The 113,618-nt window shown below is 45.9% G+C and carries 127 protein-coding genes and 1 tRNA gene (1 of these 128 running past the window's edge); 69 read left to right on the top strand and 59 right to left on the bottom strand.

Going from position 1 to position 113,618, the window contains the following annotated elements; translation table 11 throughout:
• The 13 genes from H7708_RS09540 to H7708_RS09600 all read left to right on the top strand — a co-directional run.
• Positions 1–109: IS3 family transposase (locus tag H7708_RS09540; RefSeq protein WP_223669690.1), on the top strand; the 109-nt coding region annotated here is incomplete at its 5' end.
• 64 nt (positions 110–173) lie between these two features.
• A complete protein-coding gene (locus H7708_RS09545) occupies positions 174–464 on the top strand; it encodes a helix-turn-helix domain-containing protein (protein ID WP_223670527.1) in 291 nt (96 codons plus the stop codon).
• Between the two features lie 94 nt (positions 465–558).
• Positions 559–846, top strand: coding sequence for a putative quinol monooxygenase (locus H7708_RS09550; RefSeq protein WP_223670536.1), 288 nt, complete (start codon positions 559–561; stop codon positions 844–846).
• Between the two features lie 173 nt (positions 847–1,019).
• Entirely contained in the window at positions 1,020–1,283 is a 264-nt protein-coding gene (locus H7708_RS09555; RefSeq protein WP_223670537.1) for a hypothetical protein, read from the top strand.
• A gap of 31 nt (positions 1,284–1,314) precedes the next feature.
• Positions 1,315–1,701, top strand: a complete 387-nt coding sequence (locus H7708_RS09560; protein ID WP_223670540.1) for a hypothetical protein — start codon at positions 1,315–1,317, stop codon at positions 1,699–1,701.
• Between the two features lie 45 nt (positions 1,702–1,746).
• A complete protein-coding gene (locus H7708_RS09565) occupies positions 1,747–2,028 on the top strand; it encodes an ECs_2282 family putative zinc-binding protein (RefSeq protein WP_223670542.1) in 282 nt (93 codons plus the stop codon).
• On the top strand, positions 2,028–2,501 hold the full coding sequence (locus tag H7708_RS09570; protein WP_223670543.1) for a hypothetical protein: 474 nt from the start codon (positions 2,028–2,030) through the stop codon (positions 2,499–2,501). The genes H7708_RS09565 and H7708_RS09570 overlap by 1 nt, the downstream gene beginning before the upstream one ends.
• 144 nt (positions 2,502–2,645) lie before the next feature.
• Positions 2,646–2,780, top strand: coding sequence for a zinc ribbon-containing protein (locus tag H7708_RS09575; RefSeq protein ID WP_223670545.1), 135 nt, complete (start codon positions 2,646–2,648; stop codon positions 2,778–2,780).
• Between the two features lie 179 nt (positions 2,781–2,959).
• The gene (locus H7708_RS09580; RefSeq protein ID WP_223670547.1) at positions 2,960–3,373 is read left to right on the top strand and encodes a gamma-glutamylcyclotransferase family protein; all 414 of its coding nucleotides are present in this window, start codon (positions 2,960–2,962) and stop codon (positions 3,371–3,373) included.
• 56 nt (positions 3,374–3,429) lie between these two features.
• Positions 3,430–3,912, top strand: coding sequence for a DoxX family protein (locus H7708_RS09585; protein WP_223670548.1), 483 nt, complete (start codon positions 3,430–3,432; stop codon positions 3,910–3,912).
• 36 nt (positions 3,913–3,948) lie between these two features.
• On the top strand, positions 3,949–4,344 hold the full coding sequence (locus tag H7708_RS09590) for a hypothetical protein (protein WP_223670549.1): 396 nt from the start codon (positions 3,949–3,951) through the stop codon (positions 4,342–4,344).
• Positions 4,345–4,431: 87 nt separating this feature from the next.
• Positions 4,432–4,794, top strand: a complete 363-nt coding sequence (locus tag H7708_RS09595) for a hypothetical protein (protein ID WP_223670551.1) — start codon at positions 4,432–4,434, stop codon at positions 4,792–4,794.
• 78 nt (positions 4,795–4,872) lie between these two features.
• Entirely contained in the window at positions 4,873–5,292 is a 420-nt protein-coding gene (locus tag H7708_RS09600) for an SRPBCC family protein (protein WP_223670552.1), read from the top strand.
• 53 nt (positions 5,293–5,345) lie between these two features.
• Here the strand turns inward: H7708_RS09600 and H7708_RS09605 are convergent, their stop codons facing one another.
• From H7708_RS09605 to H7708_RS09625, 5 genes are all read right to left on the bottom strand, one after another.
• Positions 5,346–5,915, bottom strand: coding sequence for a class GN sortase (locus H7708_RS09605; RefSeq protein ID WP_223670554.1), 570 nt, complete (start codon positions 5,913–5,915; stop codon positions 5,346–5,348).
• 43 nt (positions 5,916–5,958) lie between these two features.
• Positions 5,959–7,983 carry a marine proteobacterial sortase target protein gene (locus tag H7708_RS09610; RefSeq protein ID WP_223670556.1) on the bottom strand — a complete coding sequence of 675 codons (2,025 nt, stop codon included), beginning with the start codon at positions 7,981–7,983 and terminating at the stop codon, positions 5,959–5,961.
• A 225-nt stretch (positions 7,984–8,208) separates the two neighbouring features.
• Entirely contained in the window at positions 8,209–8,607 is a 399-nt protein-coding gene (locus H7708_RS09615) for a YccF domain-containing protein (RefSeq protein ID WP_223670558.1), read from the bottom strand.
• Positions 8,608–8,732: 125 nt separating this feature from the next.
• Positions 8,733–9,242: a GNAT family N-acetyltransferase gene (locus H7708_RS09620; protein ID WP_223670559.1), complete on the bottom strand. Its 510-nt coding sequence runs from the start codon at positions 9,240–9,242 to the stop codon at positions 8,733–8,735.
• A gap of 93 nt (positions 9,243–9,335) precedes the next feature.
• Positions 9,336–10,259 carry a LysR family transcriptional regulator gene (locus H7708_RS09625; RefSeq protein WP_223670561.1) on the bottom strand — a complete coding sequence of 308 codons (924 nt, stop codon included), beginning with the start codon at positions 10,257–10,259 and terminating at the stop codon, positions 9,336–9,338.
• Positions 10,260–10,320: 61 nt separating this feature from the next.
• On the opposite strand from H7708_RS09625, the gene H7708_RS09630 reads away from it, so the two are divergent.
• Positions 10,321–10,986 carry an FMN-dependent NADH-azoreductase gene (locus H7708_RS09630; RefSeq protein WP_223670563.1) on the top strand — a complete coding sequence of 222 codons (666 nt, stop codon included), beginning with the start codon at positions 10,321–10,323 and terminating at the stop codon, positions 10,984–10,986.
• A gap of 57 nt (positions 10,987–11,043) precedes the next feature.
• Here the strand turns inward: H7708_RS09630 and H7708_RS09635 are convergent, their stop codons facing one another.
• The 5 genes from H7708_RS09635 to H7708_RS09655 all read right to left on the bottom strand — a co-directional run bounded on the left by H7708_RS09635 (position 11,044) and on the right by H7708_RS09655 (position 17,574).
• The gene (locus H7708_RS09635) at positions 11,044–12,021 is read right to left on the bottom strand and encodes a malate dehydrogenase (protein ID WP_223670565.1); all 978 of its coding nucleotides are present in this window, start codon (positions 12,019–12,021) and stop codon (positions 11,044–11,046) included.
• Between the two features lie 387 nt (positions 12,022–12,408).
• The gene (gene recG, locus H7708_RS09640) at positions 12,409–14,511 is read right to left on the bottom strand and encodes an ATP-dependent DNA helicase RecG (protein WP_223670566.1); all 2,103 of its coding nucleotides are present in this window, start codon (positions 14,509–14,511) and stop codon (positions 12,409–12,411) included.
• Positions 14,511–15,428: a hydrogen peroxide-inducible genes activator gene (locus H7708_RS09645; protein WP_223670567.1), complete on the bottom strand. Its 918-nt coding sequence runs from the start codon at positions 15,426–15,428 to the stop codon at positions 14,511–14,513. The genes recG and H7708_RS09645 overlap by 1 nt, the downstream gene beginning before the upstream one ends.
• 89 nt (positions 15,429–15,517) lie before the next feature.
• Positions 15,518–16,339: a rhodanese-like domain-containing protein gene (locus tag H7708_RS09650; RefSeq protein WP_223670569.1), complete on the bottom strand. Its 822-nt coding sequence runs from the start codon at positions 16,337–16,339 to the stop codon at positions 15,518–15,520.
• Positions 16,336–17,574, bottom strand: coding sequence for a DUF418 domain-containing protein (locus H7708_RS09655; RefSeq protein WP_223670571.1), 1,239 nt, complete (start codon positions 17,572–17,574; stop codon positions 16,336–16,338). Before H7708_RS09655 ends, H7708_RS09650 begins: the two co-directional genes overlap by 4 nt.
• A gap of 95 nt (positions 17,575–17,669) precedes the next feature.
• On the opposite strand from H7708_RS09655, the gene H7708_RS09660 reads away from it, so the two are divergent.
• Positions 17,670–18,269 carry a hypothetical protein gene (locus H7708_RS09660; protein ID WP_223670573.1) on the top strand — a complete coding sequence of 200 codons (600 nt, stop codon included), beginning with the start codon at positions 17,670–17,672 and terminating at the stop codon, positions 18,267–18,269.
• Positions 18,270–18,272: 3 nt separating this feature from the next.
• On the opposite strand, the gene H7708_RS09665 is transcribed toward H7708_RS09660, so the two are convergent.
• The 11 genes from H7708_RS09665 to apaG form a co-directional block, all read right to left on the bottom strand.
• A complete protein-coding gene (locus H7708_RS09665) occupies positions 18,273–18,656 on the bottom strand; it encodes a DUF2195 family protein (RefSeq protein ID WP_223670574.1) in 384 nt (127 codons plus the stop codon).
• Between the two features lie 24 nt (positions 18,657–18,680).
• Positions 18,681–19,367 carry a tRNA (guanosine(18)-2'-O)-methyltransferase TrmH gene (trmH, locus tag H7708_RS09670; RefSeq protein WP_223670575.1) on the bottom strand — a complete coding sequence of 229 codons (687 nt, stop codon included), beginning with the start codon at positions 19,365–19,367 and terminating at the stop codon, positions 18,681–18,683.
• Between the two features lie 3 nt (positions 19,368–19,370).
• Positions 19,371–19,757 (bottom strand): RidA family protein, encoded by a 387-nt coding sequence (locus H7708_RS09675; protein WP_223670576.1) that lies wholly within the window; start codon positions 19,755–19,757, stop codon positions 19,371–19,373.
• A complete protein-coding gene (gene spoT / locus H7708_RS09680) occupies positions 19,738–21,894 on the bottom strand; it encodes a bifunctional GTP diphosphokinase/guanosine-3',5'-bis pyrophosphate 3'-pyrophosphohydrolase (protein WP_223670577.1) in 2,157 nt (718 codons plus the stop codon). The genes H7708_RS09675 and spoT overlap by 20 nt, the downstream gene beginning before the upstream one ends.
• A gap of 23 nt (positions 21,895–21,917) precedes the next feature.
• Entirely contained in the window at positions 21,918–22,166 is a 249-nt protein-coding gene (rpoZ, locus tag H7708_RS09685; protein ID WP_223670578.1) for a DNA-directed RNA polymerase subunit omega, read from the bottom strand.
• Positions 22,167–22,246: 80 nt separating this feature from the next.
• Entirely contained in the window at positions 22,247–22,879 is a 633-nt protein-coding gene (gmk, locus tag H7708_RS09690) for a guanylate kinase (RefSeq protein WP_223670579.1), read from the bottom strand.
• Positions 22,880–22,904: 25 nt separating this feature from the next.
• Positions 22,905–23,771, bottom strand: coding sequence for a YicC/YloC family endoribonuclease (locus H7708_RS09695; RefSeq protein WP_223670580.1), 867 nt, complete (start codon positions 23,769–23,771; stop codon positions 22,905–22,907).
• Between the two features lie 238 nt (positions 23,772–24,009).
• The gene (locus tag H7708_RS09700) at positions 24,010–24,360 is read right to left on the bottom strand and encodes a hypothetical protein (protein ID WP_223670581.1); all 351 of its coding nucleotides are present in this window, start codon (positions 24,358–24,360) and stop codon (positions 24,010–24,012) included.
• Positions 24,357–24,995 (bottom strand): hypothetical protein, encoded by a 639-nt coding sequence (locus H7708_RS09705; RefSeq protein ID WP_223670582.1) that lies wholly within the window; start codon positions 24,993–24,995, stop codon positions 24,357–24,359. The genes H7708_RS09700 and H7708_RS09705 overlap by 4 nt, the downstream gene beginning before the upstream one ends.
• A gap of 87 nt (positions 24,996–25,082) precedes the next feature.
• The gene (locus H7708_RS09710; protein ID WP_223670583.1) at positions 25,083–25,904 is read right to left on the bottom strand and encodes a symmetrical bis(5'-nucleosyl)-tetraphosphatase; all 822 of its coding nucleotides are present in this window, start codon (positions 25,902–25,904) and stop codon (positions 25,083–25,085) included.
• A gap of 3 nt (positions 25,905–25,907) precedes the next feature.
• Positions 25,908–26,285 carry a Co2+/Mg2+ efflux protein ApaG gene (gene apaG, locus H7708_RS09715; RefSeq protein WP_223670706.1) on the bottom strand — a complete coding sequence of 126 codons (378 nt, stop codon included), beginning with the start codon at positions 26,283–26,285 and terminating at the stop codon, positions 25,908–25,910.
• Between the two features lie 127 nt (positions 26,286–26,412).
• Between apaG and H7708_RS09720 the strand changes: the two genes are divergently transcribed.
• The 4 genes from H7708_RS09720 (at position 26,413) to H7708_RS09735 (ending at position 28,721) form a co-directional block, all read left to right on the top strand.
• Entirely contained in the window at positions 26,413–27,207 is a 795-nt protein-coding gene (locus H7708_RS09720) for an SDR family oxidoreductase (RefSeq protein WP_223670584.1), read from the top strand.
• 20 nt (positions 27,208–27,227) lie between these two features.
• Positions 27,228–27,650 (top strand): MAPEG family protein, encoded by a 423-nt coding sequence (locus H7708_RS09725; RefSeq protein WP_223670585.1) that lies wholly within the window; start codon positions 27,228–27,230, stop codon positions 27,648–27,650.
• 15 nt (positions 27,651–27,665) lie between these two features.
• Positions 27,666–28,148, top strand: coding sequence for an FKBP-type peptidyl-prolyl cis-trans isomerase (locus H7708_RS09730; protein WP_223670586.1), 483 nt, complete (start codon positions 27,666–27,668; stop codon positions 28,146–28,148).
• Positions 28,149–28,304: 156 nt separating this feature from the next.
• A complete protein-coding gene (locus H7708_RS09735) occupies positions 28,305–28,721 on the top strand; it encodes an ArsI/CadI family heavy metal resistance metalloenzyme (protein ID WP_223670587.1) in 417 nt (138 codons plus the stop codon).
• Positions 28,722–28,735: 14 nt separating this feature from the next.
• On the opposite strand, the gene H7708_RS09740 is transcribed toward H7708_RS09735, so the two are convergent.
• Both H7708_RS09740 and rph read right to left on the bottom strand, forming a co-directional pair.
• Positions 28,736–29,428, bottom strand: a complete 693-nt coding sequence (locus H7708_RS09740) for an alpha/beta hydrolase family protein (protein WP_223670588.1) — start codon at positions 29,426–29,428, stop codon at positions 28,736–28,738.
• A 78-nt stretch (positions 29,429–29,506) separates the two neighbouring features.
• Entirely contained in the window at positions 29,507–30,223 is a 717-nt protein-coding gene (gene rph / locus H7708_RS09745; RefSeq protein ID WP_223670589.1) for a ribonuclease PH, read from the bottom strand.
• A gap of 259 nt (positions 30,224–30,482) precedes the next feature.
• Between rph and H7708_RS09750 the strand changes: the two genes are divergently transcribed.
• Positions 30,483–31,355, top strand: coding sequence for a DUF4382 domain-containing protein (locus H7708_RS09750; RefSeq protein ID WP_223670590.1), 873 nt, complete (start codon positions 30,483–30,485; stop codon positions 31,353–31,355).
• Positions 31,356–31,394: 39 nt separating this feature from the next.
• On the opposite strand, the gene H7708_RS09755 is transcribed toward H7708_RS09750, so the two are convergent.
• Together H7708_RS09755 and H7708_RS09760 are read right to left on the bottom strand one after the other, a co-directional pair.
• The gene (locus H7708_RS09755) at positions 31,395–32,231 is read right to left on the bottom strand and encodes a hypothetical protein (protein WP_223670591.1); all 837 of its coding nucleotides are present in this window, start codon (positions 32,229–32,231) and stop codon (positions 31,395–31,397) included.
• A 63-nt stretch (positions 32,232–32,294) separates the two neighbouring features.
• Positions 32,295–34,097 carry a choice-of-anchor B family protein gene (locus H7708_RS09760; protein ID WP_223670592.1) on the bottom strand — a complete coding sequence of 601 codons (1,803 nt, stop codon included), beginning with the start codon at positions 34,095–34,097 and terminating at the stop codon, positions 32,295–32,297.
• Positions 34,098–34,226: 129 nt separating this feature from the next.
• On the opposite strand from H7708_RS09760, the gene H7708_RS09765 reads away from it, so the two are divergent.
• Positions 34,227–35,276: an alpha/beta fold hydrolase gene (locus H7708_RS09765; protein ID WP_223670593.1), complete on the top strand. Its 1,050-nt coding sequence runs from the start codon at positions 34,227–34,229 to the stop codon at positions 35,274–35,276.
• An 8-nt stretch (positions 35,277–35,284) separates the two neighbouring features.
• Here H7708_RS09765 and H7708_RS09770 read toward each other — a convergent pair whose 3' ends face one another.
• The 3 genes from H7708_RS09770 to H7708_RS09780 all read right to left on the bottom strand — a co-directional run bounded on the left by H7708_RS09770 (position 35,285) and on the right by H7708_RS09780 (position 38,789).
• Positions 35,285–36,478 (bottom strand): NAD(P)-dependent malic enzyme, encoded by a 1,194-nt coding sequence (locus H7708_RS09770; RefSeq protein WP_223670594.1) that lies wholly within the window; start codon positions 36,476–36,478, stop codon positions 35,285–35,287.
• Between the two features lie 193 nt (positions 36,479–36,671).
• Complete coding sequence (locus H7708_RS09775; RefSeq protein WP_223670595.1) at positions 36,672–37,250, bottom strand: HvfX family Cu-binding RiPP maturation protein; 579 nt, start codon at positions 37,248–37,250, stop codon at positions 36,672–36,674.
• Between the two features lie 36 nt (positions 37,251–37,286).
• A complete protein-coding gene (locus H7708_RS09780; RefSeq protein WP_223670596.1) occupies positions 37,287–38,789 on the bottom strand; it encodes an FMN-binding glutamate synthase family protein in 1,503 nt (500 codons plus the stop codon).
• A gap of 162 nt (positions 38,790–38,951) precedes the next feature.
• Here H7708_RS09780 and H7708_RS09785 point away from each other — a divergent pair, with 162 nt between their 5' ends.
• Positions 38,952–39,566 (top strand): RNA polymerase sigma factor, encoded by a 615-nt coding sequence (locus H7708_RS09785; RefSeq protein ID WP_223670597.1) that lies wholly within the window; start codon positions 38,952–38,954, stop codon positions 39,564–39,566.
• Positions 39,560–39,796 (top strand): zf-HC2 domain-containing protein, encoded by a 237-nt coding sequence (locus tag H7708_RS09790; RefSeq protein WP_223670598.1) that lies wholly within the window; start codon positions 39,560–39,562, stop codon positions 39,794–39,796. The genes H7708_RS09785 and H7708_RS09790 overlap by 7 nt, the downstream gene beginning before the upstream one ends.
• A gap of 30 nt (positions 39,797–39,826) precedes the next feature.
• Here the strand turns inward: H7708_RS09790 and H7708_RS09795 are convergent, their stop codons facing one another.
• Positions 39,827–40,141, bottom strand: coding sequence for an outer membrane protein assembly factor BamE (locus tag H7708_RS09795; protein WP_223670599.1), 315 nt, complete (start codon positions 40,139–40,141; stop codon positions 39,827–39,829).
• Positions 40,142–40,271: 130 nt separating this feature from the next.
• Here H7708_RS09795 and fur point away from each other — a divergent pair, with 130 nt between their 5' ends.
• Positions 40,272–40,673: a ferric iron uptake transcriptional regulator gene (fur, locus tag H7708_RS09800; protein WP_223670600.1), complete on the top strand. Its 402-nt coding sequence runs from the start codon at positions 40,272–40,274 to the stop codon at positions 40,671–40,673.
• Positions 40,674–41,023: 350 nt separating this feature from the next.
• A complete protein-coding gene (locus H7708_RS09805; RefSeq protein ID WP_223670601.1) occupies positions 41,024–41,794 on the top strand; it encodes a hypothetical protein in 771 nt (256 codons plus the stop codon).
• A gap of 73 nt (positions 41,795–41,867) precedes the next feature.
• Here H7708_RS09805 and H7708_RS09810 read toward each other — a convergent pair whose 3' ends face one another.
• The 3 genes from H7708_RS09810 to nadK all read right to left on the bottom strand — a co-directional run bounded on the left by H7708_RS09810 (position 41,868) and on the right by nadK (position 44,717).
• Complete coding sequence (locus tag H7708_RS09810; RefSeq protein WP_223670602.1) at positions 41,868–42,080, bottom strand: RNA-binding S4 domain-containing protein; 213 nt, start codon at positions 42,078–42,080, stop codon at positions 41,868–41,870.
• A gap of 81 nt (positions 42,081–42,161) precedes the next feature.
• The gene (recN, locus tag H7708_RS09815; protein WP_223670603.1) at positions 42,162–43,814 is read right to left on the bottom strand and encodes a DNA repair protein RecN; all 1,653 of its coding nucleotides are present in this window, start codon (positions 43,812–43,814) and stop codon (positions 42,162–42,164) included.
• Between the two features lie 18 nt (positions 43,815–43,832).
• Positions 43,833–44,717, bottom strand: a complete 885-nt coding sequence (gene nadK / locus H7708_RS09820; protein ID WP_223670604.1) for an NAD(+) kinase — start codon at positions 44,715–44,717, stop codon at positions 43,833–43,835.
• Positions 44,718–44,840: 123 nt separating this feature from the next.
• On the opposite strand from nadK, the gene hrcA reads away from it, so the two are divergent.
• The 14 genes from hrcA to H7708_RS09890 all read left to right on the top strand — a co-directional run bounded on the left by hrcA (position 44,841) and on the right by H7708_RS09890 (position 61,495).
• Positions 44,841–45,869 (top strand): heat-inducible transcriptional repressor HrcA, encoded by a 1,029-nt coding sequence (gene hrcA / locus H7708_RS09825; protein WP_223670605.1) that lies wholly within the window; start codon positions 44,841–44,843, stop codon positions 45,867–45,869.
• A 93-nt stretch (positions 45,870–45,962) separates the two neighbouring features.
• Entirely contained in the window at positions 45,963–46,583 is a 621-nt protein-coding gene (grpE, locus tag H7708_RS09830; RefSeq protein ID WP_223670606.1) for a nucleotide exchange factor GrpE, read from the top strand.
• Between the two features lie 366 nt (positions 46,584–46,949).
• A complete protein-coding gene (locus tag H7708_RS09835) occupies positions 46,950–47,231 on the top strand; it encodes a hypothetical protein (RefSeq protein ID WP_223670607.1) in 282 nt (93 codons plus the stop codon).
• A 42-nt stretch (positions 47,232–47,273) separates the two neighbouring features.
• Positions 47,274–47,558 carry a hypothetical protein gene (locus tag H7708_RS09840; RefSeq protein ID WP_223670608.1) on the top strand — a complete coding sequence of 95 codons (285 nt, stop codon included), beginning with the start codon at positions 47,274–47,276 and terminating at the stop codon, positions 47,556–47,558.
• A 227-nt stretch (positions 47,559–47,785) separates the two neighbouring features.
• Positions 47,786–49,726: a molecular chaperone DnaK gene (gene dnaK, locus H7708_RS09845; RefSeq protein WP_223670609.1), complete on the top strand. Its 1,941-nt coding sequence runs from the start codon at positions 47,786–47,788 to the stop codon at positions 49,724–49,726.
• Between the two features lie 222 nt (positions 49,727–49,948).
• Positions 49,949–51,091: a molecular chaperone DnaJ gene (gene dnaJ, locus H7708_RS09850; RefSeq protein WP_223670610.1), complete on the top strand. Its 1,143-nt coding sequence runs from the start codon at positions 49,949–49,951 to the stop codon at positions 51,089–51,091.
• 100 nt (positions 51,092–51,191) lie between these two features.
• On the top strand, positions 51,192–51,812 hold the full coding sequence (locus H7708_RS09855) for a GDSL-type esterase/lipase family protein (RefSeq protein ID WP_223670611.1): 621 nt from the start codon (positions 51,192–51,194) through the stop codon (positions 51,810–51,812).
• Positions 51,813–51,825: 13 nt separating this feature from the next.
• The gene (gene dapB, locus H7708_RS09860; protein WP_223670612.1) at positions 51,826–52,632 is read left to right on the top strand and encodes a 4-hydroxy-tetrahydrodipicolinate reductase; all 807 of its coding nucleotides are present in this window, start codon (positions 51,826–51,828) and stop codon (positions 52,630–52,632) included.
• A gap of 377 nt (positions 52,633–53,009) precedes the next feature.
• A complete protein-coding gene (locus H7708_RS09865) occupies positions 53,010–54,068 on the top strand; it encodes a tetratricopeptide repeat protein (RefSeq protein ID WP_223670613.1) in 1,059 nt (352 codons plus the stop codon).
• Positions 54,069–54,191: 123 nt separating this feature from the next.
• Positions 54,192–55,352 (top strand): glutamine-hydrolyzing carbamoyl-phosphate synthase small subunit, encoded by a 1,161-nt coding sequence (carA, locus tag H7708_RS09870; RefSeq protein WP_223670614.1) that lies wholly within the window; start codon positions 54,192–54,194, stop codon positions 55,350–55,352.
• A gap of 14 nt (positions 55,353–55,366) precedes the next feature.
• A complete protein-coding gene (carB, locus tag H7708_RS09875) occupies positions 55,367–58,597 on the top strand; it encodes a carbamoyl-phosphate synthase large subunit (RefSeq protein WP_223670615.1) in 3,231 nt (1,076 codons plus the stop codon).
• A complete protein-coding gene (greA, locus tag H7708_RS09880) occupies positions 58,594–59,076 on the top strand; it encodes a transcription elongation factor GreA (RefSeq protein ID WP_223670616.1) in 483 nt (160 codons plus the stop codon). Before carB ends, greA begins: the two co-directional genes overlap by 4 nt.
• A gap of 101 nt (positions 59,077–59,177) precedes the next feature.
• A complete protein-coding gene (locus H7708_RS09885; RefSeq protein ID WP_223670617.1) occupies positions 59,178–60,125 on the top strand; it encodes a YbgA family protein in 948 nt (315 codons plus the stop codon).
• A complete protein-coding gene (locus tag H7708_RS09890; protein ID WP_223670618.1) occupies positions 60,122–61,495 on the top strand; it encodes a cryptochrome/photolyase family protein in 1,374 nt (457 codons plus the stop codon). The genes H7708_RS09885 and H7708_RS09890 overlap by 4 nt, the downstream gene beginning before the upstream one ends.
• Here the strand turns inward: H7708_RS09890 and H7708_RS09895 are convergent.
• Both H7708_RS09895 and H7708_RS09900 read right to left on the bottom strand, forming a co-directional pair.
• On the bottom strand, positions 61,492–62,061 hold the full coding sequence (locus H7708_RS09895; protein ID WP_223670619.1) for a chalcone isomerase family protein: 570 nt from the start codon (positions 62,059–62,061) through the stop codon (positions 61,492–61,494). The two genes, H7708_RS09890 and H7708_RS09895, sit on opposite strands and share 4 nt — an antisense overlap.
• On the bottom strand, positions 62,058–62,546 hold the full coding sequence (locus H7708_RS09900) for a nuclear transport factor 2 family protein (protein WP_223670620.1): 489 nt from the start codon (positions 62,544–62,546) through the stop codon (positions 62,058–62,060). The genes H7708_RS09895 and H7708_RS09900 overlap by 4 nt, the downstream gene beginning before the upstream one ends.
• A 210-nt stretch (positions 62,547–62,756) precedes the next feature.
• Between H7708_RS09900 and H7708_RS09905 the strand changes: the two genes are divergently transcribed.
• The 8 genes from H7708_RS09905 to H7708_RS09940 are packed head-to-tail and all read left to right on the top strand — an operon-like array spanning position 62,757 to position 70,629.
• The gene (locus H7708_RS09905) at positions 62,757–63,641 is read left to right on the top strand and encodes an acyl-CoA desaturase (protein ID WP_223670621.1); all 885 of its coding nucleotides are present in this window, start codon (positions 62,757–62,759) and stop codon (positions 63,639–63,641) included.
• A gap of 4 nt (positions 63,642–63,645) precedes the next feature.
• Positions 63,646–64,908, top strand: a complete 1,263-nt coding sequence (locus H7708_RS09910; RefSeq protein ID WP_223670622.1) for an NAD(P)/FAD-dependent oxidoreductase — start codon at positions 63,646–63,648, stop codon at positions 64,906–64,908.
• Positions 64,895–65,695 (top strand): DUF1365 domain-containing protein, encoded by an 801-nt coding sequence (locus H7708_RS09915; RefSeq protein ID WP_223670623.1) that lies wholly within the window; start codon positions 64,895–64,897, stop codon positions 65,693–65,695. Before H7708_RS09910 ends, H7708_RS09915 begins: the two co-directional genes overlap by 14 nt.
• Positions 65,696–65,704: 9 nt before the next feature.
• The gene (locus H7708_RS09920; RefSeq protein ID WP_223670624.1) at positions 65,705–66,988 is read left to right on the top strand and encodes an SAM-dependent methyltransferase; all 1,284 of its coding nucleotides are present in this window, start codon (positions 65,705–65,707) and stop codon (positions 66,986–66,988) included.
• Positions 66,970–67,524, top strand: coding sequence for a DUF2878 domain-containing protein (locus H7708_RS09925; protein WP_223670625.1), 555 nt, complete (start codon positions 66,970–66,972; stop codon positions 67,522–67,524). Before H7708_RS09920 ends, H7708_RS09925 begins: the two co-directional genes overlap by 19 nt.
• On the top strand, positions 67,514–68,302 hold the full coding sequence (locus H7708_RS09930) for a DUF1295 domain-containing protein (RefSeq protein ID WP_223670626.1): 789 nt from the start codon (positions 67,514–67,516) through the stop codon (positions 68,300–68,302). Before H7708_RS09925 ends, H7708_RS09930 begins: the two co-directional genes overlap by 11 nt.
• Before the next feature lie 3 nt (positions 68,303–68,305).
• The gene (locus H7708_RS09935; RefSeq protein ID WP_223670627.1) at positions 68,306–69,340 is read left to right on the top strand and encodes an SAM-dependent methyltransferase; all 1,035 of its coding nucleotides are present in this window, start codon (positions 68,306–68,308) and stop codon (positions 69,338–69,340) included.
• Positions 69,304–70,629 carry a sensor histidine kinase gene (locus H7708_RS09940; RefSeq protein ID WP_223670628.1) on the top strand — a complete coding sequence of 442 codons (1,326 nt, stop codon included), beginning with the start codon at positions 69,304–69,306 and terminating at the stop codon, positions 70,627–70,629. Before H7708_RS09935 ends, H7708_RS09940 begins: the two co-directional genes overlap by 37 nt.
• On the opposite strand, the gene H7708_RS09945 is transcribed toward H7708_RS09940, so the two are convergent.
• Entirely contained in the window at positions 70,626–71,321 is a 696-nt protein-coding gene (locus H7708_RS09945; RefSeq protein WP_223670629.1) for a response regulator transcription factor, read from the bottom strand. The two genes, H7708_RS09940 and H7708_RS09945, sit on opposite strands and share 4 nt — an antisense overlap.
• A gap of 17 nt (positions 71,322–71,338) precedes the next feature.
• Positions 71,339–71,635: a ribosome assembly RNA-binding protein YhbY gene (gene yhbY, locus H7708_RS09950; RefSeq protein ID WP_223670630.1), complete on the bottom strand. Its 297-nt coding sequence runs from the start codon at positions 71,633–71,635 to the stop codon at positions 71,339–71,341.
• 96 nt (positions 71,636–71,731) lie between these two features.
• Here yhbY and rlmE point away from each other — a divergent pair, with 96 nt between their 5' ends.
• The 6 genes from rlmE (at position 71,732) to H7708_RS09980 (ending at position 78,382) form a co-directional block, all read left to right on the top strand.
• Entirely contained in the window at positions 71,732–72,355 is a 624-nt protein-coding gene (rlmE, locus tag H7708_RS09955; RefSeq protein WP_223670631.1) for a 23S rRNA (uridine(2552)-2'-O)-methyltransferase RlmE, read from the top strand.
• Between the two features lie 133 nt (positions 72,356–72,488).
• Complete coding sequence (gene ftsH / locus H7708_RS09960) at positions 72,489–74,405, top strand: ATP-dependent zinc metalloprotease FtsH (protein WP_223670632.1); 1,917 nt, start codon at positions 72,489–72,491, stop codon at positions 74,403–74,405.
• A 48-nt stretch (positions 74,406–74,453) separates the two neighbouring features.
• Positions 74,454–75,275, top strand: coding sequence for a dihydropteroate synthase (gene folP / locus H7708_RS09965; protein ID WP_223670633.1), 822 nt, complete (start codon positions 74,454–74,456; stop codon positions 75,273–75,275).
• An 11-nt stretch (positions 75,276–75,286) separates the two neighbouring features.
• Positions 75,287–76,618 carry a phosphoglucosamine mutase gene (gene glmM, locus H7708_RS09970; RefSeq protein ID WP_223670707.1) on the top strand — a complete coding sequence of 444 codons (1,332 nt, stop codon included), beginning with the start codon at positions 75,287–75,289 and terminating at the stop codon, positions 76,616–76,618.
• A gap of 110 nt (positions 76,619–76,728) precedes the next feature.
• The gene (locus H7708_RS09975) at positions 76,729–77,859 is read left to right on the top strand and encodes an OmpA family protein (protein WP_223670634.1); all 1,131 of its coding nucleotides are present in this window, start codon (positions 76,729–76,731) and stop codon (positions 77,857–77,859) included.
• A 127-nt stretch (positions 77,860–77,986) separates the two neighbouring features.
• A complete protein-coding gene (locus H7708_RS09980) occupies positions 77,987–78,382 on the top strand; it encodes a CBS domain-containing protein (protein WP_223670635.1) in 396 nt (131 codons plus the stop codon).
• A gap of 27 nt (positions 78,383–78,409) precedes the next feature.
• Here H7708_RS09980 and nqrM read toward each other — a convergent pair whose 3' ends face one another.
• Entirely contained in the window at positions 78,410–78,631 is a 222-nt protein-coding gene (gene nqrM / locus H7708_RS09985; RefSeq protein WP_223670636.1) for a (Na+)-NQR maturation NqrM, read from the bottom strand.
• 208 nt (positions 78,632–78,839) lie between these two features.
• Between nqrM and H7708_RS09990 the strand changes: the two genes are divergently transcribed.
• Positions 78,840–79,217, top strand: coding sequence for a hypothetical protein (locus tag H7708_RS09990; protein ID WP_223670637.1), 378 nt, complete (start codon positions 78,840–78,842; stop codon positions 79,215–79,217).
• Between the two features lie 32 nt (positions 79,218–79,249).
• On the opposite strand, the gene H7708_RS09995 is transcribed toward H7708_RS09990, so the two are convergent.
• The 7 genes from H7708_RS09995 to H7708_RS10025 all read right to left on the bottom strand — a co-directional run bounded on the left by H7708_RS09995 (position 79,250) and on the right by H7708_RS10025 (position 86,128).
• Positions 79,250–80,254: an FAD:protein FMN transferase gene (locus H7708_RS09995; RefSeq protein ID WP_223670638.1), complete on the bottom strand. Its 1,005-nt coding sequence runs from the start codon at positions 80,252–80,254 to the stop codon at positions 79,250–79,252.
• A 76-nt stretch (positions 80,255–80,330) separates the two neighbouring features.
• Positions 80,331–81,557, bottom strand: a complete 1,227-nt coding sequence (gene nqrF, locus H7708_RS10000) for an NADH:ubiquinone reductase (Na(+)-transporting) subunit F (protein ID WP_223670639.1) — start codon at positions 81,555–81,557, stop codon at positions 80,331–80,333.
• Positions 81,558–81,575: 18 nt separating this feature from the next.
• Positions 81,576–82,184 (bottom strand): NADH:ubiquinone reductase (Na(+)-transporting) subunit E, encoded by a 609-nt coding sequence (gene nqrE, locus H7708_RS10005; RefSeq protein WP_223670640.1) that lies wholly within the window; start codon positions 82,182–82,184, stop codon positions 81,576–81,578.
• Positions 82,184–82,819 (bottom strand): NADH:ubiquinone reductase (Na(+)-transporting) subunit D, encoded by a 636-nt coding sequence (locus H7708_RS10010; RefSeq protein WP_223670641.1) that lies wholly within the window; start codon positions 82,817–82,819, stop codon positions 82,184–82,186. The genes nqrE and H7708_RS10010 overlap by 1 nt, the downstream gene beginning before the upstream one ends.
• Position 82,820: 1 nt before the next feature.
• Positions 82,821–83,582, bottom strand: coding sequence for a Na(+)-translocating NADH-quinone reductase subunit C (locus H7708_RS10015; protein ID WP_223670642.1), 762 nt, complete (start codon positions 83,580–83,582; stop codon positions 82,821–82,823).
• Positions 83,575–84,780, bottom strand: a complete 1,206-nt coding sequence (locus H7708_RS10020; protein WP_223670643.1) for an NADH:ubiquinone reductase (Na(+)-transporting) subunit B — start codon at positions 84,778–84,780, stop codon at positions 83,575–83,577. Before H7708_RS10020 ends, H7708_RS10015 begins: the two co-directional genes overlap by 8 nt.
• A 1-nt stretch (position 84,781) precedes the next feature.
• Positions 84,782–86,128: a Na(+)-translocating NADH-quinone reductase subunit A gene (locus H7708_RS10025; protein WP_223670644.1), complete on the bottom strand. Its 1,347-nt coding sequence runs from the start codon at positions 86,126–86,128 to the stop codon at positions 84,782–84,784.
• 422 nt (positions 86,129–86,550) lie between these two features.
• Here H7708_RS10025 and tpiA point away from each other — a divergent pair, with 422 nt between their 5' ends.
• From tpiA to soxR, 5 genes are all read left to right on the top strand, one after another.
• Positions 86,551–87,318 (top strand): triose-phosphate isomerase, encoded by a 768-nt coding sequence (gene tpiA / locus H7708_RS10030; RefSeq protein ID WP_223670645.1) that lies wholly within the window; start codon positions 86,551–86,553, stop codon positions 87,316–87,318.
• A 4-nt stretch (positions 87,319–87,322) separates the two neighbouring features.
• Positions 87,323–87,847, top strand: coding sequence for a preprotein translocase subunit SecG (gene secG, locus H7708_RS13485; RefSeq protein ID WP_328798975.1), 525 nt, complete (start codon positions 87,323–87,325; stop codon positions 87,845–87,847).
• 16 nt (positions 87,848–87,863) lie between these two features.
• Positions 87,864–87,949 (top strand) — tRNA-Leu (locus tag H7708_RS10040).
• Positions 87,950–88,265: 316 nt separating this feature from the next.
• Positions 88,266–88,487: a hypothetical protein gene (locus H7708_RS10045; protein ID WP_223670646.1), complete on the top strand. Its 222-nt coding sequence runs from the start codon at positions 88,266–88,268 to the stop codon at positions 88,485–88,487.
• Positions 88,488–88,620: 133 nt separating this feature from the next.
• Positions 88,621–89,082, top strand: coding sequence for a redox-sensitive transcriptional activator SoxR (gene soxR / locus H7708_RS10050; RefSeq protein WP_223670647.1), 462 nt, complete (start codon positions 88,621–88,623; stop codon positions 89,080–89,082).
• Positions 89,083–89,101: 19 nt separating this feature from the next.
• Here the strand turns inward: soxR and H7708_RS10055 are convergent, their stop codons facing one another.
• The 12 genes from H7708_RS10055 to H7708_RS10110 form a co-directional block, all read right to left on the bottom strand.
• Positions 89,102–89,977 (bottom strand): arylamine N-acetyltransferase family protein, encoded by an 876-nt coding sequence (locus tag H7708_RS10055; RefSeq protein ID WP_223670648.1) that lies wholly within the window; start codon positions 89,975–89,977, stop codon positions 89,102–89,104.
• A 20-nt stretch (positions 89,978–89,997) separates the two neighbouring features.
• Positions 89,998–90,570: an NADPH-dependent FMN reductase gene (locus H7708_RS10060; protein ID WP_223670649.1), complete on the bottom strand. Its 573-nt coding sequence runs from the start codon at positions 90,568–90,570 to the stop codon at positions 89,998–90,000.
• 126 nt (positions 90,571–90,696) lie between these two features.
• Positions 90,697–91,077 carry a YciI family protein gene (locus H7708_RS10065; RefSeq protein ID WP_223670650.1) on the bottom strand — a complete coding sequence of 127 codons (381 nt, stop codon included), beginning with the start codon at positions 91,075–91,077 and terminating at the stop codon, positions 90,697–90,699.
• 47 nt (positions 91,078–91,124) lie between these two features.
• Positions 91,125–91,943 (bottom strand): YciI family protein, encoded by an 819-nt coding sequence (locus H7708_RS10070; protein WP_223670651.1) that lies wholly within the window; start codon positions 91,941–91,943, stop codon positions 91,125–91,127.
• Positions 91,944–92,009: 66 nt separating this feature from the next.
• On the bottom strand, positions 92,010–93,236 hold the full coding sequence (locus H7708_RS10075) for an RNA polymerase sigma factor (RefSeq protein ID WP_223670652.1): 1,227 nt from the start codon (positions 93,234–93,236) through the stop codon (positions 92,010–92,012).
• Between the two features lie 82 nt (positions 93,237–93,318).
• Positions 93,319–95,148, bottom strand: a complete 1,830-nt coding sequence (ilvD, locus tag H7708_RS10080) for a dihydroxy-acid dehydratase (protein WP_223670653.1) — start codon at positions 95,146–95,148, stop codon at positions 93,319–93,321.
• Entirely contained in the window at positions 95,141–96,091 is a 951-nt protein-coding gene (locus H7708_RS10085) for a branched-chain amino acid transaminase (protein WP_223670654.1), read from the bottom strand. The genes ilvD and H7708_RS10085 overlap by 8 nt, the downstream gene beginning before the upstream one ends.
• On the bottom strand, positions 96,084–97,730 hold the full coding sequence (gene cimA / locus H7708_RS10090) for a citramalate synthase (RefSeq protein ID WP_223670655.1): 1,647 nt from the start codon (positions 97,728–97,730) through the stop codon (positions 96,084–96,086). The genes H7708_RS10085 and cimA overlap by 8 nt, the downstream gene beginning before the upstream one ends.
• Positions 97,723–97,992 carry an acetolactate synthase 2 small subunit gene (ilvM, locus tag H7708_RS10095; RefSeq protein ID WP_223670656.1) on the bottom strand — a complete coding sequence of 90 codons (270 nt, stop codon included), beginning with the start codon at positions 97,990–97,992 and terminating at the stop codon, positions 97,723–97,725. Before ilvM ends, cimA begins: the two co-directional genes overlap by 8 nt.
• Entirely contained in the window at positions 97,989–99,686 is a 1,698-nt protein-coding gene (gene ilvG / locus H7708_RS10100; protein WP_223670657.1) for an acetolactate synthase 2 catalytic subunit, read from the bottom strand. Before ilvG ends, ilvM begins: the two co-directional genes overlap by 4 nt.
• A 13-nt stretch (positions 99,687–99,699) precedes the next feature.
• A complete protein-coding gene (gene ilvC, locus H7708_RS10105; protein ID WP_223670658.1) occupies positions 99,700–100,716 on the bottom strand; it encodes a ketol-acid reductoisomerase in 1,017 nt (338 codons plus the stop codon).
• A gap of 556 nt (positions 100,717–101,272) precedes the next feature.
• Positions 101,273–102,082: a UDP-2,3-diacylglucosamine diphosphatase gene (locus tag H7708_RS10110; protein WP_223670659.1), complete on the bottom strand. Its 810-nt coding sequence runs from the start codon at positions 102,080–102,082 to the stop codon at positions 101,273–101,275.
• 170 nt (positions 102,083–102,252) lie between these two features.
• Here H7708_RS10110 and H7708_RS10115 point away from each other — a divergent pair, with 170 nt between their 5' ends.
• Both H7708_RS10115 and H7708_RS13435 read left to right on the top strand, forming a co-directional pair.
• The gene (locus tag H7708_RS10115) at positions 102,253–103,845 is read left to right on the top strand and encodes a BamA/TamA family outer membrane protein (protein ID WP_223670660.1); all 1,593 of its coding nucleotides are present in this window, start codon (positions 102,253–102,255) and stop codon (positions 103,843–103,845) included.
• Between the two features lie 200 nt (positions 103,846–104,045).
• Positions 104,046–104,177, top strand: coding sequence for a hypothetical protein (locus tag H7708_RS13435; protein WP_268884898.1), 132 nt, complete (start codon positions 104,046–104,048; stop codon positions 104,175–104,177).
• Here the strand turns inward: H7708_RS13435 and H7708_RS10120 are convergent.
• Positions 104,174–105,253, bottom strand: coding sequence for a glycosyltransferase family 9 protein (locus H7708_RS10120; RefSeq protein ID WP_223670661.1), 1,080 nt, complete (start codon positions 105,251–105,253; stop codon positions 104,174–104,176). The genes H7708_RS13435 and H7708_RS10120 overlap by 4 nt on opposite strands.
• Positions 105,254–105,335: 82 nt before the next feature.
• Between H7708_RS10120 and H7708_RS10125 the strand changes: the two genes are divergently transcribed.
• Positions 105,336–106,064, top strand: coding sequence for a 3-deoxy-D-manno-octulosonic acid kinase (locus H7708_RS10125; RefSeq protein WP_223670662.1), 729 nt, complete (start codon positions 105,336–105,338; stop codon positions 106,062–106,064).
• On the opposite strand, the gene H7708_RS10130 is transcribed toward H7708_RS10125, so the two are convergent.
• Complete coding sequence (locus H7708_RS10130) at positions 106,065–107,072, bottom strand: hypothetical protein (protein WP_223670663.1); 1,008 nt, start codon at positions 107,070–107,072, stop codon at positions 106,065–106,067. It abuts the gene before it with no gap.
• Positions 107,053–107,313, bottom strand: coding sequence for a twin transmembrane helix small protein (locus tag H7708_RS10135; RefSeq protein ID WP_223670664.1), 261 nt, complete (start codon positions 107,311–107,313; stop codon positions 107,053–107,055). The genes H7708_RS10130 and H7708_RS10135 overlap by 20 nt, the downstream gene beginning before the upstream one ends.
• A 116-nt stretch (positions 107,314–107,429) precedes the next feature.
• Here H7708_RS10135 and H7708_RS10140 point away from each other — a divergent pair, with 116 nt between their 5' ends.
• From H7708_RS10140 to H7708_RS10170, 7 genes are all read left to right on the top strand, one after another.
• Entirely contained in the window at positions 107,430–108,230 is an 801-nt protein-coding gene (locus H7708_RS10140) for an SURF1 family protein (protein ID WP_223670665.1), read from the top strand.
• Positions 108,211–108,813 (top strand): hypothetical protein, encoded by a 603-nt coding sequence (locus H7708_RS10145; RefSeq protein WP_223670666.1) that lies wholly within the window; start codon positions 108,211–108,213, stop codon positions 108,811–108,813. The genes H7708_RS10140 and H7708_RS10145 overlap by 20 nt, the downstream gene beginning before the upstream one ends.
• A gap of 10 nt (positions 108,814–108,823) precedes the next feature.
• Positions 108,824–109,918, top strand: a complete 1,095-nt coding sequence (locus H7708_RS10150; protein WP_223670667.1) for a COX15/CtaA family protein — start codon at positions 108,824–108,826, stop codon at positions 109,916–109,918.
• Entirely contained in the window at positions 109,908–110,822 is a 915-nt protein-coding gene (gene cyoE, locus H7708_RS10155; RefSeq protein WP_223670668.1) for a heme o synthase, read from the top strand. The genes H7708_RS10150 and cyoE overlap by 11 nt, the downstream gene beginning before the upstream one ends.
• A gap of 37 nt (positions 110,823–110,859) precedes the next feature.
• Entirely contained in the window at positions 110,860–111,528 is a 669-nt protein-coding gene (locus tag H7708_RS10160) for an SCO family protein (protein ID WP_223670669.1), read from the top strand.
• Between the two features lie 3 nt (positions 111,529–111,531).
• A complete protein-coding gene (locus H7708_RS10165; RefSeq protein WP_223670670.1) occupies positions 111,532–112,911 on the top strand; it encodes an MATE family efflux transporter in 1,380 nt (459 codons plus the stop codon).
• Positions 112,912–113,043: 132 nt separating this feature from the next.
• Positions 113,044–113,618, top strand: partial view of a glycosyltransferase family 9 protein gene (locus tag H7708_RS10170; protein ID WP_223670671.1) — the 5' portion only. The gene runs 331 nt beyond the window's last position; the window shows 575 of its 906 coding nt (coding positions 1–575); it begins with the start codon at positions 113,044–113,046; the stop codon falls past the right edge of the window.

Consider the following 113,618-nt stretch of genomic DNA (forward strand, 5'->3'; position numbering starts at 1 on the left):
CGACTACATCGAAATGTTTTACAATGCCAAGCGACGACATGGTAACAATGATGATGTGTCACCAGTCGAGTTTGAAAAGAACTATTTTATGAAGCTAAAAGGTATCTAGAAAACTTGGGGCGATTCACTCTTCCTTAACAAAGCCAACAAGAAAAAGAAGTATTAAGGAATTCATGGAGAGTAACTACTTAGGCAATTTAAAAGTTAGCGACTACGCAGCTTTAACCGGTAGAAGTCTTTCAACCTTCACTCGGGAATTTAAAAGGCTTTATGGCACAAGTCCCAATAAATGGCTAATACAAAAACGGCTAGAAAAATCTTCCGAGTTATTGGAAAAGACCAGTATGAGCGTCACGGAGGTTGCTATGGAGGTGGGGTATGAAAACGTATCACACTTCATTAAGGCCTATAAAAGATTATTTGATACAACGCCAAAGCGGTACAAGTCAGAAAATAATGGGTGAAAAGCGCTATTTTTGAACGGTTTTGAGTAGTTGCGAGTTACATTCTACTCTAAGGTTTGGGTTCTAATAACGAATCACTCGAGTGGAGAATTCAATGAGTAACAATGTCATCGTGCATTTCAATGTAAAAGAAAACAAACTGCCTGATTTTATGGAAGTGATGGAAAGTGTGAAGAATGATTTACCCAAAGTCGAAGGGTGCATCAGTGTGGACATCTTCAGAAACGTGGATAATACGAACCGGTTTACACTCGTAGAAACCTGGGACACCGTGCAACAGCACCAAAACAATATTCGAAAATTACAAGAGGATGGCTCGTGGGACTTTATCTCAGGGCTGCTGGCTAAAGAACCAGAGAGTGCCTACTTTGAACAGCTGTAAACGGTGAAACCGAAACAACCACACCAAATTTGCTCCCTGTAGCAGCAGGGAGCACTAACAATACGGAGTGTCATTTGTGATGTATTTCACATTTTGTTCGTCTTTTGCTAGTATCAATGAACAAATAAGGGAAAGGAGCTTGGATTCTTACAATAATCAACAGGGGAACGCATATGAAAAAGCTAATATTCGCTCTATCTCTTCTTCTCGCAGCGCAAGTAGCCGTGGGCTATGACAGTGCCGCTCTGGACAAGAAAAAGAAGGAAGCTGAGATAATGCTTAATGAGATGAGCTGCCAAAAAGTTAAGGTCGCTTTAGTGGATACCGCTAATGGAATGAATCTTTTTAAAAGGGAAGACCAAAAAACGGAAGAATATCAAGCCGCACTAGATCTTGTAGGAATGCTAATGAAAAAGGCAGCGTCCTGTATTCAGTAAAGAGAAGCAATCAATAATAAAAGGGAAGTCAGTGTTTAATTTTAACCAACATGTTTATTTATTAGTGACCAAGGGACGAGCTAAGGCAACGGAACTTATCAGTAACGAGTATGCAGAAATAAGTCTACCTTCGTCGACCCACCCCAGAACGCTAATGGGTAATTTCCATAAAACAGAAGAAGCGTTCAAGAAAATAATAAGCAAAGTCGCACCTAAAAGTTTTTTCAAACTTTCGCCAGTAATTTACCTACACCTGTTCGATGAAGTCGAAGGTGATTACACCGATATTGAAGTCAGGGCATTCAAAGAAGCGGCTTTAGGAGCGGGCGGTAGAGATGTGTTTATGGTCAATTCAAGAAGAACATTAACCAAAGAGCAGTTGTTAGGAAGAGTGTTTGTAGAGTTAGAGTATGCTTGAGTAGTCAAGAATTTCAGTGATAAGTGTCGAGAAAGGGAGTATAAGATGAATTCTGAAAAATATAATAGAAATGTTCGGTTAGTATGCTCTACATGCGGAGGTACAGACTTTTCGAGTGAAGAAGGTGTAAATGATGCTGTTGGACTAATAGTATGTACCTCATGTGAAAGAGAGTTTACTAAGGATGATTTGGTTAAAGAAAATAGTGAAAACATTAATGTTCAGCTATCTGAAGCGAAAAAGGAAATAAAAAAAGATATTGCTGATGATTTTAAAAAAAAGCTAAGGAAAGCTTTTTCTGGGAACAAGAATATTAAGGTTAAATGATGTTAGATTCAGTTGATGTTGGTGATTTAATTGCCGGACTTGCATTACTTCTGTCAGCCTATGCAACATGGCAAACAGTGTCGTTTAATAAAAAACAAAGATCTCTTGTAGACAGCCAAGAAAGGTTAAACAATCTTTTATTAGAGAAAGAAAATGATGGTGTTCTGAAAGAGAAAAAAGCTGACCTTGGTGCATCTTTCATTAAGTTGGGTAGCAGTAAATACAGGCTAAAAGTTTGGAATAAAGGTGTGTCAACAGCTAGAAACGTAAGAATAGAATTTCCAGAAGGAAATAATGTAATAATTCCCTCTGAAGTATCAGATAAATTCCCAATGGAAAGTTTAGAAAGACATCAATTTGTAGAACTTATTGCAGCAGTACACATGCAAACGAAAAGAAAGCATGTAGTGCGACTTATCTGGGAAGATGATGCGAAATCTCATAATGAAAAGCTAGTTTACCCAACATTATAGATGAGAGAAACTACCATTATTGACCGGGAGTTCGCCTCTAGCATGCAGGTGTTGGAGTTACACTTTAATATTCTGGCTTTTTACTGACCTTGCCCATCGGTAAGAGTAAAGCCTTTTATTGGGCATTTAATGGAGGAGGAAATTATGTCTACAACTGGAGAAAAGCCTGGAGAAGGCACTTATACTTGCAATAATTGCGGAGAAAAGGTAACGCTTGATGATCATGATGATACGTTGCCACCTTGCCCTAGTTGTCATGAAACTGAGTACACCCCATAGACTGTTTAGACTTTAGGTGTCTCATAATATTCACCAAAAAGTAATGGGGTGCTGTGATGCACCCCAAATAATTTAACCATTGGGTATGAAGTACAATTTAAAAGTACTCTCAAAAGAGTATAAACTGTAACAGCTAACTTTCAGTACACAAACGTTATGGTAGGGCAAGCAGTTGCATCATGACCGAACGATGTATCGACATATTCTTTTATGGGCTGTTCATGGATCGCGATATTCTTCGCGAAAGACAAGTTATGGCTGTAAATCCTCGGCGTGCCTATGTGGATGATTATGCTCTGTGTATCGGCAAGCGTGCGATGCTCGTTCCGTCTACTGATTCGCGCGTTTATGGCATGGTGTTTGCGCTGACTCACTGCGAGTTAGACAAGCTCTATAGCGCTCCGGGTCTGGAACAATATCGGCCGGATGCGGTACTCGCTTGTTCCATGGACGGTGACCCTTTGCCCGCGTTGTGTTATAACTTGCCAAAAGCTCCGGGACCAGACGAAACCAATGCTGACTATGCCGCTCGGCTCCGAGCCGTTCTCGCAAAGCGTAACTTTCCTCCGGAGTATATCGCGTCCATTCCGTAGAGTGTATGGGCGTATAACAAGTGAATGCGGACGATATTAAGGCTTACAAGGACATCATGACTACTCCAATTATTATTCTGGTTTTATTAACATCACCTTTGTTTATAGCCTGGCTTATTTCGAAAGTAAAAGGTTCGGAATTAGAGGTAGGTAAATTTGCTTTCTGGGGACTGGGCATTGCCTTTATCTTTTTTTCGATAGGGCATGTTGTTAAAACCGAAGGTATGGTGGAAATGTTACCGCCCTGGGTTCCATTCCGGTTAGCATTGATTTACTTAACAGGCTTATTAGAAGTCGCTATTGGAGTTGCTCTGTTTGTTCCCAAGTTTCAGGTCCATGCGGCGAAAGTGGCTGTCATTGTTCTTATCGTGTTTTTCCCTGCGAACATTTATGCAGCCGTAAACAGCATTGGTCTTGGTGGTCATCAGTGGGGGCCTGTGTATTTGCTTATTCGTACACCTTTGCAATTTATTCTGATTGCATGGGCTTATTTCTTGTGTGTGAAAAAAGATAGTAAGCTAGAACCACAGAGCGCGTAGAAAACGTATGTTTATACTGAAGGTGTCAGGGAAATCATGAACAAGGCAATCCATTTCAATACCTCGATGTTTGATGTTACGAAGGAAAAAGAGAATCCCATTAATCCGATATATGGGGCTTCTCTTCTGGAGTGGCTAAGAACAAGGTTGAAAGACAATATAGATATCTCAGAGCCGGACGTAGAGGATTGGGGCTGGTTTAGTGAGTTAGACTATGCGGGAGCTAGCTACTTGATCGGAGCTTGTGCACATTTTAAGGAAGGTGATGATCCATCATCGGAGATCGAGTGGGTATTTCAGGTTCATAAATATCGTAGCCTAAAAGAAAAATTACTGGGTCAAAATAAAATGACCGTTACTGATACATGCTTTCAGTTCTTTAAAGAGCTTTTTGAGAAAGAGCCTGAATTCAAAGAGGTAGAAGTTGTATAAGTCAATGACGAGGCTAGCAAACGACTGCCAAATGGTAGCGTTTTTGATACGTGCCATAAATGCCCAGAAACTGGTTATAGGTAGACAATGGCACCTTTAATCATTCTAGCCCTATACAGCTTAATGTTCTTGCTTATTAAGTTAGTCGTTCCGCTTGAAATGAGTGACGAGGTGCGGCTGGTTTTTAATATAGTGGGAGGTATTGGAGTACTGGTGCTGCCAATAGTCATATACTCGTTTATTGACTTCAAGTTAACACAGAGAGCTGTCAATGTGGTGGGTAAAAATTGGTGCCAAGTACATGACAAGCAATTCAACAAGGTTGACATGCATAAAAACCATTTCACGCTCGTTTATCAAGAGGGGAACAAGAAAGCTCGGAAGAAATTTAGAGTTCGTTTTATTTTAACAACCTGGTTTGTTAAATCGGTAGAGTGGTTAGATAAGTAACGCGTTTACGGATCGTTGTCGGTATATTGTAGGCGTGGTTTCATGCTGTTTTCTGATAGTGAATAAGGGAGAGTAAGAATGGGTTGTTACAACAAGATTGAAATTAATGCGTCACCAAGCGCAGTGTGGGACAGAGTGTCTAACTTCCATGATCTGTCCTGGGCGCCAGAGGTGGTGACATCAGTCGAAGCCGTTGGTGACAAAAAGGGAAATGAAGTTGGTGCCAAGCGCATTTTAAATGGCGCGATTCATGAAACGCTTATAGAGCATGATGCTGACAATCTAACATTTACGTATTCAATTGATGATGGACCGGGTCCTATCGCTAAGGACGCGGTTAGTGATTATATCGGTGTGGTGAAAGTCTGCGCTGCTGGTAACGGCACATTAGTCGAATGGAGCTCAACGTTTAATTCGGATAACGAAGATGATGTTGTTGAGTTCTGTGATCCCATTTATCAAGCGTTATTATCGGCATTGAAATATTCAATGTCATAAAGTAGTCACGGATTAATTTAAAACAAGGTACTTACAAGCGCATTACGTGGTTATTAAACTCTTTCGCCATGCACCAAATAGCGTAACGGTCCACCGGTTTGCAGTGTGTTAAATGGGTAGCAGGTGATGAGGGTGATTTGGTTCTCACCTCGATCGTAGAGCGTGTCTTTATCGATATGGTGGATTTCGTAGCCTGTTATTTTATAGGTAAATTTTTCGCCTTCTTTATTGGTGACGATAATCGGATCACCGACTTTCAGGTACTGCAGAAACTCGAAGTGGGTATCGCGGTGGCCGCCGAGGACGACGTGTCCTTGTTCTGTCAGTTTTGAGCTGGATAGAACATGCCCCGGGCCGAAGGCAAGGTTTCGCCCTGAGGCGCCAGCCAGGACGATTTGTTCGATGTCCTGCGATGGTGCTTCGAGTTTGGCCACGGGATACGTATCGGCCCATGACCAAGGTTTATGGGGCTTGCCGTCTTCGAGAGTTTGCTGCCATGCGTTTTCGAGCAAATGCTGTGCCAGTATAGCTTTGGCTTTGATGTAGCCGGCCTGACCAAAAGCGACGAGGCTAATGGTCAGGAGGGCACAAAAGATGCCGTATTTGCGTAAGAAGTTTTTCATGGCGTTTATCTCTCTATTCCTACTAGTTTTTCTACTTATTTTATTAAAGGCTGTTGGCCTGCTGACGACGACGATTCATGCTGAACTGGTACGCGAGTGCTAACAGTAGCGACAGGAAGCCAATCAGCATGGCGAAGTTAGCGATGGTGCCGCCCTGTGGGTAGCCATGAGGATTTTTCCAACCTTGAGGTAATGGGTTCTTTAGGCGCTTCTGTTTTAATGCTTCGCGAATTCGTGCAGGTGTTTTATCGACGGCGACCAGACTGGTGTAGTCGCTGACCAGTTGGAATTTCAGTGCCGTCTCTAATACTTGTTCACGCTTGTCCTGATGGCTTAGGTCGAAGTTGCCGTTAATGGATGCAATTTTCTGACGCGCCCATAGTTTGGCGATGCCCTGATCGTTACCGTTAACTACGACAGGGATATTTTTAGACCATTGATAAACGTCTGACTGACCAGTTACTTTCATGCTGATGGCGCTGTTCTTTGGTGTACGGTATGCGGCAAACAGCGGCTCTCCAATATACAAATCACGAAGTACCGTTGGCTGCAGTTCGATTTTTTGGTGATCGCCGCCAGCGATTTGCAGGTTAGTCAGTGCTGGATGACGTAGCTTTTTAAACAGTGTTTCCAGCTGGCTTTGTACTTCGCTGATACTGCCGATATAGGTGTAAGTGCCGCGACCGAAGTTAGCCGCTTTATTCATAAAGTAGCTGTTAGGGGCCGAGCCGATACCAACGGTGAACAGTCGGTTGTTGCCCAGCTTGTTTTCAATCAATTCAAAAATCTGCGCTTCGTTACCGATACTGCCGTCTGTTAGAAAGACGATTTGGCGCAGGCGATCAGCATTGGGTTTGTCTAACGCCAGTTCGACAGCTTTGGCAATCTCAGTACCACCATCGGCTTGCAGGTTGCTAATAAATTCCTCTGCTTGCGCCAAAGTAAAAGGCGTATTGGCGACTGCATTAGGGAACAGTTTTGTCGCCTCGTGATCAAAGTCGATAATATTAAAGCTATCGTCTGGTCCCAGTTGCTTCAATGCAAACTTCAACCCTGCAATTGCCTGGCGCATGGATTGCCCGGACATGGAACCAGAAGAGTCTATGACAAAGATCATTTCGCGCGGCTGCGAGTGTTCGTTGACCAGAGTGTGGGTTGGCGGTAGCAACATCATGACGTGGTAGTTATAGTCATCCGAGGATTCACTGAACAGCGCCATTTTTGGCTGTTGGCCGAGTTGTGGCTGCCAGTTAAGCACAAAATCTCGATTGGCCTGGGTTGGGTTTTCAAGCTCGATTTCGTAGCTGTCGCCGTGCTGTTGTGTATAGACTTCATGGTAAGGACTTTCGAGTAGCGTCAAATCAAACCCTGGGTTGAGATAAGCTTTGACCGAGACTGGGCGATCCGGTTGCACACCAGTATTAAAGCCAGTGACTTCTGTAGGCAGTGTTTTATCGTTGGTTGCAACCTGCTCCTTATTATCATCAGAGCTGAGGTAGTTATAGCTTTCTTCCTGCTGCTGTGTCTGAGTGGCTGATTCATAACGTGGTGTAATACCGAGTGGCATTCTGAAAGAGAAACGGGTCGAGTCGATAGTGACTAAACTTTGAAATTGGATTTCAATGGTGATGCTCTCGCCCGGTGCGATATTAGCAAGCTTGGTGGTGAACAGGTTGGCGCGGGTTTGATGCACGATACTGGCACGCTGTCCGTTATTTTTTGCTTGCTGGTAGGTGCGAGCCGCCTGTGCTTTTTCCTGTACTTCACCTTCGATAATCCGCTGACCAATGTACATCTTTAGCGTATCCACTGCGGCATCTTCCGGTAGCGGGAATTGATAAACCCCTTCGAGCCATTCCGAAGAGTTGTTCTTAAAAGTTTGTTTGACGCTAACACGTGAGACGACACTGTTAACGTGCATTTCGATGTCGGTAGATAACGGTAATTGCTCAAACGATTGATCGCTTTCCATGGACTGGTAACGGATCATTGAGGACTCGGTGGCGTTGGCGATATTGAATAGCGCCACTAAGCACACGGAGGTGACGAGTGCGAATAAAGATTTCATGGTTTCTCCCTGACTGTTTTATTAGTTATTAACTATTAAAGCGCAGAGAGTTGGCAGAAAGTTTAATTAAAAAAGATAAGGTGTGCCAAATTATGTCGGAAAAAGGGCAGTGGTTTCGATATAAAAGCGTTTGATAACTTTGTTAGAAGACCCCGACCTCCGTCAGGCTGATTTGAGTTTGGATTAGGGAATGGTGGTAGATACGATCTACCACCCGGATAAAGCTTAGAACAGTCCGTCGCCATTAGTGCTGTAGATTTGGCGACCGAAAGGCCACAGCGCCAGCTTAACCATCTTGAAGTGCTGGAGGCCGAATGGAATACCGATAATGGTAATGCACAGTACAATGCCCCAGAAGATATGGTTAATCATGACCCAGATACCGCCGAAGACAAGCCATATAATATTCAAAATAATATTGATTAGATCCTGTGGTGCCGGATTATCCTTCATGCGGGTATCCTGGCCGAACGGGAATAAGGCAAAGATCGCTAACTTAAAGCATTGGAAACCCCAGGGGATACCGATGATGGTAAAACACAGGGCGATACCGCCAGCGATATAGCCCATCGAGACGAAAAAGCCGCCGAAGACAAGCCATATAATATTTAATAGTAGTGACATTCAGTCGTTCCTTTAGTAAGAGCCTACTTATTATTTAATAATAGAAAAATGTTAAAGGACAGTAACAAGTGGCAACAAAGCGTGCGCAACTGTTAGTGAATGTGTCACTAATAATCTACTGGAAACTAGGTTAAGAGATTGAAACGATAGAGGTTTATCTTTTCGCCATTGCCCTCAAGGTCGTCACATTTTGCAAAATCGAAGCCGAGCCTGGTCAGTAACTTGTTTGAGCTTTGGTTGTCCAGACTGGCGATAGCGAGCAATTCTTTTAGTGCAATATCTCGAGCATGGTCTATGACCGCCTGCGCCGACTCAAAGGCATAACCCTTACGCCTGAATTGCTCGTCGATGGCGAAACCGATATCTGGCGCATCGAGGTAATCACGCTGGATCAGACCACTCACACCCGCAGGCTGCCCAGACGCTTTTTCTTCGACTAAATAAAGCCAGAAACCGTACTTTTTATAATGCTCCAAGGTTCGCTCAACAAACTGCTCAGCAGCGTCGAGATTGTTCACACCGCGATCACCAATGTACTGCAAAAAAGCAGGCTGATTGTAGAGCTGTAATAGGAACTCTGCATCTTTAGCTTCTATATGGCGTAGGGTTAAGCGTTCGGTGGTTTTGATGAGCATAGCGTTTAGTGTAAATAATTAATATGCAACTAGTATAGATAGCTGATCAATAAAGTAAATAGCCCGTTGAACTGGTGTGCTGCCGGCTATACCTTAAGAAAATCGGTCAGTAATCCAATCAACGAATGTGAGCATCTTTGTATTAAGCTCTTTGCTACGGTTAGGAATGTAGTAGCACAGTTTTGACTCTACTGGCAGCGTCGAAATGGGTTCCAATACTCCGGCCTTGACTAAATCTGAAACCAACGTTTCAGAGCAAAATATTAGACTTTTTCCTGCAATTGCTTCGTTCACGCCATACAGCTCCTGATCAAAATAATTGGTAGTAAAGTCTTGTGGGGATTTACGATTGGCTTCTAACCATGACAGCCATGGGGCATCAGGCAAATCTTTGTTCTTCCATTTTGTCAGGTAAACTGGTGCTGGCCTGTCAGTAGAAGGTCGAGCAATTAATGAAGGATTGCCGTATAAGTTAAATTGTTCAATTTTCAAAATGCTTTCATCATCAACTCTGTCAACATCACCAAAGCGGATAGACAAGTTGTTAATTTGATGGTCTACCACTTCACCAGTCGATATGTCGACCTCGATATTTGGATAAAGCTCATTGAAATTGTGTAATGACGGAATCAGTACCAATGCTGCAAATGATGAAGTGGTGTGAACCTTGATGGATGAGGCTCCTAACTGTATTTCATCAAGTGTGGTAGCAATCTTTTGTAAACTAGCCGTTGTAGCCTGTGATAACTTTTTACCTTCGCTGGTTAATGTGATTTCACGAACTTTTCTATAAAACAACTTAACACCTAATCGGTGCTCAAGATTACTAATATGATGCGAGACCGCAGTGGCGGTTATCGATAGCTCATCTGCGGCATCTTTAAAGCTCTCCAGCCGGGCGGCTGCTTCAAATACTTTGACTGCCTGAAGAGAAACATTTACCAACTCTAGCCTCCAGTGTGATGATTGATAGAACCAAGGGTGAGTATAACTCATCCATAATGGCAGTTTATTCATTTGTCTGTGCTAACGCAAAGCCTCAATATAAAGTCGAATTAACACAGTAGAGCACATACCTATGAAAACATTTCTTCATATTGATGCTAGTGTACGTAAGGCATCTAACCCGAATCCAGAGCATGACTCAATATCGAAACGAATTGCCATGCAGTTTGTCGAGCAATGGAAAACCGTTAAACCTATAGATGAGTATATCTATCGTGATATTGGAGTAACCCCTCCAGACTTTATAGATCAGGATTGGATCGGTGCTGTTTTTACGCCTGAAGAGAGGATGGATGACGCACAACGGGAAAAGCTGGCGTTATCCGAGCAATTAATCAAAGAGCTAGCCCAGGCTGATGTTATTTTAATGTCATCACCGATGTATAACTATGGGATGCCAGCGCCTTTGAAGGCATGGTTTGATCAGGTAATTCGGGTGAACCGGACCTTCAGTTTTGATTTGTCTCGTGGAGATTACCCGCTCGAACCAATGATGTCAGGCAAGATATTAGTGCTAGTAACTTCGTCAGGTGAGTTTGGATTTGGGCCTGGGGGAATACGTGAGCAGATGAATCATCTGGGGCCGCATATTAAAACGCTAAGCCGTTATTTAGGTGTCGATTCGTTTTATGAAATAAGATCTGAGTATCAGGAGTTTGGCGATGAAAGGCACCAGAGATCTTTAACTGATGCAATAAATAAGGCTAGTGAGTTGGCTATAGAGTTAGCCGGGCAATAAAAAAAGGCGCTTAAAAAGCGCCTTTTCTTGTCTTAAGAATTCACTCTTAAGAAAAACTTACAGTAGATCAGATACTGTGTCGCGCTCTTCTTTAAGTTCTGTTTCCGACTCAACCATTTTACCTTTGATGAAGTCAGTTACTTCAAGATCTTGAACGATTTCATAATCGCCATCTTTGCATACGACTGGGTATGAGTAGATAAGACCTTTTTCGACGCCGTAGCTGCCGTCTGATGGAACTGCCATAGATACCCAGTCACCAGATTCAGAGCCAAGGCACCAGTCACGCATGTGATCAAGGATAGCGTTCGCTGCTGATGCTGCTGATGAAGCGCCACGAGCTGCAATGACTGCTGCACCACGTTTAGCAACGGTTGGGATAAATTCTTCTTTAGCCCAGGTCGCATCAACTTTGTCTGCTGCGTTAGCACCGTCGATTTCCGTGAATGAAATATCTGGTACCTGAGTGACTGAGTGGTTACCCCAGATAGTCATTTTCTTTACGCTTGCGATGTCTGAACCTGATTTTTCCGCCAATTGGTAAATCGCACGGTTGTGGTCAAGACGCGTTAGCGCTGTGATGTTGCGCTGATTGATGCTTGGTGCGTTAGCAGCCAAGATGTAAGCGTTGGTGTTTGCTGGGTTACCAACAACACAGATGCGGATATCTTTATCAGCAACTTCGTCGATGACTTTACCCAGTGAGCTGAAGATTTTACCGTTATCAGCGATAAGGTCCTTACGCTCCATGCCTGGTCCACGCGGCTTAGCACCTACCATCAGGCCGATCTTTGCGTCTTTAAATGCAACGGCTGGATCGTCCGTAACCACAACGTCTTTCACTAGTGGGAATGCGCAGTCGTTTAGCTCCATAGCTACCGCTTCGCAAACTTTTAGTGCTGGTGTGATTTCTAGAAGGTTTAAGATGACTGGCTGATCTTTACCTAGCATTTCGCCGCTGGCAATGCGGAAGAGTAAAGAGTAACAAATTTGACCGGCTGCTCCGGTTACCGTAACGCGAACAGGCTCTTTCATTCCTGAATCCTCATCGTTAATGAAGTGTCTAAAATTTAGGTCGCCAACTTTAACATAAAGTCGCTTTAAATCCCATTTTTAGGGTCTTTTAGACGATTTTATGGTGGGTAAGTATGCTCTCTGTCATGCCAGTAGTTGCCTAACCTTAGACGCATTTTAGTTAAGGTATGAAAGTTTGGAAGAAATTTTCCATAACTTCAACTTAATGTTGTAACTTGTTCTAAATGTTCATTTTTTGGACGAGCAAACGACCAAAGGAAATCCCTTTAGGGAAAACTAGGTGCTAGCTATTAAATTGAGTAATCTGCAATAATTATGGTATTGCTCGTAACTATGCTTTATGTAGAGAGGTCGTATTTGCGGAAATGGAATTGAGGTGTTATCAGTTTACACATCGGCAAAATCCTGCCGGGAGCCAAGCCAGCGGCGGGTAATTTTGTGCGCCAGCTGTGGCGTTTCGGCGGCGAGGTTATGGGCAACTTCCTGTAATTGCTCGACTAATTCGGCATCGCGCACTAAATCGGCAAAACGCAGACCGATATCGCCGGTTTGTCGTGTGCCTAATAATTCGCCCGGGCCGCGCAGTTTTAAGTCTTCCTCGGCAATGACAAAACCGTCGTTGGTATCGCGCATCACCTGGATGCGCGCTTTGGCATTATTGGATAGCGGTTGTTGGTAGAGCAGTACGCAGTGACTTTCTACCGAACCACGACCGACGCGTCCGCGTAACTGGTGTAGTTGCGATAACCCGAGGCGCTCGGGGTTCTCGATAATCATCAGGCTGGCATTCGGTACGTCAACTCCGACTTCGATGACGGTGGTGGCGACCAGAATATCAAGCTCGCCCTGCTTAAAGCGTTCCATGACCAGTTGCTTTTGTTCGCTTTTCAGGCGGCCATGAACTAAACCAATTTTGAGGTTGGGTAGCTGCTCCGCCAGTTGGTTGGCGGTGGTTTCTGCGGCCTGACATTGCACTTCTTCCGATTCATCGATCAGGGTACAGACCCAATAAACCTGACGGTTTTCATCCTGACAGGCGGTGGCAATTCTCTGTATCACCTGCTCGCGGCGTTGATCGGACAGCGCCACCGTTTGTATCGGTGTTCGCCCCGGTGGCAGCTCGTCGATAATTGAAACGTTCATGTCGGCGTACACTGTCATGGCCAGGGTGCGAGGGATTGGCGTTGCGGTCATCATCAGCTGATGCAATTGATAACCGTCCGGCGCTTTTTGTTTCAGCGCCAGGCGCTGGTTAACGCCAAAACGATGTTGCTCGTCAATAATAGCAAAGCCCAGATTGTGATAAACCACTTCTTTCTGGAACAGCGCATGAGTTCCAACGATCAGTTTGGCTTCGCCATTGGCGATTTTCTCCTGTGCAGCTTTTTTGTCTTTGGCCGGCAGTTTGCTGACCAGATACGCGGTGTCTATGCCTAAATCGTTCATCCATTGCGAAAAGGAGATAAAATGCTGTTCGGCGAGAATTTCGGTTGGCGCCATAATCGCGACCTGAAAACCGGCTTCGATAGCCTGTAATGCCGCCATGGCCGCGACCAGGGTTTTACCAGCACCGACGTCGCCTTGCAGCAGGCGCAGCATCGGTTCGTTCGATTGCAAATCCTTGATAATTTCTTTGCTGACCCGGGACTGGGCACGAGTCGGCGTAAAGGGCAGCTGGGCAATAAGTTGTTGCTGGAGTTTGCCTGAGGATTGCATCGCAGGAGCCGTTTGCTCTTTCTGCTTGTGTCGCTGCAGCATCATGCTCAACTGGTGGGCCAATAACTCTTCGCAGATCAGACGCTTAGCCGAAGGCGAACTGAATTCCTGTAAAGCTTCGGGCCTGGCATCTTTGGGTGGCGTATGAATCCAGGTGAGCGCCTGATTAATCTCCGGCAGCTTAAACTGTTGCTGTATGGCTTCGGGCAACAGGTTATCTATCGGATGCTTTTCCAGCAACGCCACCGCCTGTCTTGTGAGCTGGCGCAAACTGTTTTGGTGCAGGCCATCGGTGGTCGGGTAGACCGGCGTCAGGCTATCCAGTAGTGGCGCAGCGTTGGTCGAATCCACCGCGGTTAATTCCGGATGTACCATACTGCACTGATAACCGAAGCGGCGAACTTCACCAAAAGCATAAAATTCGGCGCCTTTCTGTAAACGCTGTTGCTGACTTTTATTGAAGTAGAAGAATCGGAAGTCGATGCTCGCGCTCTGATCGCTGGCACGGCAAACCAGCGAGCGGCGCTTGCCGTATTGTACCTGGGCTAACTCGACCTGCACTTTTATTAAAGCGCGATCGCCGTCCTGAAGACTGGCGATGGGTTTAATCTGGGTGCGGTCTTCATAACGCAGTGGTAAATGCAGCAATAAATCGAGCACATTGTGCACGTGAATTCGCTGCAGTTTTTCAGCCAGCTTGGGGCCAACCCCTTTAAGACTGGTACAGTCAAGGTTAGCCAGATTAACGTTGGAAGCGAGTTTGGAAATAGCCATTAATTAATAATTCGTGTACCGGGAACTTCAATGGTGTTTAACGCCTGCTTGATTAAATCCAAAGCTTTTTTGCGCGGGAAGCTGCGGCGGTAGGCCAGTGCTACCTGGCGACTTGGTTTCGGTTGATCAAACTCTCGTGTCACCAGTCCCAGTTTTTCATTATGGAAATCGGCAGCGGACTTTGGGATAACGCTAATCCCCAGTCCACTGGCTACCATCTGTCGGATAGTTTCGATTGAGCTGCCGGTGATCCAGTCTTTTTGTGGGTTGAGACTACTGTCACGACACTGTGGACAGGCTTCTAGTACCTGATCGCGGAAGCAGTGTCCGGCGCCAAGCATGATCATCACCTCATCGGCAATATCGACAATTTGTAGCGTGTCTTTTTTCACCCAGGGATGCTTTTCAGGCAACAGGGCGATGAATTCTTCCTGGTAAAGAGGAATCACTTCGACTTCCGGCTCGTCAAACGGCAAAGCAACGATGATGGCATCCAGATCGCCATGACGAAGTTTGGTTCGAAGGTTGTGCGTATAGTCCTCATCGATGTGCAGCGGCATTTTCGGTGCCAGCTCGCGCAGTTGCGGGATCAGGGATGGCAACAAGTAAGGCCCAATAGTGAAAATAGCGCCGAGCTTTAGCGGGCCATCCAGTTGATCGGAATTCTGTTTTGCCAGTTGCTTGAGTAAGCTGACCTGTTCCAGTATGCGCTGCGCCTGCTCAACCACAGCTTCGCCCTGTGGAGTGGTGCGAACATCGGATTTGCTACGTTCAAACAGGGTGATCCCCAGCTGTTCTTCCAGCTTTTTGACGCCAACACTTAAGGTCGGTTGGCTGACAAAACATGCTTCTGCTGCGCGTCCAAAATGGCGTTCCCGGGCGACAGCTACAATATATCTAAACTCTGTTAATGTCATAATTGATAGCCTCTCTCTATTATGATCCAGTGCTGAGAGGAATAAGTCAATCCTAAATCACGGCTTTCGTATTCTTGGATAACTTGTTCTTAGTGTTTTGGCTTTTGGGCTATGAACAAAGACAGTGGACGTCCATCGTCGAGCCTATGTACCTGATTGAATAAGACCGACCAGTCTGCAAAGCGTTCAGCTAATTCCTTATTTTTGAGTAAAAAGTCCGGATTTTTTGGGTTGCCATACTCGGCAGCACCTTCAAGGAAGGTGTGAATCGCAACTTTACAGCCAACAGGCAGGTGCTTTTGATAAGTATCGAATAATGGGCGATGCAAGAAACGGCTTTGCATCACCAGCTGTGGTTGACGCTGCTCGAGCAATTCAATCAGTGCATCGGGCTGTTGTCGACAGTTCATTTCCACCGTCTCAATCTTCAGTTGCCAGCGATGAGCCGAGTGGGCAACACGGGCTAAAGCGCCATCGAACACATCAATGGCGATGACACGGTAGCCGAGCATCCCTAGTAAAATACTGTCGCGTCCCGAACCACACCCAATATCGACAGCGACTGGCGTAGTGTCCGGGGCAGGCGTAAAAAACTCGGTATGCTGTTCGAGTAGGGGGTTTCCTTTCCACAGGCGGTTCTTGTTATCGCCAGTATTCAAGGGCGCTTGAGCCAGTTGGCTCTCGTCATGGAGCTGCGTAATAATGAAGTCACGTTGGTGGAACAACTCTTCTGCAGTCGCTCGTTTATCAGCGGCAACACATAGCTGTATGGAGCTGCCTTTAGGCGGTAACTCATGCCATAGATCGGGCAGCTGCTCGAAAGGAATATGTACGGCTCCGGGTAAATGCCCCCGAACATAATCTTTGTACGATCGGAGATCGATGATCGGAGGTGCTAAATTATCAGTCATTCAATTCGCTTAAAAGGTTGTCGTTTGCCGTAGCTGAGGCTGCGCCAGAGCCATTCTAATGGTCCGAATTTGAATCGTTTCAGCCACCAGGGGGACCATAACAGCTGGGCAATAAAGATGACAGCGACGACTAACATTAATTGATAGCGCTCGAGCTGGCCAAATAGACCTAAACCATGGCTATAGAAAAGCAGGGTACAAATAATGCTTTGAGTCAGGTAATTGGTAAATGCCATACGGCCGACAGCTTCAAGCCGTTGCCGTAAGCCAACGAGTTTATCAGATTGAGCCCACAGACAGAATAATGCGATATAACCGAGAGCGACAAAAATCGCGCCTAAACTGTTAGTGGTCATAAAAGATAACATGGAAGCTTGCAGGCCAAAGTCGGTGGTTAGTAAGTTAAAAGTATCGTAGGCAATAAGACCAAAACCGGCGATAAAGCTTATAACCATCAGTTTAATATAGAAGCTGCGGCTACGCTGAGCGGTTAAAATTCCCAGTTGGTATAGCGCCATACCAATCAACATCGAGCCACCGATGCGGAAAAAGCCAAAGAAAAAAGCGGACATTGGCAGGTTATAGAAAAAGAACTGGGTACGGTGCGCCACCTGGGCCGAATAGCTGGTGATGTAGGGGGTTGTTTCTTTATCAATAATTGCCTGGGTTGGTTGAAACATTTCTCGCATCTGCTGGGTATCGACTTCCGGCATTTGCTCGACGAACAGGGCAAAGGATGACATCAGTACCAAAATGATGGCGATTAGGATGGAGCCGATAACCAGTTTTGTGGTTGGCTTGGTATGCAGGGCAAATAAATAAACCCACAAACCAGCAATGGAATAAGCAACCAGAATATCGCCATACCAGATTAACAAAGCATGGATCAGCCCAAACACCAGCATCCAGCCCATACGTTTGTAGTGCAAGCAGGCGGGAGAGGTATGCGCCGCTTCGGCTCGTTCGGCCATCAGCATGATGCCTGCACCAAACAGCATGGAGAACAAAGTATAAAATTTCTGATCGGCGAAGATATGTGTTAGAACCCAGGTAATAAGGTTTGGCGTTGACGGCTCACCTAAGGCTGTGGGATTAACATAGTAAGAAAATATATTGCCAAAGGCATAGATATTCATGATCAGAATACCAGCCACCGCAATACCGCGGATCAGATCCAGAGAGTGGTAACGATTACTTCCTGAGGTTGGGGAAAGTTGTGTATTATTGTTGGTCATCGCATATCCTTACTGATGTTTTGGTAGCAGTATAGCCAGTTTGAACGAAATGGCACAACATTATCTAATTTACTGGTTAACAAAAAGGAATAGGTATGAAAAAAATCGTGGGATTACTGTTAGTCGTGTTACTACTAGTGGGATTAGCGAGGCTATTGATGAATGATGGAACTACCGAAGTACCGGCTAAGGATGCGACTAAAACTCCAGTCCGCGTTAAAGGCGAGATCACGATGGAGGCCATTAAAGAAGAGGAAAGAGCGGAAAAAGAAGCCGTGCAAATGAACATTGAAGAGAAGCAAATCGAAGACAAAATAGCTAGCTCTGAGCAGAATTCTGAGCAAAGCGGGCTTGATATTCATATTAGTGGCGAGGAGTTAGAAGTCTCCTATCAGTCAGAGTCAGTAGCAGATTACGGTTGGAAATCTTATTGGGAAAATGAGCTGTATATTCTACTGATGGATTCAACAAGAACCTATCCTTTTGTGGAACAGGATACCGTTTGTAAGAGTAAGACCTGTAAAATACAGGTAACCGTGGCAGCCGAGCAAAGGCAGTATCTGGTACAGGCTCTCGGCTCTCTGAATAAAGAGTTCGGTAAACGTAATATGTCTGTTGGGATAAAAAGCATTGATGTTAAGAATGGTGTGATTGATTTATTCGTGCAACCAGGCTCAATGCCTGATTCACTTTAAATGTTATTGAGGTTGGGAACAGGAGAAAGTGATTTCAACCTGTTTATCACGGAGCAGACTATCCGAATAAGGTAGGGGGATCGTTAATTCCTCATCATTTCTAAATTCCACTAATCCTGCCGTGAGTTCTTTATTGTGAGCTGATACCTTGTAGTGAGCGAGTGCCGACTTACAGCTACAGTGACCAATAACCTGCTGTGTTTTATAGTCGACACTCAGTAAAAGCTTGTCAGCCGTTCGTTGGATCGAGTGACGGGGGATAGAAACACACTCTTGCAAGTTATTATTGAAAGTAACGTTAATTTTATTCTGTAGATTCTGTTCCGCAACAAGCGTGCTGCTGCTGAGGCATGCGACAATAATTAACAGAGCTGATCTAACTAACATGACATTTCCTTGTATGGTTAAGTGCTATATATTCCTTCTTAGCTCATCCCAATCTGGATCGTCGATATCCCCTTCGTCGTTGAGTTTGGGGTAACGAATTTGATGTTTGTCGCAGTACTTTTTTACACTGGGGTGTAGTGCATTAAACAGAATGAAATCGACTTCCTCCTGCGGCACTTTGAGTTCGCCATACATGCCTGCTTCATCGCGTTGGCGCTGGGCTTCGTAAAGAATTAATGCCGTAGCAACAGACACATTAAGTGACTGAACCATTCCGACCATGGGAATAATGACGTGTTCATCAGCAAGCTCCGCAGCTTCATCTGAAACACCGACGAGCTCGGAACCAACAAGCAGACAGGTGGGTTTGGTATAATCTATACTTCTGAAATCAACAGCCTTGTCGGAAAAATGTGCTGCCAAGACTTGCATACCTTGGGACTTAATTTGTTCGATACCTGTCCTAAGGTCAGGGTGCTTGTGCGTAGTGACCCATCGTTTGCTACCACTCGAAGTGTGATGACCAGAATATCGAACCTCTGGAGGGAAAACGGCATGAACATGGCCAATGCCCACTGCATCAGACGTCCTTACAATCGCTGCCAGGTTATGAGGTTTGTGGACCTCATCCATAAAAACCGTCAGATCGGGCTGACGGTTGGAAAGAAGCTCGATAATCTTCTGATATCGAGTCGGACTACGCTGTTGCAATGACTAGCCCTCATCCAAGGTCATGATGGCATCCATTTCGATATCAGCGCCTTTCGGTAGTTCTTTAACGCCGATAGCCGCTCGAGCAGGGTAAGGCTGACTAAAGTACTGCGACATGATGTCATTCACGGTGGCAAAGTGAGACAGGTCAAGCATGAAAATATTAAGCTTGGAGATTTCATCTAATGAACCGCCCGCCGCTTCGCATACTGCGCTGAGGTTTTTGAATACCTGATGCACCTGTTCTTCAAAAGGCTCAACCAGCTCCATAGTCTCAGGAACTAGTGGAATCTGTCCGGATAAGTAAACCACATTGCCAGCTTTCACTGCTTGTGAATAGGTGCCGATGGCGGCAGGCGCTTTATCAGTATTAATGACTTTCTTCGTCACGTTTCTGTCCTTTCGGTTGAATATCGGGGTAACGATACACTTTGTTAACAAAAGGTATCACACGCAATTTTTTGATGATGGAAGCGAGGTGGACACGATTTCTGACGCCCATGAGGAAGGTGATAATATTGACGTCACCATCCAGTTCATTGATATCGATGTTGATGATATTCCCATCCTGGTTGGCGATAATGTTGGTCACCTGGGCCAGTACACCACGCTGGTTAAAAACGTGCAGCCTTAACTCGGTATTAAACTCGCCTTCGAGTTCTTCCGACCATTGTACGGGGACATAGTGGTCATTGTGTTTGTGTGCTCGTTGAATGTTCGGGCAGTTCTCACGGTGGACGTTAAAGCCACGACCGGGACTGACGTAGGCCATAATCGGATCGTCAGGGATAGGGCGGCAACATTTAGCATACTTGATGACCAGGCCTTCCGTACCTTTAATGGCTAAAGGTGAGCGCTCTTCGGCTGATTCTACTTTCTTGCTGACTTCTTTGAGCTCTTTTTCATCGCTGGTTAAACGGTGAGCGACCAAGGCACTGGCAATTTTACCTAACCCGATGTTCGCCAATAGATCATCTAGACTCTTGTAACGCGTCACTTCGGTGATTTGTTGCAGTTGCTCTTCACTAAATTCATCCAAAGACTGTTTCAGAGACTGCTCTAGCAGGCGTCGTCCAAGATGCACCGCTTCATCGTGACGCATATTCTTTACGAAGTTGCGGATATTGGTACGGGCTTTGCCCGTCACGGCGTAGCTGAGCCAGGCCGGATTAGGACGAGAGCCTGGCGCAGTAATAACTTCGACTGTTCGACCATTGACCAGAGGAGTACTTAATGGCGAGAACTGTTTATCGATCTTACAGGCGATACAGGTATTGCCGATATCGGTATGAATCGCATAGGCAAAGTCGACCGGTGTGGCGCCTTTAGGCAGCTCTATAATTTTTCCTTTCGGGGTAAAAACATAGACTTCGTCAGGGTAGAGATCGATTTTAACGTTTTCGATAAACTCGATGGAGTCGCCAACATTTTGCTGAAGCTCGATCAGGCTTTGTAGCCATTCTCGGGCTTTCGTTTCTGCAGGGTGGTGTGAGTTGCCAGTTTTATACAACCAGTGGGCCGCCACACCATGTTCCGCCATCTGATCCATTAACTCGGTACGAATTTGCACTTCGATATGCATGCCCGACTTACTTCGCAGCACCGTATGCAACGATTGGTAGCCATTGGCTTTGGGGATCGCGATATAGTCTTTAAAGCGTCCTGGAATCGGTTTAAATAAATTATGGATCTGGCCTAATACGCGGTAGCAGGAATCTTCCATGTCGGTGATGACACGGAAAGCATAAATATCCATAACTTCATTAAAGGTGCCCACTTTATCGCGCATCTTCTTATAAATGCTGTAGACACTCTTTTCGCGGCCAATCACCTGACATTTTAATCCGGTATCTTTGAGGCGATCTCTCAGTTGCTTGGTAATACGTTCGACCACTTCTTTGCGGTGTCCGCGAACTTTCTTAACTGAATGTTGAAGAATGCGATAACGTAAAGGGTAGAGATTGGCGAAGCCAAGTAGCTCCAGCTGCTCTTTAATGCGATGAATACCCAGGCGGTTAGCAATCGGCGCATAAATCTCGAGTGTTTCTCGCGCGATGCGGCGACGTTTATCGGGCCGCAGTGCGCCGAGGGTTTGCATGTTGTGTAATCTGTCGGCGAGCTTGATGAGAATAACGCGAATATCCTGCGTCATCGCCATCATCATTTTTCGGAAGTTTTCGGCCTGCGCCTCTTCTTTTGACTGGAAATCAATCTGGGTCAGTTTACTGACGCCTTCCACCAAATCGGCAACGGTTTCACCGAACTCTTCGGTTAGATCCTGTTTAGTGACATCACAGTCTTCAATCACATCATGCATCAGCGCGGCCATAATGGTCTGGTGATCGAGCTTCAGCTCGGCCAGAATATTGGCGGCGGCGACTGGATGGGTGATGTAAGGATCGCCGCTGGAGCGCATCTGTCCATTATGCGCACATTCAGCGACTTTATACGCACGCTCAGCATCCGCGACCTGTGGAGGTTCTAGATAGGTTTCAAGAACGTTTTTAAGATCTGCAAAATAAGGCATGCGCGTTTCTGTCTAAAAGGTTATTAGAATAATACTGGGCGAGCTTCCTGTTCTTGCTCCGCCGCGCGTTCGTCAGCTGCGACTGTTTCCGCGGTGGTTAAACCTTCTTCGATTTCGCGTAAAGCGACGACTGTTGGTTTGTCATTATCCCATTCAACTTTTGGATCATGCGTACCATCAGCAATTTGGCGTGCACGCTTTGCTGCTAGCATGATTAAATCAAAACGGTTACCAACTACTTCTACTGCGTCTTGTACTGTTACTCGTGCCATAACTTACCTCTTACTACCTTGCGGAGAATCCGCTTTAACAATCTTCTATAACACCGTTAAAAACAGTGTATCCAAAAAAACTAACCTAATAAATCTTTAATCAACGCCGACTGGCGGATTTTCTGGCTTGGCAGGCGTAGACGGCGTGCTGTGAATATCGCCGAAAGTTCCTGGCAGGCCAGCTCAAAGTCATCGTTAATGACTAAGTAATCGTATTCGTCGTAATGTATAATCTCACGATTGGCCTCTGCCATGCGTGATTGAATCACTTCGTCGCTGTCCTGCCCACGGCCCCTGAGTCGGTTTAATAGCTCTTCTTGCGACGGTGGCAAAATAAAAATACTGCGGCATTCAGGCATTAACAGACGAACCTGGCGCGCACCTTGCCAATCAATTTCAAGAATAACATCGTTGCCTTGCTCGAGTTGCTCCTCAAGCCACACCCGACTGGTACCATAATAATTTCCAAACACTTCAGCATGTTCCAAAAAGCTTTCTTTATCAAGCATTTGTTGGAACTCATCCACTGTCACGAAGTGGTAATCCACACCATTGGTCTCGCTAGGACGTTGCTGACGCGTGGTGTGTGATATGGACAATTTCAACTCTGGCATTTGTGCCAAGACCGCTTTCAATAAGCTGGTCTTGCCTGCACCCGAAGGCGCTGAAACCACGTATAACGTACCTTTTGCCGTGTTTTGAGACTGCGTCATAGTATTAACTTTGGGTTAATTCGTATTATTCAATGTTTTGTACTTGTTCGCGCATTTGCTCAATCAATACCTTAATCTCAACCGCGCTGTTGGTGATAGCGGCATTAATTGATTTCGAGCCAAGCGTATTGGCTTCACGGTTAAACTCCTGCATCAAGAAGTCTAAACGGCGTCCTACCGGACCTTTATCTTTTAACAGGCGCAAACACTCGGTAACGTGCGTATTCAGGCGATCCAGCTCTTCCGCCACATCCAGTTTTTGCGCTAAAAATACCATTTCCTGTTCCAGACGTTCTGGTTCCAACTCGACCTTGGCCTCTTCGAAGCGGTTGGTGATGCGCTCACGTTGCCACTGCATCACTTCTGGCATCTGTTCTTCAACTTTGCCAACCTCGGCTGAAATACCCTTTAGACGTTGCTCAATTATGTCGGTTAAGGCTTCACCTTCCCGCTGACGTACTTCAATCAGCTGATCAACGGCCTGGGAAAAGGCCTGTTTGACGTCCTTTTCCATGGTGTCAGTGTCGGCTTCTTCCTGTTGCAGTAACCCTGGCCAGCGCATCATCTGTACCAGATCCGGCGACTGATTGTCCTGCGCCAGAACCTGTAATTCTTCATGGGCCGTTAATAGCTGCTGGGCCATGTCTTGGTCCAGTTTCATGCGGCCTGCATGCTTTGGATTCATCTCAATACGTAGGGTGCAATCGAGCTTGCCTCGGTTGAGTCTTTTACGCAGGAGATTTCGTAACTCAAATTCAAGATGGCGGAATGACTCCGGCATTCTGAAGTTAGGTTCCAGAAAGCGCTGGTTAACAGACTTAATTTCCCAAGTAACGTTGCCCCATTCGGCAGCAAATTGCTGGCGAGCGAAAGCGGTCATGCTTTTTAACATACGAGAGTGTGCTCCAAAATGCTTCTATCCAGCGGGTTTTAGACGAATTTAGTACCCACAACGCAGAAAATCGACACCGAAAGCCTTTAATTGTACCGATATTTGCAGGCATTGGCGATAGTTTAATCAGTACAAATTGTAGAATCAGTGGGTAATGATGGGGAGTGGGGGAAGAGAAGTAAGGAAAGGCAGCTTGTTTCTGCTAAGTGAGCTGCCTTTAATTTGTCAAATCAAGAGGTTATTCGCGAAACAATACAAAAGCGTTGTTAATATCCTGAGGGGCCCAGGTAAAACTCTTCTCCTCGCCGTCGAAGGAGAAAATAATCTCGGCTTTCTCTACTTCTTCCAGCTTCTGAATCTCCTGCAGGCTCTGTTTGGTTCCGTTATCGAAGGTATTAACCTCAATAGTCACCCGGTGCTCGCCTATAAAGTCGGAAATGGCTTTAAGTGCCTGTGCTTCCTGTTCAGCGGTTTCGCTGTTTTTTACTTCTAAAAGAAGCTTATCTAATGAGTTCATTGTGCTGCTGCCTTGCTTACATGACGTTAAAATGAATAGGGTAATGACAAGTAAATAGGATAGTTTTTTCATTGTATGCCTTGCTCCTTCAGGGTGTTGTTTAACCATTTCATATAGGGAGCGTTATGCCGTGGAAGAATAGTTGCACCGCTGTTCATGATTGAGCGGTAGTCTTTATTATGCGGGTTGTCATCTAAGTATTCATCTTTTAGGCCCAGCATATGGCCAAACTCATGATCGGCGCCTTTTTGCGAATGATTAGCATGCTTACGGGTGAGCTTGAGATCCAGGCTATCCAGTTTGACGTTACCGGTTCTCGGATTAACATAACTGCGCGCGAAACTCTTAACCTTCTCAACGGTAATTTCCCAATGATCAAACATGAAACCATCGATTTGTGTTTCGAAGCGGAATTCAATGGAAATGCGTTTTTTAGACTTCTTCAGAGTTTTTAGCAACCTGCCACCCCACATGGACTTTATGGATGACTTCCACTGGTTGATGAACTGGTTTTTTTCCTGTGCCTGCCATTTGCCACCGTTCCCTTCTTCAAAGAAAAACTGAACTCTCATGAAAACGATAAGTTTATAATGGCCCGTTTGTGTTTCCACAAAATATAAATCGAAAGCATCATTGATGGCGAGGGGGCCGGCCTTTACGTCTTTTTCAAATGCTATAAGCTTCTCATCTGGTTTGAGTACAGTCATTCTAATTCCCTTATAGATAAATCCAAGATTTCTGAGTCTAGCACATTGCTGAACTAATACAAGTCATCTTACCAGCGTGAAAAAATGTTATGCCCACCGGCGTAAGGCTTTGACATGGAAGCGCTTTTGATCTTCAAGTCGCAGGGCTGTGAGTTTATTGCCCCAGACACAGCCGGTATCGATGGCATAGATGTTTTTCGCTTTGGCTTTTCCTTCGAGTGCAGCCCAGTGACCAAAGACGACCCGGGCTTCCAGACCGATATTACTGAGTTCGAACCAGGGGCTTAAGCCTTTGGCCTGTTTGCCGGGTGTGGATTTGCTCTTGAAGTCGAGGCTACCGTGCTGGTGACAGAATCGCATCCGGGTCAGGGCGTTGGTGATAAAACGTAACCGATCGATACCCTGCAATTTTTTATTCCAATGATCCGGCTTATTGCCATACATGTGCTTGAAAAAGTGGGTAGCGCTATCTTTATCAGCTAATACCTCTTCCAACTCATAAGCACAGGCCAGAGTTTGATCCAGATTCCATTCCGGCGGCACCCCGGCATGTGTCATCAGGAAGTCGAGCGATTTGTCATAAACCGCCAACGACTGTTTGCGCAGCCACTCCATCAGTTGCTGGCAGTTGCTGGCCTTCAGGACTCGATTGAGATCGTCTTTTTTAGGCAATTTGGACTGATTGTAGTAGGTCGCCAGCAGGTGGAGATCGTGATTACCCAGCACAACTTCAATAAGATCCTGGTGCTCATAGGCATAGTTCAGGACCTCGAGTGACTTGGGACCACGGCTGACGAGATCGCCGGCTAGCCACAATCGGTCGTTTGCTGGATTAAATTGGACTTTTGACAATAACAAACGAAATTCATCATAACAGCCTTGAATGTCGCCGATTGCATAGGTCGCCATGAACTAGTGCAGGACTCCTGGCGCCGTTAAACTGAACACTGGGATCGGTGCCTCGAATTCAGCACCGTTCTGTCCAACCATATGGTAATTACCTTCCATAGTGCCGATAGGTGTGGCTATCACGGCACCGCTGGAATACTGGTAGCTTTTACCCGGTTCGATAAAGGGTTGCTCGCCAATCACGCCCTGCCCCTGAACTTCCGTCACTTCGCCATTAGCATCAGTAATAACCCAGTGTCTGGAATCGAGTTTAGCACCGAGATCACCAGTGTTCTCTATGGTAATGGTATAGGCAAAAACGTAACGCTCGTTCTCGGGTTCCGACTGTTCTTCGATGTATTCTGTTTTAACGCTGATTTGAAACTGATATTCTTCAGACATAAAAATAAAAGGCTTATCGTTGTTAAGTTGACGCAAGGTTTACCAAGCATTGTCTAATGTAACTGTGTATGGCGCAAGCCTGTGGTAGTATTTAGCTACATTTAGTTCGGATCATGGTGTAGAAATAATGACATCGAGTCAATCAATGCCTTCAGTGAAAACCATTATGGTCACTGGAGCAAGTTCTGGGTTTGGGTTAGAAACGGCACGACGCTTTGCTGAAAAAGGACATAAAGTGATCGTCGCTGCGCGTCGTAAAGAGCGTTTAGAGGGACTGAAGAAAACTCTGGAAGAGCAGTTTGGGCAAGGGAAAATTCATGTGCTGCCATTGGATGTGACCTCTGAGAAACAAATCGATACGTTGTTCAGCGAGCTGCCAGAAGCGTTTTCCAAAATAGACATTCTGGTGAATAATGCTGGGTTGGCGCTGGGTTTAGAGCCAGCACACGAGGCGAATCTTGAAGACTGGCATCGCATGGTCGATACCAATATTAAAGGTCTATATTTGATGACACGTAAGCTATTACCTGGAATGGTGGAGCGTCGCTGTGGCCATATTATTAATATCGGTTCGATTGCAGGCAATTATGCTTACCCGGGCGGCAATGCCTACGGTGCTACTAAGGCGTTTGTGAAACAGTTTACGCGTAACCTGCGTGCTGATCTGTTGGGAACTCAAATTCGTGTCACTAATATCGAGCCAGGTCTGGCGGAGACTGAATTTTCGCTGGTGCGTTTTGGTGGAGATAAGGAAAAAGCGGATCAGGTTTATAGAGACACAGCACCATTAACGGCAGAAGATATTGCAGAGGCAGTGTTATGGGCTGCTGAGCAGCCACAGCACGTTAATGTCAATTCGATTGAACTGATGCCGACCTCACAGGCCTGGGCTGCCCTGGCGGTAGACAAAGTTCAAGGTTGAGCACATTTTAAGGAGACTTTATGCCATTCCAACCTATTTTAATTCCCGTTTTCGTCATGGTGCTGCTGACATTCTCGGTAGCTATCGTGATGGCTCGACGCCGCTTTCGTTTCTACCGTGAGCAGCGGCTGCATCCGCAGAAAACGGCTTCTCGCCAGGACATGAACCGATTGATGGAAGACAATCGTGCCCCCGATCATTTTATGAATTTGTTCGAGATGCCGGTTTTGTTCTATTTGGCGGTGGTGATTGCGATGCTAACGAATAGCACTTCGTATTGGTTGCTGGGGCTGTCTTGGCTCTATGTTTTATGTAGAATTGCGCACGCTTACATTCATTGTACCTATAACAATGTGTTCCATCGCTTTAAGGCGTTTATTTCAAGCTATTTTGTTTTGTTGGTACTGTGGGTTGTTCTCATCGTTGATATTGTATTTATTTAATTAGACAGAAGTTACATGAAGATTGAAAAGAATAGTGTTGTTGAGCTGGATTATAAGCTGATGGATTTAGAGGGGAATATCTGGGAAAGCTCGGATGAGGGCGGTCCCTGGGTGTACCTGCATGGACACGGCGAAGTAATGCCGGGCCTGGAAAACGAGCTGCTTGGCAAAGCCATCGGGCAAAAAGTCAAAGTTGAGTTTGGCCCGGAAGAAGCTTATGGTCCATATGAAGAAGAGCTTAAAACGGAAGTGCCGAGAGAAGCTTTTGCTGAGGTCAAAAATCTGACTGAAGGAATGCGTCTGGCGGCGGAAAGCAGCGATGGGGTGCATGCCGTGATGGTGCGAGAAATTCGCGATGATGTGGTGGTGATTGATGCTAATCATCCTCTGGCGGGACAGGCCGTTAAGGTCGAAGTGAAGGTGTTATCGGTACGCCCAGGCACAGAAGATGAAATTGCTCACGGGCATGTTCATCAAGACGGAACCTGCGGGCATTAATTTCTAACCTTTCTCAAGTCTCAGGCAATCATGGGCTCGTTATTGGTTGCCTGATTTAATCCAATAATATATTACTGCGGTACTTGACCATTTCTTCAGCTTAGATTACTTTATATATGGATATTCGAATATAGTTATTTATTGAGGAGTAAGACCATGAAACGGATACATCTGCATTTAACGGTGAGTGACTTAGAGAGCAGCACGCAGTTTTATTCAACATTATTTGGACAGACACCAACGGTTGCGAAAGAGGATTATATTAAGTGGAGTTTGGATGAACCGAGTGTAAACTTTGCAATATCAAACCGATCAACGAACATTGGTTTAGATCACCTTGGAGTGGAGGTTGATTCGACCGATGCATTATTGGTATTTAAAGATGCTGCTGAAAGCAGTAAGCAGCCTGTTAAAGACGATCTGGGGGCATCTTGCTGTTATGCGCAGTCGAATAAATTCTGGGTTAAGGATCCTGATAATATTTCGTGGGAGCTGTTTCACAGCTTAAAAGAGATACCGACCTATGCTCAGGACTCGTTCTCAGGGGAGCGGCCCAGTAAAAGCTGCTGTTAATAGGTTTTGGTTTGTTAAGCCTGCTCTTGACCAATTAACGTGCGGTAGATTTTCTCCACCAGCGCAGCGGATTCATGAGGTTTGGTGTAGAGCAGAAAGTGGCTACCTTCCATTGGGTATTTTCTGGCACCGGGGTAGAGCTGAGCTATACTGTCTTTAGCGCGTTGATTTAAGACTTTATCGTTGCTGGCTTCAACATAAGCCACCGGAATATCTGGCTGCCCAGGAAAAGCATCAAGCTGCTTTAACGCTTGAGCTCTTTGTTGCAAAACAGGGTGAGGGATGTCCTCGATAACTTTTCTGACGTGCTTTACCTGCTCTGGCGATGCATCATTATTGAGGTATCGTGCTGCCAGCTGCTTTTCGGCTAAAGGTAACTTAAAGACGCTTTTTGCGGTCAGTAATTTCGGCACATCCAGCAGAAGTTTGTTCGGTGGCGCTAGTAAGCTGACAAAGAAAATAATACCTTTTAAAGGTATCTCGCTGTTAGCTGCCAGGTAGGGGGCTATCGAGCCAGCAAACGATTCGACCAGCAAAATAAAGGGCTCTTGTGGGAGTTGTGGTGCGATCTTGTTGGCTATCGTTTTATGATCTTGAGGGCAGCCCTCTGGCAACGGAATGAATTGTGTATCGATGGAAAGTTGCTCGAGAAACTCAATGCAGAATTGATCGTTACCGTTCAGTCCGGGGATGACAACAAGCTTCAAGTGCAACTCCTCTGTCTTAGCCAAGCAGTATAGACGCTAATGGTGCCACCCTGGTGACACCACTGAGTGCTGCTTGAATCAGCTAGCAATCGCTTTGTTCTGGATATCGAAAATTTCTCGAATACCCTGCTTTCCAAGCTCAAGCATCTGCATCAGTTCGTCACCGCTGAAGGTTTCACCTTCGGCAGTACCCTGAATTTCGATAAAACCACCGTTTTCATCCATCACCAGATTCATATCAGTTTCAGCGCTGGAGTCTTCGTCGTAGTCCAGATCAAGTACTGGCGTTCCCTGATAGATCCCGACCGATACAGAGCCAATCATATGCTTCAGGGGATTGGTTTTGATCACGCCTCTTTGGCGCATGCTGAATAGAGCATCATGTAAGGCAACAGTAGCACCACTGATCGAAGCTGTGCGGGTACCGCCATCGGCCTGGATAACATCACAGTCCAGATAAATGGTGTGCTCTCCCAATTGTTTCAAATCAACCGCAGCTCTTAGCGAGCGACCTATCAGACGTTGAATTTCAAGAGTACGCCCACCTTGCTTACCGCGTGATGCTTCACGATCCATACGGCTGTGAGTCGAGCGTGGCAGCATGCCGTACTCTGCGGTTAACCAACCCTGGCCTTTGCCTTTAAGGAAACGAGGAACATTATCCACTACGCTGGCATTACACAGAACTTTAGTTTCGCCAAACTCAATAAGGACTGAGCCTTCGGCATGTTTGGTGTAATTGCGTGTGATGGTGATAGGGCGTAATTGATTACTGCTTCGTCCGCTAGGTCGCATAAACACTCCCGGTGCTGCTGATAGAAAAAACGTTGAGCAAATTATACGGAAACTTGAGTAGTATTCCTATGAAAGCTTGGTAACCGACTGTAATTAATTGAAAACGGATGTGAAATAATTATAAAAAAGGTGGTTTTGTGAAAAGGATCGAATTTTGCAGGAAAAAAAGTGGAACCGTGTTGGAATAAAAGCACAACGTGAAACGTCGGCTTGATATCTATGATATTTTTTATAATAACTTGAACCATCTGGAGGCAAAATGAAAACTATTTTGAAAACGAGCCTGATTGTAGCTGGCGTAGCTTTTGCTTTAACTGCGTGTAAGGACGATGATCCTGATACCGGCACATTGTCTGTGGCTATTACTGACGCACCTGTAGATAATGCAGAGGCTGTGGTTGTTCAGTTCACAGGTATTGAAATTCAGGGTGTTGGCGGCCGTCAAAGTTTTGATTTTGATACGGCGCAAACCATTGACCTGTTACAGCTTACAGGCGATGAGTCGTTAGAGTTGCTGCCAGAAACTGAACTGGATGCTGGTGAATATCAGTGGATGCGTTTAAAAGTGAATGCTGAGCGTGGTGTTACCGATTCTTATATTGATATTGATGGCGCCCGTTATTCGTTATTTGTTCCAAGCGGTAGTCAGACGGGTTTGAAACTTAACCGTCCGTTTGTCATTGCCGCTGGTGGTCAAACTGATTTCACCATTGATTTTGATTTACGCAAATCGGTACATGAACCACAGGATGCAGCACAGGATTACTACCTTCGTCCGTCATTGCGAATTGTTGATAACCTGGAAGTCGGTCATATCGCCGGTATGATTGATCCCAACCTTATCAATGCGGAAGGCTGCACTGATTCAAGCGCCGTTTATCTGTTTGAAGGCGCTGACGTAGCTGCTGACGACGTCGATGCAGTAGAGCCGGAGCCAATCACGACAGGTCTGGTTGAAGTGGATAATAACGGCGACTATGTGTATGAGATTGGTTTTGTTGTGGCTGGTGATTATACGCTTGGCTTTACTTGTGAAGCGGCGAACGACGATCCGGAAACTGATGACGTAATTAACTTTGCGACTCAGAATGTGACAGTGATTGCTAATGATACGGTGATTGCCGATTTCTAATTAGCAAGTCAACATATAGACATAGTACTGAAAGGCACTCTACACAGGGTGCCTTTTTTTGATCGTGCTTTTAGCGATTTTCACCATGAGCCATAAAAAGAATAAAGGAAACAGAATGGTTTGCACGACAAAGATAGTGATAAGCTCTATTACGCTTTGACTGGCTTGCTCCGCAGCTTCCTGATAGGCGGCAATTTGCTTTTTTACATCCAACTGGCTGGCGGCATCATTAAACCAGCGCTTGGTCTTTTCCAACGCTGACAGCTCTTCTTCAAGCTGCTGTTCCTCAGGGGTATTCTGGCGGATGTTATTCTCTGTTTGCTCCAACCCCTGACTGGCCTGTTGATAATTGTCTTTGAGGAATGCCTGGTAGAGGCCTTCCGAGGTGAGAGCCATCACCGGTACCGCAAAACGAACCAGTATGAGAAAAGCAGCTAGCTTGAGCGTTAATGCATGAGTTTTGCGTTGTTTGTATTGGCAGTAGAGCAAATAAACGGCGGTGGCAGCCCAGAATATGATCAGGGCATAATTAAACAATGGCCAGGCTCCGAGAGTCAGCAACAGTTTTTGCACACCGATGGCGCTGGCCACCACCAGCATCACTACTGAAAAACGTTCGATAAGGTCGTTGATCGGATCCAGTATTTCACCTGGCGAGAGTGTTAAGCCGACCCCAGCAGGTTGCATCGCTATTTCGGCTTCTTGTGCAACTGAGATTAAGCCATTGAGTCCTCGTGCAACGGCAAAAGCAACCAAGCTTCGTTGCAGGACTTTGTCAGTATATTGCTCGCCATGAAAATCCAATGCCTTACTGCCAGCGAGTAAACTGGCAATAACTAAGGAGAGGATGACAAGCCATGTATTAATCGTTTTCATAATAAACGCGTGCCTATATTTAAACGCCCTGTACGTTCCTCAGGGCGTTTTGATATGGGAAACTTAGTATTGTTGGCGGCGATGTGCTAGAGCTGCTAACAGTAGAAGCGTTAGCAGTGGTATCGAGCCGCCACCACCACTGTCATCTGTGTCAGTCGGTTGAGTGGAGGGGGGAGGTGGGTCCGACGCTACTGGACCGTCATCACCAATGTTACTGTTATCTTTCAATACAAATAAACCATTAGTGATATCACTCACCAAAATGTTGCCGCTTGGGAGATAAGGGAAGGTTCCCCAGGCACCATCAAATTGCGGGTCATTGGCTTCAGGGATCGGGTACGTATCGAAAAAACCGATTTCTTTTGGTGTAGCTGGACTAGAGACATCGAGTACCGTTAAGCCGCGCTTATAGTTAGACATATAGTATTTGTCGCCGAGGGTAAAGCCGTTATGGTCGATCGCCGGCGTTTGTCCAACGTATGAGCCGACGATCTGTGGCGATGTCAGATCACTGATGTCCATCACATACAGCGTGGTATTAACGTTTAAACTCCGCTCGTCCAGCTCATCCTGAATAAAAACATATTTTTTATCTTCTGAGTACCAGCCGGAATGGGTATAGCTGGCACCGTCGTAGGGAGTACTGCTGATCCTGACTGGCACTGCCTTATCGGTGGTATCCCAGATATCGACGGTATTTTCGTTGAAGTCAATAAACAGCTCACAGGGGTTATGTCCATCGGCGCATTGCTCAGTGCGGCTGTCGTTAATAATCATATTGGTGGCATCATGCACATAGCCGGTAGAATCCGGAGTGGTCACAAGGCTAGGATTTTCTGGATCAACCAGATCAAAGACGCGGTAAGAGCCGTTACCTAAGTTGGAGCCTGCGATATATAGATACGGCTCGTGTCCACTTAAGGCGGTGCCGTTCGTGTAGTCGATATTGCCGAGGTAAACGTTATGCGCGGTCTGGAACACATCAATGGTATTGACTAGCTCAACCGAATTGGGAGCGCTACTGAGATCGATAATTTGAAGACCGCCCTGACCTTCGGTGGTGACATAGGCATAGGCCTTGTATTGACCGCTGCTGTCATCGAGGTACTGGTAAACTTTGACATCGCGCCAGGTACTGTTGACTCCCGTTACCGTATCTACCTCAACTGGATTTTGTGGGTCGGTGACGTCGATAACCGTTGTGCCATTGTAAATTGCCATCACTGCGTATTCACGATCAGTGTTTAAATCAACATAGCCCCAGATGTCACTGGCACTACTTGGACTACTACTGAGCTGGTTGAGAGAGAATTGCGATAAGAGATCAATCTGGTAGCAGGGAAACTCATCGGCCTGACCGTCATTACAGTTAATACTCGCTTTGTTAGACGAGCTTACCTTCTGGTAGCGATTCAATAAGTCAAGGTATTCGGGCTTTTGGCGAAACTCTTGATTCCCTTTCTGATCACGTAGCAGGTGAAACCCTTTTTGAGTTAATGTTTCGCGGTATTCTGCTGGTAGCCCGACAATGGTTGTGACATGCTTTTCTGGTGACTGCTTATCGTAATTATCTTCGGTGGAAAAGCCGCCCTTGACCGCTACCATGTCATTTAACAGATAAAAGATATCCATTTCCTTGGCGTAGTAAGTTCCAGCGGCTACATAGATTTTATCACCCTTGCTGGACAGGTTAACGGCATAACTGATGGAGGCGCAGGGAATGGTTGCTTGGGAACAGTTTCCTTGATCAACACCATCCTCAGCGACATAACGGATTGGGTGAGCACCGCTGTGGGCCTCAGATGAAGAGGGTAGCAGCAGGGAAGTGACTAAAATAGCCAGGCCATAAGTAATGCTTTTTGACATTGTTGACTCCAGTAAGGATTATTTTTTCAGCCTATACCAATAAAATAGTGATTTCCATGAAAAATATCTGTTCAAAAGTCTACAAAGTGCTTATTTTATGAACGAAGTAAAAGGTTAAGGTGCTGACTCATGATGAGATTTTTGTATGTACTACTGGTGTTGATTGGGGCGGATCTGGTTCTAGTGCGGGCAACTGCAGCAGAGCATATGCCGGCGATAGCCAAAGAAAGTCGGTTAGTTAAGATTGATGAACATCGCTTACATGTGCGCGAACTGGGAGTTGCTGGTGAGTCGCCAACATTGGTTTTGCTGTCGGGTCCCACAGACAACTGGCACAGTGACTCGGCGTGGTGGGTGTTGGCGCAGAATTATTTGTCGCAGTCCTTCCACACCCTGTTAATTGATCGCGCAGGGCAGGGCTGGTCCGATGCGATTAAAGAACCATCCTACCGTCAGTTTGCCAAAGATTTAAGAAGCCTGCTGAGTGATGAGCGGTTTGTTGCTTCTGGCTCTGAGCTGCTGCTTGTCGCTTTCGCCAGCTCGAATCTTTCGGTCAATGTATTATTACAGGATGCTGATATCCTGAGGAGAGTCGCGGGCGTCGTTTTAATCGACCCGGATGTATTGAAAACTCACTCAATACAGCACTACACCAGCGAAACAGAAAAGTATAAAGCGCAGTGGAAAGAGTTAGAGGCTTATATTCGTTCTGGAAAATATGATGAGCGAATTAAACAAAAAATAACCGATGAGCGAGAGCATTTACAGCAAATAGTGCCTGCAAGGCTTAAGCCTCTGATGGACTGGCACTACTATGATGCGATTGAAATGATCCGTCAGACTCGTGCCTACCAGGTGAATAAGTTTTTAGAAATGACCGCTTACCTTGAAGATCTGGAACTGGCGCGCCAGCAGCCAATACCAGCTAATATGCCATTGGTGATTATTGATACTGACTTTGAAGCTGCTTATTTAAAACAAATAGAAGATGAAGCAATTAAACGGTCGATTGCCAGGTGGAGAAAAGAGGGTGTTGAGTGGTATTTTGAGTTAGCAGAAAACAGCGAATGTGGTGCTTACTGGCCAGTGGATACAGAGGAGCATTTATTAATGATGACACAACCTGAACTAATTGAGCAGGCCATTGATAAGATTCTGGCCTGCTCTAAAACTCGTTGAACGCCGGATTAAAGTGGACGCTGTACGTTATCTTTAATCGCCTGCTCTCGCACCGCTTCGGCAACTTTTTGTGCTACATTTCGGTTAAGAGGATCCGGCAGGACGTGATCCGCCGATACATGATTCACAGCATTGGCCAGTGCGTGGGCCGCAGCAATTTTCATGCCTTCGGTAATGCGGGTCGCGCGGGCTTCCAGTGCACCGCGGAAAATCCCCGGGAATGCCAGCACGTTGTTGACCTGATTCGGGAAGTCGCTTCGTCCCGTACCAACCACTGAGGCACCTGCTTTTTTTGCTTCATCCGGCATAATTTCGGGGATCGGATTGGCCATCGCCAAAATGATGGGATCATCGTTCATCAGCTTAATGTCATCGCCGGTTAATAAATTACCCTTAGATACGCCAATGAAAACATCTGCTTCACGCAGCGCGTCTTTTAAATCACCATTACGATTGTGGCGATTGGTGTAGGCCAGAATCTTCTTCTTTTCATGATTGAGATTATCACGATCCGGAGAAATGATCCCTCGAGAGTCACAGACCAGAACATCTTCCACCGGAATACAGGCGGCTTGATCGTGACCAACGCAGCGTAGTAATTTTGCAATAGCAGTACCAGCAGCACCAGCGCCATTAATCACGACTTTCAGTTGTTCAATATCTTTTCCCGTAACTTTGCAGGCATTGATCAAGGCTGCCAGTAAGACAATTGCCGTACCGTGCTGATCGTCATGGAATACGGGGATACCGATATCCTGTAATGCCTCTTCAATTTCAAAGCACTTTGGCGCTGCGATATCTTCAAGGTTGATGCCGCCAAAGGTTGGTGCGATAGTTTTGACGGTGGTGACGATTTCTTCGACCGACTCAGCATCAATTACCAACGGTACGCCATCGATATCGGCGAATTCTTTGAATAGAATCGCCTTCCCTTCCATCACTGGTAATGCCGCTTCCGGACCAATATTGCCCAGACCTAATACTGCCGAACCATCAGAGACAATCGCCACCGAGTTACCTTTCATGGTGTAAAGGTAGCTGGAGTTTTTATCTTTGGCGATATGGTTAGAGACGGCTGCTACGCCGGGCGTATAGGCGACTGAAAGATCATCACGGTTTTGCAGAGGAACTTTACTCTTAATTCCCCATTTGCCGCGAAGGTATTTATGGATATCTAAAGATTTTTTGAAAAATTCACTCATGATTTTTGTGTTCGGGGGTTTGTGCGACCTAATGATACCCTTATTGTATGCTATTTGTGGTCGGATTAGCACCGTAAAACCAGACTATTTGGCAAAAAATAGCCCGCGGTTGCCATAGATGGCGGAAGAGCCAAAACGAGAAGTAGTTTGGGCTCTAAGCTGGCCATTAATGCAGTTTTAAACAGCAAAGCGATTACTTGTTTGCTGGAAAGGCTTTGTTGAGCCAATAATCGACTGAAAAGTAGCGTCCGCCGCCAGTGAAAAATAGTGAGGCTAACATGATGAAGTAGGTGGCTGCGAATTCAATACCATTCTGCAGAATAGCAAAGTTGCCTTTTGCCGTTAGCCAGTCATAGTGCCCATGCTCCTGTAAGATGCTGCGTGCCATGCCGAGCCGTTCAGCTACTTCAGGATCTGAAGATTGAGCGATAGCGTACCAGCCGTTGTCCCAATGTACCGAAAGAGCAGCGACAATCATGGTAATCATTAGCGGGATCGCGGCCCAACGGGTCGCAAAACCCACCAGAATAAATATACCGCCTACGGTTTCGGCACTGGCGGCTAAGAAGGTCATAACATCAGGGAGTGGGAATCCCATACTGGCGAACCAGTCAGAGGTACTGGAAAAGTTAGCAAACTTTCGCGTTCCGGCTTCGTAGAAAGGGAAGAACAGTAAGACTCGAAATAATAAGGGCGGAATACCATCCAAGTGTTTTAGGTACTGACAAACCGCACACTGAAACTGGTGATATTTGGTAACCATGCTACTCATATAAAACTCCTGTTGTGTGGTATTCCGCTTGCCCAATTAGAGTTGCTTGGTCGGAATACTGTTTTCTTGATAAGGGTGTATCTTATCTAAAGGAGTCGATAACCCTGTTTCTGTTACAATTCTGACATGGTGTCGTTTTAAGGCTCGTGGCTCGGCTACCCCACAAGAGTGGGCGATCATGCCGACGGCTTTAACCATATTTTTATGATAATGATAAACGCGTTCAGCTTTGTCCGGGACGACCAGACCTTTCTGTAAGTCCTTGTCGTGAGTCGTGACGCCGGTGGGACAGGTATTTTTATTGCATTGCAAAGCCTGAATACAACCCAATGCAAACATAAAACCGCGTGCTGACAACGCGAAGTCGGCTCCCATGGCAAGCGCCCAGGCGACGCCTGACGGATTAATCATTTTGCCCGAACATACAACTTTTATGCGGTCACGCAGACCTTGCTTCTGTAATACATTCAGTACCATTGGCAAGCTTTCTTGAATGGTGAGGCCAACATAATCGAATAGCGGCTGTGGTGCGGCACCTGAACCGCCATCGGCGCTATCAATCGTGATAAAGTCTGGCGCTGATTCGACACCGCGCTGATGAATTTCCTCACATAGTTGATAAAGAAAAGTGTCGTTACCAATAACGGTTTTAAAGCCAACCGGTTTACCGCTGACCTCTCGAATGTGGTTGATCATGTCCAGCAGATCGCCGACATTTTTAATTTCAGGGTGTCCGTTGGGGCTGATAGAAGCTTCGCCAGACGGAATGCCACGGATGCTTGCAATTTCTTCGGTAACTTTGCGGCCGGGTAAGATGCCGCCTTTTCCGGGTTTGGCGCCTTGGGCCAGTTTCAGTTCGATCATTTTGACCTGTTGGTGTGAGCTGACCTCCTTTAATTTCTGGTCGTTTAAGCTACCATCAGCATTACGTACACCGTATTTTGCGGTGCCGATTTGGAAGACGACATCACCACCACCCGCCAGATGGTAGGGCGACAAACCGCCTTCGCCCGTATTAATCCAGCAACCGGCTTTACCCGCGCCTCTGGCCAGAGCTTCGACAGCTACCTTCGATAGTGCGCCATAGCTCATGCCAGAAATATTGAAAAAGCTCTTCGCCAGATAAGGCGTGCGGCAGTAAGGGCCAACCAATATTGGCTGTGATTCAACGGCATCTTTTTCCAGCGTCGGAAACTGATCGTTAAGGAACATGACTGTTCCCGTCGGAGACAGGCTGCGGGTCGAGCCAAATGCCAGAGTTCGACTAACATTTTTAGCGGCACGATAAACCCAGCTGCGCTCGGCACGGTTAAAAGGCATCTCCTCGCGGTCGAGCGTGAAAAAATATTGGCGGAAAAATTCGCCCAAATGTTCAAACCAGTAACGAAAGTGCCCAATGACCGGGAAGTTACGGCGTATGGCATGTTTTTTCTGTGTCCGGTCAATAATATAAACGACCGCGATAGCAATCAGCAGCAGCGTCAAGCTGAGTACAAAAATAAGCCCTATCCAGTTGAGTACGGTTTTAGCAAATGCCATAAAGCCAGCTTCCATGGAGTCCTACCTCGTTTACAATTCTATAAAGACATATCAGTAATAATAGCGCTACACTAAATGGAAAAGTGATTTCAACTATTGCTGTGTTAAGATTAATCGAGATTTTGCTAACAAGTCAAAACAAACCTGGGATTGGGGACGAACATGAAAGATGAATCTCTACCACCGGAAACTGAGCTGGTAGAGCGCTTAAGGAATAATGATGTGGCATTATTTGAGCGCGTTGTGAAAACGTATCACTCATCAATGTACGCAGTGGCACATGCCATTGCCGGTCCCGCTATTGCCGATGAAGTGTTGCAGGAGGCCTGGATCTCGGCGATCAATGCGCTTGATAAATTTGAAGGACGCTCAGCATTGAAGTCATGGTTGATTCGTATTGTGGCTAATGAAGCGAAAACCCGCTTGCGAAAAGAATCACGCTCGATATCATTGGACACCGTTGATGAGCACTGGGCGACGGATAGTCGTTTTACGCCTAATGGTCACTGGGTAGAAAGCAATCCGGGATGGGATATGTCGTCACCGGATGAATTGTTAGCGGCTGATGAGCTACAGGACTGTGTTAAAAAGCACATGAACAAACTACCGGAGAATCAGCAGCAGATATTAAATTTACGCGACGTTGGCGGGCTCGAAATGGAGGCGATATGTAACATTCTCGGTGTTACAGCATCCAATGCCCGAGTGTTACTGCATCGAGCGAGAGATAAAATGCAGCAAGTCGTAGCAAGATTTCAGAGGACCGGCAAATGTTAAGTTGTAAGCAGATCGTTGAGCATGGCTCAGACTATATTGAAAAAGACATGGGCTTCTGGCGTAAAGTTGAAATGAAGCTTCATTTAATGATCTGTGTGCATTGTCGCCGATACGTTAGACAGCTTAAGCGCACGATCAATATGCTATCTAGAGGGCGTTATTATGCCCCGAGCGAAGAACAGGTGGAGCAGCTAAAACAACAATATCAAGAAGTGAATGGAAAGAGGTAAGTCGCCTCAGAAGCTGAGGCGAGACACTGCTTAAGATTCTTTTTCTGGTTTGATTGTACCTTCCATGCGTTCCAGCTTATCATCGACAAAATGTAGGATGAGGCGTTTTGAACGTGACTCACCACGGGATGGCTTCATATAGTATAAGTAGTACCAGGTACTATCATCCAAATTTGTGTTTAAGGCAGGCTTACCTAGAACGTAGGCAATCTGTGCCTTAGTCATTCCAGGTTCAATCTTATTGACCTCTTCCTGCTGCAAAATATTCCCTTGCTGGATGGAAGGGGTGTAAATACAAGCTGTCATCGCAAGCGTGGACAGCAAAATAACAAAAAGTTGTTTCATGAGTTACCTAATATCTCTTAAAGTTTTTAGTGGTTTTAGTCGTCTAAATTTAACTTTCTAATGTACTTTATATACAATCTGGGCACTAGTATAATCATTTTGTCGCGCAAATCTATCGGAGGATGCATTTTTGGACAGTCAGCAGCTTAAAAAAGCCGGTCTTAAAGTTACTCTACCCAGAGTTAAGATTTTACAAATATTAGAAAGTTCCAAGGAACGTCATCTAAGTGCAGAAGACGTATACAAAATGCTGTTGGATGCCGGTGATGATGTGGGTTTGGCGACAGTTTATCGTGTACTCACCCAGTTTGAGTCCGCTGGGTTAATTGCTCGTCATAACTTTGAAGGTGGCCACTCTGTCTTTGAGTTGGATGATGGTGAGCACCACGACCATATGGTTAACGTTGAAGACGGCTCTGTGGTTGAGTTTGTGAATGAGGAAATTGAACGTTTACAACATGTTATCGCGGAAGAGCATGGCTATGAGATTGTCGATCATAGTCTGGTGCTTTACGTAAAGCCGAAGAAATAACTCTGAAACGTTTTGAGTGCGATTGCTTTGGCTGAAGAAAGCTTCAGGGCAATCGCTCGCCACAACGTCTGATTCATAACAACCGCGTCATAGTGCATTCTCAGCGTTGCCTGCATTTTTTCGACTGTAACTGCCTGTTTTATTTACTTCCTTGGGCTGCTCTTATCAATAAGCTGATGCGGTAGTAGCCCCTCTCATGAGTCTCAGATTACCGATGTAAAAAATACTGACTGTTTAAATATTGTACAGCGAGGCGTATACTCTTTTACCCTTGGAAGTCCCTATTGACTTCTGTTAGAGCTTGCGTTTGTTCTGGGTTCTTGACCCGCGTTAACAAAAAGGAGTTAGTAATGTACAAGCGTATCAGACAACAATGCCTTCTGTTGGCATCAATCTCTCTCGTTTTCTTATTTTCCCCGTTGGCCTTTGCGGCGGAAGAAAAGCCCGCAGCCATGGCTGAAATGTGGCACTTCAAAATTGATCCTAAAGATGGCGGTGCATTTGAGAAAGCGTTTAAAGAGCACGTTCAGTTTCGAAAAGCCAATGGCGATACTCGTAACTGGTGGGTGTATACACCTCATACCGGGGTCATAGGACGTGATTATTATGTCCGTCATTGCTGCTTTAAATGGCCGCAACATCAAAAGTACCAAGAAATGGAGGGCATGGATAAGTTAACCGAAAACTGGTTTGCAGGTCCTGCGAAATATGTCAAAAAGACCAGGCACTTTTATTCCTGGGTTGATCGTGAAAACAACTACTGGCCAGACGGTACCAAAAGCAATCTGTTAAGGTTGGTTCATTATAAAGTCAAGGTGGGGGCGGATATTGGCCCTGTCGTCAAAGAAATTTCCGATCTGGCCAAAGCGATTGACTGGAAGCGTGCCTGGGGTTGGAGTTATGAGCGCGATATGGATGGGGTTTATCTGACTTTAGCGATACCCAGCGCCGACTTTTCTGGCTTCGTGCCGCCTAGTCCGAATTTTGAGGAAGCGGCAGCTAAAGAGATTGGTGAAGATGAAGTGAAAGACTTGTTTAATCGGTTTGACGACATGGTCGAAAGTCGACACTTTAGAGTTATGCGGCTAAGACCTGAGTTGTCGTTAATGCATGAACAATAAGTATCGTGATAATGCTTATATCAGCGCGGTAACGTGCCGCGCTGACATTTTAGCTGGAAACTTATGTCTGATATCAGCTTAAAATGACTTCAAACTTTTGATCCATAAACTCAATGGTGTCTCCAGAAACGATCTTTTTGCGCTTTTGGGTCTCAACTGCACCGTTTACCTTAACCATACCTTGGCTAATCACCATTTTGGCCTCACCGCCACTGGGCACAATGCCTTCAAATTTAAGGATCTTGAATAGTTCGACAGGTTCTCTATTAATAATGATTGTGTTCATTGATGACCTTGTAATTATATTGGTGAGTTTACTTTGCTAACCCATCCTATAACTGAGCTCTATAAGGTGTTTCTCTTATTCTTAATTTAATAATTCTCTTGCATGATTTTTGATGGTTTCGGTAATTTCGATACCACCGATCATCCGCGCGAGTTCTTCGATTCGTTGGTCGTTATCGAGTTCTTGTAGCTCAGTTTGTGTACTTTGTTTATCTTGCGATTTGGCGACCATCAGATGTTGGTGGCCTTGTGCGGCTACCTGGGCCTGGTGTGTCACACACAGAATCTGAGCTTTGTTACCCAGTTCAGCAAGCAGTTTCCCAACAATTTCAGCGGTACCGCCGCCAATGCCAACATCGACTTCGTCAAAGATGAGGGTTGGTAGTTGGATAGTCTGCGCATTGATCACCTGCAGAGCCAGGCTGATACGCGATAACTCACCGCCGGATGCCACTTTTCTCAGTGGTTGTGGTTGTTGCCCTGGGTTGGTGCTGACCATAAACTCAGCCGTTTCAAGTCCATGAGATTTGTAGGCGTTTTTGTCGGCAGGTGTTAGCGCTACTTCGAAAATACCGTTACCCAGTCCCAGGTCCTTCATCAGTTCTACAACCTGTTTTTCAAGATTTTTAGCCGCTTTAGTACGTTCTTTTGAGACTTTTGTCGCTAGCTTCTGGTAGCTTTGCTGTTGACTTTCAAGTTCTTTTTCCAGCTCATCGAAGGTTTGCTCATCGCCGGAGAGTTGCTCCAGCTCTTGCTCGATGGCCTGCCTGGTTTCCGGCAGGGCTTCCATCGTGACCTGATGCTTTCGTGCTAAATCGTGCAGTAGAGCCAGCTCTTGTTCCAATTGCTCGAATTCGGCCGGATCGATATCCAGGCTGGCTAAATAGTCACGTAGTTCATGGCTGGCTTCTTCGATTTCGACCAGCGCCGACTGCAGCATATCGTGAGTGTTACCGAGGCCCTGATCCATGTTCTGCATATCGCTGATGGTATGAATCACGCGGCCAAGCTGGCTGACCAGGTTTTCCTCATTCTCGTTTAACGCCATTAAGCTTTGCTGGCCCTGTTCCAGTAACTTACTGGCATTGGCTGCACGCTTATGGTCACTTTCGATATCGGCAGAGCGGTCAATTGGCGCCTTCTCCAGCTCTTCGAGCTGGAAGGTCAGTAAGTCCTTACGATCATTTTTGTCCTTAAGCTGCTCCTGAAACGAGGTAAGCTGAGCAGAAATTTCATTGATTTGTTTCGCCAGTTGCTTCAGCTGCTGCGTATCGGCAGATACATCAGCAAACCGATCCAGCAGCTGTAGATGGGTCTGTAGTTTGAACAGGGATTGGTGTTCATGCTGACCGTGAATATCTACCAGAAAGTCGCCCAGTTCATTCAGTTGTGTCAGATTCACCGGTTGGCCATTGATAAAAGCTCGAGAGCGACCATCGTGGTTGATCACTCGGCGCAGAATGCAGTCTTTTTCGTCGTCCAGCATTTGTTCTTCGAGCCATTCATGCACGGCTGGCAGTTGGTTAATATCAAAGATGGCACTAATCTCGGCACGTTTAGCACCGTGGCGCACGACGCCGCTGTCCGCCCTTGCTCCAAGCGCAAAGGACAGGGCATCCACCATGATGGACTTACCGGCACCGGTTTCACCCGTCACTACGGTCATGCCCGGCTGTAACTCCAGGTCAAGCTGATCGATAATGGCAAAATCTTTGATATGAATACTAGCAAGCATGATTGTCGTCGTTTTGAATTATAGTTTTGAGCCCCAACCCAGTTTTGTGCGTAGCAAGCGGAAGTAATCATAGTCTTTAGGATGCAGTAACCATAAGTCTTCCTTACGCTTGCGGATGCAAATCTTTTCACCCGGTACGACCGGAAAGCGCACCTGACCATCACAACTGAGGCGTGCTTCATTTTCGTTATCCTGACTGAATACGATATCAACTTTACTATCAGCGTCAATCGAAATTGGGCGACTGGAGAGTGTATGCGGGAACATGGGTACCAGTGAAATAGCGTTGATTGATGGTGACATAATCGGACCACCCGCGGATAGAGAGTAGGCCGTCGAGCCTGTCGGCGTTGAGATAATCAAGCCATCACCGCGCAAGCTATAGACGAAGGAGTCGTTGATATAAACTTCGAACTCAATCATACGGGAAATTTCACCGGGATAGAGTACGATATCATTCAAGGCATCGCTGTATCGCTCCTGATTGTCGTCACCTTCGATATCGGCCTCGAGTAAAAAGCGGCGCTCCTCCTTGTATTCACCAGTCAGTACCTCACTGACTTTTTCCGTGACCTGTTGTGGCTGGATATCGGTTAAGAATCCCAGGTAACCACGGTTAACGCCCAACAAAGGAATGTTATAACTCGCCATCAGCCGTGCTGAGTAGAGCATGGAGCCGTCGCCACCGACGACAATAACCAGGTTCGCCGCTTCACCAATGGTCTGCCACGGGGCTGAATGTGTCGTTTGGACATCAATCCCTTCGGCTACCGACTCTTCAACCAGTACGTGATAGCCAGCATTGAGTAAATGGTGGTACAGCGTCATAATGGTTTCACCGACTTCTCGATGTTTCGGCTTGCCCATAATACCAATAGTTTTAAAGCGTAAAGCTGGAGCCACGTTGTGTCTTGTTCCCTTGTAATTGCATTATTGACCCACATTTAAGAATATATACAGCTAATAGGCAAGGGTTATTACCAATAGTTGTCACCATAAATCCGACAATGGAGCAGAGAATACTTCATGAGCAAGTTTGATCAGCGCGCCCAGATATTAATGAAAACACTGGTGGAAACCTATATTTCCAGTGGCCAGCCCGTGGGCTCAAAAACATTGCTGGAAAATTCACAGCTCAATGTGAGTTCTGCTACCGTGCGCAATGTTATGCACGATCTGGAGAGCATGGGGTTACTGACTGCGCCCTATACTTCAGCGGGTCGGATCCCGACGTCACAGGGAGTACGGCTGTTTGTCGATCAGTTGCTGACTGTGTCGGATGTCGAAGATATTTATTTAAAACAGCTGCAAAAACATCTGGGCAATGTCTCCGAAACGGGGGAAATGCTCGCCAGCGTCAGTAATATGCTCTCACAAGTGACTCAGATGGCCGGGTTGATTCGGGTGCCTCGTCGTGACGTTACTTGTGTTAAGCAGGTAGAGTTTGTGCCGCTGACACAAAATAAAGTCCTGGTGGTGCTGGTATTAAGTGACGGTGAGGTACAGAATCGTGTGATTCAGTTGGACAGTGACGTGTCGCGGGATCAGTTGCAACAGGCTACCAATTACGTCAATCATCATTTTGCCGGAAAAGAGCTTGATACGGTGCGTCGGGAATTGCTTAAAGAGCTAAAAGACGATCGCGCCAGGATGGATCAAATGATGGCATCGATGGTTGAGGTGGCTGAAAAAGGTTTTGCCGGCAATGAAGACGAGGTACAGGTCACTGGCAAGTCTCAATTGTTGAACTGGGCGGATTCGGGCGATATTTCCGATCTGCGATCCGTGTTCGATGCCTTTGCTGAGAAAACGCAGATGCTGACCCTTCTGGACAAATGTTTAAACGCGGAAGGCGTACAGCTCTTTATCGGTGAAGAGTCGGGTTACGATGTATTGTCACAGTGCAGTGTGGTTGGAGCGCCCTACAGCATTGATGGACAGGCGGTTGGCGTGCTTGCCGTTGTCGGGCCGACACGCATGGCTTATGACAAGGTTATCCCCATGGTCGATATTACCGCAAAATTGATATCAGCAGCCTTGAATAATGAAGACTAAGCCTCATATTGTGAAACAAAGGTAGAATTCAGTACGTTTACTGAGCGATAAACTGGCTCAGAGCGTTTTATTTGATGATGTTGGAGAGGCACTATGTCTGAAAAAGACAAGCAAAATCAAACCAGTGAACAGAAAGAAGAATTAAACGAAGCCCAACAAGAGGCGGCAGAACAAGAGGTCGAGGACGCTGTGGAAGAGGCGGTAGAAGAAGCTGTCGAAGCTGCAGAAAACCTAACCGACGAAGAGAAAAAAATCCTTGAGCTGGAAAAAGCTCTTGAAGAAGCTGAAGCAAAAGCCGCTGAGAATATGGATCTTGCGTTACGCACAAAAGCTGAAGCTGAGAATATTCGCCGTCGTTCGGAGAATGAAGTCACCAGTGCGCGTAAATACGCCATTGAAAAATTCGCAGAAGAGCTGTTGGCTGTGGTTGATAGTATTGAGCAGGGACTGCAGGCTAAAGCCGAGCACGAAGAGTCGAAAGCCATGAAAGAAGGAATGGAGCTGACTTTGAAGATGGCGCTATCGACGCTGGAGAAGTTTGGCGTAGAGCAGTTAAACCCCATTGAAGAAGTATTCGATCCGCAATTGCACGAAGCCATGACGATGGTGCCCAGTCCAGATCATGAAAAGAATACGATCATCGACGTGTTCCAGAAAGGGTACCTGTTGAATGGTCGCGTGATTCGTCCGGCACGGGTAGTAGTTGCTCAATAACCGGCGTTTTTATCGCTTAGAAAAGCTGGCTTTAAAGCCAGCTTTTTTTATGCCCTAAAGCAATTGGATTGAGTCCAGTGAGCTAAGTTCCGTTGCCAATAAGTTCCCTTCAAGAGTGTGATCGGTGTTGTGTTATAAATATAAAAAGTCTTTTTTAATCAATTGATTACAATCAATAGGCTTTCCGACAGGGTCACCCCCGTCGTGTCTATTATTTGTCACTATCCGAGTGGTTGCTATCACAAAAAAACGGCTAAATGTTAAAGCCGATTTTACAAAGATCTGAGTGTGAACCAAGCCATGTTTTGCTGCGGGTTTTGCGTGTTACAACGAACCTCCATTTGCAACGAAAACATGGTGAACATAATGAAAAAGTCAGTCTTAGCGCTTAGCGTGATTCTTACATCTCTCTTGGGTACGGCCTACGCAGATGATGCAGATATCTTAAAACAGTTTGATATTAGAGCTTGTCAGTCTGAGGCAAAAGAACAGGCGGATGCTGGCCAGGACGAGCAACCATTAAACTGTCAGTGCAAAATTGATAACACTGATTACAAGTCGTTGGCAGCAGCCAAGAAGCAGGGCGACTTAGCCAAGGTTCAGAAGATCAAGCAGAAAGCCCGAGACGCCTGTACTGAGAACGCTTAACTCGATTTCTCTCCCACTAAAGCAACTTAAAAGGTGATTATTATGAAAAAGACATTACTACTGATTGTAACCGTGACAGGCCTTACTCTTGCTGGAAGCGCTGTAGCTAATAATGCTGAAGCCAAGAAGCAGCAGGACTTACAGGCTTGCGAAACCAAGACTCAGCAGCTGCCGGAAAATGTTCGTGCAAAGCAGAAAGAAAGCTGTGAGTGTGTAGTGCAGAACACGGACTATACTGCCCTGGAAGAGGCAAAGAGCAAAGGCGAGATGGCGAAAGTGCAGGACATCAAAAACAAGGCACGCCAGGCCTGTACTCAGGATATGTAATAGTACACTGTAGATACTCTCCTATCGAAAGCTGGCCTTCGGGTCAGCTTTTCTATTTCTGCCGAATAAAAATAGTCAGGCCCTTGAAAAATCGGTGGGAAACCTAATATTGGGTGTCAGCTAATCAGGTATAAACCTTAAAAAAGTAGGATTAAGGGGTTGATCTACTAAAGCCAGCCCCCACATAAGCTACAAGCAAGATTTAAAGACCCTTTTGGAGTGAAAACATGGCCAAAATAATCGGAATTGATTTAGGTACAACAAATTCATGTGTTGCCGTTCTCGACGGTGACAAGCCTCGTGTTATTGAAAATGCCGAAGGCGCACGCACAACCCCATCCATCATCGCTTACACAGACGGTGAGACTTTGGTGGGGCAGTCAGCGAAGCGTCAGGCAGTGACTAACCCTGAGAACACTTTGTTCGCGATCAAGCGTTTGATTGGTCGTAAATTCAAGGACAGTGTGGTTCAGAAAGATAAAGGCATGGTCCCTTACAAAATTATCGAAGCGGACAATGGTGACGCCTGGGTTCAGGTTAATGACAAGAAAATGGCGCCACCGCAGGTTTCTGCTGAAGTCTTGAAAAAGATGAAGAAAACAGCGGAAGATTTCCTGGGTGAAGAAGTTAAAGAAGCCGTGATTACGGTTCCTGCATACTTCAACGACTCACAGCGTCAGGCGACAAAAGATGCTGGTCGTATTGCTGGTTTAGATGTTAAGCGTATCATCAACGAGCCAACCGCGGCGGCGTTAGCCTACGGTATGGATAAAGAGCGTGGCGACCACACGATTGCGGTTTATGACCTTGGTGGTGGTACTTTCGATATCTCTATCATTGAAATCGCGGAAGTCGATGGTGAGCACACCTTTGAAGTACTTTCTACTAATGGTGATACATTCCTTGGTGGTGAAGATTTTGACATGCGCGTTATTGAATACTTGGCTGAAGAGTTCAAGAAAGAGTCAGGTATTGACTTACAAGGCGACGCATTAGCGATGCAGCGTTTAAAAGAAGCTGGTGAAAAAGCGAAGATTGAATTGTCTTCAAGCAGCCAGACTGAAGTTAACCTGCCGTATATTACAGCAGATGCAACCGGTCCTAAGCACCTTAACATCAAGCTAACTCGTGCTAAATTAGAAGCATTGGTTGAAGACCTGGTTGAGCGTACGCTTGAGCCTGTTAAGCAAGCACTAAAAGATGCCGGTGTCTCTAACTCAGAAATCGACGACGTTATCTTAGTGGGTGGTCAAACACGTATGCCTAAAGTTCAGGAAGCCGTTTCTGGCTTCTTCGGCAAAGATGCGCGTAAAGACGTTAATCCTGACGAAGCGGTAGCTGTCGGTGCTGCGATCCAAGGTGCGGTTCTTGGCGGTGATGTCAAAGACGTTCTTCTATTAGACGTAACGCCTTTAACGCTAGGTATTGAAACTATGGGTCAGGTAATGACTCCGCTGATTGATAAGAATACAACGATTCCAACTAAGGCATCGCAAACGTTCTCAACAGCTGAAGATAATCAGACTGCGGTAACGGTTCACGTCCTTCAGGGTGAGCGTAAGATGGCTGCGCAGAATAAATCACTGGGTCGTTTTGACCTGGCTGATATTCCACCAGCACCACGCGGAACGCCACAAATTGAAGTAACGTTCGACATTGATGCCAACGGTATCATGCACGTGTCTGCGAAAGATAAGGCGACTGGTAAAGAGCAATCGATTCAGATTAAAGCCTCTTCAGGTTTGACCGATGAAGAAATCGATCAAATGGTGAAGGATGCTGAAGCACATGCTGAAGAAGATAAGAAGTTCCAGGAGTTGGTCGAAGCGCGGAATCAGGCTGATGGTCTTATCCACGCCACTCGTAAGTCTTTAAACGACGAAAATATGCAGTTTGAAGATGGTGAGAAAGAAGCGATTGAAGCAGCGGCTAACGATTTGGAAGAAGCGATCAAAGGTGATGACTTAGAAGATATTAAAGCTAAGACTGAAGCCCTAAGCCAAGCCTCTGCGAAGATGGCCGAGCGTATGTATGCCGATGCGCAGCAGCAAGCTGAAGCAGGTCAGCAGGCGGGTGGAGAACAAGCTTCTGACGACAACTCTTCAGCCGATGATGTGGTAGACGCTGAGTTTGAGGAAGTTGACGACAAAGATAATTCTAAGTCATAAATTCCCGCTCTGACTTTGTTGTAACGCATACTGCGGTACTCATGCACAAAATAGTGCATTCCGTTCCTAGATATGCGTTACGTCGCGTCAGAACAAAAATTTCCAGACTTAGAAAAGTATGTCATTGCGAGTGATTAGGGCGATGGCAGGAAAGAAAAGGTAAGCGCAGGATTCAGTTCCTGCGTTTGCAGTTAAAGAAGGTTAAAGATAAGTAGCAAAGTTATGTCGAAACGTGATTATTACGAGGTGCTGGGTGTCTCCAAAGGCGCTGATAAAGCTGAATTGAAAAAGGCTTATCGTCGCTTGGCGATGAAAAACCACCCGGATCGTAATCCCGATGATAAGGAAGCTGAAAAGCGCTTTAAAGAAGCGAAGGAAGCTTATGAAGTCTTAAGCGATCCACAGAAACGCCAAATGTATGATCAGTATGGTCATGCCGGCGTTGATCAGAGTATGGGTGGTGGCCCCAGCGGCTTTGGCGGTGGCGAGGACTTTAATGATATCTTCGGTGACATCTTCGGAGACATCTTTGGCGGCGGCGGTGGCCGTCGTGGCGGTGGTCGACGTCAGGCACGTGGTAATGATCTGCAATACAATTTAGAGATCAGCCTCGAAGAAGCGGTTCGTGGTGTCGAGAAAACCATCAAGGTTCCGACATACGTTGATTGTGATACCTGCCATGGTGACGGCGCTAAACCGGGATCTGGAACCACGACCTGTACTACTTGTGGTGGTCAAGGTGCTGTTCGCATGAGTCAGGGCTTCTTCTCGGTGCAGCAGACCTGCCCGGACTGTCACGGCACGGGGCAAGTGATTAAAGATCCTTGTCCGGACTGTAGTGGTCAAGGCCGTGTGCATAAGACCAAAGAGCTGAAAGTCAATATTCCTGCGGGGATTGATGACGGTATGCGCGTGCGTTTAAGCGGTGAAGGTGAAGCTGGCGGCCCGGGCGCTATTACTGGCGATCTGTATGTACAGGTTTACGTCAAAGAACATCCGATTTTTAAGCGTGATGGTGTCAACTTATACTGTGAGATGCCATTAAGTTTTGTGACAGCAGCGTTGGGCGGTAAGTTAGACGTTCCGACTTTGGATGGCAAGGTATCTCTGACGATCCCTGCTGAAACGCAGACCGGGCGACTGTTCCGTATGAAAGGAAAAGGCGTGAAAGGCGTTCGTAGCAGTATGGTTGGTGATTTGCTGTGCCGCGTGATCGTTGAAACTCCGGTTAAGTTGAGCAAAGAGCAAAAAAGTTTGCTGGAAGAGTTCCAACAGACAGTTAATGACTCGGGAGGTAAAAATAGCCCGAAGCAGAAAAACTGGTTTGACGGAGTGAAGAAGTTCTGGGATGCGATGACCGGTTAGATGTATATATGACGAAGAGCCCGCTACGAGCGGGCTTTTTTGTGTTTGTGTATAAAACGTTTTATGCTCACAACTCGGATTAGAAAGTGTTTTACGATAGATGAGAAAATTATTCACAATATTACAGGCTGGTTTTGTTGCCGGTCTCGTTCTGCTTGTCGGTTCCTGCGGTTCGGATAACTCGTTAGCGCCTCTTAGTGCCAATGATGTTGTGGTTGCCTTTGGCGATAGTTTAACCGACGGTGTCGGAGCCTCAAAGGGAAAAAGTTATCCGGAGATATTAGCAAGCCTGACAGGTCTGAACGTAGTTAATGAAGGTGTCTCTGGTGAAACTACGATAGAGGGTTTGCAGCGTCTGCCATCGGTATTACAAAAGCATCAGCCCAAGTTAGTGATCCTAATGGAAGGTGGGAACGATATCCTAAGAAATATGAGCAAAGCTCAGGCTAAAAAAAATTTAGCACAAATGATCCAAAAGATACGGCAAAGCGGTGCTCAGGTAGTGATGCTCGGAATACCGGAAAAGAAACTGTTCTCTGACTCGGCTGATTTTTATGATGAGTTAGCGAGTGAGTTTCAACTGGTTTATGATGGGGAAATCATGTCTGATTTATTAAAAAAGCGATCCTATAAATCTGACTCCATTCATTTAAATAACGCTGGCTACCGGCAGTTGGCAAACCATATTAAGAGTATATTGGAAGAGCAGGGTGCTCTTTAATGACGAAGAGAAGATGATGAATAAAACACCGATTATTATTAACGCCTGTACTGGACGTATGGGTAAAGAGTTATTAGCAGCAACACTTAATGAACCAGACGCAGAGCTGATATCCGCTATTGCCCGTCAGGGCCATCCAATGGTCGGCACCGACGTGGCTTTTTTGGTTGGCACAGAGCCGCAAGGTATTTTTGTTGGGGATGATTTGTCGCAGGCGTTATCCCAAGACAAAATTGTTATTGATTTCAGTTTACCCGAGTATTCTATCCGCAGCCTGAATCAGGCCGTGGCTGCTAAAGCGGCTATGGTGATTGGTACCACGGGCTATAGTCCGGAACAATTACAGCAAATTGAAAATGCCGCTGAAGAAATTCCTATCGTTTTTGCCGCGAACTACTCTATCGGGATTAATAGTCTGATTGGCCTGGTCAAGCAGGCAACTCAATTGCTGGGTCACAAGTCGGATATTGAAATCTTTGAAGCGCACCATAAGCATAAAAAAGACGCTCCCTCGGGAACGGCGTTAGCGCTGGGCGAAGCCGTGGCTGAAGAACGGGGTAAAAAACTCAGCGATATCGCCGAGTGGGCGCGGCACGGTGAGTCACCAAGGCAGGAAGGAAGTGTTGGCTTCTCCGTTATGCGCGCCGGCGATATCGTCGGAACGCACGATGTGGTTTTTGCCCTAAATGGTGAGGTGGTGACTCTTCGTCATGAGGCGCAGTCGCGTCAGTGTTTTGCCAGCGGTGCGGTGGTTGCTGCTCAATGGTTAGAAGGCAAAGCACCTGGTTTATACAGTATGCAAGACGTCCTTGGCTTATAGGTAAAAACGCTGACTAGCCAGGGTTGAGTAGTTTTTTGAGAGATTGGCTATAAATGTTGTAAGAGATCTCTCAATGATTTGTAATCTGGGGCTAAGTTTAGGGTCAGATATTAGAGGTTTTAAGCTACAAAAATAGGTTAACCTGTTGTTTTATAGGTATATTTTAATTGTTTCTGGCAATGGACTGGTTATTTTTGTGGCTTGCGAACAGTGATAAAAGGCGTAAAGTAATAGTTGTGCAAGGGACGCACGCAGGGAATACTAGCCGAAGGACTTGGTGAAACAAGGAAGTAGCAGGGAGCACTTTAAAGAGGCATGAAGCCACTCGAAAATGGGCGGGATTACCGCCCTTTTTCTTTTATGGGTTCCTAAAAATAATGAATAAATATCTTTATCCCAACGGTTCAGAGAAGAAATGCAGTTTTTGTGAAGCTCTTATAGGTGTTTTATATATCATAATTATTGCTGCAATTACCTGGGGTATCGTAGATTTTATTATCACCTTCTTTACAGAGCGTGGCTCATTCGGTTATTGGCTATCAACGATAATCTGGTCTGGGTGGTTCGGTTGTGTTGCTCTGTACTACTCTTTGCGGGATGCCTTACCAATGTTGGCTATAAAAGCCAGTAAGCTGGTAATTTATAAAGGTCTAGTCACTAGAGATAAAGTTTCATTAGACGATATTCAATACATAGAAATCGAATGTCACAATGAAACAGGAGTCCAAATACTCATTACCCTAACTATTAATAGTAAGTTTTACGCTGAAATTACTGATAATACCTGCAGTATTAGACAGTTTAGCACCTTCTGCAGGAAATATGTTCCTAGGCTAAAAATCAAGTCAAATTATATGTTAACACCTGAATCAGAGGGCACTAGTAGTGGTTCTTGTGACTTAGATACTTGTACTGAGGAGGACTTATTTAATCAATTGGATTTGGCAAATTCTGTGGGGAATGACGAATTAGCCTTGAGAATACTACATTGCCTGAAGGAGAAAGAGTATTTTGTCGATGGTTTTATGGGAGATATCTACTTAAACAGTGGGGGAGAGTTTAACGATAAGAAGGCCCTGCAAAAGTATGGAGAAGGGTACTCCAAAGGAGATGTGCATGCTGCTATTGGCCTAGGAAGAATGTATTTTCATGGCATCGAAGTTGAGGAAGATGAAAAGACAGCCTTAAAGTACTTCCAATTTGCTAGAGGGTATCGCTCTGGAAATTTATATTATTATTTAGGCTTATACCACTTTAATGGCATGTGCGGCATTGAGAAAAACATTCAAATGGCAAGGTATCTATTTAAAAAAGCAATAGTTTATGGCGTACCAGAAGGTTATACCGGTTTGGCATTGATTGAGCGTGAAAATCGTAACTTCTGTAAGATGTTTAGTCTGACTCTAAAACAAGTAAAAGCTGAGCAACTTTCATAGACATAAATTTAGTGATCCCTTACAATACACGGAATTTGCCAAATTTTTGTCTATCTTGTAAAAATGTGCGGAATCATTACTAAGTGAGTCCGGTTTTTTTGCGCTCAAAAAACGGAGGTTTCTTTGCCAACACAAGAGTCTCAGCAGCTACTTTCAAGTCTGCAACCCGCCATTTTAGTTCTCGAAGACGGTAGTGTTTTTCACGGTTCATCAATTGGTTACGATGGGCACGCTGTCGGAGAGGTAGTTTTTAACACAGCCATGACTGGCTACCAAGAGATATTAACGGACCCTTCATACGCGAAACAATTGGTCACACTGACCTATCCTCATATTGGTAATACCGGAATCAATAGCGAAGACGTCGAAGCCGATCAGGTTTGGGCCGAAGGTTTGATTATTCGTGATTTACCGTTATTACACAGTAACTGGCGTAGTGAGGAGTCACTTACAGACTACCTGAAACGCACTAAGAGAGTTGCCATTGCTGATATTGATACTCGACGCCTGACCCGTATTTTGCGCGATAAAGGCGCACAAAATGGCTGTATCATGGCAGGTGATATTGACGAGGCGAAGGCACTGGAGCTAGCGAAAGGTTTCCCTGGCTTAAAAGGTATGGACCTCGCTAAAGAAGTCTGCACCAAGGAGCAATACTCCTGGAAGCAGACAACTTGGGATGTGGTTGATGGCTACGGTGAACGCCAGGAAAATAAGTTTAAGGTTGTGGCATACGACTATGGCGTAAAAAAGAATATTTTACGTATGTTAGCCGAACGCGGCTGTGAACTCACGGTGGTACCAGCTCAAACACCAGCGAAGGATGTGTTGGCGATGAATCCTGATGGTGTTTTTCTGTCGAATGGTCCGGGTGACCCAGAGCCCTGTGATTACGCGATTAAAGCGATTCAAGATATTCTGGAGACAGACATCCCAGTGTTTGGTATTTGCTTAGGTCACCAGTTATTGGCATTAGCCAGTGGCGCCAAAAGTATCAAGATGAAATTTGGTCATCATGGTGCGAACCATCCGGTTAAAACAATAGAAGACGAGCGTGTCATGATTACCAGCCAGAACCACGGTTTTGCAGTGGATGAGAAGACATTGCCTGATAATTTGAAAGCAACGCATCGCTCGTTGTTTGATGATTCTCTACAAGGTATTCATCGTACGGATAAAGCGGCCTTCAGTTTCCAGGGCCACCCCGAAGCAAGCCCGGGTCCGCACGATGCAGCGCCACTATTTGATCATTTTATTGAGCTAATGGAACAAGCAAAAGCCTAGGAGAGATACAGAATATGCCAAAACGTACAGACATAGAAAGCATCTTAATTTTAGGCGCTGGCCCTATTATTATCGGCCAGGCTTGTGAGTTTGATTACTCAGGTGCTCAAGCATGTAAAGCGCTAAAAGAAGAAGGGTATCGAGTTATTCTGGTTAACTCTAACCCAGCGACGATTATGACTGACCCGAACATGGCCGATGCGACATATATCGAGCCAATTCAGTGGGAAGTCGTTGCAAAAATTATTGAAAAAGAAAAGCCTGACGCGATTTTACCGACCATGGGAGGACAGACCGCATTAAACTGTGCACTGGATTTGGCTTCTCGAGGTGTACTGGAAATTCATGGCGTCGAAATGATTGGTGCTAACCGCGAAGCGATTGATAAAGCGGAAGATCGTGAGCTGTTTGCGAAAGCGATGTCAAAGATTGGCCTGGATCAGCCGCGTCAAGACATTGCACGTAGTATGGAAGATGCCTGGAAAGTGCAGGAAGAGGTCGGCTTCCCCTGTATTATCCGTCCATCGTTTACTATGGGAGGTACCGGTGGTGGTATCGCTTATAATAAAGAAGAGTTCAAAGAGCTTTGTTACCGTGGCCTGGATCTGTCGCCGACCAATGAGCTGTTAATTGATGAGTCGTTGATTGGTTGGAAAGAGTACGAGATGGAAGTGGTTCGTGATAAGAACGACAACTGTATTATCATCTGCTCGATTGAGAACTTTGATCCCATGGGGGTGCATACGGGTGACTCGATCACGGTTGCGCCTGCGCAAACATTGACTGACAAAGAATACCAGCGTATGCGTGACGCATCGCTGGCGGTATTGCGTGAAATTGGTGTTGAGACGGGTGGCTCGAACGTACAGTTCGCGATTAACCCTGACAATGGGCGTATGACGATTATTGAGATGAATCCGCGTGTGTCTCGCTCATCAGCCTTAGCCTCGAAAGCGACTGGCTTCCCAATTGCTAAAGTGGCAGCAAAACTGGCGGTTGGCTATACTCTGGACGAGCTACAGAATGAAATTACGGGCGGCAAAACTCCTGCTTCGTTCGAGCCAAGTATTGATTACGTGGTCACTAAAATACCTCGTTTCAATTTTGAGAAGTTCCCAAATACTGACGCCACTCTGACCACACAGATGAAGTCGGTGGGTGAGGTCATGGCGATTGGTCGCACTTTCCAGGAATCAATGCAAAAAGCATTGCGAGGCCTGGAGGTTGGTTCACACGGTTTTGAACCAAAAATCGAAGAAAGCAATGAAGCGTGGGTAGACACCTTACGTCAAAACTTACGTGTACCGGGTACGGAGCGGATCTGGTACATTGGTGATGCCTTCCGTAAAGGCTGGAGTATTGATGATGTCTTTGACTTGACGGGTATTGACCGTTGGTTCCTGGTGCAGATTGAGGAAATCATCAAGATCGAACAAATGCTTAACGGCAAGTCACTGTCAGATCTGGACGAGTTCTTGTTGCGTCAGGTCAAGCGCAAGGGCTTTTCAGATGCTCGCTTAGCCGAAATTTTCGCTTGTCGTGAAAAAGAAATTCGTAAGCTACGTAAAAAACTGGGTGTCATGCCGGTCTATAAGCGTGTAGACACCTGTGCGGCAGAATTTGCTACCAGCACGGCTTACATGTATTCGACCTATGAAGAAGAGTGTGAAGCTGAGCCTTCGGATCGTGAAAAAATCATGATTTTAGGTGGTGGTCCAAACCGTATCGGTCAGGGTATCGAGTTTGACTATTGCTGTGTGCACGCGGCTTTTGCCATGCGCGATGACGGTTATGAAACTATTATGGTTAACTGTAACCCGGAAACGGTCTCGACGGATTATGACACTTCGGATCGTCTGTATTTCGAGCCTTTAACGCTGGAAGATGTGTTAGCCATTGTTGATGTTGAGCAGCCAAAAGGTGTCATTGTTCATTATGGTGGGCAGACGCCATTAAAGCTGGCGCGTGATCTGGAGGCCGCTGGTGTGCCAATTATTGGTACTTCGCCGGATGCGATTGACCGGGCGGAAGACCGTGAGCGTTTCCAACGTGCGATTGACCGCTTAGGTTTGTTGCAGCCACCTAATCGAACGGCTCGTAACCTTGAAGAAGGTGTGCGTCTGGCAGAAGAAATTGGTTATCCTCTGGTGGTTCGTCCATCGTACGTACTGGGTGGTCGAGCCATGGAAATCGTCTATAACGAAGAAGAGCTTCGCCGTTATATGAACGATGCGGTCAGCGTGTCGAATGAGTCTCCAGTATTGCTTGATCGCTTCCTTGATGATGCGATCGAAGTGGATGTGGATGCGATTTTCGATGGCGAACAAATTCTTATCGGTGGCGTGATGGAACACATTGAGCAGGCGGGTGTTCACTCGGGTGACTCGGCGTGTTCGATCCCTCCATTCAGTTTGAGTAAAGAAGTTCAGGATGAAATGCGCCACCAAATGCTGAAGATGGCAAAAGAGTTGCAGGTACGCGGGCTGATGAATACACAGTTTGCCATCCAAGGCGACAAAATCTTTATTCTTGAGGTGAACCCTCGTGCTTCGCGTACGGTGCCATTCGTTTCTAAAGCGACCAGTACGCCGTTAGCGAAAGTTGCTGCGTCAGTGATGGCTGGAAAGACTTTGAAAGAGATTGGTTATACGCAAGAAGTCATCCCAACTTACTTCTCAGTAAAAGAGCCGGTGTTCCCATTTAATAAGTTCCCGGGTTCTGATCCAATTTTAGGACCAGAGATGAAATCAACGGGTGAAGCAATGGGTGTCGGTAAAACCTTCGGTGATGCTTTCTATAAAGCAAAACTTGGTGGCGGCAGTGGCCAGGTGGTTCCATTAAGTGGCCGTGCCATTATCAGTGTTCGTGAAGCGGATCGCGCGGGCTTAACCGATGTAGCGCGTAATCTGGTGGAGCAGGGCTTTGAGCTTATGGCCACCAGTGGTACGGCGAGAGCTATTCGTGAAGCAGGCATCCCGTGTCAGCGTATTAATAAAATGTTCGAAGGTCGCCCACATATTGTGGACTATATCAAGAATGGTGAGGTAGACTATATTATTAATACGACCGAGGGTAAGCAGGCGATTGCTGACTCTTACCTTATCCGTCGCAGTGCCTTGCAACACAAGGTTCCATATACAACGACACTGGCGGGAGCTGTCGCCTCTTGTGCGGCGATGAAAGAACACACCCGCAGTACGATTAATTCTGTTCAGGAATTACATAAACAGGTAAAAGCAGTATGAGTAGAGTTCCAATGACTGCGGCTGGTGCAGAGCAGCTGCAGGCTGAATTGAATGATCTGAAAAAAGTACAGCGACCCAAAGTGGTCGCTGCGATTGCTGAAGCTCGAGAGCACGGTGACTTGAAAGAGAATGCCGAATATCATGCCGCTCGTGAACAGCAAGGCTTTATTGAGGGACGCATTCAAGAAATTGAAGCTAAGTTATCCAATGCGCAGGTAGTTGATATTACGAAAATAACCAATAGTGGAAAGGTTATTTTCGGCTCAACTGTTGTGTTGGTTAATCTTGATGACGACGATGCTGCTGAAGTTAAATACCAGATCGTTGGTGATGACGAAGCTGATATTAAGCTCAACAAGCTATCGATTAACTCTCCTATTGCTCGCGGTTTAATCGGTAAAGAAGAAGGCGATATTGCCGATATTCAGACTCCGGGCGGTAAAGTGGAGTATGAAGTGGCAGAAGTGCTTTACGTTTAGTAGAAGTCTTTTGTTTATAAAAGGGGCCAGATGGCCCCTTTTTTTATGTGAGGCAGGTAAAAATTTACGTAATTTTCACGCAAAAGGCATAGAATGAAATTATGAAAAAAATACCGATAGCTATCAGCTCTTGCCTAATGGGTAACGAAGTCCGTTACGATGGTGGGCATAAACAGTCGAAGTATTGTCTCTATACCCTTAGTGACTGGTTTGACTATAAACCGATTTGTCCTGAAATGGGAATAGGTATGCCTGCGCCTCGGCCGCCGATTCACCTGGTAGAAAAGGGCGAGCAAATCCGTGTGGTGCAGGTTGATGACCACGATATAGATGTCACCGATGAATTAAAGGACTTTGCCAGAAAACGCTTACCGGACCTAAACCGAATCAGTGGCTATATCGTCATTCGGAATTCACCAAGTTGCGGAATGGAGCGAGTGAAGGTTTATCATGACAATGGTAATCCAGCCGGCAAGTCGACACACGGGACTTATATCGGTGAAATTATGAAGCAGCGTCCTGAGCTGCCGGTGGAGGAAGAGGGCCGATTGCAGGATCCAAAACTAAGGGAAAACTTTATAACCCGAGTCTTTGCTTATGAAGACTTTCAGGAGAATGTAAAGGCAGCCCCGGCAGTTGATCAGCTGGTTAAATTTCACAGCAGATATAAATATTTGGTAATGGCTCATTGTTATGAGGATTACAAAGAGCTGGGACGCTTGGTATCAAATCAGGATGGGTTGTCGACGGATAAATTAATAGAGCAATATGAACAGGGTTTAATGAGAAGCCTAAAGAAGATTGCTAATGCCAAGTCTCACAGTAATGTCTTGTACCATATTTTAGGCTATTTAAAAGAATGTCTGACAAGCAACGCCAAACAAGAGTTGATCAATGTTATCGAACAGTACCGCAAAGGTATGGTGACCCTGATTGCCCCGGTGACGCTTATTAACCACTACATCAAACAGTTTGGGAATGAATATATTGCCAGCCAGGCTTACTTAGACCCGCATCCTATAGAGCTAGGACTTCGTAATTATATATGACAGTATCAATAGTATGGTTTCGGCAGGATTTGCGCGTAGGAGACAATCCCGCGTTATTTCATGCCGCGGAGAAAGGGAGCGTTGTTGGAATATATGTTGAAGCAACTGAGCAACGAAAGAAACACCATGATTCAGCGGCGAAAATAGGCTTCACCTATGACTCATTAATCGAGTTACGCAGCGAACTTAATAACCTCAATATTCCGCTGCATATAGTAAAAGCTACGACCTACGATGATCAGATTGATAAACTCAAAGAATGGACCGCGAAGTTGTCAGCAGCCTCTGTTTATTTTAATAATGAGTACCCACTCAATGAGAAAAATAGAGACAATAAAGCTGAGGTGACTTTAACTGAATGTGGAATCAACTTTGAGCGCTTTAATGGTGACTTAGCCGTTGAACCCGGCACCATTAAAAATAAGCAGGGCAAACCTTATAAGGTTTTTACACCATATAAAAAAGCCTGGGTAGAGCAGCATAAGAGCATCCAAATTGAACCTTATAAAGCGCCTGGTAAACAAAGCTATAATGTTGGGAAGCAGGAAACCTTTGACTTTTCAATGAGCTACCGAGGTGATTTATGGCAGCCTGGAGCAAAAGCAGCATTGGGTAAACTTAAGGCTTTCCTGGGCAAGGTTGATAAATATAAAGCCGCACGAGATATTCCATCGGTAGCGGGAACAAGCTTACTGTCGCCTTATTTAGCCATTGGTGCTCTTTCGGTCAGGCAGTGTATTTATGCTTTGCGCGACCATTACAGTGGTGATGAAGAAAAACTGTACGGTGATAAGTGGCTGTCAGAGTTAGTTTGGCGTGAGTTTTATCGACAGATACTGATAGATAAGCCAACGATGGCTAAGCATCGGCCTTTTAATCCTGATGCAAAGGAAATTTGGGTGAGTAATCATAGAGCGTTTGAGGCATGGAAAGAAGGGCGCACAGGCTTTCCGATGATTGATGCAGCCATGCGTCAACTCAATCAGACTGGTTGGATGCATAACCGGTTACGCATGAATGCTGCGATGTTTTTAAATAAGTTGTGTCTGGTGGACTGGCGATGGGGTGAAAAATATTTCATGCAACAGTTAATTGATGGTGACTTTGCTTCGAATAATGGCGGTTGGCAGTGGTGCTCTTCGACTGGTGCGGATGGCGCGCCATACTTCAGAATTATGAGCCCTTTGTCTCAATCAAAACGTTTTGATGAAAAGGGTGGTTTTATTAGGAAGTTTGTACCTGAGTTGGAAGCTTTGGATAATAAATCGATCCATGAACCCAATAGTGAGCAGCGCAAAGAGTGCGGTTATCCAGAGCCTGTGATTAATTATAAGGAATCAAGACAAAGAGCTCTTGAACTATTAAGTTAATCTTCCTGTAGCGCTTTGAGTTTTTTATGTAAGTCTTCGAATTGGCTGTCCATTGACTCGGGACCAAACCACACATTGAGATACAAGGAGTCGCAAGCCCTATTTGGCATATCAATGATGTACTCTTGATTTAGATAAAGCTTAATGCCTTGGTTGTAAAGCAGATACAAATCATAAAAGTCGCCATTTTGTACATCCTTATATGAATTGTTCAACTCCTTAAATTCAGTCATGCATTGGGACTGTTGTTGCTTAGTCAGGTTTTCTTCAAGATACTCGATAGCTCCTTCAGTGAACTGCTCCCCATTCACTTCTCTTAAATACGCGAACCGAAGTAGCTTGGTTTGATCATCAAATATGCCTTGGTTGGCGCTACAGTCTTGATAGTAAATACCAACATTTACAATATCAAAGAAGATACCTTTGGTAATCTTTTCTTGAGCACAGAGTGTTAACTTGAGATCTCGGTAAGATACTTCTTGAGGAATATCAGCTATTGAGACTGCCGACGTGGTGAGAAGGGAAAGAGCCAAGCCCATGCCCATGCCTAATAAATACCTGATCATAAGCTGTCTCTCACCTTACGAACGAAATATCCGATGTATGGCAGGTGTTGGTAAAAACCTTCGGCACCGTCCCAGTAGTCCTGATGTAAAATAATTTTGCCATCGTCGTTAAAGCGTAACTGGGTCATACCGACGGACTCTGATTCAATTTTTTTACCTTTTGCCATAAAAACCATCGACATTTTCCAGCGAAGATAATAATCACTATGGCTTTTGCTGACATCGAGTATCTCTACGATGGTTGTTTCGACGTTTTTTGCGGTCTCTTCCATATAGGGAATGAGCTGGTCAATATGGTGGAAGGTTTTAAAGGTATCGTTAAAATAGAATTCTTCCGCATACACCTCTCTTATGACTTGCTCTGTGGCATCTTGGTGAAAGTTCTTGAAAAGCTTTGCAAAGTGATCACTGGGGGCCGGGTGGTCCTCGGTTTTAGGGATGGTTTTTAGCGTTTCTAAAAAATTGTTAACCCTGTCGTTATACATGGTGCCTCCTGAGTGACTGCAACTAAATGCTAACAATGCCAAAAGTAGGAGCGGTAATAAATACTTTACTGTCATTAGTTGGGACCTGGGTTATGCTGTATTCATACCATAATTGTTGCAGTGTCAAAAAGGTGTGAAGAAATATCAGTCATACTTCACAGGAAATTCACAATAAGCAACCTAACCTATAGGAAAGTTGCAGAGGTATGAATGATTTTGAAACAATGGTTTGATAATCGGGTGGTAGCCACTCAAGAAGCTGATGAAGTCGATTGGCCACGAGTCATTCCCTATATTGTAATACACTTGGCGTGCTTATTCGTGCTGGTGGTCGGCGTCAGCTGGGTAGCTATCGCCGTGTGTCTGGTGAGTTACTTTATTCGTATGTTTGCGATTACGGCATTTTACCACCGCTACTTTTCACATAAGAGCTTTAAAACCAGTCGTGTTATGCAGACTGTGTTCGCATTCCTTGGCGCGACAGCAACTCAGCGCGGCCCTCTATGGTGGGCAGCGCACCACCGTGATCACCACAAGCATGCTGACACCGATAAAGATGCGCATTCGCCAAAACATGGCTTCCTGCGGAGTCATACGCTGTGGTTCTTGACCAAGAAAAACTTTCCTACTAAAGAACAACGAGTGAAGGACTTATTAAAGTTTAAAGAATTACGTTGGCTTGATCGGTTTGATATTGTGCCGCCAATTATTTATGCAGCCCTGATTTTAGGTCTGGGAAGCTATATTGAAGCGGTTTTCCCAGAGTGGGGAGCGACCAAGTGGCAGGTTCTGATCTGGGGATATTTTGTCTCCACTATCTTGTTGTCCCATGTTACTTTTTTGATTAATTCTTTGGCCCATCGTTGGGGTTATCGTCGCTTTGACACTGATGATAACAGCCGAAACAATCCATTACTGGCGGTATTAACTTTAGGTGAGGGATGGCACAACAACCATCACAAGTACCCGGCTCTGGTGAGGCAGGGGCTTAAATGGTGGGAAATTGATATCAGTTATTATATCTTGCTGGTGATGGAAAAAATGGGACTGGTCTGGGACTTGAAAAAGACCAATAAAAAATTGGCTCAGGAGTAAGGCTGTGAAAGTAGCAGTAGTTGGCGCAGGTATTTCAGGGATATCAGCAGCAGAGTATCTTAGTGAGTTTTGTGATGTAACAGTTTTCGAGAAGAATGTCCGTATTGGTGGACATGCTGATACTCAGTGTATCGATGTGGATGGGCAAACGATTGATGTCGATACCGGTTTTATTGTTTTTAATCCAGAAAACTATCCTCGTTTTTATCAGTTATTAAAAAAATATCGGGTGGAATATCAAGATAGTGATATGAGCTTTGCGGTTAGCAACAGACTATCTGGACTGGAATATAACGCGACTTCCGTTAATCGTTTATTCTGTCAGCGCAAGAACCTGTTAAATCCCAAGTTTTATCGCATGATTAAGGATATTACCCGATTTTATAAAGAAGCCTATGAATTGCTGAAAGCGGATTATTCTAAACCAAATATTAGTCTTGGAGAGTATCTGAAAATAAATCAGTACGGGGACTACTTTATTCACGAGCATATTATTCCTATGGCCAGTGCGTTATGGTCTGGAGAAGCTAAACTGATCATGGAGTTCCCAGCACGATATCTGGTCGCGTTTATGAATAATCATAAAATGATGCAATTGGATCAGCGTCCGGTATGGAAGACTATTCGCGGTGGCTCGAAAAATTACTTAGAAGCAATTTCGAAGCAAGCGGCATTCGAAATTAAAACAGCTGCTTCAATTCGAACTATTAAGCGTAAGGAAGACGGTGTTGACATTGTGTTTAATGATGAAACCGAAAAATTTAATGCCGTAATTATGGCTTGTCATAGCGATCAGGTGCTGTCGTTATTGGAGACACCAAGTAAGAAAGAACAAGAAGTCTTGTCAGCGATTCGGTATCAGAAAAATGAAGTGTGTTTGCACCGAGACACTTCATGCTTGCCCGAAAATCGTAAGGCCTGGGCCAGCTGGAATGTCATTCGTGATGAAAAGAGCAAAGACAGATGCACGGTCAGTTATTATATGAATTTGCTGCAGTCATTACCAACCGAGACCCCGGTTATCGTCAGCTTGAATATGAATGACGACATTGAGCCAAACAAAGCGTGGAAGTACCTTGAGTATGAACATCCGGTTTATACGCAGGAAACGATCGATGCTCAGCAAAAAAGAAAGTTAATTCAGGGAAAAGCGCATACCTATTTTTGTGGTGCCTATTGGGGCTGGGGATTTCATGAAGATGGGGCCAGAAGCGGTATGGAAGCAGCCCAGGCCTTACTGGACGATATGAATTATGTTAGAGAATAGTTTAGTCAACGGCTGGATACGACACAGACGTTATTATCCCAAGCGGCATGAATTTGACTATGACATGCATTGGACACTTCTGGACTTGGATAAGATAGAGCAACAGTTTGAGCTTTCCAGGCTATGGTCTGTTGAGCGGTTTAACCTGGTTTCATATCGAAGCACAGACTTTCATCAAGGACTGTCTGCAAAGGAAGCTTTTCAGTCCAAATCTGGGGCTCAGGAAAATAAGCAGGCGGTAGTTAATAGCATTAAAGAAAAAACGGGTAAAACATTCAGCGGCAAAGTTTTTATGCTATCGCATTTACGCAGCTATGGTTATAACTTTAACTCTGTCTGTTTCTATTTTTGTTATGCCCAATACCAGCTGCAATTTATTATCTGTGAAATTACAAATACCCCATGGGGTGAACGTCATAGCTATATTCTGGACTGCGAAGAAAAGCAGAGAACAAATAATCCAGAAGACGTATTTCAATTTGAGTTTGATAAAGCCTTTCATGTTTCACCGTTCCTTCAAATGAATATGACATACCGCTGGACTTTTAAGATCAACGAGCAGGGCGTTCGTGTTCATATGGTGGTGTTAAAAGATGACAAAGAAAAATACTTTGACGCCACATTCACAGGGCAATTTGTATCCTTGAATAAGAAAGCTATGACACGAATCGCGACTCGTTATGCCTTGCAACCTTTAAAGATGAGTCTGTGTATTTATTGGCAGGCATTTAAATTATGGTTAAAGCGAGTGACATTTTACGAACATCCGAAGCACCACCAATCATAGGAGTTGATGATGCCAGAAGCATCCCGTACAGAAAAAACGATACCAGCGATGGAGAGGCAAGGCCAGAGAAAATTGAGCGCTATGATGAGATTGATACGTCAGCAGGTAAAAGGGCATCTTGATCAGCTTGAGAATGGTTTTATTACGGTATCAGATCCTATGGAAACCTATGCTTGTGGTGCCCAGCAGTCTGAGCTGGCGGTGAACTTAACGGTGCGCGATATGGACTTTTATCGAGCGGTTGCTATGGAAGGTAGCAACGGTGCCGCGCAAGCGTATATCGATGGCAAATGGACGGTCGATGACTTAACTGGGTTGATACGAATTTTAGTGCGTAATATAGAGGTGCTGGATGATATGGAGGGCGGCCTGGCCTGGGTAAAAAATAGTATCCTGAAGATCTGGCATTACTTTAATAAAAACAGTAAGGACGGTAGTCGTCAGAATATTGCGGCACATTATGATCTCGGTAATGACTTCTTTAAGTTGTTTCTGGATAAGCACATGATGTATTCCTCAGCAATCTTCACCCAAGAAACGACCAGTCTGGAAGAAGCCTCGGAGCTAAAATTAACGACCATTTGTGAAAAGTTAGCACTAAATTCCGGAGATCATTTACTGGAGATCGGCACTGGCTGGGGTGGTATGGCTCTTTTTGCCGTCAAGCATTATGGCTGCCATGTAACAACTACCACCATTTCTAATGAGCAGTACCAGTATGCTAAGTCGCGTGTCGAAGAAGAAGGTTTAAGTGATAAAGTTACTGTACTTAAAGCGGATTATCGCGACTTAACGGGACAGTATGACAAACTGGTGTCCGTGGAAATGATTGAGGCTGTTGGTCATCAATATTTGGATACCTATACCAGGAAGTGCAGTGATTTATTAAAGCCAGATGGTTTAGCCTTAATCCAGGCGATTACGATTCAGGACTATCGCTATCAGCAAGCATTAAAATCGGTTGATTTCATTAAGCGCTATATCTTTCCTGGCAGTTTTATCCCCTGCGTTTCAGCGGTGGTGTCGAGTGCTGCGAAACAGTCGGATTTACGGCTGATCAACTTGGAGGACTTTGGCGAGAGTTATGCCAAAACGTTGCATCACTGGCATCAACGTTTTAGGGATGAATTGGATGAAATTCGTAAACAGGGTTTTAACGATGAGTTCATTCGCATGTGGGAGTTTTATTTTTGTTATTGCGAGGGTGGCTTTATTGAGAAGTCGATCAGTGACACTCACATGCTATTTGCAAAAGACAGAAATATGAGGCCACAATGGCTAGCCTTACGTTAAGCAAAAATCTGGTTAACTTCTTACTGTTTCAGTTGGCATGGGTTGGTTTTGTCGTTGGTGCCGCCAATGACTTTATCGTCCTGGGTGTGGTTGCATTATTGATCATGCTGCTATGGCAATTATGGCCGTCGAGAAGAGCTGACAGCGACATCGGGCTAATCGTCACTAGTATGCTGATAGGTAGTGTTACAGGAACCGTATGGGCTGCTACCGGTTTAATCGAATTCCGCTCTCACTGGCCACTGGACTGGTTGGCGCCCTGGTGGATTGTCGCCATGTGGGCATCTTTTGGCGCGACCTTAAACCATTCTCTGTTGTGGATACAGCGCTCGCCCTGGTTAGCCGCCGTGCTGGGGGCAATCGGCGGGCCAGCATCGTATGCAGCAGCAGCAAGGATTGGCGCCGTCACAATTGAAGATTTTTGGCTGACCATGGCTTTAATGTCAGTAGCCTGGTTCCTGGCGCTATTGGTCTTAATGCGTGTGGCTGGCGTGTGCTCTGCAATAAAGAAGGAGAGGCTGGCCGATGTCTGGTAGCTCAATTTTGTGGTGGCTACTGGCTGCAAATATCACTGCCCAGCTGTTAGCCTGGCTATGGCAGGTTAGAGTCCGGCATGCCGATATTGCCGATATCGTATGGGCCGGAATGTTAGCACTCAATGGCTGTGTACTGTTTATCTTAAGCGATGCCAGCTGGCACCATCGATATGTCTTACTCATTATTCCTGTTCTCTGGTATTTACGATTATTTATTCACCTGCTTTCTCGTTATGACTTGCAGCACGAAGACGGACGCTATCAGTATTTACGACAGCATTGGCATCAAAGCACTCAGCTAAAGTTTTTATTATTCTTTATTGGTCAGGGTGTGTTGATAAGCCTGTTCAGTATTCCGGCCTGGGTGTTATCTCAAGAGCAGAGCGAACTTAATGCCTTAGACGTTATAGCGGTTATGATTCTGATTGTTTCATACATTGGTATTTGGCTATCGGATAAGCAGTTAGCACAGTTTAAGAAGAAGCATAAAACTTCTGGCAACGTTTGTCGTATCGGCTTGTGGCGTTATTCTCGTCATCCGAATTATTTCTTCGAGTGGTTGCACTGGTTTGCTTACCCTTTGTTGGTTTCCGGTAATGACTGGAGTTGGCTGCTGTGGATTTATCCATTCATTATGCTGGTTTTTTTGCTCAAGCTCACGGGCATACCCTTTAACGAGCAACAGAATATTCGTAGCAAGGGAGAAGCGTATCGACAATATCAACGTGAGACCAGTATGTTTTTTCCTATGCCTCCACAAACTTCGCATAAGGAGTGATTTGTGATTAGAACCTTGATTCAACTGATGGAGTCAGGAAAGCTGCCTGACTTTATGATAAGAGCGGGTATCCGTAAGCTTTGTCAGCAACGTCTCAAAGAAGAATTTATTGATGAGGTTGAACAGCAAAGCGGTAAGTATAAGACATTCTTAAATGAGCTACGAAAAAGTCAGTTAGCGATTCAGACCGATAAAGCTAATGAGCAACACTATGAAGTACCGGCAGATTTCTATCTAAAAGCACTGGGTGAGCACTTGAAATATAGTGGCTGTTTGTGGGAGCAGCAGACCAATAGTCTTGAGCAGGCGGAAGTGGCAATGCTTGAGCTATATACTCAGCGTGGTCAGTTTAAGGATGGTCAGGAGATACTGGAGTTAGGTTGTGGCTGGGGTTCCTTAACGCTGTATTTAGCGCATAAGTATCCAAACAGTCATATTACGACGTTATCAAATTCTAACTCGCAGCGAGAGTTTATCGAACAAAAAGCACGCGAGCGAGGTTTGAATAATATTGAGGTGCTTACGGTCGATATAAACGACTTTGATACTGAACGCCTCTATGATCGAATCGTCTCGATTGAGATGTTTGAGCACATCCGCAATTATCAGCACCTGTTTAATAATATTGCTAAATGGCTAAACGATACAGGAAAGGTATTCATTCATATTTTCTGTCACCGCTACTTAATGTACCCGTTTGAAGAAGAGGGTGACGATAACTGGATGGGAAAATATTTTTTCAGCGGTGGGCAGATGCCGGCTGCTGACACTTTCTTAAATTTTCAGCACAGTTTGTGCCTCGATGAGCGTTGGCTACTCAGTGGGCAGCACTATGAGAAAACCGCTAATGCATGGTTAGAAAACATGGATCGCAACTCAACGGAGATTTTATCTATCTTTGAAAAGGTGTATGGTGGCAGTGAGGCGAAAGTCTGGTTGCAACGATGGCGAATCTTTTTTATGGCTTGTGCTGAGCTGTTCGGGTATCGCCAAGGCAATGAATGGGTTATTGCTCACTACCGATTCACCAGGAAATAAAGAGTGATGATATGGCGCGTAAGCAACGGGGAATACATTATAAACTGATCAAGGCCATGGCTATCCAGCTGGTATTGATCAGCGGTGTTACCTTGTTAAGTGTTTATGGTGCAGGAAAAGTTGTTGAGAAAGTCCTGATCAAAGAAGCGTTGGATGGCGAAGCTGAATTTTACTGGAATCATTATCAAAACGATCCCGACTTTCATCTACCAAGAACATTGAACCTGACGGGGTACATGGAAGATGCGGTGCATTCCGAGTCGGTGCCAGAAGATATCGCACAGCTTCCGGTGGGCTATCAGCGATTGGAAACACGGGAAAAGAGACCCCTGGTTCATGTCTCGGAACGCTATGGCAAAAAACTCTACCTGGTGTTTGAAGAGGGACAGGTGGCCCGCCTGGCATTATTTTTCGGTATTACGCCGTTAGCATTGGTACTGCTGATTATTTATTTGCCAGCCTGGATTAGTTATTTAATGGCTAAGCGTGCGGTTTCTCCGGTTATTAAACTGTCGCGCAAAATGGAGAATGTCGATGGTAATGATGGCTTTGAAATCGACTTTTCAGATCTTGAGGAAAATGCCGACGCTGAAGTTACCGTTCTGCTCGATGCATTTAAGCAGTATGCGAAAAAAGTCTCTGAATATATCGAGCGAGAGAAAAATTTTACCCGTTACGCCAGTCATGAACTGAGAACCCCCTTAGCGGTGTTAAAGGGCTCCATTGCCGTACTGGAGCGGCAGTCGTTAGAGCCAAGGCAGCAGGCCGTGGTTGATCGTATGCGACCCATGATTCAGGAGATGGAAGATCTGTTGGAAGCCCTGTTACTGTTATCGAGAGAGCAACAACCAGAGCTTCCGGAGCAGCCGATTCTATTGAATGAACTGGTCAGCCAGCAACTGCGGCAGATCCAAAAGTTAAATCAGGATAAAGACATTAAAGTAATTACTGACTTCCAGCAAAAGCTGGAACGAGTCGTACCAGAGCGATTGTTCTGTATCTGTATTAACAATCTTATTAGTAATGCCTTTAATTACACTGATAAGGGTAAAATACTTGTCTTAATCAACAGTGACTCGATCGTGATTGAAGATACAGGCTGTGGGATTAGTGAGAAAGCTTTAAAACGTATCCATGAGCCTTTTTTCCGGGTAAACCGAGAGAATAGCACTGTGAAAGGTTTTGGTCTGGGCCTGTCCATAGTCTATCGCATCTGTGAGCAACTCGATTGGGAGCTGTCGATTGAGAGTCAGCCTGGCGAAGGCACTAGAGTAACGCTAAAATTTTAGTCGTTATTGTTTTCTGGTGGTGTTATCTTAATACCGAGACTTGGCACCGTATGCAGCAAAGAGCAGCTAAAAGGTTTATCGATAACTTTTCGCAAGTTGTAGAGGTGGCTGCGTAAAACATCGCTGTTCGGCACTATATCGCCCCACAGTTCACGTTCTAATTCTTCTCGTGTGACCAGCTCCGGTGAGCGGCGCATTAGCATCTTCAGAATTTGCAGACCGGTTGGAGAGAGCTTCAGTTTTTTTCCAGCTCGAGTGACCTGCATGGTTTTCGGGTTCAGCTCCAGGTCGTGGATCTTTAAAGATTTACTGCTGAACTCGCCTTTATGTCGTTTAATGATCGACTGTAGACGGGCGTTAAGTTCTTCAAAATCAAAAGGTTTTATCAGGTAATCATCGGCGCCAGTATCGAAGCCTTCCAGCTTGTCTTTTAATTGATCGCGAGCCGTTAGCATTAAAACCGGAATATCTGACTCTTCTTCTTCCCTGATTTTTCGGCAAATTTCATAACCATTCATCCCTGGCAGCATAATATCCAGTATCAGTGCATCGTAATCATTGGTCTGGGCCAGATTAAGACCCGTAGGGCCATCACTGGCGTAATCGACAATATAACCGCAAAGCTCAAGAAACTCGCCTGTGGTAGCTGCTAATTCAGCATGATCTTCCACTAAAAGAACACTATAGGCCACGATCCTGCCCTTTAATTTTATTTAGGTAGGATGATTTTTGCATCATCTGAGCGGCGGTACAAGGCTAAAATATGACCAATTACTTGTACTTCTTGAGCCTTACATTTGTCACAGATAGCTTTTATGATAGATTTCTTGTCTTCCCGTTCTTCGGTACGAATACGAATTTTGATGAGTTCGTGATGGTTTAGGGCGTTATTGATTTCTTCCAGCACGTTTTCGGTAAGCCCTTTGTCACCTATCATGACAACTGGTTTGAGCTTGTGGGCCTTGCTGCGAAGGAATTTGAGTTGTGTTTTACTGAGTTTGGACATTTAATAAACTAAAGTAGTGAGAATGGAAGTTATTTTAACGCAAAAAAGGTACAATAGAGACCTTATTTTAACCGATAAAAGTAATTTCCTAAATTTATGTCTCGTACTAAAAGCAGTCAGCGCTGGATGAAAGAGCATTTTGATGATCCCTATGTCAAGCGTTCACAAAAAGAAGGCTATCGCTCGCGCGCTGTATACAAGCTGGAAGAGCTGGATAAAAAGTACAAATTAATTAAGCCAGGGTGTACTATTGTGGACTTGGGGGCGGCACCAGGCGGATGGTCACAATACGCCGCTTATAAAGTGGGGGATAGGGGGGCAATCTTTGCCTTAGATATACTGGCAATGGATCCGTTACCGGATGTGTCCTTTATTCAGGGGGATTTCAGAGAAGAGTCGGTCTTGAATCAGCTGATGGAAGCCATTGGCGAACAGAAGGCTACCCTTGTTTTATCCGATATGGCCCCCAATATGAGTGGAATGGATGCGATTGATCAGCCAAAAGCTATGTATTTGGCTGAGCTGGCGTTAGAGCTGGCACGAGATGTGTTAAGCCAGGGCGGCAGCTACGTGGTTAAGGTATTTCAGGGAGAAGGTTTTGACGACTATATTCGTCAGTGCCGAGAGAGTTTTAGTAAAGTGATGATTCGTAAACCCGATGCTTCACGCGCTCGTTCGCGCGAAGTCTATGTTATAGGGCAAGGGTTTAAAGCGGTATAACGCCTACCGTAAAGTAAGGTTATGGACAATGTTACGTTTTGTTAATATTTTGGGCTTATCAATAACGCAAAGCGTGGCATAATGTTGAGTCAGAATTTAAAGACAGGATGCTGTCAAAGTTGAGGTTCGAATTTTGAGCGATTTAGTGAAAAATATTCTATTTTGGGTAATAGCGGCGGTGATTTTGTTCGTCGTCATCGATGCCATTCAGGAAAAACAGCTCGATGATAGTAAAGTTGCGTTTTCTGAATTTGTAGAGAAGATTGAAGCGAAAGAAGTCGAAGACGTTGTCATTAATCCCAATAATGCCGTTGTTTCTGGTAGAGACTCGGGTTCGAATCGTGAAGTGAGAGCGGAAATTCCAGCAGGCGGCTCTGAAAAGCTGAATGAAATCTTACTGGATAATAAAGTAAAATATTCTGGTAAAAAACGTGAAAGTGGCGGTTTTGGCACTTTCCTGTTGAGCTTTGGTCCGATTTTATTGTTGATTGCGGTATGGATTTATTTCATGCGCCAAATGCAGGGCGGCGGTAAAGGTGGCGGCGCTTTATCCTTCGGTAAGAGTAAAGCCCGTATGCTGAGCGAAGATCAGGTGAAAACAACTTTTGCTGACGTAGCGGGCGTGGAAGAAGCCAAAGAGGAAGTTGGTGAATTGGTCGACTTCCTGCGTGACCCACGTAAGTTCCAGCGTCTGGGCGGTAAAATTCCGCGTGGCGTGTTGATGGTAGGCCCTCCCGGTACTGGTAAAACGTTGCTGGCGAGAGCGATTGCAGGCGAAGCCAAAGTGCCTTTCTTTACCATTTCGGGTTCCGATTTCGTGGAAATGTTTGTCGGTGTCGGTGCCTCGCGGGTTCGTGATATGTTTGAACAGGCGAAAAAGCATGCGCCATGTATTATTTTCATCGATGAGATTGACGCTGTTGGTCGTCATCGTGGCGCTGGTCTTGGTGGTGGCCACGACGAGCGTGAACAAACCTTGAACCAGTTATTGGTCGAAATGGATGGTTTTGAAGGCGGTGAAGGCGTGATTGTTATTGCCGCCACTAACCGTCCGGATGTACTCGATCCGGCGTTATTACGTCCGGGCCGATTTGATCGCCAAGTGATTGTTGGTCTGCCAGATATTAAAGGGCGTGAACAAATTATTAAAGTTCACATGCGTAAAATTCCAATTGACGATGATGTTGAGCCGAGCTTGATTGCTCGTGGTACACCGGGCTTTTCTGGTGCCGACTTGGCAAATCTGGTTAATGAAGCTGCTTTATTCGCTGCACGCGATAATAAGCGTACGGTTGGCATGGAGCAGTTTGAGAAGGCTAAAGATAAAATCCTGATGGGCGCTGAGCGCCGCTCTATGGTGATGACCGAAGAGGAAAAACTCAACACGGCTTACCATGAGGCTGGCCATGCTATCGTTGGTTTACGTGTTCCGAGCCATGACCCTGTGTATAAGGTTAGTATTATTCCTCGTGGCCGCGCGCTTGGTGTAACCATGTATTTACCCGAGCAGGACAGATACTCATTGTCCAAAGAAGCGCTGGAAAGTCAGTTATCATCACTGTTCGGTGGCCGTATCGCTGAAGAAATATTAAACGGCGCTGATAAAGTCACTACCGGAGCTTCTAATGATATTGAACGTGCCACAGACATTGCACGTAATATGGTGACGAAATGGGGCTTATCGGAGAAGTTAGGGCCTTTATCTTATGCGGAAGATGAGGATGAGGTCTTCCTCGGTCGTTCAGTGACACAGCATAAGAATATTTCTGATGATACCGCTCGTCTGATTGATGCCGAAATTCGTGATATTATCGATCGTAACTATGGTCGCGCGAAGAAAATATTAACGGATGATATCGACAAGTTACATGCTATGGCTAAGGCCTTGATGAAGTATGAGACCATTGATGCTAAGCAGATTGATGACATCATGAAGGGGGATGAACCTCAACCTCCTGCAGACTGGTCTGAAAAGAGTGCTCAAAAGGATGAGCGAGACAATGAGAAGGAACAATCTGAAGGCGAGAGTCCAAACCAAACTGAAGATTAAACGTAAGGGCCTTCGTGGCCCTTTTTTCATGGAGCAGTTCACAATTCTATGAAGACGATGGAAGCTTTATTATCTCAGGATCGTCCCCTGATCATGGGGATCTTAAACACCACCCCTGACTCCTTTTCAGATGGCGGAAAGTACTTACAGCGAGAAGAAGCCATTCGGCAAATCGAAGCTATGATGCAAAGTGGAGCCGACATCATTGATATTGGCGGCGAGTCAACAAGACCCGGCGCATCAGACGTTTCGTTGCAGCAGGAGCTAGAACGAGTGCTGCCTTTGATTGAGGCTGCAAAAGGCATGGGCGCCGTGGTTTCAGCAGATACCAGCAAAGCAGGCGTTATGCAGGAAGCGATTAAGTTGGGCGCTGATCTGATAAACGATGTTCGGGCGTTACAAGAGCCAGATACAATTGATGTTGTTGCGATGAGCAATGTGCATGTCTGCTTGATGCATATGCAGGGAAGTCCACGAACGATGCAACAGTCACCACATTATGATGATGTGGTAGCCGAGATTCAGGATATGTTAAGGAAGCGAATTGCAGAATGCGCTCAACATGGTATCGATAAGAGTCGCATCATTATTGACCCTGGTTTTGGTTTCGGTAAAACACTGAGCCATAATTGCCAATTAATGCGTTCGTTAGCTGAACTGCAAGCTTTGGGCTGCCCTGTTCTGGTTGGTGTGTCGAGGAAACGAATGATTGGTGACATCCTTGATGTTGAAGTGAATGAGCGTCTGGTGGGGAGCGTTACCGCTGCAGTATACGCTGTTCAAAAGGGCGCTAAGATTGTACGTGTACACGACGTTAAAGAAACCGTACAGGCAGTAAAGATTATTCAGACATTTGAAAATTATAAGTAGGCAACATGACAATGAATGAAAGACGATATTTTGGTACCGATGGCATACGGGGCACGGTTGGGCAGTTTCCAATTACGCCAGAGTTTGTATTGAAACTGGGCTGGGCTTTGGGACAGGTACTTGGCAATAATGGCAAGGTGGTTATTGGGAAAGATACCCGTATTTCTGGTTATATGTTTGAGTCGGTGCTGGAAGCCGGATTGACTGCTGCTGGTGTGGATAGTCTGTTAGTCGGACCTATGCCAACGCCTGCTATAGCCTATTTAACGAGGACTTTGCGAGCTGATGCCGGGATCGTCATCAGCGCTTCTCATAACCCGTACCACGATAATGGCATTAAGTTTTTTGCTGCGGATGGTACCAAGTTTCCAGATGAAGTTGAGTTAGAAATTGAGTTGTTACTGGATAAAGACATGGTTACTTTAGACAGTAAACAATTAGGTAAGGCATTCCGTATCAGTGATGCGGCGGCTCGTTACATTGAATTTTGCAAAGCCAGTTTTCCCAATAATTTGTCACTAAAAGGACAGAAACTGGTGGTAGATTGTGCACATGGAGCAACGTATCACATCGCACCTTACGTCTTTAGAGAGTTAGGTGCAGAGGTTATTGAGATTGGTAATAAACCCGATGGGTTGAATATTAATTTAGAGTGTGGCGCGACTGATACCGAAGCGTTATCGCAGAAAGTAATTAAAGAGCAGGCAGATTTAGGCGTTGCTTTTGATGGCGATGGCGACAGAGTCATGATGGTTGATAGCCAGGGTCGCTTGGTCAACGGCGATCAACTTATTTGGTTGTTGGCAAAATATTTGCAAGACAACAAAAGATTGAATGGTGGTGTCGCTGGTACGCAAATGACTAACATGGCATTGGAGGTTGATTTCGAACAGCATGGCATCCCATTCGTTCGAACAAAAGTTGGTGATCGCTATGTGATGCAGGCTTTAAAAGAGCATCAATGGAAACTGGGTGGTGAGTCTTCTGGACATGTTATTTGTCTGGATTATAACTCAACGGGTGACGGGATAATTTCGGCGCTACAGCTGCTGAAAGCTCTTTCGTCTTCACAGCAAACATTACAACAGTTTGTCGATGAGCACCCACTTTTTCCGCAAACTCTGATTAATGTAAGAGTAAAAAATGCGGATAAGATTTTACAAAGTGATACTTTGAAAAATGTTATAGCTGAGGTCGAAAAAGAGTTAAAGGATTCTGGTCGAGTGCTCATTCGCAAGTCAGGCACAGAGCCATTAATCCGGGTTATGGTTGAGGCGAGAGACAAAGATTTAGCAGATAAGTTTGCAGAAAAGATTGCAGGCGAAGTCGAGCAACTTGTGTAGAACATTGTAAAATTGTACAAAGTTGCGTATATTTTTGAGTGTAAGTTATTGTATTACTATATAATACAATCTCTTTGAAACATAGGAAAAGAAGGAAAGAGGGCAATATTATGAAGAAGAAACTGATTGCAGCAGCATGCATGTTGGCTCTGGGTTCAACAGCATACGCTGGAGAAAGTGAAGTGAAAGACCGCCATGGTTTTTATAGTTATATCGGTATCCATCAGCTTGACCTGGATGTAGCTAGAGAAACGAATGAACGTGTCGGTGGTAACTTTGGTCTTGGCTGGGCTTTTAATAAGAACTGGCAGATCGAAGGCTTATATAACTACACCGATGATGCATTTAATAGTGCTGTTGGCGCTCGTACTGACATTGAAACTTACGGTCTGGATGTCATGTATAACGATACTAACTGGTTCGGTAGTACCCAAACGCATCCATTTGTCAAAGTTGGTTATGGTAAACATGAAGATAAGTACGATGTGTACCATGAAGATTTTGAAGATGAGTTTTATAAAGTTGGTTTAGGTATACAGCACTTCGCTAACGATAATGTATTCATGCGTGTTGGCCTGGATTTCTTAGATTCGGGTGAGCGTGGTGATGACAAGAATGCATACTTCAACATTGGTTATTTCTTCGGGGAAACTGTTCGTGCTGGAGCAGCACCGAAAGTTGAGCCAAAGGAAGAAGCGAAAGATTCTGATGGTGACGGCGTATTAGACGCTGACGATCGCTGTCCGGGCACTCCAGCTGGTGCTGCAGTCGATGCTTATGGCTGCGCTTTAGACAGTGATGGAGACGGCGTTGCAGATTACAAAGACGCATGTCCAAACACTGAAGCTGGTGCACAGGTTGACGAGAAAGGTTGTAAAATTCAACCGAAAGAAGAAGTTGTCGTCGATATGCGTTTGAACTTCGCTGTTGATAAATACGCAATCAAACCGGAAATGGTTTCTGAAATTGCAAAAGTAGCTGAGTTCTTGCGTCAATATCCAGACGTAAACGCGCAGATCCAAGGCCATACTGATAGCACTGGTTCAAATAAATATAACCAGGGGCTTTCTGAGCGTCGCGCAAATTCAGTGAAAGATTACTTAATCAATAACTTCGGTATTGATGCTTCACGTTTGAGCGCTGTAGGTTATGGTGAAGAGCGTCCAATCGCTGATAACGCAACCGAAGAAGGCCGTGCACTGAATCGTCGTGCTGAGGCTCATGCTGAAACTATGAAATAATTATTAGTTCTACAATAATTATTGAGTATTACAAAGCCCGGCATCTGCCGGGCTTTGTTTTTTGAAACAAATAAGCTACTATCAAAGTGAGCTAATAAAAAATATCAATACCGAAAAGGAGTTGCCTATGCTTAAATCGGTTACTGTGCGTGACTATATGACTTCAGCGATGATTACTTTAAAGCCAGAGACGGATGTTGTTGAAGCAGCACAAACCATGATGGAGTACAGACTTACAGGAGCTCCAGTGCTCGACAACCATAATCGTCTGGTTGGCTTCTTATCAGAGAAGGATTGTCTGCACACAGTGTTAAGTGCAATTTATCATGGGGACTTAGGCGATAGAGTTATGGATCGGATGACCAAGGAAGTTAGAACGGTTCATCCTGACGACAGTATTGCGGACGTTGCTGAACGTTATTTACAGGACAATTGCCGTATGTATCCTGTGGTGGAGAAAAGCCAATTAGTAGGTATGATTTCCAGACAGAGTATTTTGAAAGCATTTCAACATTTTTCGTAACGGTGCTGGGTAGAAGAGAAAGCCTGTTTACTCTTCTACTACAGTAACATCGAGCCGATGCTCATTATTTCTTAAGCGAGCGCGCTTCTTCGCGCAGGGCTTTTCACAATCGCAGGCTTTTTCAATCCCAAGGGCGTCTAATCCCCCGCAACTCCCGCTAATTCGCTTTTGCTGCACAAGATAACCGATGGCCATAATGACAATAACGGCGATAAATAGAAAAAAAGCTAAGAAGAACGTGCTACTCATAATGGTGTGGGCTTGCTGTCTGAGCCCTCATTCTACCATAGCTTTCAGTTAGATTTATAGTCTAAAAAACATGCAAAAAAGAGCAAGGGTAAAAATGGGTAAGGACCGAAATTTGCCCGTTTTTGACCGGGAAATTGCTATTTCAGGCCCAAGCTCTGCTGCTAACCTGAGCGCTCCCTTATACGTCAGAATAAAACAGGAGAGTCTAATGAAGTACTTATTGAGTTTAGCTATATTAGCTGGGGCGGGTCTTAGCCATGCTCAGGAGTTTAACCATGGCGATCATAATGATCCCTATAACCAATTCTATGATGGTACTGAAAGCGTCAATTGCGGCAGTATGAGTTTGTCACAATGTTCATCCAGTGGTGTGCTACTGCCAATATTAGATACGCGTTGTACTAACAAGGTAACGACTACCGATAATGGAGGATTGGTGGCTTATGGCGATCCCTATTATCACTCAGTGAGTGAGTTTGATGTGGTTATTCAATCGGCCAGCGGTCCGTCACCTTATCTCTTAACGGTAAGTTTCAAGTGTGGAGGCTACTTACATCCTGGTATCAGATACTCGTTTTCAGAGTAGGCTAGAAAAGCTGGAGCAACTGCTCCAGCTTTCTATTGCTGCAAAATAAGAGAGGAAAACAGGGACGACTGCTGAGTTATCAACTTATCATCCTGATAATCGATTAAGAAGACGGGCAGCTGGTGCTTCTCTGCGAATACCAGGGCCTTATCGGATCCCATTACCGTCAGGGCGGTAGCGTACGCATCAGCATACATGTTGCTCGCATGGACTACTGAAACGGAGGTTAGTGTATGGGTGACAGGATAGCCGGTGTTAGGAGCAATCGTATGTGAAAAACGTTTCCCATCAACTTTAAAGTAGTTTCGGTAGTCACCCGATGTGGCAATAGAAGTGTCAGACAGCCCCACCAGGAGCATTTTTTGTTGTTTGACACCAGTGGGTTTCTCGATAGCTATACGCCAGGCAGCGCCCGTAGGATTCACTCCTTTTGCTTTAGTTTCACCACCAATCTCGACCAGATAGTCGTGTACACCGTGTTGCTCTACGATGTTAGCGACTCGATCAACGCCATACCCTTTAGCAATTGCCGACAGGTTGATTGTAATGTCCGGATGTTTTTTGCTGATACATTGCTGTGCTACATCATAGTGAAGCTTGTCGGTACCGACCTGCGCCAATAATTTCTCTATTTCATCATCGGAAGGAAGCCTCTCGTCATACTCGTCTGCGTCAAAGCCCCAGCGTGAGATGAGTGGACCTAAGGTAATGTCGAAGGCCCCATTGGTTTCCTCATAGACGGTTTTAGCAGCAAGCAGCACTTCCCATGTTTTATCAGAAAAAGTAAAACACGTGTCATCCTGTAATTGGTTGAACTGATTGATTTCACTATCAGGGATGTAAGTGGACATCAGTTGGTTAATATCTTTCAGTTCCACCTCAAGATCCTGATAAATCGCTTGAGGAGAAGCCTGATCGGATTTGACGATGACACTGTAGGTAGTGCCCATGGTACTGCCAGTTATTTTACTGTACTGAGGCTCTTCTGAGCATGCTAAGAGCACTAAAGAAAGTATAAACAAAATGGTTAAACGCATAGTGATAAACCTTAGAAATAAGCAGGCACAAAAAAGGCGACCTTGAGGCCGCCTATTTTAGAAGAGTTCTCAGTGATTAGCCACCAAAGTCATCCAGCAGGATGTTTTCAGGCTCAACACCAAGATCTTCCAACATCTTGATACATGCGGCATTCATCATTGGAGGTCCACACATGTAGAACTCGCAATCTTCTGGCGCAGGATGATCTTTCAGATAGTTGTCATACAGAACATTATGAATAAAGCCTGTATAGCCTTCCCAGTTATCTTCTGGAAGGGGATCTGAAAGGGCCACGTGCCATTCGAAATTTTCGTTTTCTTCAGCCAGCATGTCGAAATCTTCTTCGTAGAACATTTCGCGCTTACTTCGTGCACCGTACCAGAAAGAAATCTTACGGTCAGTCTTAATACGACGCAGTTGGTCGAAGATGTGTGAGCGCATCGGAGCCATACCAGCACCACCACCGATAAAGACCATCTCAGCATCTGTATCTTTGGCGAAGAATTCACCGTAAGGACCCGAAATCGTAACTTTGTCACCTTCTTTCAGGTTCCAGATATAGGATGACATTTTACCGGCTGGCAATGACATATCGCGCGGCGGAGGCGTTGCGATACGGACGTTGAGCATAATGATGCCTTCTTCTTCCGGGTAGTTAGCCATCGAATAAGCTCTAATCACTTCTTCTTTTGACTCGGCTTCAACATCAAACAGGTTGAACTGTTCCCAGTCAGGACGATACTCTTCAGGAATATCGAATTCGCTGTACTTTAATTTGTACGGAGGACATTCGATCTGAATATAACCACCGGCACGGAACGGCACGCTTTCACCGTGAGGAATTTTCAACACCAACTCTTTAATGAAGGTGGCTTTGTTATCGTTTGAGATAACTTCACATTCCCACTTCTTAGTACCAAAGACTTCCTCTGGTACTTCAATTTTCATGTCTTGTTTAACCGCTACCTGACATGATAAACGATAGCCTTCAGCCGCTTCACGTTTAGTAATGTGGCCTTCCTCGGTAGGTAGAATTGAACCACCACCTTCAGTCACTTTACACACACATTGGCCGCAAGTACCACCGCCACCACAGGCCGACGATACGAAGATGCCACTGTTGGCGAGAGCACCCAGTAATTTACCGCCAGCTTCGGTAGTAATCGACTTCTCAGGATCGTCGTTAATATTGATTGTAACGTCACCAGTAGCCACCAGCTGCTTGCGTGCGAACAAAATGATCAGCACCAGGGCAAGGATAACTACGGTAAATAAGGCAACGCCTAGAATAATTTCACTCATTAGTTGTTTCCTTATAAATTACAATTTAATACCAGAGAACGACATAAAGCCGATTGCCATGAGTCCTACCGTGATGAAGGTAATACCTAGACCACGCAGACCGTCTGGTACATCAGAATATTTCATTTTCTCGCGAATACCAGCCAGTGCTGCAATCGCCAGCGCCCAACCAAAACCTGAGCCGAGACCGAAGACTACAGACTCAGGGAAGTTGTAATCACGCTCTACCATGAACAGGGAACCACCCATGATGGCACAGTTCACCGTGATCAATGGCAGGAAAATACCTAACGACTGGTACAGTGCAGGGAAGAACTTATCCAGAGTCATTTCAAGGATCTGAACCAGTGCTGCAATCACGCCGATGTAAACAATCAGACCAAGGAAGCTGAGATCTGCATCCGGGAAACCTGCCCAGGCTAATGCGCCATCGGCCAGTAGGTTATGAACCAGTAAGTTATTCACTGGAACCGTGATCGTTTGTACGATAATCACGGCGATACCAAGACCAATCGCTGTTTGGACTTTCTTAGAAACCGCCAGGAAAGTACACATTCCCAGAAGGAATGCCAACGCCATGTTTTCAACGAAAACAGAGCGGATAAATAGTGATAGATAATGTTCCATTATTCGTTATCCTCCACTTGGTCTTTTTTCCAGGTACGGAGTGCCCAGATCAGAAAACCAATGATAAAGAATGAACTTGCTGGAAGAACCAACATGCCGTTTGTTTCGTACCAACCGCCATTAGCTGTCGATGGCAGAATCGTGTAGCCCAGCAGTTCGCCAGAACCGAATAGCTCACGGATAATACCCACAACGATAAGCAGTACCGAGTAACCCAGACCATTACCCAGACCATCGAGGAAGCTCATCACAGGGCCATTCTTCATGGCGTAAGCTTCAGCGCGTCCCATCACGATACAGTTAGTAATAATCAGACCGACGAAGACCGACAGTTGCTTCGATACTTCATAGGCATAGGCTTTCAGTACCTGATCAACCAAGATTACCAGCGAAGCAATGATGGTCATTTGCACGATAATGCGAATGCTTGAAGGGATCTGGTTACGAATCATACTGATCAGGAAGTTTGATAAGGCAACAACGGTCGTTAGTGCCAAACTCATGACCAGTGCTGTCTCCAGCTTACTGGTTACCGCCAGCGCAGAACAGATACCCAGTACCTGCAGTGCGATAGGGTTGTTATTGAAAATCGGTGAAAATAAGACCGATTTGGCTTCTTGTGTATCAAATGCCATCTTAAATTTCTCCCGCTCTTATTTTTGCCAGAAATGGGCCAAAGCCATCTTTTCCCAACCAGTAGTGCAAGGTGTTCTCAACACCGTTACTGGTCAGGGTAGCGCCTGACAGGCCATCCACCTGGTGCTCGTTTTGTGCAGCTCCTTTAACTAGCTTAATCACAGGCTCGCCTTGTTCATTAAGAACTTCTTTACCAGGCCAAAATGCGCGCCACGTTGGGTTTTCGACCTCACCACCCAGGCCGGCGGTTTCACCCTGCTCGTAGTACTTAAAACCAACAACGGTTGTGGTATCAGGCTCCAGTGCCAGGAAACCGTACATGGTCGACCATAGGCCATAACCGTGAACAGGAAGAATAACCGTGTCCAGCTGCTGACCGTCACGAACCAGATAAACATTGGCCAGTTGTGAGCGCTTTTTAATACCGGCGATATCCGCTTTTCCCTCTAAGACTTTGTTTGTCTCAGGATCTTTTGCGAATTTACGCTGATTAAAGTTTTTCGGAGGTTCAACCAGCTCGCCCGTTTCCAGATCAACGACGTGAGTTTCTACTTGCTTGAACAACTCTTCGATTTCGCCCTGAGTACCGCCTTGCTCAAGTAGTCCGGCAGCAATCAGAATATTGCGTTTACGGTCGAGTTCTTTATTTAACTCTTGTTGCGGCTTTAGCTTAATCGCAGCGAACGATACAACGATCGAACAGACTAAGCTCAGAACCACCGCAACAATAATGGTTTTGATAGGACTTTCTTTCTTAGACATGACGACGAGTCCTCCGTTTGATGTTCGCCTGAACCACAAAGTGGTCAATTAACGGTGCAAACAGGTTAGCGAATAAGATAGCCAGCATCATACCTTCAGGGAATGCCGGGTTAACCACACGAATCATCACAACCATGAAACCGATAAGTGCACCAAAGATCCACTTACCTTTATTGGTTAGTGCGGCCGAGACCGGATCGGTAGCCATAAAGAGCATACCGAAAGCAAAACCACCAGTAACCAGGTGCCAGTACCATGGCATGGCAAACATAGCATTGGACTCACTGCCAATACCATTGAGGATGTAGCTGGTTGCGATCATGCCCAGCAGCACACCTAGAACGATACGCCATGAAGCGATTCGCATGTAAATGATGAAGAGACCGCCAATCATCAGCATTAAGGTCGATACTTCACCAATCGAGCCAGGAATACGGCCCATGAAAGCGTCCCACCAGCTGGCGTTGATGCTGTAATCAGTGATAGCACCTTGCGCAGCCGCTGCTAACGGTGTTGCGCCTGAGAAGCTGTCAACCGCTGCCCATACGGTTTCACCGGAAATGTCCGCTGGATAGGCAAAGAATAAGAAGGCACGACCCGCCAAGGCTGGATTCATAAAGTTCTTACCAGTACCACCAAAGATTTCTTTAGCGACCACCACACCGAAGGAAATACCGATGGCGACTTGCCATAGTGGAATTTTCGCAGGTAGGATCAAGGCGAATAGGATTGAAGTGACGAAGAAGCCCTCGTTGATCTCGTGACCACGAACCGACGCGAATACAACTTCCCAGAAGCCACCCACAATAAAGGTGACGGCATAAATTGGGATGAAGAAGCAAGCACCGTAGAACATCAGGCCAAAGATACCAGTTTCAGGAGTAATGGCACCGCCGAGGAATTGGAAGAAGTCGACTTGCCACATATCCGGCAGGCTCATGCCAGCCTGTAAGGCCGTTTGAGCTTGATAACCAACATTCCACATACCCCAGAACATGGCAGGGAAAGTAGCGAACCAGACCATGATCATAATACGTTTCAGGTCAATATTATCCCGAATATGAGTGGTGCCTTTGGTAACGTGACCTGGCGTGTAGAAAATCGTCGCCGCTGCTTCGTAAAGCGCGTACCACTTTTCCCACTTGCCGCCTTTCTCAAAATGCGGCTCGATTTTTTCAATAAAATTCTTTAAACCCATCTTAGCCATCCTTCTCAATCTTAGTCAGATTTTCGCGGAGAATTGAGCCATACTCGTATTTGCCTGGGCAAACGAAGGTACACAATGCGAGATCTTCTTCATCCAGCTCAAGGCAACCAAGCGCCTGCGCCGTATCAGTGTCGCCTGTCACCAGGGCACGGATCAGCTGAGTAGGCAAAATATCCAATGGCAAAACGCGCTCATAGTTGCCGATAGGCATGATAGCGCGAGGAGAACCGCCGGTAGAGGTGGTCATCTTGAACTTTTTGCTTGGGAAAATATGACCAAGGAAAGCACGAGTCACCGAGAATTTATCGCTACCCGGCATTGCCCAGCCGAAGAATTCTTTGTCACGACCTTCTGGAATCACCGTAATCTGGTTGTGGTAACGACCGATAAACGCTCGTGAATCAACGGCATGCGTACCGTTTAGCACTGAGCCGGAAATTTGACGACTGTCGTTATCGTTAATCTCGTTGGTCAAAAGCTGGTCCACACTAGCACCCATACGAGTCTTTACAAGACGTGGGTTGTTAACTTCGGTACCGCCTAACGCAATAACACGCTCAACAAACAGTTCACCGTCAGTAAACAGACGTCCTAGAGCGATAACGTCCTGATAGCCCATGTGCCAAACGAAGTTATCGCCTGCTGCAGGGAATAGGTGATGAATGTGAGTACCAACCAGTCCCGCCGGGTGAGGGCCAGAGAAGCTTTCATAACTGACCTTTGAGTTGGAAGATTTCTCAAGAGCTGAGTCGACTTTCGTACCAACAAACACTTTTTCTTCAGCTAAAACGCTCAATAATGCCAAGCCGTTGTTGAAGTCAGCATTATGTTCTTTGAGTACGACTTCTGGATCGCCCGCTAGTGGATTGGTATCCATAGCGCTGACAAAGATAGCCTTAGTCGTTGAGTCAATTGTTGGAACTTTTGAATAAGGGCGAGTGCGTAGCGCTGTCCACATGCCTGATTCGACCATTTGGTCAACAACTGCTTGTCTATCCAGTTGGGCAAGTTGATCAGCGGAGTATTTGTCAAAAGCTACTGCCTCTTCCTGGTCGGCAATATCGACTACAACAGAGAGTAACTTTCTTTTGGCACCACGATTGACCGCAGAGATGGTACCTGCAGCTGGAGCGGTATATTTCACTCCCGGTGTTTTCTTATCTTCGAAGATCAGTTGGCCTTTCTTTACAACGTCACCGACTTGAACATGCATTGTCGGTTTCATGCCAACGTAATCTTCGCCTAAGATGGCGACGGTTTTGACCGTAGCACCAGTTGAGATCGTTTGCTCTGGCTTTCCTTCGAGAGGAAGGTCCAGGCCTTTTTTAATCTTAATCATAGGTCGCTACTTTACATTTACCTAGTGGTTGTCACTTCAATAATTGCAATTTATGAATTTCCCAAAAACAAAAACCTGGTGTGTAGCAGGCTACAACCAGTCTAACTTTTTGTTTTATGGTATTTTTCCATTACAATCGCTCTAATTAAAGGTCAAAAAATAGTCAATGACCTTAAACGGCGCGTATTATACTTGGATCACCACGGTAAGATCCATGGTTTTTGGGATAAAACACATTAATCCACTGAAAATCCACGGATCTTATGCATCAAAGCTTGTGTTAAAGCCGAGGCTCAGTTAATATTTGCGCCCTTTTGTAAAAAGGACGGGTGCGTTATGGCCTGACGTTTGGGTAAGTTCCCAGGCCACAGGTACAACAAGTACGCATGCCGAGCAATAGGTTGTAGATTTAGAGGTGGAGAGTGCGAAAAACACTAATAGCTGGTAACTGGAAGATGCATGGCAGCAAAGCATCCATTGAGGCATTGCTTAATGGTATTAAGCAGCAGCTGGATGCGGCTTGGACGAGTGATTTATTGGTGTGTCCTCCTTCTCTTTATATGGACGGTGTTAGCCAGCAGCTTTCAGACACCCCGATCACCGTCGGTGCGCAAAATATGTCTGAGCAGGAACAGGGTGCTTTTACCGGTGAAATCAGTGGTGACATGCTGCAAGACTTCGGTGTCGATTATGTTCTTGTCGGGCACTCGGAGCGTCGTAGCCTGTATCATGAGTCGAATGAGCTGGTGGCTAGGAAGTTTGCTAAAGCACTTGAACAGGGCCTGAAGCCGATATTGTGTATCGGTGAAACCCTTGAAGAGCGTGAAAATGGCTCCACTATGGATGTAGTGAAGCAGCAAGTCGATGCTGTGATTGATTTTTACGGTGATCGTTCTACGGGTTTAAACAAACTTGCTCAGGGCGTTATTGCCTATGAGCCGGTTTGGGCCATTGGTACGGGGGTTACAGCCAGTCCCGAACAAGCACAAGAGGTCCACGCTTCAATTCGCCGGTATTTAGCTGAAACGAAGCAGACGGTGGCTGATACAATACAGATTTTATACGGTGGTAGCATGAAAGCGGCAAACGCTGAACAGCTACTGGCTCAACAAGATATCGATGGCGGACTCATTGGGGGCGCATCCCTGAAAGCCGACGAGTTTATCGCAATTTGCAAAATAGCAGGTTAAGACTATGGAATTATTTTTAATGATCAGCTTGTTAGTAGTGGCTTTACTACTGATTGGCGTTATCTTAATCCAACAAGGTAAGGGTGCCGAGATGGGCGCTTCTTTCGGTGCTGGTGCTTCGAACACATTGTTTGGCGCGCCGGGAGCGGGTAACTTTTTAACCAAGAGTACGACGGTTCTTGCAATTGTATTCTTTGCCATAGCTTTAGCTATTGGTGCCCTGAATGCTCATGAGCAGGAGAATAAATCGAGCCTGCTTGATGACGCTGCTCAAACAGAAGAAACTCAACAGGGTACATCTGCTCAGTCTTCAGAAATTCCGAGTGAAACGAACGATGACATCAGCACAGAGATTCCGGCAGAAGATAATGCGGCGATCAGCACAGAAATTCCAACGGAGGAGCAGTCTGCTGACGACATCGCTGAGTCGATCGATGCCGCGGCTAAAGACGCAGAAGCAGCGACAGACGAGCTAGAGCAAAAAGCTGCTGAAGCTGAAGAAGAACTGAAAGACGACGACAAGCAATAACAATCTGAAATTTTAAGCTCAGGTGGTGGAATTGGTAGACACGCTACCTTGAGGGGGTAGTGGCCTTAGGCTGTGCGGGTTCAAGTCCCGCCCTGAGCACCAAGAAATAGATAAAACGGCTATCGGTAACGGTGGCCGTTTTTTTTAGCCTGAAAACCAGCAAACTACTTTCAAGAGTGAAGATCGTATCAGTTGAACCTCAACTAAAGTACAGGTTTTATGCTTATATACTAGTCTCTACTCGAGGTTTTAAAGATGAGAAAGCTTCTTAATTAAGAGCGGTAAGGTGTCCTAAAATCTGACAATTGAGTTATCAAAGTTGTTAGGTTACTTTACAGTCGAAACATAATCTTACTGATTTCATTCTTTATTATTTTCGATTTGGTTAGCGCCTCGCATTACCCAGCAGTAACTCAACATGAATAGTGAGGCTTTGGTAAAATATCACCTCAAGCTCAGCCGTTCATATTCAGAAGATGGGTTTGTGTTTTTTTTTTATGCAGAGGATTTGCTTATGAAACACACTGTCTCCCCGAAAAAAGTGCATCATCATGATGCAGAAGAAATCTTTCTCGATGTTTGTAAAGTCGTGATCGCCTTGTTATTAATTGGCGTTCTTGGGTATTCGTTTTTCTTATAAATGATGTCAAAGCATAACAGCTAATGCTGTTATGCCGTCGAGATACCGCTATGTTACTATCGAAGTAATGATCCGCATTACTCTTTGGTCGTCTTAGATTGAAGTCATTACCTGGACGCTGGACTGCTAGTTTATGGGAAAAAACGATAAATACATATTATCTGTAGGTGATGTGGCCAGGCGTAGTGGTGTGCCTGTCTCAACTCTGCATTATTATGAAGATGAGGGGCTGATTTTTTCTACCAGAACTGCTGGTAACCAGCGTCGTTATGCAAAAGATGTACTGCGTCGGATCGGAGTCATTAAAGCTGCCCAAACCGTCGGGATTCCACTCAAAGAAATCAAGCAGGCGTTATCATCATTACCAGAGCGAAGAACGCCGAATGCTAAGGACTGGCAGCTATTGGCTCAGGACTGGAAGGAAGAGTTGAATGAGCGGATTGACAGGCTTTGTTTATTAAGGGACCGGTTGTCTGGCTGCATTGGTTGCGGCTGTCTGTCGGTCGATGCCTGTCCGCTGTTTAACCCCGAAGATGAGCAGGGCGAGCTGGGGCCAGGCCCTCGTCTATTGGAGCCCGGTTCGAAAAAATTATAATCATCCTTATGCCCAGCTATTAAACTGCCTTTCGGATCGTCTGCGTGCAGGTGTTAGCGTTCACATCATGAAATAAACGATGATTTAATACTTCATTGAGATGCTGGGGCTTAGCCACTTGAATGGCAAAGTGCTTATGCAGACACTGAATGACTTGCTGCGACGACGTTAATTGCTGAGATTCTTTCAATCCATCCCTGACATAGATCTTGAGTTCGTTATTCTGTAACGAGATACGACCTTCCGGGGTAAGCTTTGTTGCAATCAGGTTATTTCTAAATTTGGATTCAGGATGGGTGGTCAAATACCAGTTGGCCATATCAAAGTCAGCTTCCTGAGCCGGTGTTCGAGTAAAACGGTACAGTTCTTTCCACTTACCCTGGTATCGGCTACGAAGTTGGTAATAATGACCGTTCAGGACGGCCATATAGCTGTTACTATGATACTCCACTTCTGCCCCAGTAGTTGATAATGGCACCGCAACGGGTGGGGTATGCAGACCGAAGCCAACATCAGCAATATAGCGCTCATCACCTAGAGTCACAATGCTCATACGGTGGGTAGGGGCCACATCAGGCTGGTCTGATTGCTGGTTCAACGTTACTCGTGCGGCATAGCTTTCAACCCTAAACCCGAGTTGCAGTAATATCTGTGAAAAGAGTTTATTATGCTCGAAACAATAGCCCCCTCGCTGTGAATGCAGTAACTTTTTCTGTAATGCAAAGTCTTCGAGCTCAACACCAATGCCCAAAAAGGGATTGATGCTTTCGAAGGGGATTGTCCGTTGATGACTTTCAATCAGTTGATTGAGTAATGTCAAGCTTGGTGTAAGGTCATGGGTGTCCGAGTTAAAATGAATACGCTTTAGATACTGTTGTAGATAACTTGGTTGCATGATTCTGTCCTTATGAAATGTTATGGCGCTGCTGGTACTTCGTGCCGGGCTCGTCGTAATGCTTGGCCCCACCACTTAAGGTGCTCTAACATAAAGTCTAAATTGTTCGATAACGGTTCAGCCTGTTTGAGGTTTCCCGAGCTGTCGAATAGCTCCCATGGGTTGGCAAAACTGACGGAGTCTCGCATACTGACGGAGTGCAGTTCGGCAAACACCTGTCTCAATTGCTCGACCGCTCTCAGTCCTCCGGAAATACCACCGTATGAAACAAACGCCACCGGTTTGCGTTGCCACTCTTTCTTCGCTGCATCAATCAGTACTTTTAATGGTGCTGGATAGCCGTGATTATATTCAGGGGTGACGACGATAAAAGCATCACAGGCAGCCAGACGGGATTTAAAAGCCATGGTGGCTTCGTCGTCTGACGGTGGCAGATCGTAAGGTAAATTGAGTTGCTTCGGATCCAGCGTATCAACGCTAAATGTACTGTCCTTAACGATATGCGCTAAAACCCATTGCGCAATGGTGTCACAGAAGCGCCCCTGGCGAGCACTACCATAAATTAGGCCGATATGAAGTTGTTTTTTATTCATCATCTTTCCTCAGTAAACGGTGAGTCTGAATTGTAAAACCTCAAGCTTGCTTTAGGTCAATGCTGCCGGCGATGAGTCATCATTGAAAATATCTTTTGAACGATTAACTCGTTATATCATTCATTGCTAACCGTGACCGCCGGCAATATTGTCCTCCAGTTGCAGCTCGCGTACAGGACGGATTTCTATTGAGCCGAAGCGTGCCGGCGGGATTTTACTGGCAATCTGGATGGCATGATTAAGATCATCGGCTTCCAGCAGGTAGAATCCGGCAAGTTGCTCTTTGGTTTCAGCAAAAGGACCATCCATAGTTAAAGCTTTTCCATCTCGTACTCGCACGGTTGTGGCGGTTGAAACCTGTTGCAGTGCTTGGCCAGCCAGTAAATTATTGCTCTCGGTGAGACGCTCACTACAGTCCATGCACTCGTGATTTAATGAATCCCACTCTTGCTGTGTCATGCCATTCATAATGTCTTCTTGATAATAAACTAGTGCAATATATTTCATGTCTGATCCTTAAGCGCCCTAAATAACTTAAGGCGCAGATGATTAAATTATTCGTAATTGATGATCCAGGGAATATTGAATTGATCCGTTAACATGGCAAAACGTTTTGCCCAGAACGTTTTATCCAAAGGTACCTGAACATTGCCGCCTGCGGCTAACGCTTTATAAATGCGCTCTGCTTCAGACTCGGATGCTGGAACAATTTGCACATGCATACCTTGCGGGGAAGCATAATACTCTTTAGGTGAATCGGAACCCATCAGGGTGAGGCTACCTAAATTTAGCCGTGCATGTAGCACTTTATCCAGATCCTCTTCAGCGGTTTCTTCTGCAACAGGAGAGTCACGGTGCGTCATCATTTCTTCAATAGTTCCTCCCAGAACATCTTCGTAGTACTCGAATGCTGCTTTGCAATCGCCATTAAATACTAAATACGGGCAGCCATTTTGGGGGCGCTTTTCATTGCGTGTAAACTGCTCCTCAATGTGATCGAGGGCATCGCTGGGTTCAAAATCGCTCAGCTCAAATAACTGACGTACTTCTAACTGGGCATTAGCTTCGCCATCAATGGTAGGCCATTTTTTTGCCCAGGCGAGAGCTGCTTCCTTAGAGTCAACTTCTATCATGGTGTAACCGGCCAGTAGCTCTTTGGTTTCGGTAAAAGGACCGTCGGTTATGACGGGTGTGCCCTGATTGAAACTAACCCGAAAACCGTACTTGCTGGACTTTAATCCTTCTCCTCTTAGCATCACGCCTGCCTGAATCATTTCTTCGTTATAGTCGCCCATAGCTTTAAGTAATGCTTCAGTAGGCATAACCTCTGCTTCGGTTTGCTCGTCGGCTTTGCGTATAATCATGTACTTCATAACGTTTCCTTAATTTTGCGAGAATTCATGGGGTAGTCGAATGAGCTGAATCGATTTCGACAAACATTATGAAATTTTTTTAATTCTTTCCTGAATGAAACGCTTTTCTGCTTCCTGTTCGGTCAGAGACAGGGCTTTGACAAAGGCTTGGCGAGCTTTATCATGCTGCTCCAGCTTAGTGTAGAAGTCACCCTGAGCCGCATACAGGAGGTGGTAATTCAATAATTGTTTTCGCTGAATTAAGTCATTAACCAGCGTTAAGCCAGACTGGGGACCATGGTGCATGGCAATAGCTACTGCTCGATTAAGCTCGATAACCGGGGATGGTTGTATGCTCAAAAGCACATCATACAGTTCGATAATTTGTGCCCAGTCGGTTTGCATAAAACTTTTTGCTTCAGCATGAACCGCTGCGATGGCGGCCTGTAGTGTAAATGGGTGTCTTATCCGGCTTTGTAAGGATGCCACCAATAGTTGTTGGCCTTGTTGAATATCATCCTGATGCCATAGTGAGCGGTCCTGATATTCGAGAGTGATGATATCTCCATTATCGTCATGCCGGGCGTCACGCCGTGAATGCTGTATTAGAATAAGAGCGAGCAGCGCTTTAGTTTCTGGACGTGGCATTAACTGTTCCAGTTGTTGGCACAGCTCAATGGCGTGCTGCACAAGGTGAACTCGGATTGGAAGCTCTCCCTGAGTGGCGTTATAACCTTCATTAAACAATAAGTAGATTACGTGCAGAACGATATCGAGGCGCTCGGGAATATCGCTGAGATGTGGAACCTCATAAGGAATATTGGCATCGCGGATTTTATTTTTTGCTCTGACAATGCGTTGAGCAATAGTGGGTGCTTTGGTTAAGAAAGCTTGAGCGATTTCTTCAGTAGTGAGGCCACATATTTCACGTAACGTCAGTGCTATTTGAGCTTCAGTGGTAAGAGAGGGGTGGCAACAAGTAAAGATGAGCCGTAACTGATCGTCATGAAAGAGTTTGTAAGTGTCAAAGTCCTGTTGTTCAACTTCCTGTATTTGCTGCTCAGACAGTTGATGGCTAATCGTGCGAAGCTTTTGTTGCCGTCGGATGTGGTCAATGGCTTTAAAGCGACCGGTTGAGACTAACCATTCTCGAGGTTTTTCGGGGATGCCTGTTTCTGGCCACTGGTTAAGAGCAGCGATAAACGCTTCGTGTAGTGCTTCTTCTGCAAGATCAAAATCACCAAGAAGCCGAATGAGAGTAGCTAAAACCCATCGTGATTCCTGGTGATACAGTTTTGAAATCTGTTGTTCCATCAATCAGCCTAACTTATCGACAAAGAAAGTAATGTAACACACCTTTTTGAACTTGATGAGATCCCTCACACGACCAGAATAATTACTCAATGACTCGTGCGGCACCTCTATCGGCACTGAGCGCATGTTGCGCATAAACTTTGAGTGCCGATGACACCGGGCGCTGTCGTGAACGAGGATACCAGCCTAACGCATTTTGCTCATTACGCCTTGCTGTGAGTTCATCGTCTTTGACATGCAGTGATAAGTCACGCTGGGCAATATTGATAGCGATAGTGTCACCATCCCTGATCAGTCCAATAACACCTTCGCTCGCTGCCTCTGGTGACACATGACCAATGGACAGGCCTGAAGTGCCTCCAGAAAACCGGCCGTCCGTAATGAGTGCACAATGTTGATCCAGCCCTTTCGATTTTAGATAGCTGGTGGGGTAGAGCATTTCCTGCATACCCGGTCCACCCGATGGACCTTCGTAGCGGATAACCACGACGTCACCTTTCTGTATTTGATTGCTCAGAATGGCTTCGACGGCGCTATCCTGACTTTCAAATACTCGCGCTTTGCCGGTAAAAGTTAAAAGCTCCTGTGGTACCGCAGCTGTTTTGATGATGGCACCATTGGGAGCAAGGTTACCGTATAAAACAGCAAGACCACCGTCCTGACTGTAGGCGTGCTCGATATTTCGAATGCAACCGTTCGAGCGATCGCTGTCTACAGAGTCATAATGGCAGGACTGACTGAAGGCCTGTTGAGTTGGGATGCCGGCAGGTCCTGCCTGATAAAATTGTTTAATCGCATCATCGGTGGCTGTCTGGATATCCCACTGTTGAATAAGATCCCCTATCGTTTTTTGTAAAACGGTTGGCTGGGTGGTATTGAGGAGATTCGCTCGGCTAAGTTCACCGAGAATGGCCATAACCCCGCCAGCGCGATGGACATCTTCCATATGATAGTTTTTTGTGGCCGGAGCAACTTTGCACAGGTTGGGTACTTGTCGGGATAAACGATCGATATCCTGTAAGCTAAAGTCGATCTGACCTTCATGAGCTGCTGCTAACAAATGCAGCACCGTGTTGGTCGATCCGCCCATGGCAATATCGAGGCTCATGGCGTTGATAAACGATTTTCGGTTGGCGATATTGCGTGGCAATACGGATTCATCGCCTTGCTCATAATAGTGGCGACAAAGGTCGACAATCTGGCGCCCGGCGGTTAAGAATAATTCCTTGCGATCAGAGTGTGTTGCCAAGAGCGAGCCGTTGCCCGGTAAGGCTAATCCCAAGGCTTCGGTAAGACAGTTCATGGAATTGGCGGTGAACATACCGGAGCAGGAACCGCAAGTAGGGCAGGCGCTACGCTCGACCTGTTCGCAATCTTCATCACTGACATCAGGATCTGCCGCTGTGACCATAGCGTCAACCAAGTCGAGCTTAATCAGTTGATCTGACAGTTTGGTTTTACCGGCTTCCATCGGACCACCTGAGACAAAAATGACAGGGATGTTAAGACGCATGGCTGCCAGCAGCATGCCCGGTGTAATCTTGTCGCAATTTGAGATGCAGATCAGCGCATCGGCACAATGAGCATTAGCCATATACTCGACCGAGTCGGCAATAATTTCACGCGACGGTAGTGAGTAGAGCATGCCAGCATGGCCCATGGCGATGCCGTCATCGATAGCGATGGTATTAAACTCTTTAGCAATACCACCGGCTTTCTCAATTTCTGTGGCGACTAACTGCCCCATGTCTTTTAAGTGGACGTGACCGGGAACAAATTGCGTGAATGAATTACAGACCGCGATGATGGGTTTACCAAAATCTTGATCTTTAACGCCAGTGGCTCGCCACAGGGCGCGAGCACCCGCCATGTTCCTGCCGTGAGTAGAAGTCTTAGAGCGATAGTCAGGCATAAGATGTTTCCTCAATAGCGTTGACGGTTTCCAGCCAGCCGTATTCATCTTCAGTGGTGCCGTTAAACAGGCCAAAAAAGGCTTGTTGTAATTTTGCCGTAATGGGGCCGCGTGTACCCGAGCCAACCGCCAGATCATCAACACTTTTTATGGGCACAATTTCGGCTGCTGTACCAGTCATAAAAGCTTCGTCGGCGAGATATAGCGCTTCACGTGTCATGTTTTGCTCGATGACTTCATAGCCCATCTGGCGTGCTAAGGTCATCACCGTATCGCGTGTAATGCCCGGCAAAATAGAGGCGGTAAATGGTGGTGTATAAAGTGTTTTGTTTCTCACCACAAAAATATTTTCGCCAGAGCCTTCGGAAATATAACCGTTCACATCAAGAGCGATACCTTCAACATAACCTTTACGTGTGGCTTCACCGACGATCAGTTGTGACGACAGGTAATTACCTCCTGCCTTGGCCGCCGCCGGAATAGTATTAGGCGCGACCCGGTTCCAGGAGGAAATACAGACATCAACACCCTGCTCAATGGAATCATTGCCTAAATAGGAGTCCCATGGAAACGCCGCAATGGATACGTCAACCGGGTTGTTGCTTGGACTGACACCGATAGAGCCATAGCCAAAAAATGCCACTGGACGCAAGTAAGCATCACGCAAGGTGTTGCTACTGATTACCTGGTGGCATGCTTCGAGCAGTTCGTCGAAAGAGTAGGGGATGCTCATGCGATAAATTTTAGCCGACAAATATAAACGTTCGATGTGTTCACGCAAACGAAAAAATGCGGGGCCCTTATCCGTATCGTAACAGCGAATGCCTTCGAACACAGATGAGCCATAATGGATAGCATGACTAAGGACATGAACCTGTGCCTGTTGCCATGGAACTGTCTTACCGTTAAACCAGATATATTCAGGGGGATTAATTTTAGCCATTAAGAGTCTCCTCGTTGTCGTCGGTATTGGTCGGTACGTCAACGGCGTTTGAATGATGACGATACTTAATTAAAAAGAGTTCATAGCTGTCCACCAGCGCCTGCGTGCTGGCCTGAATGATATTGTCAGAGCAGCCGATGGTCGCCCAGTGGTGGCCGTTAAAACCGGACTGGATCCAGACGCGTGTGGTGGCAGCCGAAGCTTTTTGTGGATTAATAATTGATACTTTGTAGTCAGTTAGCTTCATTGCCTTGAGTTGCGGATAAAATCCTATTAAGGATTTCTTCAGGGCTCGATTCAGTGCATCAACCGGCCCGGGAGCTTCTGCCGCAACGTGTGATACCGTATTACCCACCTCGAGCTTCACCGTAGCGATGCAGGGGTGTGTTTGTTTATCGGCAGCAAGAACAACATCACTGGTGTGGATCTGAATGTTTAAAATGTTAAAGCTTGCCTGGTAAGACGGCTCTTGTTTTCGCAATAGCATCTCGAAGGAGCCGGGAGCATTTTCCAAGGTCAACCCTGTTTGTTCGAGCGACTTAATATTGCTTAACACTTGCTGGAAATTACGCGACACGTCGAGCCCCAGCTTTTTTGCCTGCAATTTAATGTTTGCCTTACCAGACAGCTCTGATATAGAAATTTGACGGTGGTTACCGACCAGCTCAGGGGCAATATGTTCATAGGTATCGCTCGCTTCGCTGATAGCGGCAACATGAATTCCCCCTTTGTGATTAAATGCATGATGACCAACAAAAGCCGCGCTATTGTTCAGCGGAATGTTAGTTATGTCGGCAACATCATGTGCCAGCTGGGTAAGGCGCCCTGAATCAATGGTTGAGGTGAGTTTGAACTCATCGTTATAGGGTGACTTTAGCTGAAGGTTGGCTAATACACTGAGTAGGTTAGCGTTACCGCAGCGCTCGCCGTAACCATTGACGGTTCCCTGGATCAGAGATGCACCGGAGCTCACGGCGAGTAAACTGTTGGCCACAGCCATATCACAGTCATTATGACAATGAATGCCTAAACTTAACTGAGGGAACTGTTGCCGAATGGATGTTACCGCCGCGGCTATTTCCTGCGGCATACTGCCGCCATTGGTATCACACAGCGTGACATTATCAACCCCGGCATTGAGCGCTACCTGTATGCACTGCTCAACATATTCACGGTTGTGTTTAAAACCATCGAAAAAATGCTCGGCATCAAGAATAACTTCGCGCCGATGCTGTTTTAAGAAGCGAATGGTGTCATAAATCATTTCCAGGTTTTCGCTCAACTCGGTTCGCAGTACTTTTTCAACATGATAGCTCCAAAACTTACAGACAATAGCGATAACAGGAGTGTCAGCATCAAGCAGTGCTTTGACCTGTGGATCATGTTCGACTGCTATGTAAGGCTTGCGCGTCGAACCAAAGGCAACTAATTTTGTATGCTTCAGTTTGAGTCGTTTTACGCGTTGAAAGTAGGCTTCATCTTTCGGGTTCGAGCCAGGCCAGCCCCCTTCGATATAATCAAAACCAAAATCGTCTAATTTCTGCGTAAGCGTCAGTTTATCGTCTAACGAATAACTGATGCCTTTGCTCTGGGCACCATCTCTCAGTGTCGTGTCGTATAGATAAAGTCGTTTATTCATTACCGAGACAACTCCTGAGTTTAGAGTGTGCCTGTTGATGCACCTCAACAACGTCTACCAATTTATGCAGCTGGTGATAAAGGTTCTCAGCGGAGCGTTCGCTGGTGAGTTGTAAGGTCACGCTCATGCCATTTTCCAAAGCTTCTTCGCGAGCCAGGCAGTAATTTACTTCGAATCCTCGGTGGCGAATGAGACGAAGAATTCGTTCCAAACTACCGGTTGATTGGCGAAGAATGATTTTGAACGTATTGGTATTCATCATGTTTTGATCTCCTCAATATAATCACTATTACTTTTACCGGGTGGAACTAATGGCCAGACGTTGTCGTCAGGATCGATGGCAACGTGTAGCAGAAAGCTTCCTTTCGTATTCAGGAAGGTTTGTAGCGCGTGTTCGACTTCTTCAGCTTTATTAATCGACAGGCTTGGTACCTCGAAAGCTTGCGCTAAACGGCAGAAATCTGGGTTATCGGAAAGGTCGATTTCACTAAAGCGTTTATCGAAAAATAAGCTCTGCCACTGTCTGACCATACCCAGCCGCTGGTTGTCGAGTAGCAGAATTTTGACGTCAATGTTGTAGCGCTTCAGGGTCGCCAGTTCTTGAATATTCATCATGATAGAGCCGTCGCCTGAGACATTGATTACGGTGCATTCAGGTTGAGCCAGCTTGGCTCCTATTGCGGCCGGTAGCCCATAACCCATGGCCCCCAGGCCCCCACTGCTGAGGTGGTGGTGGGGGGCGTGGAATTGCATGTGTTGAGCCACCCACATTTGGTGTTGGCCAACATCGCAGCTGATGAAAGTGTTACTACCTGAACTTAAACACGATAGGCGATGCAGTAATGCCGGTGCATAGATCGATGTAAACGGTGCGTCATAACGAGCCGCCAGTCGAGCCTTATCCTGCAGGCATTGATAACGCCACTGATGAGCATTGTGATGCTGAAAACGAGGTAAGGTGTGTTGGTGCAATTGCCGCAATACAGTGCTCATGGAGCCGACCAGACTGACATCGGTTTGGCGCAGTTTATTAATTTCGGCACGATCACAGTCGATGTGAATCACTTTGGCGTCGGGAGCGAACAACTGCAGATTGCCTGTCGCGCGATCATCGAGGCGAGCCCCTACTACCAGCAACAGGTCACAGGCCTGAACGGCATTATTAGCTGTCTTAGTGCCGTGCATACCCAGCATTCCCAGGTTGTAACTATGGTCGCTTGGAATAGCGCCAATACCTTTCAGGGTAGTCACCGTGGGTAGTTTAAACTCGTCCACCAGCTGCTTCAGTTCGCCGCAGGACTGGGCCAGCCCAACGCCACCGCCGGCATAAACCAGTGGCCTGCTGCTTTGTGATAGCAGTAAGCTGGCACTCTCAATGCTTTCTGCTGGTAGCTCGGAGGTTGAATGTGCCTTGAGCTGAGTATCCAGTTGCTGACTATAAGCCAAACTGGCCGCAGGTAACTCCGCTAGTTGTACATCTTTGGCTATATCAACCAAAACCGGTCCCGGACGACCATGTTGTGCCAGCTGGATGGCTTCATTCAGCATACGCGGCAGATCTTCAATCCGCTGCACTAAATAACTGTGTTTAACGATGGGTAAGGATAACCCGTAGGTATCGACTTCCTGAAAAGCATCGGTGCCGATCAACTGCGAATTAACCTGTCCGGTTATGGTAAGTAATGGAACCGAGTCCATATAGGCATTCGCGATCCCAGTAACTAGGTTGGTCGCACCCGGCCCGGAGGTTGCCATACATACCCCCAGCCGAGCCGAAGCCCGGGCATAGCCGTCAGCAGCAAATACTGCTCCTTGTTCGTGTCGACAGAGCACATGCTTGATGCCGCTGCCTAAGAGCGCATCATAAATTGGCATGATGGCACCGCCAGGGTAGCCAAACACCGTCTCAACCTGATGTCGTTTTAAAGTTTTGATTAAGTAATCTGCACCACGCATAACATCACCTTCGCTAATTGATGGTTTGATCAACCAACGGCTTTTTCTTAATCCATGGCATCATGCCGCGCAGCTGCTCACCAACCGTTTCAATCGGGTGCTGGGCGTGAGCGCCTCTAAGCTGAAGTAACGTTTGGTAGTCGTTTCGACAGTCGTCGACATATTCTTTGGCGAATTGGCCGTTTTGGATCTCTTGCAGGATATCTTTCATCGCCGCTTTGGTATCTTTCGTGACCAGTCGATTACCGCGGGTTAAATCACCGTACTCAGCAGTGTTGGAAATTGAGTAGCGCATGGTGTTAATGCCACCTTCGTACATCAGATCGACGATCAATTTAAGTTCGTGTAGGCATTCGAAGTAAGCCATTTCCGGGGCGTAGCCTGCTTCGACCAAAGTTTCAAAACCAGCTTGAACCAGAGCTGCAGTACCGCCACACAGAACGGCCTGCTCGCCGAATAGATCGGTTTCGGTTTCTTCTTTAAAGGTCGTTTCGATAATGCCGGCACGGCCGCCACCGATAGCGCTAGCGTAGGCGTAGGCTTGCTGTTTCGTATCGCCAGTAACATCCTGATGAATGGCTACGAGGCAGGGTACGCCGCTACCTTCGGTATAAGTCGAGCGAACCGTATGACCGGGGCCTTTAGGCGCCACCATAAATACATTGATATCGTCGCGGGGATTGATTTGCTCAAAATGAACATTAAAGCCATGGGCGAAACCGAGGCTGGCACCAGCTTTTAAATTTGGCTTAACATACTGCTCGTAAACCGTGGGTTGATGTTCGTCTGGAAGTAACATCATAACCAGATCGGCGTCCTGCAATGCTTCTTCTATGGCGGCGCCGGGCATATTGCTGCGGCGTAACTTTTCAAAACTGCCTGAGCCCTGACGCAAGCCAACGGTAACGTCGAAATCACTGTCTTTTAGATTATTCGAATGGGCGTAGCCTTGCGAGCCATAGCCTAGAATAACGATTTTCTTGTCGTTAAGTACTTCGGTCTTAATGTCGTTGTCGTATGTCACTTTCATGATTGCTCCTGAACTTTTTTTGCTAAGTAAAAAAAAGCCCCCGGACTTTTCAGTGCGGGGGCTTGGTTATTTGTTATGCTTCTAACTCACATGCGCCCCCGTTGCGGTAATAAAATCACCACAATAATTAAGACGACGATAATGTTTGAAGTTAGAAAATTCATAATATAAAAAGCTACTTACATGAGTTGCACAGTGTCACTTGCACCATTTCGCTGGTGGTGTGCTTTACTTCAGTTTGTTGCTTGTCTCCTTCAGTACTGTGTACATATTCATTTGTTGGGGCCAAAAAAAAAGCCCCCGGACTTTTCAGTGCGGGGGCTTGGTCATTCGTCAGGTTTCTAACTCACACGCGCCCCCGTTGCGGTAATAAAATCACCACAATCACGTTGACGATAATGTTAGAAACTTGTTTTAGCATTTGAATGAACTCAATAATAATCGGTTAAATTTTTTCACCACTCGAGACTATCACAGTACTTGCGCTTTGCAAATAAAAAAGTGCGTTATGCCATGTGGTCAGATTAGTTGTATGTTGTTTGGTTATAAAGGGCTGCTAGTGAGTTACTGATATTTCAGTTATTTCCGGTGATAGAAGTTCGCTGCGCAGCTGGTGCCAGTCCAAAATGCTCAGGTGACCATCAAAGTCTTCCGCCAGTGCGGTACAGCTTTCGACCCAATCTCCGTCGTTGTAATAATTAATGCCATGAAACTGGCGTATCTCGGCATGATGGATGTGACCACAGACGATCCCATCTGCTTGTTTTTTGCTAGCGTGTTCGGCTGCTATTTTTTCAAACTGAGAGATATAACTGACGGCGTTTTTTACTTTCATCTTCAAGTGTGCGGATAGTGACCAGTAACCTTTATCGAAGCGTTCGCGAAATTTATTGATGGGACGGTTAAGTTTTAATAAGAACTCGTAGAGGTGATCACCAATTGTTGCCAGCCAAGGTGTAAAACGCATCACGTTATCGAAAATATCTCCATGCAAGACCAGCAGCCGCTCACCTCGAGCTGTCACATGAATATCATCTTCCAGGATCTTGACGCTACCCAGTGACATACCGGTATAGTTTCTAACAAGGGAGTCATGGTTGCCTGGAATAAAGATCACTTCGCAGCCTTTACGTCCTTTGCGGAGAATTTTTTGTACTACATCATTGTGTAGCTGAGGCCAGTACCAGCGATTTTTAAGCCGCCAGCAATCAATAATATCACCAACCAGGTATAACTTTTTGCACTCAATGTGCTGCAAAAATTCGAGAAGTAACTGTGCTTGGCAACCTTTGCTGCCGAGATGGGTATCGGAGAGCCAGATGGTACGGTAACGACGCTTTGTGCCGGGGTTCGAAGGTAACGTCATACTGCTAACCTTATCAATGCGATGAGGTTACTGTAACCATATCATATGACTATTTGATTACAGCTGGCCTACAATTTGATGTATGTTATGGAGTGTGTGACAGTTATTAGGGTAAATAATTATTTTACACTATGATGACTGTGAGAGTAATCAGACAAGACTAAAACTATATGCGACTGATATTTGGCGCAGTAACCTATATTCTATTGTTCACTGCAGCTATTTCAGCAACTGCTGCTGATAAGAATAAACGGTATAAGATCAACGATATTCAGATCGTGACGCAGCCTATCTTTAGTGAAGAGGAGCGAACCGGCTGGATCTATCAGACTGCCGATGAGTTGCATATTGATACTAAGCCTTATGTTATCGAGCGGCTGTTACCTTTTAAAACTGGTGATATGGTGAGTCCTCGTATGCTGGAGGAGGCTGCCCGAATTTTAAGACAGCAGGATTTTTTCAGGGACGCCGAGATTCGTTGGGAGGCTTCGGACGGGGGGATTAATCTTCTGGTGGAAGTCTGGGAAACCTGGACGCTGATACCAACAGTGGATATCAGCCGAGAAGGGGGCGTCACCGAATATACTTACGGTATTGAAGACGACAATCTGCTAGGGCATGGCCTCAGAGCAACATTGGAATACTTTAAAGAAGATGATCGTACCGGTTATACCTTTGTTCTGGCGTCCGATGTTTCAACCGAACACCATATTCAAAGCGCGGTTGCCTTATCCAATAATTCGGATGGCGAGCAATATTCTTTTTCCGTCAGAAGACCTTTTTATACCCTGGAAGACACCTGGGCCGCAGGCGTGAATTTTAATTCCCAGCGACTACGCGATACGATTTATAGCAACGACGAGGCAGCAAATATATTTGAGCAGGAAATTGATGAGTACGATTTATCCTACGGCCTGTCTCAAGGAATTATAGATGACCACATTGTGCGTTTTTTGCTGGGTTACAGTTATGAAGAAAACTACTTTGAGCCAGTGGCCGAGACAGTCGCGCTACCCTATGATCGTGGTCTGGAGTATTTCTGGGCGGGATTAGAATATCAGCAGGACCGATTCATTAAGACTAAAAACCTTTATCTCATAGATCGCACTGAGGACGTGCAGCTGGGGTGGTACCATCAGCTTAAGCTCGGTTATAACAGCTCGAGGCTGGGCAAGGAAAAAGGGGTTGTGGGATTCTGGCGTGGCCGGTTTGTTGAAAAGCCCGATGATGATCATTTGTTGCATTTTTTTGCTCGTTTGAGCTCAGAAGGAAAGAGCATTGACCGGGGCGGTAACGATGTTGGGACGACCGCTTATTATGGGGTAGGGCTTGAGCATTTTTATCATTCGAGCAGAGAGCATATCTGGTATACTAGATTACAGTATCGTGGTGCGGATAATCCGTATATTGACCGGCCGATTTCATTGGGTGGAGAGTCCGGTTTAAGAGGATACCCACTGGAGTATCTACACGGTGAAGAAAGCTATCTGATCAATCTCGAGCGACGCTTCTATCCGGGAGTGACCTGGTTTAAATTATTAAATGTTGGTTATGCCGGTTTTATTGATGCTGGCAAGGTAAGCGGCTTTACACCTTACACGAATCAGGAGAGCGGCTTACTGGCCAGTGCCGGAGTCGGGTTGCGTTTGTTTATTGCTCGTTCCAGTGGTCGCAAGGTGATCAACATCGACTTTGCTTCGCCGATAAACTCGGATTTCTTAAGCGGAGTTGACGTCAGTATTACCTTAAAAGCCAGCTTTTAGCCCGTGAAATTGCGTAAAAAACTATGAGAGTTATGACATATCTAGACACACTTTGGCGTTATCTGGTTGAAAGTGTGGCTATCTTTTTGCCCCCGCAATAGTTATTTACATTTACAAACACACATATCCTCAAAAATGGTATTTCATAGACCTAAAGCGCAAGACATTGATTGTTTAAAAACTGTAGTGAGGATATGACCATGAAACAGAATAGAAAGGTTCCGGTCCATTTTGACGACGACGCCTATGATGTACAGGATTTATTTTTTGATGCCTGTACGGTAGTGATTACGCTGGTTCTTATCGGTATGGTGTTATACGCTATCGTCTAATGAGCTTCTTCATCCAGTGGTTGCTCTAGGCCATAGAAATCGATGGCCTTTGTGACCAGCTGTTGAACCTGCTCTACGCTAATGTCTTCCATTAAAGCGTCGCCTTTCAGGCGATAGCCCCAGGGAATGTCGTCGACGGAGCAACTGAGCTCCTCTGACGCTCTTGGAGAATAAGCATCGGCGATAAAGCGCTGATAAAGGTAGGGACCGGTTCTATTGGGATTGCTGTGGGCATACAGACCTATCACTGGCGTGTTCTGTGTTACTGCCATGTGCGCCGGACCTGAGTCGGGGGCAATTACCAACTGGGCTTTGTTTAAGGTGAGCAGTAGCTGTTTTAGATCGGTCTGGCCCGCGAGATTAATCATGTAGGCGCGAGAAGCCTGATCAATATCGTGACAGAGCTGTTTTTCTGTATCCGAGGGGCCGCCGGTTAACAGCACCACATACCCCAGCTGATGACAAAAGTCTGCGATGGCGGCATAGCGCTCGGTTAACCAGTTTCGCTCGGCTTTGCTCGCCGCCGGCGAAATAACAATAAACGGCTCTTTGGGTAAATAGTTGGTCGCCCAGGCTTTTGCTTCATGCGGAATGGGGATGTCCCAGCGAGGTAATTCGTCTTCTACTCCTACAGCGCGAACAAAATCACGGAAGCCGTCCAGTACATGAAAGCCGCGGCTGTCATGGATATGTTCGTTAACGAACACTGAATGCAACTCTTTACTGCGCTCTTTGGCAAACCCGATTTTGCGGCTGGCAGGGATAAAGAATGCGGCCAGGTTGGCGCGGAATGCCAGTTGCATATGCAGTAGTACATCAAACTGACGTCCTTTCATGGCTTTGCTCAGGTCGCGATAGGCTTTCCATCCGCGGCTTTTATCGAATACCACAAACTCGATCCCCGGCAAGTCACCGATCAGCTTTTCTTCGACTTTACCAATGACCCAGGTTATGGAGGTCTTTGGGTTTGCTCGCTGCATGGCTTGAATTGATGATACTGCATGGCACACATCGCCAATTGCAGAAAGACGCAATACACAAATAGATCTCAGACTGGTGGTGGTTTGGGCCGTCAAAGCATTGCTCAGAATGTTAGGGATAGATCAGATTTTAATGTATAGTATGGCATAAACCAACCGCGTAATTGATTGAGTTTACGTGAAAATTCAACAAATCGATAAAAACCGCTATCTGGTGGCAGTGGATAAGTACCGAGATAAGGTGACAAAGGATTGGTTTGACCCGGAGCAGCTTAGGCGCAATGATGAAATCATCGGTCAGTCGGTAGGACGTAATACGACGTATTTCTTCCAGAAAGACGAGCAGCGTTTTGTGCTGCGACGTTACTGTCGAGGCGGTATGGTCGCCCGATGGATTGAAGATAGCTACTTCTTTCTTGGCATAAAGAAGACCCGAGCTTACCGTGAACAGGCGATGTTACAGAAAATGCGTGAGCTGGCGTTGCCGGTGCCGGAGCCAGTGGCTTTACTGATCAGCAAAAAAGGTCTGAGCTACCGAGCATCCATTATTATCCGCTTGATTAAGGACTCGCAAGACCTGTTTCACATCTTACGTAAGCGAGCGCTTACTGATAGTGAATGGGGCGCGGTTGGAAACTTAATTCGACGCTTTCATCGGCAGGGCGTTTACCATGCCGATTTGAATATCCATAATATTTTGACGAACCATGATGGGGCTATGTGGTTGATCGACTTTGATCGCGGGCGCTTTGTCGAACCCAATGCGACGAATTTAGAAAGCAACCTGAGTCGGCTTAAACGTTCATTAGAAAAAGAAAGCAGGAAATGGCCGCAATTTCACTGGCGCGCGCCTGACTGGGAGCTGCTGATGAAAGGGTACCAGCAGTCCTCAGGACAAAACGACTAGTTATACGGAAATTAATGCCGCCATCATGGCAAACAGAGTAATGAAGCCGAACACGACCAGATAGATCAGACTGAAGGCGACAAATTTCAGACTGGTACGCCAATAGTTCTGACCGTAAAACCGTTTCATTGATATAAATAGATAGATCACCACCCAGAACAATAGAAGCCAGCCAAGTGGAATGACCTCAAGCCAACTCAAGCTTTGCCGCAGCTGATACCAGCCAAGGTAAAGTAGAATCATGGCAAACATGTAACAGTGAGAATGAATCAGCAGTACCAGATGTTCGACATAGAGGTGTCGTTTCATAAAGTACAGCAGCTGCAGCACCAACGCCAACAGAGGCATGGTAAAGAGAAAGGTTTGCGGTAATGCTTCGATTGCACTCTGGCCAAGCGATAACCCAAAGTGAACTTTGGCTTTGGCCTGTTTATCTTCTGGTAGATATTGGATGTTCTCGTAGGCTTCGCATAAGGCGGTGGCTTTTTTATCAAAGTAATCATCAAGCCACTGTGGCCATAGCTGAATAATTTGCTCACTATTGACGCACCTGCCGTTAAGCATGGCGGTTTGACCATTAATCGTAATGTTGTCACCTGTGCCGGGTATATCTCCGGGCTTTTCTGCCTCTTGCTGAACCTCTTCAATTGTTTGTTTTGCTTTTTTTTCAGCCAGTACTGTTTGCACATCAATTTCGATTTCAGTAAGGTTCAAGCCGCCAAAACTGGTCAGAAGAAAGAAAATGATGGAAAGAAAAATATATAGCCGGATCGGCGTTACGTAATGATTATTATGGTGGGAATTTTTGAAGTAGTCGATACTCAGTGCCGCAGGCTTAGCCAGAGCGGCAGCGGTCTTGTAGGCCTTTGAGTCGTAGCCAAACCAGTTCTCAACAAACTCCCACAATAGCTCTTTTACACTGCGGTGTGGGCGAAACGTCTTTTGCCCACACTGGCTGCAGTATTTATCTGGAGACGACGTTAAGGCGTTAGTCTTTTGTTGGCTCATCTTGGATTGACTCCTCGGCCTGATCCACCGGTAAGACGCCTTCCCGCATATTGATGAGATCGAAATGGTCGAGCAGCAGGACGAGTATAAATAGAGCTAAACTCAGGCCAATACGCCACATCAGAGACTTTAGCAGCTGCTTACTATTCTCTTCACCACCCTTGGTCAGGAAGAATAAACCTCGAAAAAGGCTGAATAATATAGCCAGCATCAATATAATAACGACAATTTTAACCCACATAGTGTGCTCTGCGATAATTTACGGCTTTTGTCGGCTCATTATACGAGAAATGTTGATGAGTGGAAGCTTTGAGATCAAGTGGTTATCGAGAGCGATGCATCATCACAGGTGTTGTTTTGAATGAATCTCCTGTAAAACCGCGGTTTTGGCAAAAGCCGTTAGTTAAAGTTAAAGTCGGTAAACGGACATTCCAGCCTCGCTTAATTCCAACGCTGGGCTTTATCCTGCTGTTGCCAGTATTATTGCGACTGGGTGTGTGGCAGCTCGACCGCGCCGAAGAAAAGCGTAACCTGATTAATGAGCTGGAAACCAAGTCGCAGGCAGAGCCAGTCCCGCTATCTGAAGCTCTGGAAACTGACGAACCGGATATGATGGCCGTACTGACCGAAGGGCAGCCGGTTTCGGGCGTAACCTTAGTTACTGATAACCAGACTCGAAACGGGCGCCTGGGTTACGAAGTGTACGGTTTGTGGCAGGCGAATGAGCTGCAGCAGCCAGTGCTGGTGAGCCGTGGCTGGCTGCCGCGTAAAGATTTTTACCAAAAGGTACCGGAAATTCCTCCTTTTAAGGCAAAGCAGCTGGCAGGAACCTTGTATTACTCCAAAGGAGCCAATGCCGTTGTTGCTAATAATGCTGTTTGGCAGGAGTTCGATGGTGTCTGGCTTTTAGGGCAATTCGATTTTCAAACTCTTGCAGAAAAAGTGAAGCAAATGGGGTATCATAGCGCCCCGTTTATCATCAGACTCAAGCCTGATGTGGACAGTGAATTCGTTCGGCAGTGGGAGGTTGTTGCCAGCCCGCCCGAAAAACACATCGCTTATGCGATCCAATGGTTTGCCATGGCCTTAGCTCTGGTAGTGTTATTTATCATTCTCAATTTGAAGCGAGTAAAGCACAATGAGTCAACAAGCAGTTGATCCTAAACAAAGGGCAAGTAACCGCCGGGTAGTTTCTGGTTTGGTACTACTTTTTGCTGCCCCTGTCATTTTAGCTTACATAGCCCATTATATGGGGTGGTTTAATGTTGCAACGCAAAACAACGGTAAATTGTTGGATGCACCATACCCTCATTTCGAGCAGTTCGAGTGGTCTTCAGCCGAAGGCGAACCTCTGCATTTTCGTGACTTCGAAACGCTTTGGTGGTGGATTTATGTGCCACGGTCGGATGAGTGTGAGACCACCTGTGAGACGACGGTTAAATGGTTAACCCGTACGCACTTAACTCTGGGCAAAGAAGCCGATAAGTTGAAGCGTTTGGTGGTGTTTCCATCCAAGGTGAATTATCAGGAAAAGGTCGAGAATACGGATAATATTATCCTGGCGCAGGGGCCGGTTAAAAGCAGTGCGACAGAATTAGAGCGCGGTAAGGTCTATCTGATGGATCCGCATGGCAATATTTTTATGCAGTATGAGCCGGTTAGCACCCAGGAAGAGGCTAAGGCAAGTAGTAAGGGAATTCGTGACGATGTCCGCAAGGCAATGAAAGTAACAGGGCTATAGCGAGTATCTTATGCAAAAACGTACATTACGCCGCTTAGCGGTTTTCGGCTGCTTTTTGGCCCTGTGTGTCATTTTATTAGGTGCCTGGACACGCCTGAGTGATGCCGGACTGGGTTGTCCTGACTGGCCGGGCTGCTATGGTCATTATACTGTGCCGGTCGATGCCGAATACATCAATGCGGCGGAATTAGAGTTCAACCAGAAGTTTGAAGCAGAAAAAGCATGGCCAGAAATGATCCATCGTTATTTTGCTTCAACCATCGGTTTAGTGATTATTGTATTATTCGTTGGTGCGCTACTGGGGCGTCGCAAAGATTCCAGCATACCGATTCTGTTACCGAGTATTTTGCTACCACTAGTGATATTTCAGGGATTATTAGGCATGTGGACGGTGACCTTGAAAGTGCATCCGTTTATTGTGATGGCCCACCTGCTCGGTGGCTTTTCAGTGCTGGCGCTGCTGTTCCTGTATGTGCTGCAACTGAGACCCAGGATTGTGTCGTTATCCGAAGTGGTGGCCAAGAAGTTTAAAAAACTGGCGTTAGCCGGTCTGGTGCTGGTTATTGTGCAAATCGCTCTCGGTGGCTGGACTGCATCCAACTATGCCGCCACGGCCTGTACCGAACTGCCTTTTTGTAATACGGGCTGGACCGATAATGCCGATTTTGCCGGTGGCTTTGACCTATGGCAGAAAGGCTTCGAGTTCGATGAGTTTAAACTGCATGAGCTGGAAAAAATGCAGGCGGATCTGGCGCACGCCCGTGGCGAAACCTTTATTAATTACGAAGGTGGCGTGTTAGCGCATGATGCCAAAGTGGCGATACACGTGACTCATCGTATCGGTGCCTATGTTGTCTTGATTCTGATCGGGCTGCTTGCCATCTTATTAATGCGTGAGCGCGATAGTGTGCTGTTGCGTCATCTCGGGCGAGTGTTAACGGTGGTTTTATTGGCACAAATGTTACTGGGTATCAGTAACGTTGTCTTTGGCTTACCATTATATGTGGCTGTCGCTCATAATGGCGGCGGTGCGATTCTGTTGCTAACCATGATAGCCGTGAACTTCGTGGTCAACTGGCAATTTAGGGGGAAGAATGTCAGCTGAAACTCAGTATAAAAATCCACGACCAATTACCTGGCGTGACTATTACGAACTCACCAAGCCCAAAGTGGTTTATCTGCTGGTTTTTACTGCCGTGGTGGGTATGTTTTTAGCGAATGACGTAACGCAAAGTTGGTTCCCACCTCTAAGTGCGTTGATTTTTGGTACCATCGGGATTGCACTGGCTTCTGGCGCGGCGGCGGTGGTGAACCATGTGGTGGATGCCCGTATTGATACCATGATGGCGCGAACACAGCAGCGCCCAGTCGCTCAAGGGCGCGTCAGCTCGGGCAAAGCGATCATGTTTTCGGCTGTGCTGGCGTTGATTGCTATGGGGCTGTTGTGGTTTCTGGTAAACCCGTTAACGGCAGTATTAACGCTGGGTGGCCTGGTTGGTTACGCTTTTATTTACACCATGTTCCTCAAGCGTGCGACGCCACAGAATATTGTGATTGGTGGTCTGTCAGGCGCTATTCCGCCATTGTTGGGTTGGACTTCTGTTACGGGCAGTGCCGATCCGCACGCCTGGCTGCTGGTACTGATTATCTTTACCTGGACACCACCGCATTTCTGGGCCTTGTCGATCCACCGCATTGAAGATTACGCTAAAGCTGAAATTCCTATGCTGCCAGTAACTCACGGCGAGGATTTCACTAAAACATCGATCGTGTTGTATACGGTGCTGTTAATTCTATCGACGTTGCTACCGTACCTGACACATATGAGCGGTATTATTTACCTGATTGGTGCGATAGCTCTTGGCCTGTGGTTCCTGTATTACACCATGGTGTTGAAGTATCGGGAGAAGGAAGGCATTGCCATGAAAACCTTTGGCGTTTCCATCGGTTATTTGACCTTATTGTTCGCGGTGTTGTTGATCGACCATTATGTGGATCCTTTTATCTAATTGAAGAATAACTGAATTGGTTTAAGCGAGAGTGTTTATGACAAAACAAGTTGGCTCAGCACGATTAATTATTATTTTAGTTGCCCTGCTGTCGATAGTCGTCGGTGTGGTTGGCTATCAGGTGCTGTTTGCTGAAAAGAAAATGGAGCTGATCCGTAATTTCGATCAACCTCGCTCAGTGATTGCTTTCGAGGGCAAAGCTCATAACGGGGAAACTTTCTCTGAGAGTAACCTTCTGGGGCAGTGGAGCATCGTGTTTTTTGGTTTTACGACCTGCCCTGATATCTGTCCGACAGCGATGACCAATATCAATGCCATGATGAACAACATCGATCCTGAGTTTGCTAAGGATACGCAGGTGGTGATGATGTCGGTCGATCCGGAGCGGGACACCTTAGACAAATTAGCGACATATGTACCTGCTTTTAACCCGGACTTTATTGGCGTCAATGCCGGCTGGGATGAAACGCAGAAACTGTCTAAGTCGATTGGTGTGAGTTTTTATAAAGCACCTATTGATGGGCGCCCGGATGATTATACGATCGATCACACGGCCCGCTGGTTTGTCATCGACCCGCTGGGGCGTCGCTATGCTTATATTTCCCCGAGCCAGATTCAACCGGGAAAAGATTTAATAAAGGTGGTTTCGAGCGACTACAACATTTTGCGCGAAAAGGCGGGTGAGCTGCACGCTACTGGACAATAACTGGTGAGTATCTGGTCGTTCGCTGACGTCCGGGAGGATTTAAGCGACAAGCAGCAACACCGCAGTACCTGGCGTATTGCCGCGCCTATGCTGCTGTCGAATATGACGGTGCCTCTGGTGGGTTTAGTCGATTCCGGCGTCATGGGGCACCTTCCTGAATCCTATCATCTGGCGGCCGTTGGTCTTGGTGCTGCATTATTTACCTTCATCGTCTGGACCATGGGCTTTTTGCGCATGATTACCACCGGACTGGTAGCTCAGGCTTACGGCGCCAGCAATAATCATGATATTCGCCAGTGGCTTTACCTGTCTTCTATTCTCGCTCTCGCGGTTGCCTTTCTAACGTTACTGCTTAACCCGTGGATTATTGATGTCATCCTGTGGTGGGTTGAAGGCTCGAGTGATGTTGAACAGAGTGTATTGCTGTACTGGAATACACGCATCTGGGGACTGCCTTTTACTTTGCTTAATGCGGTGATGATCGGCTGGTTTATCGGGATGCAGAATGCCCGCGTGCCGTTCGTCATGTTATTAATCATTAATTTGTGCAACGTTGGGCTCGATCTATTATTCGTACAAGGCTTCGGTATGACCGTCGATGGGGTTGCCATTGCCAGTGTGATATCAGAAATTCTGGGGTTCAGCTATGCCGCATTATGCCTCAAAAAACTGCTAAGCAAATACCCGATTAAAGATAAGTTTCAACTGGCGTGGGTTAAACTAAAACACTTATTGAGCCTCAACGGTGACCTGTTATTGCGTACCCTGTCACTGGAGCTGGTCTTCTTCACCATTCACTCCAGGGGTGCGGAGCTAGGGGATGAAGTGATGGCAGTGAATGCGGTACTACTAAATTTCTTGCTGGTCATTTCCAATGGTCTGGATGGTTTTGCCAATGCCGTTGAAGCACAGGTGGGCCGAGCGGTGGGGCGGGATCGTTGGCGTGACTTTCGCTCCAGTATCAACGTGGGCGGTTTTTGGTCAATCATAACCAGTGTCCTGTTTTGTTTAGCCTTCTTATTGTTTGTCGAAACCTTCATTGGTTGGATCACCAATATTGAGTCGGTCCGACAACAGGCCGAACCTTATCATATTTATATTATATTGATTCCCTTAGTGGCGATCTGGGGCTTTTGGCTGGATGGTGTGTTTGTCGGGGCCTCCGCTATCACGACCATGCGCAACTCGATGATGTTAGCGGTTGTTATTGGCTTTATTCCGATGTACTTTCTAACCAAAGGTTTTGGCAACCATGGTTTATGGTGGGCATTTTTTGCCTTCCTCATGATGCGCGCCTTAACCTCTTTCTGGTTTCTATATAAAGGCATTATTGCTGGGCGCTATATTTCGTTAGAGCGAATTAAAGGCAATAACATAGGATAAGCGGTGAAAATATTAGTAGTGCGACTCTCGGCTATCGGTGATTGTACATTAGTACTTCCAGTCGTTCGTGCCATACTGGAACAGTTGCCTGAGGCTGAAGTAACCTAGTTAATAGGGCGCGCCGCTTATGAATTGCTAAAGGATAGCGGGCATCCTCGTTTAACTTTTGTTGTTACCGACAAGCCAACATCGCTCAGTGACTATCGAAATTTGAAGAAGCGCCTTGAAAGTCGTTATGACGTACTATTGGCAATGCAGGCCAGCACACGGGCCAACTTAATCTATCCAATGGTGAAGGCCAAACGTAAGATTGGATTTGATAAAACTCGGGCTAGAGAGTTACAGTGGCTTTTCACCAATGAGCGGATTGAGTTTCAGCATGAGCATTTGCATGACATCTTCTGTCGGTTTGCACATAAACTTGGTGTGAGAACCGAAGCGTTGGACTGGCAGCTGGTCCTTACCGAGAATAGTGAAGATTTTGATTTGCCTGATGATTACTGGGTGTTGAATCCGGCAGCGAGTAAACTGGAGCGTAGCTGGTTTGCAGAGCATTATGCTGAAGTTATTGAGCACTGTTATCAGCGCTACCGACTACCTGTCGTATTGACCGGTGGAACGGCTGAGTTTGAACGGCAGCTGGCAGCAGAGGTGACAGCTCTGGTATCAAGTCCAGTTATGAATTTAGTCGGGGAAACCAGCTTACA

The sequence above is a fragment of the Kangiella shandongensis genome (assembly GCF_020005365.1).
Taxonomy (GTDB): domain Bacteria; phylum Pseudomonadota; class Gammaproteobacteria; order Enterobacterales; family Kangiellaceae; genus Kangiella; species Kangiella shandongensis.

Bases quoted from the DNA above. Each gene is read 5' to 3' on its own strand.
- H7708_RS09545 (WP_223670527.1), top strand. From the start codon at position 174: ATGGAGAGTAACTACTTAGGCAATTTAAAAGTTAGCGACTACGCAGCT.
- H7708_RS09550 (WP_223670536.1), top strand. From the start codon at position 559: ATGAGTAACAATGTCATCGTGCATTTCAATGTAAAAGAAAACAAACTG.
- H7708_RS09555 (WP_223670537.1), top strand. From the start codon at position 1,020: ATGAAAAAGCTAATATTCGCTCTATCTCTTCTTCTCGCAGCGCAAGTA.
- H7708_RS09565 (WP_223670542.1), top strand. From the start codon at position 1,747: ATGAATTCTGAAAAATATAATAGAAATGTTCGGTTAGTATGCTCTACA.
- H7708_RS09570 (WP_223670543.1), top strand. From the start codon at position 2,028: ATGTTAGATTCAGTTGATGTTGGTGATTTAATTGCCGGACTTGCATTA.
- H7708_RS09575 (WP_223670545.1), top strand. From the start codon at position 2,646: ATGTCTACAACTGGAGAAAAGCCTGGAGAAGGCACTTATACTTGCAAT.
- H7708_RS09580 (WP_223670547.1), top strand. From the start codon at position 2,960: ATGACCGAACGATGTATCGACATATTCTTTTATGGGCTGTTCATGGAT.
- H7708_RS09585 (WP_223670548.1), top strand. From the start codon at position 3,430: ATGACTACTCCAATTATTATTCTGGTTTTATTAACATCACCTTTGTTT.
- H7708_RS09590 (WP_223670549.1), top strand. From the start codon at position 3,949: ATGAACAAGGCAATCCATTTCAATACCTCGATGTTTGATGTTACGAAG.
- H7708_RS09595 (WP_223670551.1), top strand. From the start codon at position 4,432: ATGGCACCTTTAATCATTCTAGCCCTATACAGCTTAATGTTCTTGCTT.
- H7708_RS09600 (WP_223670552.1), top strand. From the start codon at position 4,873: ATGGGTTGTTACAACAAGATTGAAATTAATGCGTCACCAAGCGCAGTG.
- H7708_RS09605 (WP_223670554.1), bottom strand. From the start codon at position 5,915: ATGAAAAACTTCTTACGCAAATACGGCATCTTTTGTGCCCTCCTGACC.
- H7708_RS09610 (WP_223670556.1), bottom strand. From the start codon at position 7,983: ATGAAATCTTTATTCGCACTCGTCACCTCCGTGTGCTTAGTGGCGCTA.
- H7708_RS09615 (WP_223670558.1), bottom strand. From the start codon at position 8,607: ATGTCACTACTATTAAATATTATATGGCTTGTCTTCGGCGGCTTTTTC.
- H7708_RS09620 (WP_223670559.1), bottom strand. From the start codon at position 9,242: ATGCTCATCAAAACCACCGAACGCTTAACCCTACGCCATATAGAAGCT.
- H7708_RS09625 (WP_223670561.1), bottom strand. From the start codon at position 10,259: ATGAATAAACTGCCATTATGGATGAGTTATACTCACCCTTGGTTCTAT.
- H7708_RS09630 (WP_223670563.1), top strand. From the start codon at position 10,321: ATGAAAACATTTCTTCATATTGATGCTAGTGTACGTAAGGCATCTAAC.
- H7708_RS09635 (WP_223670565.1), bottom strand. From the start codon at position 12,021: ATGAAAGAGCCTGTTCGCGTTACGGTAACCGGAGCAGCCGGTCAAATT.
- recG (WP_223670566.1), bottom strand. From the start codon at position 14,511: ATGGCTATTTCCAAACTCGCTTCCAACGTTAATCTGGCTAACCTTGAC.
- H7708_RS09645 (WP_223670567.1), bottom strand. From the start codon at position 15,428: ATGACATTAACAGAGTTTAGATATATTGTAGCTGTCGCCCGGGAACGC.
- H7708_RS09650 (WP_223670569.1), bottom strand. From the start codon at position 16,339: ATGACTGATAATTTAGCACCTCCGATCATCGATCTCCGATCGTACAAA.
- H7708_RS09655 (WP_223670571.1), bottom strand. From the start codon at position 17,574: ATGACCAACAATAATACACAACTTTCCCCAACCTCAGGAAGTAATCGT.
- H7708_RS09660 (WP_223670573.1), top strand. From the start codon at position 17,670: ATGAAAAAAATCGTGGGATTACTGTTAGTCGTGTTACTACTAGTGGGA.
- H7708_RS09665 (WP_223670574.1), bottom strand. From the start codon at position 18,656: ATGTTAGTTAGATCAGCTCTGTTAATTATTGTCGCATGCCTCAGCAGC.
- spoT (WP_223670577.1), bottom strand. From the start codon at position 21,894: ATGCCTTATTTTGCAGATCTTAAAAACGTTCTTGAAACCTATCTAGAA.
- rpoZ (WP_223670578.1), bottom strand. From the start codon at position 22,166: ATGGCACGAGTAACAGTACAAGACGCAGTAGAAGTAGTTGGTAACCGT.
- gmk (WP_223670579.1), bottom strand. From the start codon at position 22,879: ATGACGCAGTCTCAAAACACGGCAAAAGGTACGTTATACGTGGTTTCA.
- H7708_RS09695 (WP_223670580.1), bottom strand. From the start codon at position 23,771: ATGTTAAAAAGCATGACCGCTTTCGCTCGCCAGCAATTTGCTGCCGAA.
- H7708_RS09700 (WP_223670581.1), bottom strand. From the start codon at position 24,360: ATGAAAAAACTATCCTATTTACTTGTCATTACCCTATTCATTTTAACG.
- H7708_RS09705 (WP_223670582.1), bottom strand. From the start codon at position 24,995: ATGACTGTACTCAAACCAGATGAGAAGCTTATAGCATTTGAAAAAGAC.
- H7708_RS09710 (WP_223670583.1), bottom strand. From the start codon at position 25,904: ATGGCGACCTATGCAATCGGCGACATTCAAGGCTGTTATGATGAATTT.
- apaG (WP_223670706.1), bottom strand. From the start codon at position 26,285: ATGTCTGAAGAATATCAGTTTCAAATCAGCGTTAAAACAGAATACATC.
- H7708_RS09720 (WP_223670584.1), top strand. From the start codon at position 26,413: ATGACATCGAGTCAATCAATGCCTTCAGTGAAAACCATTATGGTCACT.
- H7708_RS09725 (WP_223670585.1), top strand. From the start codon at position 27,228: ATGCCATTCCAACCTATTTTAATTCCCGTTTTCGTCATGGTGCTGCTG.
- H7708_RS09730 (WP_223670586.1), top strand. From the start codon at position 27,666: ATGAAGATTGAAAAGAATAGTGTTGTTGAGCTGGATTATAAGCTGATG.
- H7708_RS09735 (WP_223670587.1), top strand. From the start codon at position 28,305: ATGAAACGGATACATCTGCATTTAACGGTGAGTGACTTAGAGAGCAGC.
- rph (WP_223670589.1), bottom strand. From the start codon at position 30,223: ATGCGACCTAGCGGACGAAGCAGTAATCAATTACGCCCTATCACCATC.
- H7708_RS09750 (WP_223670590.1), top strand. From the start codon at position 30,483: ATGAAAACTATTTTGAAAACGAGCCTGATTGTAGCTGGCGTAGCTTTT.
- H7708_RS09755 (WP_223670591.1), bottom strand. From the start codon at position 32,231: ATGAAAACGATTAATACATGGCTTGTCATCCTCTCCTTAGTTATTGCC.
- H7708_RS09760 (WP_223670592.1), bottom strand. From the start codon at position 34,097: ATGTCAAAAAGCATTACTTATGGCCTGGCTATTTTAGTCACTTCCCTG.
- H7708_RS09765 (WP_223670593.1), top strand. From the start codon at position 34,227: ATGATGAGATTTTTGTATGTACTACTGGTGTTGATTGGGGCGGATCTG.
- H7708_RS09770 (WP_223670594.1), bottom strand. From the start codon at position 36,478: ATGAGTGAATTTTTCAAAAAATCTTTAGATATCCATAAATACCTTCGC.
- H7708_RS09775 (WP_223670595.1), bottom strand. From the start codon at position 37,250: ATGAGTAGCATGGTTACCAAATATCACCAGTTTCAGTGTGCGGTTTGT.
- H7708_RS09780 (WP_223670596.1), bottom strand. From the start codon at position 38,789: ATGGCATTTGCTAAAACCGTACTCAACTGGATAGGGCTTATTTTTGTA.
- H7708_RS09785 (WP_223670597.1), top strand. From the start codon at position 38,952: ATGAAAGATGAATCTCTACCACCGGAAACTGAGCTGGTAGAGCGCTTA.
- H7708_RS09790 (WP_223670598.1), top strand. From the start codon at position 39,560: ATGTTAAGTTGTAAGCAGATCGTTGAGCATGGCTCAGACTATATTGAA.
- H7708_RS09795 (WP_223670599.1), bottom strand. From the start codon at position 40,141: ATGAAACAACTTTTTGTTATTTTGCTGTCCACGCTTGCGATGACAGCT.
- H7708_RS09805 (WP_223670601.1), top strand. From the start codon at position 41,024: ATGTACAAGCGTATCAGACAACAATGCCTTCTGTTGGCATCAATCTCT.
- H7708_RS09810 (WP_223670602.1), bottom strand. From the start codon at position 42,080: ATGAACACAATCATTATTAATAGAGAACCTGTCGAACTATTCAAGATC.
- recN (WP_223670603.1), bottom strand. From the start codon at position 43,814: ATGCTTGCTAGTATTCATATCAAAGATTTTGCCATTATCGATCAGCTT.
- hrcA (WP_223670605.1), top strand. From the start codon at position 44,841: ATGAGCAAGTTTGATCAGCGCGCCCAGATATTAATGAAAACACTGGTG.
- grpE (WP_223670606.1), top strand. From the start codon at position 45,963: ATGTCTGAAAAAGACAAGCAAAATCAAACCAGTGAACAGAAAGAAGAA.
- H7708_RS09835 (WP_223670607.1), top strand. From the start codon at position 46,950: ATGAAAAAGTCAGTCTTAGCGCTTAGCGTGATTCTTACATCTCTCTTG.
- H7708_RS09840 (WP_223670608.1), top strand. From the start codon at position 47,274: ATGAAAAAGACATTACTACTGATTGTAACCGTGACAGGCCTTACTCTT.
- dnaK (WP_223670609.1), top strand. From the start codon at position 47,786: ATGGCCAAAATAATCGGAATTGATTTAGGTACAACAAATTCATGTGTT.
- dnaJ (WP_223670610.1), top strand. From the start codon at position 49,949: ATGTCGAAACGTGATTATTACGAGGTGCTGGGTGTCTCCAAAGGCGCT.
- H7708_RS09855 (WP_223670611.1), top strand. From the start codon at position 51,192: ATGAGAAAATTATTCACAATATTACAGGCTGGTTTTGTTGCCGGTCTC.
- dapB (WP_223670612.1), top strand. From the start codon at position 51,826: ATGATGAATAAAACACCGATTATTATTAACGCCTGTACTGGACGTATG.
- H7708_RS09865 (WP_223670613.1), top strand. From the start codon at position 53,010: ATGAATAAATATCTTTATCCCAACGGTTCAGAGAAGAAATGCAGTTTT.
- carB (WP_223670615.1), top strand. From the start codon at position 55,367: ATGCCAAAACGTACAGACATAGAAAGCATCTTAATTTTAGGCGCTGGC.
- greA (WP_223670616.1), top strand. From the start codon at position 58,594: ATGAGTAGAGTTCCAATGACTGCGGCTGGTGCAGAGCAGCTGCAGGCT.
- H7708_RS09885 (WP_223670617.1), top strand. From the start codon at position 59,178: ATGAAAAAAATACCGATAGCTATCAGCTCTTGCCTAATGGGTAACGAA.
- H7708_RS09890 (WP_223670618.1), top strand. From the start codon at position 60,122: ATGACAGTATCAATAGTATGGTTTCGGCAGGATTTGCGCGTAGGAGAC.
- H7708_RS09895 (WP_223670619.1), bottom strand. From the start codon at position 62,061: ATGATCAGGTATTTATTAGGCATGGGCATGGGCTTGGCTCTTTCCCTT.
- H7708_RS09900 (WP_223670620.1), bottom strand. From the start codon at position 62,546: ATGTATAACGACAGGGTTAACAATTTTTTAGAAACGCTAAAAACCATC.
- H7708_RS09905 (WP_223670621.1), top strand. From the start codon at position 62,757: ATGATTTTGAAACAATGGTTTGATAATCGGGTGGTAGCCACTCAAGAA.
- H7708_RS09915 (WP_223670623.1), top strand. From the start codon at position 64,895: ATGTTAGAGAATAGTTTAGTCAACGGCTGGATACGACACAGACGTTAT.
- H7708_RS09920 (WP_223670624.1), top strand. From the start codon at position 65,705: ATGCCAGAAGCATCCCGTACAGAAAAAACGATACCAGCGATGGAGAGG.
- H7708_RS09925 (WP_223670625.1), top strand. From the start codon at position 66,970: ATGGCTAGCCTTACGTTAAGCAAAAATCTGGTTAACTTCTTACTGTTT.
- H7708_RS09930 (WP_223670626.1), top strand. From the start codon at position 67,514: ATGTCTGGTAGCTCAATTTTGTGGTGGCTACTGGCTGCAAATATCACT.
- H7708_RS09940 (WP_223670628.1), top strand. From the start codon at position 69,304: ATGGGTTATTGCTCACTACCGATTCACCAGGAAATAAAGAGTGATGAT.
- yhbY (WP_223670630.1), bottom strand. From the start codon at position 71,635: ATGTCCAAACTCAGTAAAACACAACTCAAATTCCTTCGCAGCAAGGCC.
- rlmE (WP_223670631.1), top strand. From the start codon at position 71,732: ATGTCTCGTACTAAAAGCAGTCAGCGCTGGATGAAAGAGCATTTTGAT.
- folP (WP_223670633.1), top strand. From the start codon at position 74,454: ATGAAGACGATGGAAGCTTTATTATCTCAGGATCGTCCCCTGATCATG.
- glmM (WP_223670707.1), top strand. From the start codon at position 75,287: ATGAATGAAAGACGATATTTTGGTACCGATGGCATACGGGGCACGGTT.
- H7708_RS09975 (WP_223670634.1), top strand. From the start codon at position 76,729: ATGAAGAAGAAACTGATTGCAGCAGCATGCATGTTGGCTCTGGGTTCA.
- H7708_RS09980 (WP_223670635.1), top strand. From the start codon at position 77,987: ATGCTTAAATCGGTTACTGTGCGTGACTATATGACTTCAGCGATGATT.
- nqrM (WP_223670636.1), bottom strand. From the start codon at position 78,631: ATGAGTAGCACGTTCTTCTTAGCTTTTTTTCTATTTATCGCCGTTATT.
- H7708_RS09990 (WP_223670637.1), top strand. From the start codon at position 78,840: ATGAAGTACTTATTGAGTTTAGCTATATTAGCTGGGGCGGGTCTTAGC.
- H7708_RS09995 (WP_223670638.1), bottom strand. From the start codon at position 80,254: ATGCGTTTAACCATTTTGTTTATACTTTCTTTAGTGCTCTTAGCATGC.
- nqrF (WP_223670639.1), bottom strand. From the start codon at position 81,557: ATGAGTGAAATTATTCTAGGCGTTGCCTTATTTACCGTAGTTATCCTT.
- nqrE (WP_223670640.1), bottom strand. From the start codon at position 82,184: ATGGAACATTATCTATCACTATTTATCCGCTCTGTTTTCGTTGAAAAC.
- H7708_RS10010 (WP_223670641.1), bottom strand. From the start codon at position 82,819: ATGGCATTTGATACACAAGAAGCCAAATCGGTCTTATTTTCACCGATT.
- H7708_RS10015 (WP_223670642.1), bottom strand. From the start codon at position 83,582: ATGTCTAAGAAAGAAAGTCCTATCAAAACCATTATTGTTGCGGTGGTT.
- H7708_RS10020 (WP_223670643.1), bottom strand. From the start codon at position 84,780: ATGGGTTTAAAGAATTTTATTGAAAAAATCGAGCCGCATTTTGAGAAA.
- H7708_RS10025 (WP_223670644.1), bottom strand. From the start codon at position 86,128: ATGATTAAGATTAAAAAAGGCCTGGACCTTCCTCTCGAAGGAAAGCCA.
- secG (WP_328798975.1), top strand. From the start codon at position 87,323: ATGGAATTATTTTTAATGATCAGCTTGTTAGTAGTGGCTTTACTACTG.
- H7708_RS10045 (WP_223670646.1), top strand. From the start codon at position 88,266: ATGAATAGTGAGGCTTTGGTAAAATATCACCTCAAGCTCAGCCGTTCA.
- soxR (WP_223670647.1), top strand. From the start codon at position 88,621: ATGGGAAAAAACGATAAATACATATTATCTGTAGGTGATGTGGCCAGG.
- H7708_RS10055 (WP_223670648.1), bottom strand. From the start codon at position 89,977: ATGCAACCAAGTTATCTACAACAGTATCTAAAGCGTATTCATTTTAAC.
- H7708_RS10060 (WP_223670649.1), bottom strand. From the start codon at position 90,570: ATGAATAAAAAACAACTTCATATCGGCCTAATTTATGGTAGTGCTCGC.
- H7708_RS10065 (WP_223670650.1), bottom strand. From the start codon at position 91,077: ATGAAATATATTGCACTAGTTTATTATCAAGAAGACATTATGAATGGC.
- H7708_RS10070 (WP_223670651.1), bottom strand. From the start codon at position 91,943: ATGAAGTACATGATTATACGCAAAGCCGACGAGCAAACCGAAGCAGAG.
- H7708_RS10075 (WP_223670652.1), bottom strand. From the start codon at position 93,236: ATGGAACAACAGATTTCAAAACTGTATCACCAGGAATCACGATGGGTT.
- ilvD (WP_223670653.1), bottom strand. From the start codon at position 95,148: ATGCCTGACTATCGCTCTAAGACTTCTACTCACGGCAGGAACATGGCG.
- H7708_RS10085 (WP_223670654.1), bottom strand. From the start codon at position 96,091: ATGGCTAAAATTAATCCCCCTGAATATATCTGGTTTAACGGTAAGACA.
- cimA (WP_223670655.1), bottom strand. From the start codon at position 97,730: ATGAATAAACGACTTTATCTATACGACACGACACTGAGAGATGGTGCC.
- ilvM (WP_223670656.1), bottom strand. From the start codon at position 97,992: ATGATGAATACCAATACGTTCAAAATCATTCTTCGCCAATCAACCGGT.
- ilvG (WP_223670657.1), bottom strand. From the start codon at position 99,686: ATGCGTGGTGCAGATTACTTAATCAAAACTTTAAAACGACATCAGGTT.
- ilvC (WP_223670658.1), bottom strand. From the start codon at position 100,716: ATGAAAGTGACATACGACAACGACATTAAGACCGAAGTACTTAACGAC.
- H7708_RS10110 (WP_223670659.1), bottom strand. From the start codon at position 102,082: ATGACGTTACCTTCGAACCCCGGCACAAAGCGTCGTTACCGTACCATC.
- H7708_RS10115 (WP_223670660.1), top strand. From the start codon at position 102,253: ATGCGACTGATATTTGGCGCAGTAACCTATATTCTATTGTTCACTGCA.
- H7708_RS13435 (WP_268884898.1), top strand. From the start codon at position 104,046: ATGAAACAGAATAGAAAGGTTCCGGTCCATTTTGACGACGACGCCTAT.
- H7708_RS10130 (WP_223670663.1), bottom strand. From the start codon at position 107,072: ATGAGCCAACAAAAGACTAACGCCTTAACGTCGTCTCCAGATAAATAC.
- H7708_RS10135 (WP_223670664.1), bottom strand. From the start codon at position 107,313: ATGTGGGTTAAAATTGTCGTTATTATATTGATGCTGGCTATATTATTC.
- H7708_RS10145 (WP_223670666.1), top strand. From the start codon at position 108,211: ATGAGTCAACAAGCAGTTGATCCTAAACAAAGGGCAAGTAACCGCCGG.
- H7708_RS10150 (WP_223670667.1), top strand. From the start codon at position 108,824: ATGCAAAAACGTACATTACGCCGCTTAGCGGTTTTCGGCTGCTTTTTG.
- cyoE (WP_223670668.1), top strand. From the start codon at position 109,908: ATGTCAGCTGAAACTCAGTATAAAAATCCACGACCAATTACCTGGCGT.
- H7708_RS10160 (WP_223670669.1), top strand. From the start codon at position 110,860: ATGACAAAACAAGTTGGCTCAGCACGATTAATTATTATTTTAGTTGCC.